The organism is Tistlia consotensis USBA 355 (genome assembly GCF_900177295.1).
GTDB classification, from domain to species: domain Bacteria; phylum Pseudomonadota; class Alphaproteobacteria; order Kiloniellales; family DSM-21159; genus Tistlia; species Tistlia consotensis.
This window is the reverse complement of the sequence record NZ_FWZX01000026.1, coordinates 1-99,572: the sequence shown is the minus strand read 5'-3', so window position 1 is coordinate 99,572 and position 99,572 is coordinate 1. Positions and strand designations below refer to the sequence as shown.

The following is a 99,572-nucleotide window of genomic DNA, read 5'->3' as shown; positions in this document are numbered from 1 at the left end:
CCTCGAACGTCTTGCGCCGGCCGGCGGCGGCGTCGCCCGCGGCCTGGAGCGCGCCCTTCGTCGGGTCCAGGCCGAGGTTGCGGAGATCGACGAAGGCGCTGGTCACCTCGCCGAGCTGGAACGGCGTCTTGGCGGCGAAGTCCGAGACCCAGTCCATGGCCACCTTGGCCTTCTCGGACGATCCCTCGATGGTCTCCAGGACCGCCCGGAAGCTCTCGAACTCGGTGGCCGTGTCGAGGAACTGGCTCTTGAAGAGGAACAGCCCGCCGAGGGCCGACCCGCCGCTCAAGAGCGCCAGGCGCCCGCCGACCTGGCCGAGCGCCCCGGCGAGGCCGCGCGCCCGTTCGGTAATGCCGCCGAGCGCCGCCGAGACACGGCCGAGGCCGGCGGCCTCGCCGAAGCGGCCGAGGGCGCCGTTCACCCGCCGCACCGGCTCGGTCAGGCGGTCGATCTGGCTCTGAATGCGCCGGACCGGGGCTGTGAAACGGTCGGCCAATTCGAAGATGACAGAGAGCTTCATCTGGCTCATGTCGCGTACCCCTCGCTTTCGGCCCGCTCGGCCCGCAGCCGAGCTACCAGGCCGTCGATTTCAGCCATTGCCTCTTCGGCCGTGAGCCTGCGCGCGGTCAGGGTCATGATCGCCTCCCTGATGGCCGCCATCTCGCCGTCCGTGAGCCCGGCCGGTATCCGCAGGCCGGCGGCCCACAGCATCTCCAAGGCACTCACCACAGCCCGGCCTCCCTGCCCAGCACATCCAGGATACCGGCGATCGTCTCCTCGGCCGCCGCCGCGTCCTGGCCGGTCAGCCGCGCCAGCGTCGCTCTCGACAGCCCGGTCATCATCGTGGAGACCGCCCACGCCCGGCTCTTCTTGGTCGGGCGGCGGCGGCCGGCCCGGCGCACCTCCGCGAGTGACGGATGCCGCACCCGCAGCTCGGTGACGAGCTGCCCCGCGTCGTCGCGGATCGGGTTCCGCAGGGGGATGACCGTTTCCGTCATGTGCCAGCTCCACTTGGGGGAGGGGCCGGAGCGGCAGCACCCGCTCCGGCCCCCGGTACCGGCCGGGGAACGCCGTCAGAAACCCCGGCCATCGATCACCGCGCCTCGGTGCAAGCAGGAAGGCGAAAACCGACTTGCCCGGCGCGGTGACGATCCGCCTGCGATCAGCCCGCCTGTGATCAGGCGAGCCAGGCCGACACGACCGGCTTGGCCGTGCCGTTCCACTCGTTCTGGATAGCGACCGACTGCGGCGCCGCCGGGTCGCCGACCATGACCGTCTCGACCCGCGTGCCGTTGTTGAGCAGCCGCAGGGCGGCGCCCTCCAGCGCGGGCGGCACGACCAGCGTGTTCGGCTTGATGCCGAGCGGCCGGCCCTCGTCGCCGGTCATCTCCATCATCGCCTGGCGCGCGGCCTCGTAGTTGTCCGCGGTGAGCGCGGCCTTGGAGGCGAAGGCGAGCTGCCACAGGCCGAAGCCGGCGTTCGCCCGCGCGGCCACGCCGTAGATGTACTCGTTGCGCATGAAGACGTTCTCGTCCTCCTCGCGGTCGAGCCGGGCCAGCTTGTAGTCGCGGCGCGGCTGGAACAGCAGGGGCTTGATCGCCCGGCTGCCGTCGAGCAGGAACCACGGCGTCTCGGCGCCGGCCTGGACGTTGCTGACGCTCTGCGCCTGGCCGTCCGGACCCTTGACCGGATGGTCGCTGTCGAAGAAGAACCGGCCGTCGTAGCCCTTGGTCTCGAAGCCCTTGGCGAGCAGCGCGAATACCAGCTCGTCCGGATGCTCCGCCGCCGAGCGGCCCATCTCCTGGAACAGCGGATCGAAGATCCCGTACTGGTCGTCTTCGATCTTGTTGCGGTGCACGGAGATCGTGCTCTCGAAGTCCTTGTTCTCGATCGCGTAGCTGTGCGCGGCCAGGTTCCGGATGACGCGGTCTCCGACCCACTCGCGCAGCTTCGGGAACTGGCCGAGCCAGCCGTAGGTGTTCCCGCTGGTGATGCTCGGAACGATCATCGCGACGTCGCGGTAGTGGCTCTCGGCGCCCTCGAAGCCCTTGTTGAACGAGACGTTGAAGCCCTCGAAGAGGGTGCGGATGTTGGCGGCGTTGATGAGCATGGACGGTCAGCCTTCCCGGTTCCTGGTGAACTCCTCGGGCGTGTGCCCGAGGGCGGCGCAGACGGCGCGCTCGGTGTCGTCGAGGGCACTGCCGCCGGGGCTCCAGCCCTTGGGCGGCAGGGCGGTGGCCGGCCCCGGCTCGAAGAGCTGGCGGATCGCGGGGCCGGTCTTCGCCATGAAGCCGTCGAAGGCCGGCTTGTTGACGCTGCACAGGTTGACGCCCCACTCCCGCAGGAAGGGCGCCAGGCGGCCGGCCGTGATCTCCCGGTCCACCGCGATCTCCGCGGCCTGGACCGAGACGCCCTGGTTGACGCGGTTCAGCTCGGCGGCCAGGCGCTCGAACTCGCCGATCGGCACGTAGTGGGCCGGGTCCGGCGCGGCCGACTGCGCGGCCGTCACGGCGTTCTTGAGTTCGGCGAGGATCGCCGAGGCGTCGGCATCGTCCGGCAGCCCCAGGGCCGCGCGGAGCTGCCGCATGAACTCTTCCATGTCCATGGTGGACGGGTCTCCGTTGCGTTGCTGTTGGGAGGCGAGGGCGGTCAGCTCCAGGTTCGGCACGTTGGTCAGGCCGGCGCGGAGCAGGTTGGTGATCGTGCCGTCCTTCCGGTGCCGGAAGACCGGCGACAGGTAGCGGTACTCGCGCGCCCAGATCGACGCGGCGGCACGCTCGGTCCAGGCGACCAGGCCCCAGATCCCGTCCGCGCGCGCCTGCAGGCCCTTGATCCAGCCTGCCGCCGGGGCCGGACGGCCTTCCGGTGCGGCCTTGTCCAGGGCGTGGTCGTAGTCGATCGGGATCTGCGCCGTCCCGGCGTAGCGGCGCGCGGCCTCGATCACGGCCGCCGCGTCGGTCAGGCGGTAGGGGCCGCGCCCGTCGCGGCCGGAGAAGGTGCCGGCCGGGATCAGGTGCACCCACTGCTCATAGGGTTTCGCGGTCGGCGTGGCATGGAGGGCGATGACGGAAGAGGCGGTGATCAGCACGTCGGCTTCCTCCCGCCGGTCCTGGCAAGGACGTAGCGCACGCCCCGCTCCGTCAAGCCGTAGCGGCGCGCCATCTCGCCAGTCGAGACACCGTCCTCCCTGAGTTCTGCAAACTTTTCCGGCCGGTATATCGATACAAGACTGCTATAGGAGGGAAGTTCGATGTAGTCGCGATGGTAGTGATCGTAGAGTGCTGCCGCCTTTTCCTCACCGACAAGCTCGATGAGCTTTCTGTACCCGTTAAATCTGGATACATATATCTTCGAACCGCCGAATGCATCGATCAGGGCGAACAGACCTTCGTATCCGACGATTGAAAAGATGTTGGAGGTTGTTTCTCCCATCGGCATCGGCAGCTTGTTCGGCTGCTGCAGGTAAAACGCCAGCAGCTCGCCTCGGGTAATTCCCGGCGCGACTAGAACATCCCGGTTCGCCTCGTCTTTCTCTTCCATGACCTGAAACAGTTCCGCCTGACACGCCGATAATGTTCGTGCCAACGACCCAAAGTCAGAGGAAGACATTCCGGTGTGTGGTGCGGGATCCATGCTGCTCGGCAGCGCGGCGCCGAAGGGTGTTGGAGGGCAGTGCGCGCGGAAGCGCCTGGAAGGCCCGTGAGCGCCGCGGAGGGGGTGAAGGCTACCCCGGCAGCCTCTTGGGGCCAGATCGCCGCGTAGCCCCGTTTAAGGACCGTTTAACGGCGATCCTGGAAGCCGCCGGTCCTTGCGACCGTCGCGGCGGGCTCTCTGGGGGCCTCGCCGATGTGGCCGGCGTGCCACCGGGCACCGGTTGGCGGGGCCACATCCCGACCGATGCCGTCGTCGACCGGATCATGGCGCCGTCCGGCCGGCCGGGCAAGGGCAGCCCCGACGAGAAAGGGCGGCCGGTCGCCGGCCGCCCTCTCCCCGCCCGCGACGCAGGCCGTCAGGCCGGCAGCCCGATCCCCAGCGCCGCCAGCGTCTCGCGCGCCTCCGCGTAGCTCGGGCAGCGCACGTCCGGCGGCAGGCGGTCCGCCAGCCGCTCGACCGCCGCTTCCAGGGTGCTCGCCTCGCGCCGCTTGAGCATGCGCATCAGCGGCAGCACCCACTGCGGCGCCGTCCGGCTCGGCGCCGGCGCGACCGCCGGGCCGGCCGGCAGGCTCGGCGCCGTGCCGGCGATCGGCGCGACCTGGCGCCGCTCGGTGACGATCCGCTTGACCAGGTCGTCGAACGCCGCCGCCGGCAGCGTCGTCACGTGGTACTCGCAGCGGAAGCCGCTCCGCGCCGGCACCTCCCGGAAGCGCCAGCCGCGCTGCCGGGCCGCCCGGTTGATGCCCTGGCGCGTCGCCGGCAGGCCGGGCAGGCCCAAGGCCGCCAGCTCGGCGGCGCTGAACCACTCCTTCAGGCCCGCCTTGTGGCGCAGCACCTGGATGACGACGGCCTCGAGGAAGTGCATGCGCCGGTTGACGTAGGCCCACTCGTCGGCGCCGACCGTCACGGTCAGGGGAAAGTCGTTGTCCCGCATCTCTTGCCCTCCAAAGGGAAAGGCGGGCCGCAGGGGCCCGCCTTCAGGTGGCTCGCTCGGCTGGCTTCAGCCGGCGGCGGCGCGGCGGCGGCGCGACGGCTTGCGCTGCGGCGCCGGCTCTTCCGCCGGGGCCGCCTCGGCGGCGTCGAGCTTCGGATAGGTCTCCGCCTCGGCCGCCTTCGCCGCTTCCAGCCGGTCGAGCGCCGCGCGGGCCGTCCTCCCCGCACGGCCACGCCGCCGGGCGCGCGCATGCTCCCCGGCGGCCTCGGCCGCCATCTCGGCCCGGGCGACCCGCTTGACCTCTTCGAAGAACTCCTCCGTGCTCATGCCGCGACCAGCCGGCTCCTCGGCCTCGCCGTCGAGCGCCTGCTCCAGCGCGCGGCGGGCCCCGAAGAAGTCCTCGCGCGCCTCGTCGGCCGCCTCCTGGACGGTCGCCGCGATCGACCGGGACAGCACGAACAGGCCGTGCCGTTCGTCGTCGTCGAGCATGCCGAGGTCGTTCGCGGTGGCCAGCAGCGTCCCCATCAGGCGGACGGAGCAGGCCGCGTCGTGCAGCTGGTCGAGGAAGTCGGTGAATTCGCGCAGCCCGAGGCTGCTGAGAGAGCTGGTCATGTCGGTCTCCTCTTTGCGTGCTTTCGAAGGCACCGGCCCGAATGGCTCGGGCAGCCGGGAGTTCGAAACCGCAAAGAGGCACGGCGCGACGGCTTTTAGGCTTTCGCCCTGGACATCTGCCGCCGCCTCCCGGCCTCGCCGTGGCAAGGGCCACGCTAAGCCGAACGACCAACAAAAAAGCACCGTTCGACGGCCTGTCGCCGTCCGGCGGTGCGTTCCGCCTCTTTGGTGGGTTTCGACGCCCACGAACAAGGTAGGCTACGCCTGCGACTCCGTCAACTCGGCGGGAACCGCTTCCGCTTGCCGGTAGCGTCTTGCCGGCGCCGCCGTGCAGCGCTCGCGTCAGAGTTCGAACGCGCTCGCATGGAATGACGAACATCCGCAATGTGTTGCGAACGTTGACCTTTTCGGAACTCTGACGGCCAGAGTTCGGGTATGCGCCTTCGGTCAGAGTTCGGCCGATGAACTCTGACCGAAGGCGTCAACCCACGGGTGAGGCGGCGCCAGTTTACCGGTCCGGTCAAGCCGGATTTTCGGTTCCCACTTAAACTGGGAACGGCGTTCCGGTCTTATCTTGTTTAGTGTCGTTTTATCAATGGCTTATGAGAAGTGGGAACGCACTGCGGCACGCGATGCAGCCGTTCCCGGTTTCCGATCCGAACCGGTAACCCGGCTCAGAGAGGTGTAGGCGTGTTTCAAAAACCGGTCTGAGGCTGCGAAGGCGGCTGGTGTCGCAAAGACCGCAGGCGTCAACCCACGGGTGAGCCGGCAGCCGCTGCGCGCGATCTTCGCCGTTCAGCGACCGTCGGAACGGTGAAGATCGCCCATCCCAGATCGCGCTGAAAATACAATGACTTCGCGCCGCTGAATCAGTTCAGCGGGCCTTGTGCATGCGGTTCAGCGGCCTTCCTTGCGGCTGAACCGGGCTCGGCGGCCTTCCCGGTCACACCTCGCCGCGGGCGATGACGCATTGTCGATTCTCTATCGCGTTGATATTGCGAGAGAATGTCGAGGTGTGACCGGGAACTCAGGTGTGACGTCTCCGGTCACACCTGGCGAACCGAGCTGTGACCGGAACGCCACCACCACCATGGAGAGAAGAATGGCGAGTTGAAGGGAGACTCCAGGCATTCAAGTTTTTCGGAGTTAGAGAGGGAACCCGTTGATTAGGTGTCCGAATTTATGATTCTGCATCAACGACTTAATGAACTCCGAAATAAGATGAATGGTCCGATGCTCGATTTCGGAGTTCCATTCATCTTCTCCGAACTTACATGAATGCCGGGAGCCGGTTTTCTGACCCGGTTTGGTTGCTCTCGGCGACCTGTTAAACGGTGTGTTTAATACCTCCAACCGAGGGCACCTTCATTTACGCTTCAATCGGGTCGGCATCGCGCCCCGCTATCGCCAACTACATGAAATCCTTGATGAAAGCGCCGTCTGTAAAGCGTTAGGCGCCAACCACGCCTCGTTTAACGGTCACCGATCGGGACCGTAAAATTTGCGTTGCGCGCTCACCGTTGCGCAGCCTTGCAGGCGAGTTGCTCAGGAAGTCGCCATGGAGTCTCAAATCTCGCGCCGAAAATGACCAGTTCTGCCGAAAACTGCGCATTTGGTGTCAAATCGACGATCGCGTAAGTCACTGTTTAGAATGCTGTTTCGCCAACGCCCAGGTCTCAAAGCGATCACCTCCCCACACTGACAAGATGGCCAGCGCACCGGTCGGGCTGTCTGACGGCTTGCCTCTCGCCGTTCAGATGGTCGGCCGAGCCTTCGACGAGGCGACCGTTCTGCGAACCGCCCAGGCCCTCGAGCAGCTGGCCGCCTGGGCCGAGATCACCCTCCCCCTGCTCTGAGCGCCTTGCTCCGACCGGCGGCACGTGACTCGTTTCTCGCTGGGCCATCGGCGCGCCGAGAGCGGAGCCGTCTTCTTCGAGGGCGTCGTCGAGCGCGGGAGGGTCGGCTGGCGGGCCGGCCGGTCCAGGCGCTGCGCCGGGAGAATCACATCCAGAGGCTCTTCATTCTTGCGCACGCGTTGAAGTGCCTCTACTTTTCTATGAGGGGTTGTGGTGGCGCGTCTGCCAGTCGTTCGGGGGCAACATGGCACGCGAAGAGGTGCACACCTCGCCGGGCGATCCGGTCGAGACCAGCGCCGCCGATGGCGCACAGACCGGGACGCCGGGGCGGGAGATCCTCGTCGAGGACCGGCGGCGGCCCTGGCTGGCTCCGGCGGTCGCCTGCGCTGTGGCGGCCGCGCTGCTGCTGCTCCTCCTCGTTCCCGGCGTCCTGCTCTATCCAGGAGAGACCGCCGGCCTGGCTGACAGGCAGCTCGCCGACATGCAGCGCGAGACCAACCGCAGCCTCGAGGAGCGCATCGGCCAGCTGCAGGGCCTGGCCGACGGGGCCGTGTGCCACGACGCGGGGACACTCTATGGTCGTGCCCCGGGCGGCTACGGCCTGACCCCGATGGCAGCGCCGCCGGGCGCCGCCGATCCCTCGCCGCGCACCCTGCCGCTGCCTGCGGAAGCGCGGGCGCGTGCCGGCGACGCGACCGAGACTCTGGTCGACCTGCTCGACGCCGCGACGGCCTTCGTGGTGTCGGGTGATCCGTCGGGCGAGGGCTATGCCACCGGCAGCGGCTTCTTCATCTCGCCGACGCTGGTGGTCACCAACCTCCATGTCGTCGGCGAGGCACCCGGAGCCCGGACCTTCGTGCTGGCGCGCGGGCTGGGCGGACCGACCGCGGCCAAGGTCGTGGCGCGCTCGCCGAACCACGAGATCGGCCGGCCCGACTTCGCGGTGCTCTCGATCGAGGCGCCGGGCGCGTCGGCGTCGCTTGCCCTCAACACCGACGTCCGGCGCCTCGAAGACGTCATCGCCGCGGGCTTCCCGGGCCTGGTCGTCGACACCGACGAACGCTTCGCCCGCCTGAAGGAGGGCGACATGTCGGCGATGCCGACGGTCTCGTTCACCGAGGGGGTCATCACTGCGCTCCAGCGGCCGGCCGGCGCCGCGCTGATCCTGCACAGCGCGGCCGTCTCGCCGGGCAACAGCGGCGGCCCCCTGGTCGACCGCTGCGGCCGCGTCGTCGGGGTCAACACCTTCGTGCGATCGGAAGAGACCTATCGGCGCATGAACTACGCCCTGGCGGCGGCAGAGCTCGAGACCTTCCTGAAGGACCACGCGATCGATGCGTCTGAGAGCCGCGGGCCCTGCGGGCCCGCCGGTCCGAGCGCGCCCCCGGCGGAGCCCACGCACCCGGCTGCGGCCCCGCCGGCCGGGACGGCGGAATGAGCCGCGACAGCATCGTCGAGACCAGTCTGGTCGGGCTGCGGCCGGTTGGCATCGACGGGCGCCGGACGCTCGATGCCTGGGATCAGATGGTCGCCTTCATCGAGGCCGATCCCGAACTCGGCCCGGAGCATGCCCGGCTCTTCGCCGAGCCGGTCGCCGAAGGCAGCGATGCCGTGGAGTGGTATCGCCCGGCGGGCCTCGAGGGCGAGGCCGTGCCGCTCGAGGACCTCGAGGAGGACCGACAGGACCAGACGCGGCTGCGGGCGCGCAGCCTGAGCGAGGCATTGCGCGCTCGCGCCGACGTCCTGCGGGCGAGCCCGAAGGAAGAGCTGCGCCGCATGGGCGAGACGCTGAACTCGGCGCTCCTGCTGCCCGCCGAGCGGCCGATCCTCTACGACGTCGGCGGCCAGCCCGTGCTGATCAACTGGGGCACGCTCAACGACCTGCCGGATCCGCCGCTGGCCGTGCTCCAGGACTATCTGCGCGCCAAGCCGCCGCCGGTGGAGCCGGCGCCGCTCAAGCCGCCGCCCTTGCCGCCGCCGGCCACTGCCGCCGAGCCGGCCGGCCAGCTGCTGGCCAGCACGCTGGTGATCACGGAGCGCTGGAGCTGGTGGAATCTGCTCTGGCTGCTGTTCGCGCTGCTGATCGCCCTGCTGTTGTTCCTGTTCTTCTTCGGCTGTGGCCTGGGCCTGCCGCTCGGGCGGGGCCTGATCGACTATTGCCCGCGAACCCTGCTTGCGACGCCCGCCCTCGCCGACGAGCGGGCCCGAGGCAACGCCCTGCAGGCCGAGATGGAGCGTCTGCAGGCCACGCTGCGGGACCTGCCGCCCTGCTCGGCGCGGGCGCACGCGGACGCGGCGGGCGACGCGCCGCCGCCACCGGGCGAGCCCGACAGCTTCGACCGGGCGCTGGAGGGCGTCCGCCCCCGCGACAGGGGCGAGATCCTGGTGACGCTGATCTGGGAGGCGGCCGGCTATCCGGATCTCGACCTGAAGGTGGTCTGCCCCGACGGCAGCGTCATCACCTACAACCACCGCTCGTCCTGCGGCGGCCTGCTCGACGTCGATGCCAACGGCGGCGACGACCGCCGCGACAGCCCGGTCGAGAACATCTACTGGGAGGCGGGCCGCGCGGGGCCGGGCAAATACCGCGTCTTCGTCGACAACTACAAGGGACGCGGCGCCGGCGTGTCGCCGGTGCCGTTCCGTCTGCGGGTCAAGATCGGCGACGAGGCCAAGGTCTACGAGGGCCGGGTCGCGCCGAGTGGCGCGGGCGACTACGTGGCGTCTTTCACGCTGGAATAGCGGAGCGTCGGGCAGTGTCGCGCATAGCAGGGGGGAGGGTCGGCCGGGCGAGATGTTGAAGCAGCTCATCGACTTCCAGGATGTCGTCACGCTGATGCCGAACAGCGGCATCCAGATGCTGGACTTCGGGCTCGACTTGGCCCGGCCCGCCGTCGCCCGGCTGTCTCGCTCGTTCTGGCCGGAGGTCCGCAGCGAGCTGGACAGCGACGGACGGCGCATCGTCCGGCTGCACCCCCTCGAGGAGCGCGAGGAGGGGCTGGTCTGGATCTCCGAGCAGGCTCCGGGCGGCCGGGTCGTGCCGGAGGACGAGGTCGCCGCCTACCGGGCCGCCAACGCCCTCTCGGTGTTCTCGGGCGAGTGGCTGCCGATGCCCTTCCTGCGGCGCCGGCTCAGCGAGGACGGCAGCGGCGAGGCCTACGACTACGGCCCGGCCGGCTGGTGCCGGGGCCGCGTCGCCACGCTCGCCGAGCCGGACGGGCAGGGCAACAGCCACCGGGTGACACTGGCCTTCGACACCACACTCGGCCCGGCCAAGCAGAAGGACGCGCCCTACCTGGCGCCCGAGCCACGGGATTCCTCCGACCCGGTCGAGTTCCAGCTGGCCTGCGACCCGCTCAAGATCGGCTTCTTCGTCGAGGCAGAGCCGGTGCGCCGCTGGCTACGCGATGCTTATCTGCGTTGCCTGTCGCGCCTGCGCGGGCGCGGCTACCGCGAGGACGACATCGAGCCCGGCGAGTTCTGGGGCCAGTATCTGGTCCTGCTCGAGGCGATCGCCGCCGGCTGCCGGCCGCCGCGCATCAAGCTGCTGGACACCGTCACCGATCCCGAGCACGCCGAGCCGATCGGCGTCGACCTGGTCATCGACGTCGGCAACAGCCGGACCTGCGGCATCCTGATCGAGCGCGGCCGTGGCCGCGACCAGATCGACCTCAGCCAGGTCGCACGCCTCGAGCTGCGCGATCTGACCCGGCCCGAGTTCGTCTACTCGGAGCCCTTCGAGACCTGGATCGAGTTCTCACCTGCCCAGTTCGGCAGTCCGGCCCACGCCCGTCGGGTCAGCCGAAAGAACGCCTTCTGGTGGCCAAGCCTGGTGCGAGTCGGGCCCGAGGCGACCTGGCTCGCGGCCCAGTCCGACGGCACCGAAGGCATCACCGGCCTGTCCAGCCCGAAGCGCTATCTCTGGGATGTCGCCGCGCGGCCGCAGCCCTGGTCGAACACGCGCGGCCTGACGCCGCGGGGCGAGGATCCGCCCGAGATCAAGGGCCCGATGGTCGCGCAACTCACCGAGCAGGGCGATTCGGTCGCCTCCGGCCTGGGGACGGTCGGCACCTCGCCGCGCTATTCGCGCAGCTCGCTGTACACGCTGATGCTGGTCGAGCTGCTGTCGCACGCCCTGGTGCAGATCAACTCACCGGCCCTGCGCAGCCAGCGAACCAATCGCAATGTCCCGCGGCGCCTCGACAACGTCATCATGACGCTGCCGTCGGCGACCTCCCTGGCCGAGCAGAAGCTGTTGAGAAGGCGGGCCGAGAGCGCCTGCCAGCTGATCTGGAAGATCATGGGCTGGGCCGCGGACGATCCGCTGCACAGGAAGCCGACGGTCAAGATGGACTGGGACGAGGCGACCTGCACCCATCTCGTCTATCTTCACAACGAGATCAACCACAAGTACCAGGGCGAGCCCGCCGAGCTGTTCGGGCTGATCGGCCAAGGGCGCCGGGGCGACTTCGGCGGGCCGGCCCTGCGCGTCGCCAGCATCGACATCGGCGGCGGCACCACCGACCTGATGGTCATCCAGCACGAGGTCGAGGGGCGGCGCATTGTCCATCCGCGGCAGATGTTCCGCGAGGGCTTCCGGCTGGCCGGAGACGATCTGGTCAAGGTCGTCATCGAGGACTGCGTGCTGCCGCGCTTCGCCGATGCGCTGCGCGCCTCGGGCCTGGCCAACCCGGCCGAACTGCTGACCGATCTGTTCGGCGGCGACCGGGACGTCATGTCCCAGCAGGACCGGACCCTGAGGGCGACCTTCGTGAACCAGGTGTTCACGCCGATCGCGGTCAGCTTGCTGAACCTCTACGAGAGCACCGACGACCGTCGCACGGCGGCGCCGGAGACGCGCAGGGTGTCGGAGCTGATCCGTGCCGAGCATTGGCCGCAGCCCCACGTGGTCGCCTACCTCGAGGGCGAGGCGCGCCGGCGGGGCGCCACGGACTTCTCGCTCTACGACCTGGCGATCGTCATGGATCCCGCGGAGATGGCCAATGTCACCCTGTCGGTGCTGGGAACCATGCTCGACGACCTCTGCGACGTCGTGCGCTTCTACGGCTGCGACCTGCTGCTGCTGAGCGGCCGTCCGTCGCGGCTGCCGGTGGTCCGCGAGCGCCTGCACTCGCAGCTGCCGCTGCCGCCGCACCACGTGATCGCGATGCATCGCTACCAGGTCGGCCCCTGGTACCCGTTCCGGGCGAGCAACTACCGGATCAGCGATCCCAAGACCACGGCGGCCGTCGGGGCCATGCTCTGCCTGGCCTGCGAGGGCCGGATGGAGGGCTTCTACATGAAGTCGAGCGAGCTCCGTATGCACTCGACCGCCCGCTACATCGGCATGATGAACCAGCGCGGCGAGATCACCGACGACAACGTCCTGCTCGAGAACATCGACCTGGAGACCGGCCGGGGCGTCGTCGGCTTTGACCTCACCATGGAGGGGCCGACCTTCATCGGCTTCCGTCAGCTGCCGATCGCGCGCTGGAGGACGACGCCGCTCTACTACGTCAGCTACCGCAATCCGGAGCGGGCGGCGCGCACGCTGCAGCCGCCGATCAAGGTGCGCTTCGAGCGGCAGACCGTCGACGACAACGAGGCCGTTCTGGAGGACTTCAAGCAGGTCGATGCGACCGACGCGCTCGGCACCGTCTGCACCAACCAGATCATCTTCCGCCTGCAGACGCTGAAGACCGAACAGGGGGCCGAGGCGGGCTACTGGCTCGACAGTGGGATCCTCAGAACGCCGCACCAGGGATGACGGCGGAGGCCGCGGCCGGTCGGAACGAAGGGGACGGAAACGACGATGCGTAGCAAGGACGAGGCCCTGGCGAAGGGCTGCCACGCGATGGCGGATGCGGCGACCGGCGCGCTTACCTGGTTCCAGGACAACCCGAAGACAGTCGGCGCCCGCCGCGCCGGGCTGGAGCGGCGCTTCAAGAAGGCGGCGGTCGAGGCCCGCAAGCTCGCGCAGGCGGCGGAACGGCCGATGTCGGTTGGCGTCTTCGGCGCCAGCCAGTCGGGCAAGTCCTTCATGATCGGCCGCTTCATCGACCCCTCGGAGAAGCCGACGCGGATCCTGTTCGGCAGCGGCGCCGACACGCAGCGGCTGAACTTCCTGGAGCACGTCAACCCGGTCGGCGGCGACGAGACCACCGGCCTGGTGACCCGCTTCTCGGCCGTCCCGGTGCCGCCGCCGGGCCCCGACTATCCGGTCGTCCTGCGCATGCTGCGCGAGGCGGACCTCGTCAAGATCCTGGCCAACACCTTCGTGCTCGACCTCAAGGGGCGGCCAGACGTGCCGGTCGAGGAGGAGGCGATCGCCGGCCTGTTCGACCGGCTCGCCGAGCGGACCGGCGAGCGCGTCCTGCCGGGCCTGGAGGTCGAGGTGGTCTTCGAGCTCGAGGACTACGTCCAGCAGGAGCTCGAGGACCATCCGCTCAACGCCGACCAGGGGGCCTCCGAGGCCTACTGGCAAAGGCTCGAGCGCACGGCTCCCGCGCTGGAGCCGGACGCCCGGGCCGAGGCCCTGGCGCCGCTGTGGGGCTCGATCCCCGAGTTCACCGAGCTGTACCGCAAGCTGAAGGACGCGCTGGACCTGCTCGGCCACCCGGAGATGGCCTTCGCGCCGCTCGAGGCGATCCGAGACCGTGCCAAGGGCATTCTGCACGTCGGCACGATCTCCGAGCTCGACAGCGACGGCGCGGCCGGGCAGGTCACGCTGATGACCGAGCGGCGCACCACCGCGGCGCTGCCCAAGCCGGTGGTCAGCGCCCTGACGGCCGAACTCAGGATCACGCTCGAGCACGAGCCCTGGCCCTTCTTCGAGCATACCGACCTGCTCGACTTCCCCGGCGCGCGCAGCCGCGAGCAGGGCAAGGTCGCGGCCGACTACCTGAGGGGCGAGAACGCCCGGCCGACCAACCGCTCCTACTGCTATCTGCGCGGCAAGGTCGCGGTGCTGTTCGACAAGTATTCGGCCGACCTCGACCTCAACAGCATGCTGCTCTGCTCCGACGAGCGGAACCAGGAGGTCAAGAAGCTGCCGGACCTGGTGCAGCGCTGGATCGCCCGGACCCACGGCGCCCGGCCGGCGGACCGCGAGGGCAAGCGCGTGGCGCTGTTCTACTGCCTGACCAAGGCCGACACGCTGTTCAACCTGAGCGAGGGCAGCAATGCAGACGACGTCGTCCGCAACCGCTTCAACAAGGACGTCAAGTTCTACCAGCCTTGGATCTCGGAGTGGCTGCCGGACAGGCCGTTCGACAACCTGTTCCTGGTGCGCAACCCGAAGTTCATGCGACGCGACCTCTTCACCTACGAGCCGGCGCCGCCCGGCTGCCCGGAAAGCTACGTGCCGGCCGAGACGGGCATCGTGGCCGATCAGGTCGAGCGCCTCGCGGCCTTCAAGCGGACCTTCGTCGGCATGGAGCTCGTGCGTCGGCACATGGCCGACCCGGAGGGCAAGTTCGACGCCGTGCTGATCTGCAACGACGGCGGCATCAGCTATCTGGTCGACCGCCTCACGCCGACCTGCGACCCCGATCTCAAGTACGACCAGATCCTGCCGCGCGCCCGTGCGCTCTCGCAGCGCATGTGCGAGGACCTCGCGGAGTTCCACGAGGCCGGAGACTTCGCCGAGCGGGTCAAGGAACGCCGGGACAGGGCCAGGCAGGTCGGTGCCGCCCTGTCGAGGCGCCCGCACCTGATCGGCCAGTTCATCGCCTTCCTCCAGGCCGATCAGGCGATGCTCGGCGAGACCTTCATGGAGACGGCGCGCGGCGAGCCCGGGCCCGGCCGCGGAACGGATGGCTTCGGTTCGGGGGCGAGCACGGGGGCGATCATCCTCGACGACGCCTTCCTGTCGGATGACGGGCCGGCCGGCTCGGAGCCGGCGGCCGGCGCCGACCCGACCGACGGCAGCCTGTCGACCCGCTACGGCATCGCCGCCGTGGAGCAGTGGCTGGAGCGCCTGGAGGACTACGTCGTCGGCCACGAGGAGCTCGTGCGCAGCTACGGCGTCGAGCCCGAGCACCTCTCGACCGTCGTGCACGAGCTGCGGGCCGCGGCGCGACGTCATGGCCTCGACCGGCGCATCGCCGATTCCGTGCAGCCGATCGTTCAGTTCCATCAGCGGCCGGACGAGCATCGCCCTCGGGTCGCGATGGTGACCGGAGAGATCATCAACGGGCTGGTGGTGCGCCTGGGGCGGGATCTGGGCGATGCCGGCGGCTCCGGCACGGACGCGCTGGTCGCCCGGCCGATGCCGGCGGTCGGCGACTTTCCGGATTTGCCCGCCGACGGTCAGCAGATGCTGCGCACCCGCGGCCAGGTGCCGGGAGCGTGGCTGAAGGCGCTGCTGCTGCTGGCCGCCGAGAACGCGGCCTCGGCCGGCGGCGGGCTGGTCGACGTCGAGCAGAACCGTCGGCTCGGCGAACTCATCGAGCGCGTGGTCATCGCGGTCGCCGGCCATTGAGGGGCAAGGCAATGGCGATCGAGATCCTGGACGACGAGACGAGGCCGAGCGGCGGCTATGCGCTGCTGCGCCTGCCCGGCCGGGCCGCGGCCGGGCAGCGGCCGCTGTCGGTCAGCATCCGGCGGTTCCGTCAGAGCGATGCCTGCCTGGGACCGCGCGGCTGGCAGTCGGGAGAGCATGCCTTCAGGCCGGTCGCCCAGCGGACCGAAGGACGCGACCTCGTGCTGGTCCTGGGGCCGCAGATCGTCAACGTCGTCGAGGAATACGATCCGGTCGCGCTGCGGATCCCCGAACTTGACGTCGAGGAAGCCCTGCGCTGGCCGCCGCTGACGCCGAGCCTGGAGATGCCGCCGGACCTCGGCCCGGCGCGGACCGAAGAGCCGCCGGATGACGGTTCCGCTGCTCCTGCGCCCGATGAGAGCGCCGACGAGAGTGCCGACGAGGCGCGACAGGACGCCGGGGCCGAGGGACGCGAGGCGGGGGGCAACGAGGAGACTGCCGACGGGCAGGTTGGTGACGAAGAGACCGTCCGTGTCGAGGACCCGGCGGTCGAACGGCTCCGGACGACGGCCGGGCCGGACGAGCCGCGTCCGGGCATGCCGGCCTGGCTCAAGGTCGGGGTGCTGCTGGTCTTCCTGCTGCTCGTTGCCGGCGCGGCCTTCGCGTTCCGGGAGAATTTCCACGGCATCCGGGACGACGTCCTCGCCTTGTTCGGCCCCGACGAGGGCGACGGGGAACCGGGCGCCCCGAGGGCGCCCTCTACGGCGCCCTCGGGGAGGGCAGCGACCGAACCGAGCCCGGCAGTGGCCGCGCCGCCGACCCCCTCGCCGGCCGAACGCCACGCCCAGGCGCTGCAGGCGCTCGAGACCGGCAACATCGATCGGGCCGTGCCGCTGCTCAGGCGGAACTCCAACGACGGCTACGGCCCGTCGACGCTTCGCCTCGCCGAGTACTTCCTCGAGCGAAACCCGGCCGAGGCCATGAGGCTGCTCGCCAAGGCCTGCGGCCAGGGAGTCGCTGACAGGGCAACGGCCTACGACACGATCATCGGCAAGCTCAGGGACCGCATTTCGGCGGGAGACTCCGTGGCGCAGGTCGCCGAGGCGGTCGAAGGCGAGAAGACGGCGGCGGCCTGCGGCCGCTGACAGGAACCGAGGGGCACGCCATGTCACCTGTCCGATCCCGACACGCAGTCTGCGGCAGCGCGGCGCGCTGCCTCGGTCGACTTTCGTCGCTGCTGCTCCTGCTGCTCGCGGTTCTCCTGGCCGATGCCGCCTCGGCCCTGGCCGACCCCCTGCTGGTCGACGAGACTCCCGGGCTGTACCAGCGCATCCTGACGCGCCCGCGCGCCCAGATCGTGGCGCACGTCGGCGAACCGGCGGGGACCACGCCCGATACCTTCTCGGCTTACTACGTGTTCGCTCGCAAGACCGTCGACGGTACGCAGTGGCTCCAGGTCGGCGCCAACCGGCTGGGCGCGCCCGGCGGCTGGATCCGCGCCGACCAGACGGTCGCCTGGAACCAGGCCATGGTGCTGGCGTTCGGCGAGCCGACCGGGCGGCTGCCGGTGCTGTTCTTCAAGGACCGCGATGCCCTGCTCCGCGTCGTCGAGGATGAGCGGCTGCCGGTCCTGGCGCCGCAACTGGTCAAGCAGGCGCGTTCCGGAACGCTGCCGCCGGACAGCGGCGTCATCTCGATCGAGCCGGAGGAGTGGGTCGACCTGCGCTCCCATTTCTACCTGCTGCCGATTCTCGGCGCGACCGACGAGTTCCTGCCTTCCGGCGCACGCGGCAAGATCGCCGAGATCGCCTCGATCCCGCTGTCGGAGGAGCCGGCGGCGCCAGCCGACGCGGCGGCAGCCTACCGGGTCGGCGTCATGTTCGTGGTCGACACGACGACCTCGATGAAGCGCTATATCGACCGCACGCGCCAGGCGATCGAACACATCTTTGAACGCCTGCGCGCCTCGCCGGTCGGCGAGCGGATCAGCTTCGGGATGGTCGCCTTCCGCGACGCGCTGATGCCTGCGCCCGGCCTGGAGTACCTCACCAAGGTCGTGGCGCCGCTCAAGGTCCCGCCGGACCATGACGCCTTCGAGGCCGCGCTCGGCAAGCTCAAGGTGTCGCATGTCCCGAGCGCCGGCTTCAACGAGGACGGCCTTGCCGGCATGGTCGAAGCCATCGGCCGGGACGAATGGAAGGACTTCGGAGGCCGCTTCATCATCTTCCTGTCGGACGCCGGCGTCCGCGAGGCGGACGACCCCTTCTCCTCGACCCGGCTGTCGCCGGCGCGGGTCAACGAACTGGCGCGCGACAAGACGATCGCGGTGATCTCCATGCTGCTGGCGACACCGATGGGCGAGGCCTATCACGCAGTCGCCGAGCGCCAGCTGAAGCAGATGTCGTTCTGGACAGGCATGAGCCGCCCGGCGTTCTACCGGGTGCCGGAGGGCGACATCTCTGCCTTCGGCCCGACGCTCGACCAAGTGGTCGACGCCATGGTCGGGCAGATCGAAAGCGGCGCCACTGCCGCCTCCGGCGGGACCGAGCGCGATCGTGCCGCCGAGGCGAGCGACTGTGCCGCGGCCGGCGAAGGAGCGGCGCATCTGGTCGCCGCCATCCGTTGCGCCGGCCATGCCATGCGGCTCGCGTGGCTGGGTCGCGAGCGCGGCGTCGAGGCTCCTTCCGTGTTCAACGGCTGGGCCCCGGATTTCGCCCTGAACGACCCGAGCCGGAAGGCCTTCGACGTGCGCGTCCTGCTGACCAAGGAGCAGTTGAGTAACCTCTCGACCGCGCTCCAGGCCGTTCTCGAGGCCGGGCGCGAGGCGCTCGACCACGATCCGGCGACCTTCTTCGCCCAGCTTCGCAGCGTCGTCGCGCGGGCTGCGACCGATCCAGGCAGCGTCGACCCGGCGCGCATCGACAGCCTCGGGGACCTGCTCGACGCCTATCTCGCCCACCTGCCCTACGAGAGCCAGCTGATGGAGTTGAACGAGACGACCTGGCTGGATTTCGGCCCGGCGCGCCAGGACGAGATCCTGGCGACGGTCAAGTCGAAGATCAGGGCCTACCAGTACTTCCACGACGACGCGAGCCGCTGGATCCGGCTCAACGCCGATGCTTCGGACGACGAGCTGGTCTATCCGATCCCCCTCGGCTTGCTGCCGTGACGACGGACCGGCCGATCATCGCCCTGCGGGAACTGGGCTTGGTGCGGCGGGACGGCAACTGGGCGTTCACGCTCTACGTCCGCGACCTGCAGGTCGCCCGCGGCCAGCGGATTGCCCTGACCGGGCCCAACGGCAGCGGCAAGAGCACTCTGATCGAGATCCTGGCGCTGTCCCTGGCGCCGATCGGCGACGGCCGGTTCCGGCTGAGCGCGCCGGACCTGGGCATCGACCTCGACGTCATGGAGCTGTGGCGCGACGGCGCCGAGGCGGCCCTGACGCGCCTGCGCCGGGATCTCTTCGGCTATGTCCAGCAGGTCGGCGGGCTGCTCGGCTTCCTGACCATCGGCCAGAACATCGCGCTGACCCAGCGGCTGAGCCGGCGTCGCGACGGCCGCTGGCTGGCCGAGCTTGTCCAGCGGCTCGGCATCGGCGACCTGCTCGACCGCTATCCGGACCAGGTTTCGGTCGGCCAGCGCCAGCGCGCCACTATCGTGCGCGCGCTCGCGCATCGCCCGCCGGTGCTGCTGGCCGACGAGCCGACCGCGTCGCTGGACGCGTCCAGCGCCCAGTGGGTGATGAGCCTCCTGGTCGAGGAGGCCGAGCGGTCGGGCACGGCCCTGGTGCTGGCGAGCCACGACCACGACCTGATCGGCCGGTTCGGCTTCCAGGAGGTCGGGCCGCTGCTCCAGGCAAACCGCTCCGGGCAGTTCAGCGTCTTCGACGGGTCGCGCCGATGATCCGCGATCTCCTGCTCGCGGCGGAGATGGGGCTGCGCGACCTGCTGCGGGAGCGCACCGGCCTGCTCTGCCAGATCCTGGCCTTCGCCGCCGTGCTGACCCCGCTGCTCGTGCTCTATGGCCTCAAGTCGGGCGTCATCGACGGCCTGACGCGCGAGCTGATGTCGGATCCCCGGACCCGGCAGATCAGCCTGATCGGCGACCGCCTCTACGAGGCGAGCTGGATCGACTCGCTGCGGGCGGATCCGAGGGTCGGCTTCGTCATGCCGCACACCCGTGCGCTCGCGGCCAACGTCGAATTCGCCCGCAGCGACGGCGGCGCGGGCCGGATCGAGCGGGGCAGCCTGCTGGCCTCGGCGGCGGGCGATCCTCTGCTGCCTCCCGGCGTCGCGCCGCCAGAGGGCGAGACGGCGGTGTTGACCGAGGCGCTGGCCCAGGCGCTGGGCATCGCTGTCGGCGACAAGGTCACCGCCATCGTCAGCCGGATCTCGGGCGGTGCGACGCAGCACGTCTTCCTCGACCTCGCCGTCGTCGGACTGGTCGACAACGCGCGCTGGCAGGCGCGCGGCGCCCTGGTCGAGCTGCCCCTGCTGATCGCCTTCGAGCGATGGCGGGACGGCTACGCGGTCTCCCGATTCGGCTGGGACGGCGTCGCCGGCGGAGAGCGGCCGGACCGCTTCGCCAACCTGCGTCTCTACGCGCGGCGGCTCGAGGACGTCCGCCCGCTGGTCGATCGCCTGCAGGACGAGGGCTACCTGGTCAGCTCGCACCTGGCCCAGGTCGAGGCGGTGCTGGGGTTGGATCGCAGCCTCAGCGGCATCTTCGCGATCATCGCCGGGGTCGCGCTCGGCGGCTACGTCCTGGCCTTCGGTGCCACGCTCTGGGCCAACGTCGTGCGCAAGGTGCCGGCGCTCTCGCTTCTGCGCCTCCAGGGGCTGGGCCGCCGGGCCGCGATCGCCTTCCCGGTCACCCAGGCCCTGACAGTGGCACTCGCCGGTGGCCTGACCGCGACGCTGCTTTCGCAGGCGACCTGTGCGGGCATCAGCCGGCTGTTCGGCGCGGGGCTGCCGGCCGGAGCGCGGGCCTGTGCCGTCGGCGGCGGCGACTACGCGATCGCGATCCTGGTCAGCCTGGCCGGAGCGGCGGTCGCTGCCGTCGTGGCGGCGATGCGGACGACGGAAGTGGATCCTGCCGGAGGACTGAATCGTGGATAGCCTGCCCGCCCTCCTGGCCGGCGGCGTCGCCGGCCTGCTTCTCTGGCTGGCCGCTGGCTCGCCCGCCCGGTCGGCGCCGCCGCCCGAATGGCGCGAGCAGCTCTGGAATCCGGTGCCGATGTCGGACGACGTCGTCCTGCCGCTGCCGTGCGGCGGTGCTCTGGCCCTGCGGCGCATCGATACGACGCTGCCCGGAAACTGGCTGACCGACTTCCGGGTGCAGCTCGGATCGGCGACTAGCTCCAATCCCTATTCCAGCTTCACCCGCTTCGCCTACGTCGCCGGTTCGCTCTCGGACGGCAACGACCCCGGGCGCCGCTACTACCTGCTCGGCAAGTACGAGGTCACCGAGGACCAGTACGCGGCGGTCATGGGCGCGACCTGCCCGAAGCCCAGCATGCGCGGCCGCTTGCCGAAAGCCGGGGTCTCCTGGTTCGAGGCCGTCGAGTTCACACGCCGCCTGACCGTCTGGCTCAACCGGACGGCGCCGGACACACTGCCTGAACAGGACGGGCAGCGTAGCTTCCTGCGTCTGCCGACCGAGACGGAATGGGAGTTCGCGGCGCGCGGCGGGCGCGCCGTCGGCGAAGCCGACTTCCGCCGTCCGCTCTTTCCCATGCCCGAGGGCGACCTCAGTCGCTACGCCTGGTTCCAGGGGCCGCGCTCCTGCAGCGGCGACCTGCAGCTGGTCGGCCGGCTGCGGCCCAATCCGCTCGGCCTCTTCGACATCCTCGGCAACGTCGAGGAGATCATGCTGGAGCCCTACCGCCTGAACCGCGGCGGGCGACTGCACGGCCAGAACGGCGGCTTCGTCGTCAAGGGGGGCTCCTGTTGGACCGACGAGAGCGCCATCTCGACTGCGCTGCGCACCGAGTTCAGCTACTACAACGACCGGACCGGACAGCCGCTCGCGCCTCCCTCTGCCGGAATCCGCGTCGAGGTCGCGGCGCCGGTGCTGGTCAGCCACCAGCGTATCGGTCAGCTCGATGAGGACTGGCGCGAGGCGGTGGAGGCGGGAACCTCGGCGTCGCTGCCCGCCGACGTCGATCCCGCCGAGACACTCCGCCAGCTCGCCGAGAAGACCAGCGACTTCGAGATCCGGGGCGAGCTCTCACAGCTCGCCGCCGTCGTGCGGAGCCGGGATTCGGCGAGAGCGGACATCGAGCGCCGGGCGATCCAGACGGCCATCGAATCCGGTGCCTTCATCATCCGTCAGTACATCGACGACGCACACGACCTGGCGGGCATACAGGGCGTCGTCAAGCTGCTCGGCGATCCGGGCAACGACCCGGAGGCCCAGGCCGAGCTGGCCAACTACAAGAAGCTGATCGAGGTCACGCAGCACAGGCTGAAGCTGACCCTCAATGTCTACACGGCCGTGCTGGCGCAGTCGGCTGCGGACTACGCTCCCGGCCTGGCCTCGGACCAGCTGAAGATCGTCACCGATCGCTTCGACCGCATCGAAGGCCCAGTGCTGTCGCGCTATGCCGACGTCTTTGCAGGTCATCTCCAGCGCTGGCAGGAGCGCGGCGGCCTGGAGATCGCCGTGATCAAGAAGGACCTGGATCAACTATAGATGGCGGAAGGCATGCTTTTTTCTTGGACCGATCTGCGGTTGAATTGCTATGGTTATCTGGAGCGCTTTTTGAGAAGGCCATAGTTTCAATCTGATCGCATTCCGGGAAGTGGGGGCAAGGGCATGGTGCACTATTGGGGAAAGCGGGCCGCCGCGGCCTGCGTCGTGGCCGCTGTCGTGTCGGCCTGCCAGCCGGCGCCGGGTGGCAGTTCCTCGGCAACCGAGGCGAACATCGATTCTGCCGACGCTCGGCAGGTCGCGACCTACTCCGGCAAGCAGTATGCGAAGGACTATGCTGTCCAGGGCGGCCTGGTCGGCGCGGCCGCCGGAGCCGGCATCGGCTGCCTGATGGGCAAGCTGCTGTTCAACAACTGTGCGGTCGGCGCGGCCATCGGCGGCCTTGGCGGAGCGGCGGCCGGCGGCGCCTACGGCTATTCGGTCGGCCGCGAGACGGAGAACATCGCCTCGCGCCAGGTCACCGAGCAGGCGGCGCTCGCGGCCGCCGATCGGGAACTCGCGGACGCCAAGGCGGTGGAGACCGCGGCGGCCCGGGTGGTGCGAGAGCAGACGGCGAAGCTGGACAGGCTACGCGCCCAGGCCAAGACCAACGTCGCCAAGCGCGGCGAGTACAAGCAGGCGATCGACGAGGCGAAGGGCTTCCAGGCCTACCTCGGCGGCTCGGTCAAGCGCGTCTCGGACTCGATCGAGGACATCGACAAGCGCATCGACCTGGCCCGGCAGACGGACCCGAACGAGGCGGCCAAGCTGAGCCAGAAGCGTGCGGCGCTGGAGCAGACGCGCGAGGGGCTGTCGCAGCGCCTCGACGTGCTGGTCGCGACGATCGGAGCCCACGAGCAGGGGCTCTCGTCTTGACGGCGGTCGCCTGTCGGCCGGGCGGCAGCCGAGCGGTCGCGAGGCCGGCATGACGAGGGTCGCCCTGCTGCTCTTCGGCGTCCTCGTGCTGACCGGCTGCGCGAACTCCTCGGCCACCGAATGCGACGCGACCAATGCGGGCAGCCTGTTCGCGGCGGACGCCTGCATCAGGGGGAAGGGGTTCGACGCCCGCATCGCGCAGATCCGGTCGCAGACCCGTCACGAGGTCGAGGAGGCCCAGCTCTCCCGGGAGCGGGCCGCCGCCCTGAAGGCCGAGGCCGAGGCGCTGGCGCGGGACCGCAAGGCGCTCCAGCGGCAGCTGGCCACCAACCAGAGCCAGCTCGACGAGCTCCGGCTGCAGCTCGGCAGCGCCAGGGCCAGCAATGCGGAACAGCAGGCGCGGCTCGATACGCTGCGGGAGCAGCTCGGCGAGATGGAGCGGCAGTTGGCGGCCGCCCGGGCCGAGCCGCCGCGCGAGGCGGCCGAGATCGCCAAGCTCGAGGAGGACATCGAGCGCAAGCGCGCTGCCATCGCCCTGATCGTCAAGCAGCTGCAGAGCAGCTAGCCCGACCGACGGCAGCCGGCGGATGGCAACGACAGGCAAACGCTATCTCCCGGGGCGCCGTCGGGGCGTGGCGATTGTCCTGCTGTGGCTGGCGTTCGTCGCCCTATTCCTGCTGCTCGCCTGGATACTCCTGCGGGGCTGCGGCCTCGCTTGGCCGGGCAGCGACCGCATCTTCCTGTCCTTCTGTTCGGCTGCGGCCGAGCCGAGCGAGCAGTTGGCGGATCTGCGGGCTGCCGGTCAGGGGCTCGAGCATCGGCTTCGCGATCTTCAGGACCAAGTCCGCACGGTGCCGAGCTGCAGCGCGGACTGCGCGCTGGTCGGCGACAGCGGCGCGATCGATCTCTACTTCCTCCAGGATCTCTCGGCCTCGTTCCGGGATGACCTGCCGAACGTCAAGAGCATGATCGACGACCTGATCTCGCGCCGGGAGGCGGGCGAACTGGGACGCAACGTCGCCATCGGCCTCGGGGCATTCATCGACAAGCCGCTTCCCGGCGACAGCGCGGCCCGCAACGACTACGTCTTCCGCTCCTTCGCGCGGCTGGGGGCCAGCGCGGACGAACTGCGCAAGGCCGCTGCCGGGCTGCAGGTCGGCTACGGCGGCACTACCGCCGGCGAGGCGCAGTACGAGGCGATCATCGAGATGCTCGGCGCCGGGGCGGCCGTCGGGTTCAGGCCCGCCGCCAAGAGGTACGTGGTGCTCGTCACCGATGCCGTGGCGCTCGTCGCGGGCGACTGGCCGGACGCGCCGGCCCCTGAGGACGGCATCGCCGACGGCGACCCCCTGAACGAGGACTACCCGAGCGAGGGCCAAGTCTCGGCGGCGCTGCGAGCCAACGACGTCACGCCGATCTTCATCGTCACCGGGCCGGTCGAGGGCTTCTACCGCGCTTTCGTCGAACGCCACGGCTCGGGCTACGTCGAGACGATCTCCTCGTCGAGCGAGAACTTGACCAAGTCGATCTTCTCGTCGCTCGTCGCCGCCTGCGGCCGACAGCCGGACGACGCGGCCGGTCGCTAACAGGCTGCTGAAAAAGTGTCTTCCGGCTCCGCCCGGGAGATGATGCGATTCCTTCGCTGTCTTGCCGCGCGAGACTTGGAATAAGCGGTGGCCTTCCGAGCGAGGCGACCCTGGCGGCGATCGCGGCGCTCGCCGAGGCTCAGCAGGCTGTTGAAAAACCCGATGACCGGCGCCGACAGGGCATGATTGACTCGACCGTGCCGATGGTCGGGAGACGGATCGATGCGGGGCGGGGATAGGCGGTCTGGCGAGTTATTTTCGTACGTCGACCTGGCGGCGCGGGTCCGGCGAGACCATCCACTGCGGGTCGTCCGCGAGATCGCCAATGCGGCTCTGGAGGCGCTGGGCGGCGATTTTGCGGCGCTCTACTCCGGGCTGGGCCGGCCGTCGATCGCGCCGGAGCGGCTGCTGCGGGCGATGCTGCTGCAGGCCTTCTACTCGATCCGCTCGGAGCGCCAGCTGATGGAGCGGCTGGAGCACGACCTGCTGTTCCGCTGGTTCGTCGGGCTCGGCGTGGACGAGGCGGTCTGGGGCCACTCGAGCTTCTCCAAGAACCGCGACCGGCTGCTGGAGGGCGACATCGCCGCGCGGTTCCTGGCGGCTGTGCTGGCACAGCCGCGGGTCAGGCGGCTGCTGTCGAGCGAGCACTTCTCGGTCGACGGCACGCTGATCGAGGCCTGGGCCTCGCTCAAGAGCTTCAAGCCGAAGGATCCCGGGGACAGCCCGCCGGATGGCGATGGCGGCACCGGCGGCCGCAACGCGACGGTCGACTTCAAGGGCCGGAAGCGCTCCAACGAAACGCACGCCAGCACCACCGACCCCGACGCCCTGCTGTACCGCAAGGGCCCCGGCATGGAGGCCAGGCTGTGCTTCATCGGCCACGGCCTGATGGAGAACCGCTCCGGGCTGATCGTCGACACCCGCCTGACCAAGGTCTCCGGCCACGCCGAGCGGCTGGCCGCGCTGGAGATGATCGAGGCCCATGGCGACCGGCCGCGGGCGATCACGCTGGGTGCCGACAAGGCGTACGACGCCCAGGACTTCGTGATGGAGCTGCGCGAGCTCAACGTGCGCCCGCACGTCGCGCAGAACACCAGCGGCCGGCGCTCGGCGATCGACGGCCGTACCACCCGCCATGCCGGCTACGCGACGAGCCAGCGCGTCCGCAAGCGGATCGAGGAGGCCTTCGGCTGGATCAAGACGGTCGCCTGCCTGCGCAAGGCCCGGTTCCGCGGCCGCGCGCGTGTCGACCCGGCCTTCACCTTCGCGGCCGCCGCCTACAACCTGGTGCGGCTGCCCAGGCTGCTGGCCGGGGTCTCGCCATGACCGCCCCGATGGGCTGCCGGCTCATCGGCCGGTGGCGAATCGTCGAGGCCGACCTCTGGGACGACGACTATCTCGACCTGGTCGGGCCGGCGACCCTCGTCATCGACGCCGACGGCCACGGCGAGATCGCCTTCGGGGCCATGCAGGCCGGCCTCGACCTCGAATACGCCCCGTCCATGGTGTTCTTCACCTGGGCCGGCTTCGACGAGATGGACGAGGTCACCGGCTCCGGATCGGCCGAGTTGCTCGACGACGGATCGCTCGAAATCGATTTCGCCTACCACCTCGGCGACGAAGCCGTTCTCAAGGCTGTTCGAGCAACTTCTTCAACAACCTGCTAGCGCAGCAGTCTGGGAAGGACAGGCCATGCTGCTTGAAATCGGCAGCGCCGCGGTCACCGGCCGGGGCCACGCCCAACTCTGCTCGTTGCGGGCCTGCGTCTCGAGCATCGGAGTCCGCGTCTTCGGAAGGCCCGGGAGGATAGTCATGCCTGGGCCGCCTCCAGGCTCTCGGCGGCCAGCTGCTCACGCAGCCTCCGCCGCAGGAGCTTGCCGACCTCGGAGCGCGGCAGCTCTCCGACGACGCGGATGCGATGGGGCTGCTTGGTTCGGCCGAGACGTTCCTTGCAGTGCGCGGCGACCTGCGCCGCGAGCTCCTCATCGCTCGTCCTCAGGCCGGGCACCGGGACGACGAAGGCCGCCGGCCGCTCCCCGAAATCTTCGTCTGGCATGGCCACGACAGCGCACTCGGCAACCTGCGCCATCTCCTCGATCGCCTGCTCCAGCTCCTGCGGATAGATGTTGACGCCGCCGGAGATGATCGTATCGTCCTGGCGGTCCGAGAGATAGAGCCAGCCGTCCTCGTCGACCCAGCCGATCTCGCCGAAGGTCTGCCAGCCCTGCGGGCTCAGCCGGGAGCGCGTCTTCTCCGGGTCGTTGAAGTACTCGAACTTCGAGCTGTCGCTGAAGTAGACCTTGCCCACCTGCCGCGGCGGCAGCTCGGACCAGTCCTCGCCGAGGATCCGGATCCGGCCCTTGACCGCGCGCCCCACGGAGCCGGGGTGCGCCAGCCACTCGGCCGAATCCAGCACCGTGAGACCGACGCTTTCGGAACCGGCGTAGTACTCGGTCAGGATCGGCCCCCACCAATCGATCATCCGCCGCTTCAAGTCGACGGGACAGGGCGCCGCCGCGTGGAGAGCGAGGTGGTGGCGCGGAGCGCGGAAGGCGGCACGCCGCTGCTCCGGCAGGGCAAGCATGCGCCGGAACATCGTCGGCACCCATTGCGACATGGTGATCTCGCGGCGCTGAAGATGGTCGAGCGCCCGCTCAGCGTCGAACTTGTCCATGATCAGTGCCATGCCGCCGCCGGCGATGACGGCGAGCGTCCAGCGCAGCGGTGCGGCATGATAGAGCGGGGCCGGGGAGAGATAGCGGGTCTCCGGATCGACGCCGAAGATCTCGATCAGGTCGCGGGCGAAAGCGGGCGGCCCTTCGCCGATCTGCTCGGCGCTGGGAAGCGGTCGCCAGATGCCCCTGGGCGCTCCGGTCGTGCCCGACGAGTACATCATCAGCATGCCGGGTGATTCGTCTTCTGGCGGTGCGTCCGGCATCGTCGCCAACGCGGCCTCGAGATCCTCCATCTCGTGCGGCGCGGTTCCGCGCGTCCGTGTCGTCAGCCAGTGCCTGGCGGCCTTGCAGCGCGCCGGAAGCTCGGCGAGCCTGTCGGCGAAGCGGCCGTCGGCGAGCACCAGCGCGGCGGTGCTGTCGTTCACGACATGCGCGATCTCCGGCAACGAGAAGGTGTGAGCGACCGGCGTGTAGTAGAGGCCGGTGCGGGCGGCCGCCCAGGCCGCGGCGATGACGTCCGGTCCGTTCGACAGGATTCCGGCGACGTGGTCGCCGCGCGCCAGGCCGCGGTTCCGAAACAGCTGCTCGAGTCGGTTTGCCCGCGCCTCCAGCTCCCCGAAGGTGACGCTCGTGCCGTCCTCGAACTCCAGCGCTCGCCGTTCCGGGTCGCGCTGCGCCCAATCCCTCAGCCCATAACGCATTCGGTCCACTCCTCCCTCGGCCGCGCCTTACGGGCTTGCCGCGGCGCTTGATAATCGTATAGAAGCTTACGATAATGAAGGCAACAAATATGCGGGATATGCCAGAGCCCGCAGTGACAGTGAGGTGGGGCGGTGACCGGGAAGCCAGCGGCAGAGATCGTGGTCGCGCAACCGTCGTCGGCGGGATCGGCCGATTCGACGCTGCCGAAAAGGCCACCAGAATCTTCGCGTTCCGCGCTTCGGACGCTGCCTCTCGCGTCTCGTCGATACCGGTCTGCGTAGGGAATTGTCTGAAGTGATGGGAGCGATGTGAGGAAATGGGGCTGCTCGAAGGCAAGGTCATCATCGTTACCGGGGCCGGTCGCGGTGTCGGGCGCTGCATCGCCCTGGAGGCCGCGCGCGAAGGCGCGATGGTGGTCGTGAACGACCTGGGCGGCGACGAGAGCGGCGCAGGCGGGGACGCCGGCCCGGCGCAGAGCGTCGCCGACGAGATCACCGCCGCCGGCGGGCAGGCGATCGCCGACGGTGGCTCCGTCGCGCAGTGGGACTCGGCTCGCGCGATCGTCGAGAGAACGGTCAGGCATTTCGGGCGACTGGACGGGCTGGTGAACAATGCCGGGATCCTGCGCGACCGCATCTTCCACAAGATGGACCCGGAGAGCTTCGAGGCCGTGGTCCAGGTGCATCTGCTGGGCTCCTTCTACATGTCGCGGGCGGCCGCCGACCTGTTCCGGGCGCAGAACTCCGGTGCCTTCGTCCATATGACCTCGACGTCGGGACTGATCGGCAACTTCGGCCAAGCCAACTACATGGCGGCCAAGCTCGGCATCGTCGGACTTTCCAAGGCTATCGCCATGGACATGGCGCGCTTCGGCGTACGCTCGAACTGCATCGCGCCCTTTGCCTGGACCCGCCTCGTCGGCACCATTCCGGATGCGACCGAGGAAGAGAAGGCTCGGGTCGAGGGCCTCAAGAAGCTTAGGCCGGAGCTGATCGCCCCCTTTCCGGTCGCGCTTCTGTCGGACGACGCGAAGGCCGTGACCGGCCAGGTCTTCGGCACGCGCGCGAACGAGATCTTCCTCTTCTCGCAGAGCCGTCCCGTCCGCAGCGTCCATGCCGACGGCGGATGGACACCGCAGACGGTGATCGAGCGGGCGGTTCCGGCGATGGCGCCGTCCTTCTACCCGCTGGAGAGGTCCGGAGACGTCTTCACCTGGGATCCGGTCTGAGGCGGTCGGAATCGAATAACAACGACAACAAAGGGAGGTTATCGTGCGCTATGGGCTGATGCTTGTGATGGTGGCAGGGCTGTCGGCTGCTGCCACCTCCGTCTCGGCGCAGACGCTTCTGCGGTTCGCCGACTACAGTGCCAATCGCGGCATCCGGGCCAAGTTCGTCCAGGAGTTCCTGTCTCGAATCGAAGAAGGAAGCGAGGGGCGCATCCAGATCGAGCAGCATTGGGGCGGCTCGCTCCTGCCGGCTACGGAGATCTTCGAGGGGGTGAAGAACGATGTCGCCTCTCTGGGGACGGTGACGGCCGGCTATTCACCGGAGAACCTGTTCGCCTACCGCGTCGGCGACCTGCCGGTCCGCAACCCGAAGGAAGTCCCCGGTGCCCTCGCCCTCTATGAGCTGGCCACGACCAATCCGATCATGAAGGAGGAGTTCGACAGCCAGGGCGTCGTCTATCTCCTGAACTACTCGGTCGGCCCGATCCAGATGATCTGCGCCGGCGAGCCCCTGCGGGGCGTCGACGATTTCAACGGCCGCAAGGTCAGGGCGACCAGCGACTACGGCAAGATCTACGCGACCTTCGGCGCGATCCCGACCAGCATTCCCCTCCCGGAAGCCTATCAGGCGCTCGATACGGGTGTGATCGACTGCTCGCAGGCCTACGGCTACGTCGTCGAGGCCTACAAGCTGGACGAGGTCGCGAAGTCGTTCACCGAGATCAACGGCGGAACGATCCAGTCGAACGGCATCTTCATGAACAAGGCCGAGTTCGATGCTCTCGAACCGAAGGACCGGCAACTGATCGTCAGCCTCGGCCGGGAGTACACCCAGAAGATCGCCCAGGCGATCCACGACCGCAACGCCGCGGTCACCAAGAAAATGGCCGACAAGGGCATCAAGGTCGTCCAATTCAGCGAGGAAGATCTCGCGCGGCTGGATGAGGCGAGCAAGCCCATCATCGACGAGTACGTCTCGGAAGGCACGGCGCGCGGCGTCGACGCCGCTTCGCTGGTGGCCGCGTTCCGCCGGGAAATCGCCACGCAGAACAAGGCCTACAAGCAGTGATGCCGACGGCTCGCCGGCGTCTTGCCAGAGGCGCCGGCGGGACCAGGGACAAGGGAAGGGGGGCGACGTGACGGCATGCCTCGCTCGGGCCGACCGAGGGCTGCGGATCTGGGAAGGCTTCCTGGTCGTGCTGGCGGCGGCGGCCCAAGGCGTGATCGCGCTTCTTGTGCTCGCCGGCATCCTGTCGCGCAGCTTTCCCGCCTTCATGGTTCCCGACAACGTGGTCCTCGTCCGCTCCCTGCTGCTCGTCTCGCTCGCCTTCGCTCTCGGCGAGGCGACGCGCACCGGTGCGAACATCACCGTCGACCTGCTCGCCGACCGGCTCGGCCCCCGGGCCAGGCGGATCCTCGAGCTTCTGGGCGCACTCGCCGGCCTTCTGCTTCTGGTGCCGCTGGCGGTCTGGCTGGCCACCTACTCCCTCGACCTCTTTCACTCCGGGCGGACGAACATGGGACTCCTCCGAGTGCCGCAATGGCCCACCTACGCGGCGCTTTGCCTCGGCTTCGCGACGATGTCGCTCCGCCTCTGCCTGATCGCCCTCGCGGCCATCGTCAGTGAGCGTGCCCTCGGCCGTGTCCGCGGAAACGCCGCCTGATGGATCCGCTCATACTCGGCGTCGCCGGCATGGCCGTGGTGCTGGTCCTCATTGCGCTCCGGACGCCGGTCGCCTTCGCCCTCGGTGCCACTGCGCTGCTCTGCATGTACCTCTACTTCGCGCTGCCGCGGACGGGCGGGGTGCGCCTGGAGATGGCCGTGCGGCCCGCGATGACGCTTGCCACGACGGCGGTCTACGAGCTCTTCTACAACTATAGCCTGACCGCTATCCCCATGTTCATCGCACTGGGGCACGTCTGCTACCGGGCCGGCATCACCTCCGAGATCTACTACGCGGCGCGCGCCTGGCTGACTCGGGTGCCGGGCGGACTCGCCATGGCGTCGGTGCTGGGCTGCGGAGGCTTTGCGGCAATCTCGGGATCGAGCCTCGCCTGCGCAGCGACGATGGGACGGGTCGCCGTGCCCGAGATGCTGCGCTACGGCTACTCCGACCGGCTGGCGACCGGCTCGGTCGCGGCAGGGGGAACGCTGGGCGCGCTGATCCCGCCGGGCATCGTCTTCATCATCTATGGCGTCTTCGCCGAGCAGTCGATCAGTGCGTTGTTCATCGCGGCGATCATCCCGGGGCTCCTGTCGATGCTGGGCTACTGGATCGTCATCGCGATCTGGACGACCTGGCGGCGCCAGGACGCGCCCCGCGGCGAGGAAGCCTACCCCCTGGCGCAGCGCCTGCGCGTGCTCGCCGGATCCTGGCCGGCGGCGGTGATCTTCGTCATCATCGTCGGCGGCATCTACGGCGGTGTCTTCACGGCCACGGAGGCTGCGGCGGTCAGTTTCGTGACCGCGACGGTCGTCGCGCTCGCGACGCGCCGTCTTCGCCTCCGGCATCTCGGCAGCGCTCTGTGGGAGACGACGGTGCAAAGCGCGGCGATCTTCCTGATCGCCGCCGCGGCCAAGCTCTTCGCGAGCTTCGTCTCGCTGACCGGCATGGCGAACGAGGTCGTGGCGCTCGTCCAGGCCGCGAACCCCGGGACCACCGCACTGCTCATCGGGATTGTGCTCGTCTATCTGGTGCTCGGCATGTTCCTCGATCCGCTCGGCATCATGCTTCTGACGCTGCCCTTCGTGCTGCCCCTGATCGAAGGCCGCGGCCTGGACCTGATCTGGTTCGGGGTCGTCGTCGTGAAGCTTCTCGAGATGGGCCTGATCACCCCGCCGGTCGGGCTCAACGTCTTCGTCATCAACGGCGTGACGCAGCCGCCGGTGCCGGTCATGCGGATCTTCGCCGGGGTGCTTCCCTTCTTCGCGATGGACGTCGCCGTGCTGAGCCTCCTTCTCGCCATTCCGGCCCTCACCCTCGCGCTGCCCGCTGCGCTCTGAGGCGGGCGGCGGAGGGTCAGGACCCGGAGGGAAATCGCGCCCTGCGCTTTTCCAGGAAGGCGGCCACGCCCTCGCGGAAGTCGTCGCTGCCGACGCTCTCCACGATGCCGTCGGTTTCCGCCGCGAGCTGATCCGCCAACTCCCTGTGCGAGGCCTGGGCGACGAGCCGCTTGGTGCGGAGAAGCGCACCCTGCGGGCCGGCCGCCAGTCGCCGGGCGGCCTCGTCGACCGCGTCGTCGAGCTGGTCCGGTGGGAGGATGCGGTCGACGAGACCGAGCGCCGCAGCCTCGTCGGCCCCGACGGCCGCGCCCGTCAGCAGCAGGCGCCTGGCCCGCCGCTCTCCCACGACGCGGGGCAGCAGCCACGAGACGCCGGCGTCGGGCGTCAGCCCCAGCCTGACATAGGCGAAGACGAACTGTGCCGTGTCGTCGGCCAGGACGAGGTCGGCCGAGAGCGGGAACATCACGGCGGCTCCGGCCACGGCGCCGCGTAGGCGCACGACCATCGGCTTGTCGAATGCCTGCAGGACCAGCGCCAGCTCCGCGGCCAGCCCGAGCCGGCCACGGAACTCCTCCCGGACCGCCGGCTGCTGCTGCTCGAGGCTCTTCCGGAACCCGGCCACGTCACCACCCGCCGAGAAGCTCTCGCCCTCGCCCCGGATCACCAGGCAGCGCACCGCCGGGTCGGCTCTCGCCCCGGCGAAGAGGTCGCGCAACCTCGTCGTCATGCTGCGCGTGATGGGATTGCGCACCTCCGGCCGATCGAAGGCCAGGGTGAGGATGCCGCCCTCCAGTCGGGTGACGTATCCGTCTCCGTCCCGGTCCCACGCCGCCACTACAAGAGCTCCGCGGAGCCGCGGTCGAGCACGACGATGTCGCGTTCCTTCGCCCGGCAGCGGAACCGCAGGCTCCCGCCGGTCCCGAAGATCTCGGTCAGGATCGTCTCGCCGGGGAAGACTGGCTTGGAGAAACGCAGCGACATCGACCGCAGGCGCTCCGGCGCTCCCGGGGCACGGGCCGCGATCACGGCACGCGTGGCGATCCCGAGCGTGCACAGTCCATGCAGGATCGGCGCCTCGAAACCCGCCCGGCGCGCCGCGGCGGGGTCGGCGTGGATCGGGTTGAGGTCGCCGGAGAGCCGGTAGATCAGGGCCTGGCGCGGCAGGGTCGGGGTCTCGACCACGGCGTCCGGCGCACGCTCGGGCAGCGGAGTGGGCGAGGCGGCAGGGGAGCCGAAGCCCCCTTGTCCGCCATCGCCGCGCATGAAGAGGACCGTGCGCACCGTGGCGAGGTGGGTTCCGTCGACGGCGTGCAACTCCTTGGACTGGTAGAGGCGTGCGCCACGGTCCGCCCCGAGGTCCTCGACGGCATCGATGCGATAGGTCCCCCGGACGCGGCCTTCCGGCGGGATCGGCGCATGGATCTCGAAGCTCTGCTCGCCGTGAAGGATCCTGATCCAGTCGATGCCGAACCGGGGGTCCTTCGCCCAGAAGCCCGGGTGTGCGAGGACGTTGACGAAGGAGGGGACGGTCTTGAGGCCTGCCTCGTAGACATAGCCCAGATCCGCCTCGTCGAGCGGGTCGGCGCCGCAGCCGACACCCAGGGCGTAGAGGATCGCATCCCTGGCGGTGTAGGCGTGATCCACCGGGGCGAAGCTGTGGCGCTCTATGCTGTCGAGATTCACGGACGGATCTTCCTGCTGCTGCTGTTCATCGCGGGATGCGCCGGCCCTCGGGCCAGTAGCGGCGCATGAGCTCGGCCTTGACGATCTTTCCGGCGTCGCTGCGCGGCAGGCTCTCGACGAAGTCGACGCTGCGCGGGCTCTTCACCGGGCCCAGGCGGTCGCGACAGTAGGCGACGAGCCGCTCGGCCATGTCCGCGCAGGGCCGCGCGCCCGGTCTCGGCACGATCAGGGCCTTCACCTCTTCGCCGAGGTCGGGATGCGGCACGCCGATCACGGCGGCGTCAGCCACGTCAGGATGCACGCTCAGCAGGTTCTCCGCCTCCTGGGGGTAGACGTTCACGCCGCCTGAGATGATGAGGCTGCTGGCCCGGTCCGTCAGATAGAGATAGCCCTCCGGGTCGAGATAGCCGATGTCGCCGAGCGTGGCCCATCCGCCGGGCCGCTGGCTTTCGGCGGTCTTGGCCGGGTCGCCGTGGTACTCGAAGGGCTTGCCGGTCCGCATCAGCACCAGGCCCTCGACGCCCGGCGGGCATTCTGAGCCGTCGGGCGCCTCGATGCGGATCTCGGTGCTGCCGCTGGGGCGGCCGACCGACCCCTTGTGGGCCAGCCAATCGGCCGAGGCGATCATGGTGGTGCCGATGGATTCGGTCCCGCCGTACATCTCCTCGATGACCGGCCCCCACCAGGCGATCATCCGTTCCTTGACCTCGATCGGCATGGGGGCCGCCCCGTGTACGGCGCAGCGCATCAGGCTCGTGTCGCAGGCCGCGCGCAGCGCCTCGGGCAGCGCGAGCATCCGCACGAAGTGGGTGGGAACGAAGAAGCCGTGGGTCGCGCGATGCCTGTCGATCGCCCGCAGCACCGTCTCGGCGTCGAAGCGGCGGAAGCCGATGGCGGTGCCGCCGCATCTCTGGACGTGCATCATGAAGCGCAGCGGCGCCGTGTGGTAGAAGGGGCCGGGATTGACGAAGACCGTGTCGGGGCCGAAGCCGTAGCCTTCGACCAGCATCCGGTGTCGGGGCGGCGCCTGATGCGGCGAATGGTCGGTCAGCGGGTGCCGGATGCCCTTGGGCCGGCCGGTCGTGCCCGACGAGTAGAGCATCGAGGCGCCGCGGCGCCGATCCGCAGGCGGCGGACCGCCTTCGCGGGCGACGGCGGCCTGGAAGTCTTCGAGCCCCGGCTCGGCGCCGTCCAGCGACAGGACGCGGACCGTCCCGGCCAGCCGCGCGCTCAGGCGACCGGCGACCGGTGCCGTGGCCGCCGAGGCGACGAGCAGCGCGGCCCCGCTGTTCTGAAGGATGTAGGCGGCATCGTCCTCGGACACCTGCCGCGGCATGCAGACATAGTAGAGGCCGGCCAGCTTCGCCGCCCAGCAGAGCTGCACGTAGGCGGCCCGGTTTTCCAACAGAAAGGCGACGACATCGCCCTCGCGCAGGCCCGCCGCGGCGAAGAAGCCGGCGATTCTGTCGGCGCCCCGCATCATGTCGCCGTAGGTGAGGGACTCGCCCGTGTCAGCGATCAGAAGCGCGCATCGCGACGGATCGGTCGCCGCGATGTCCCAGGGACTTGCCCGCATGCCGGTATCCGCGCGGGTTGCCATGTCGGTCTCGCTCATTCCGTCTCCGCCCTCGGGTCAGCCGGTCACGCGTCGGCATGCTTTCGTCGATGGTGCAGCCGAACAGTATGCTAGCGCAAGATATGCAAGCACATCATAATTCGCCTCCGCTCGAGGCGCGCGGCCCGAACGACGCGCTCGGCCGGGGAGAGGCACGACGGGACGTGTGGCGCTGCTCGCCGCAACGGTCCTGCTCGCGACGCCGGAGCCGCCCGAGAAGGGCCGGGACTCAGACGCTGCGGGTCGTCATGTCCTTCCAGATGATCTGCTTCATCACCTCGACCGCGCCGCCGGCGATCTTCGTGATGCGGGCGTCGATGTAGGCACGTGCGATCGGGTACTCCAGCATGTAGCCGTAGCCGCCGAAGAACTGCAGGCACTGGTCCACGGTCTTGCAATGCAGCTCGGACCCCAGAAGCTTGACCTTGGCCGATTCCGTCCCGCTGAGCTCTCCCTTGAGAAAGCGCTCGATGCACCAGTCGACGAAGATGCGCTGCGCGGTGATCTCGGCGTCGAGCTGGGCGAGCACGAACTGCGTGTTCTGGAAGTCGGCGATAGTGCCGTCGAAAGCCTCGCGGCCGCGCGTATAGTCGACTGTCTGGCGCAGCACCGACTCGGCGACCGCGATGCTGCGGATCGCCTGGGTCAGCCGCTCCTGCGCGAGCTTGGTCATCAGCATGGCGAAACCGCGGTTCGCTTCGCCCAGCAGGTTGCCGGCGGGCACGCGGACGTCGGTGTAGAACAGCTCCGCTGTGTCCTGGGCCTTCAAGCCGAGTTTTTCCAGGTTCCGCCCACGCTCGAATCCGGCGGTGGCGGTCGGCACGGCGATCAGGCTGACGCCCTTGGCGCCCTTCTCGGGTGCGGTCTTGCAGGCGGTCACCACCAGGTCGGCGTTGATACCGTTCGAGATGTAGACCTTCTGGCCGTTCAGGACGTAGTCGTCGCCGTCCCGCACAGCCCGCGTCTTGATGCGCTTCACGTCGCTGCCGGCCCCCGGCTCGGTCATGCCGATCGCCCCGATCGCCTCGCCCCGGACCATCCTCGGCAGCCATTCGCGCTTCAGCTCCTCGCTGCCCCAGGCGAGGAGATAGGGCGCGCACATCTCCGAGTGGACCATGAAGCCCGGTCCGGTCATGCCGGCCTTGGCGAGCTCCTCGATCACCACGACGTTGTAGAGCCAGTCGGCGCCGGGACCGCCGTAGGCCTCCGGCACGTTGCAGCAGAGGAGCCCCTTCTCGCCGGCCTTGCGCCAGACCTCGCGGGGCACGCGCTTCTGCCGCTCCCAGTCCGCGTGATGGGCCTCGAGCTCGACCTCGACGAAGCGCCGGACGGTCTCACGGAACTGGTCGTGCTCGGCCGAGAACAGCGTGCGGCTGACGGTCACGAGGGCTCCCTCCTTCAGTGTCGGCGCGCGGCGCGCCGTCAGCCGTGCAGGCCGAGGATCGAGATCGCGGCGATGCCCTGGAAGGGCACACCGCCGAGGTTGTGGCTGAGCCCGAGCGAGGCGCCCGCGATCTGGCGTTCGCCCGCGCGGCCGAGCAGCTGGCTGTAGTTTTCGTAGGCCATCCGCAGGCCCGAGGCGCCGATCGGGTGGCCGAAGCACTTGAGGCCGCCGTCGACCTGGCAGGGCACGCCGACGCCGTCGCGGTCGTAGAAGCCGTCCAGCACGTCGGCCACGGCCCGGCCCTCCTCCGAGACGAAGAGGTCTTCCATGGTCACCAGCTCGGTGATCGAGAAGCAGTCGTGCACCTCCATCAGGTCGAGCTGCCTGCGCGGATCGGTGATTCCAGCCTCTTCGTAGGCCTTCCTCGCGGCGTTGCGCGTGTTGCGCACGTGGCTGCCGTCCCACTGGTCGGTCGAGGATTCGATTCCCGAGCTGATCGAGAGCTGGATCGCCTTGATCGTGACCATGTCGACCTTGCCGAGCGTGCGCGCGATCTCCGGGGTCGTGACGATCGCCGCCGCCGCCCCGTCGCTGACGCCGCAACAGTCGTAGAGACCGAGCGGCTCGGCGATCATCGGCGCGTTCAGGATCGTGTCCATGTCCACCGGCTTGCGCAGATGCGCCTTGGGGCTCAGCGCGCCGTTCTGGTGGCTCTTCCAGGAGACGTGGGCGAGGGCGCGCTTCAGGTCCTGCTTCGAGATCTGGTACCTGGTGCGGTAGCCCGAAGCGAGTTGCGCAAAGCCCGCCGGGGCCGATCCGATCTGGAACCAGAGGTCGTTGAAGGTGCCCTTGAAGGGATTGGGCAAGCCGCCATAGCCGGTATCCTTCAGCTTCTCGGCGCCGATGGCGAGCGCGACGTCGACCGCGCCCGAGGCGACCGCGTACGCCGCACCGCGCAGCGCCTCGGTGCCGGTCGCGCACATGTTCTCGACCCGGGTGAAGGGGATCCCGTCCATGCGCAGCGCGAAGGAGGCGGGGATCGCCGAGTTGCCGATGTTCACCGCGTCCATGCAGGAGCCGAGCCAGGCCGCTTCGATCCGCGACTTCTCGATGCCGGCATCGGCCAGGGCCTCGTCGAAGGCCTCGGCCATCAGGTCGTCCTCGCCGACATCCCAACGCTCGCCGAACCGGCTGCACCCCATGCCGATGATCGCGACCTTGTCCTTGATTCCGGTAGCCATCGTCGCCTCCTCAGGGCTCTTGCGGCGTCGCCTTCCAGAAGTACCTCCGGAAGCCGCTGCGCGGGTCTATCCTCTTGATGCGGAACACCATCGCGACGGGCACGCCGACATCCATCTCCTCGGCCGCGGCGTCCGTGGTCTCCATGTAGAGCCGCGCGCCATTCTCGAACTGGACGAAGCCGACGTAGAGCGGGGGCGCGGGGTGGTAGGACAGCCAGTCGGCGGTGTAGGTCAGGACCTTCGCTGGCTCGTCGGCCAGCGAGGCTTGTGCGAACCTGTCGCGAGGTGTGCCGCAGCCGGGGCTGACGCAGCAGGGCAGCTGCGGGAACTGCACAGCCCCGCAGGCCGGGCATCGGCCCGCCTTGAAGGCCGCCAGCTGCCCTTCGGCTCGCCAGGCGTTGGTCAGCGCCGCCTTCTCCGGGCTCTCGGCCCGCATGCCCCAGTCCAGTTCGATCCGGTCGTAGTGCGACAGCAGGCGAAGGTAGTCCGTGGTCTCGACACGGCGGGCGAGGGCGCCGGAAACGCCCCGGCTGGACGGTCGGCGCCCCGTCGCCTCGAACACCAGGGCATCGGCGCCCTGGCCGAAGCCCACGAGCAGGATTCGCTCGCCCGGCCGGGCGGACTCCAGCACGCTCGCCAGCATCAGCAGCCCATGGGCCGCGCCGGCGTGGCCGCCGTCGGCTGCCAGGTCGTCCGCCATCTTGCCCGCGAAGCCGACGGCCCTGGCGGCCACGGCGGCACCCTGCCGCAGGAGCGAGGGCATGACGAAATGGTCGATGTCGTCGATGCCGATCCCGGCGTCCTCCAGGGCGGCCCGGATCACCCGGGGAGCGATCTTCGCGTAGCCCTCGTCCCGGACCCAGCGCTCCTCCCAGAAGTATCCCTCCTCGGCGTCGCTGGCGCGGACGTGGTCGGCCAAGGTCGCCGCCAGGCTGGCGCCCCCGAGGAACCGCGCGACGAGGTCGCCGCAGCCCAGCCGGAGCGCCGCGGCGCCGGCGCCGGACTGCATCTCCTGCACGCTCGCCGGGCGCGCCTGCGGCCGCTCGGACGCGACGAGCAAGGTGTCGCAGGCCGGGCCACGCAGAAGCTGGAGCAGCGTGGAGGTCGCAGCCCGCTGCGAGCCGCCGCTCTCGAGGGTCCGGATCGCCTTCGGCAGGTCGGCCGCGGCCGCGACGATCGCGGCGTTGGACAGGTCGGCATAGGGCAGCGTCGTGGAGGCCAGTGCCAACACCTCGATGCCTGCCCGTTCCGGGCCGTCGGCAAGGCAGTCGCGAACCGCCTCGACCGCCATCGTGACGGAATCCTCGTCGAAATTGCAGAAGGCGCGCGCACCTTTGGCCTGTGCCTTCAGAGCGGGCGCCATCCAGCTGTGGGCGGCGGCGATGGCGCTTCGAGCCAGCCGATGCTTCGGTATGTAAGCGCCGCTCGAGACGATGCCGAACTCCATCCTCCCCCTTCCGCCTGCCCTCGTCCGGCAGGTCTCGTCTGCTAAGAAATATGCAAGCGCACTATCAGCTAGCATTTATTTATCCTGGCTGCCACCATCATCTGACGATCGGGACCGGCGGTGGATGGTGGAGGCATGATGCAGGCAGCGCAGGGAGTGGGGATGGGACCGCTCTCCGGCATCAGGGTGCTGGAGCTGGCAGGCATCGGGCCCGGCCCCTTCGCGGCGATGCTGCTGGCCGACCTGGGGGCCGAGGTGCTGCGGATCCAGCGCCCGGGCAGCGAGGTGGACCCGCGCGACATGACCCACCGCGGCAAGAGCGTCCTGCACCTCGACCTGCGCGACGCCGCGGATCGGACGCATTTCGCGGAACTCGCCTCCCAGGCGGACATCCTGATCGAGGGTTTCCGCCCGGGGGTCATGGAGAGGCTGGGGTTCGGCCCCGAGGATCTGAGGCGTGGCAACCCTCGTCTTGTCTACGGCCGGATGACCGGCTGGGGACAGGATGGGCCGCTCGCCCGCTCGGCCGGCCACGACCTGACCTACATTGCGCTGTCAGGTCTTCTGTCGGCGCTCGGCGGACGCGGCGAGCCGCCTTCTCCGCCGCTCAACCTGGTCGGCGACTATGGCGGCGGGGCGCTGTTCCTGGCTTTCGGCCTGCTGGCCGCGCGGCTGCGGGCGGAGCGCACGGGGCGGGGCGATGTGGTCGACGCCGCGATCCTCGACAGTGCCAATCTCTTCGCCGGGATCTTCCATTCGCTCGCCGAGCGTGGCCGCTGGACGGGCGAGCCGGGAACGAACCTGATCGACGGCGGGGCGCCGTTCTACAACGTCTATCGCTGCAAGGACGGTCTCGACATCGCGGTTGCGCCGCTCGAGCCCCAGTTCCACGAGGTCTTCGCGGCCCGTCTGGGCGACGAGGCTCCGGAGGTGCCAGACCGCAGCGACCCGGCCGTGTGGCCCGAGCTGAAGGCGCGCTACGCGGCCTTGTTCGCGACCCGCGAGCGCGACGAGTGGTGTCGCCTGTTCGAGGGCAGTGACGCCTGTGTCGCGCCGGTGCTCACCTTCGCCGAAGCGCCGCACCATCCGCAGAACGTCGCGCGGAAGGCATACGATATCCGCGGCGCCGAGATCCGTCCGCGCCCGGCCCCGCGCTTCGCCGAGGCCGGCTCGCCTGTCCTGGAGCCGCCGGTCGTGCTCGCCCGTGATGCCGAGGCCGGCTGGCCGGCCGCCACGAGGAGGCGCGGGTGGTCGCGCTGACCGGCGGGCGGCGCCGCGCCAGGTCACGACTCGTCGTCGCCGCCTTCGGCCATGCTGTCCTTGTCCAGCTTCTCCCGGATGTTCTTCTTCATGCGGGCCAGCACGTTCTCGGCGATGCGCACCTCGTCTTTCGGGATGCCCTTGAGAATCGAGAGATTGAGCGTGCGCCCGACCGAGCTCATCTGCTCGAGCACCTCGTAGCCGCGCTCGGTGATGACGACACGCTTGGCGCGGCGGTCCGTGGGGCTGGGGCGCCGCTCCACGAAGCCGCCAGCTTCGAGCCGGTCGATGAGCCCGCCGACCGTGACCTTGCCGACCTCGAGCACCGCCGCGAGGTCGGTCTGCAGCATGCCGTCGGCGCCGTTGTGGGACAGCGAGCGGGAGAGCTGGGCGAGCACCCACCACTGCGATCGGGTTATCCCGAGCGGCTTCATGTAGCTGTCGAACAGCGTCCGCCGCAGACGCGAGACGTCGTGAACGTAGAACCCGATCCTGAAGTCCTTGGGTCCGATCGACTGTTTGGCCTCTTCGGCCTGCGGGTCGGTCTTCCTCTTTGCCATGGCGCGGCCTGCCGTTGAAGGTTGTGGCGTCAAGGATGCGTACAAGTTCGTACTATAAGCAAGCATATTTTATGCAAGTTTCATCGGGCTTTCCGCTCGACCCTTCGACAGGGATTGCCGGCCTGCGAGACGGCATGAAGGAGCAGCGACCGCGCGGCCGTCGCGACGGTCCGGCGGACGCGGATGTGCCGAAGTGCGGCGCGTCGCTGGACCGTTCGAAACCGAAAGTCCTGGTGGAAAGGTGATGCGCAATACAACTGTTCCGACTTCCGCAGGCGTCCCGTGGTCATGACGGCGTTCTATCCGGCGCAGCTTGCCGAGCTCCTCCCGGCGGGCGCGCGAATCTGGCTCCAGGAGTGCTCGGCGGCCGCGCCGGTGCTGCACGAGCTGCTTCGCGAGGTGGCGCTGCGCCGGGACGACATGCGGATCACAGGCATTTTCGTGCCCGGTCTCAATGACGTCTCCGACCTCGCCCGGGCCGGCGTGGCGGTGGAGACCTTTTTCGCGGCGCCGACTCTCGCCGGCCTCGCGAACGTCTCCTTCCTGCCCCTCAACTATGCCGCGATTCGGGCGCGCCTCCGCTCGATCCGCATCGACGCCGCCGTCTTCGCCGTCGCGCCTCCGGATGCGGCGGGCCGCTGCAGCTTCGGGCCGGTCTGCGACTTCCTGCCGGATCTCTGGCCGCATATCCCTGTCCGCATCGGCCTGATCAATCCGCTGCTGCCGCGCACCGAAGGCGCCTCGGCCATTCCCTTGCGCGAGATGACGGCCGTGCTGGAAGCGGCGTCGGCGCTGCCCGAAAGCCCGTCGCGCGACACGCCGCTCGGCGCCGCCGTCGGCCGTCACGTCGCAGCGCTGGTGCCGGATGGCGCCGTGGTGCAATGCGGGCTCGGCGGCCTGCCGGAAGCCGCGCTTCTGTCACTGCGCGGACATCGGGAGCTGGCGCTTTGGTCCGGTCTGATCGGCGACGCCTGCCTGAATCTCCTCGAGGCCGGCGCCCTGAGGTCTGCCTTGCCGATCACGGCTGGCGTCGCCATCGGTACGCGCAGGCTCTACGGGACCTTGTCCGACCCGGCCTTCCGCTTCGCCCCGGTCTCCCGCACTCACGACCTGACCATGCTCTCCGAGCTGCCAGGACTCGTCACTCTGAACTCGGCCAATCAGGTCGACCTCTTCGGCCAGGCCTACGCCGAATCCCGGGACGGCCGGCCGGCTTCCGGCCCGGGCGGCGCGACCGACTTCGCCGCCGGCGCCAGGCTGGCGAACGGGCTGCGTGTCGTCCTGCTCGCGGCGACGGGCAGCGGCGGGGCAGCCAGCCGGATCGTTCCCGCGGGCCAGGGGGAGGGGCCGGTGTCGCTGTCCCGTTTCGACGTCGACGTGGTGGTGACGGAGCACGGGGCCGCCGACCTGCGCGGAATCACGCTGGAGGAGCGTGCGGAGCGGCTGATCGCGATTGCCGCCCCCGCGCACCAGGCTGCTCTCGAGGCCAGTCGGAGCGATCGGCGAGGCGGTTGACCGGACGTGAATCGCAGGCATATGGTAATCATGCGTATCAATGTCATGCGTCGGCCGTTGCCGGGAGAAGACCGATGGCCTGCCCGGGCAGGTCGACCGCGGGGTGATCTGCGTGGTGGCAAGGAGGAGGCATGACGCTGGCCTGCGCCCGGCACCAGGTGCTCCGCTCGGCGCGGCGGGCAAGCCGGTGACCGTGCCACCGTCGGGCCTGCCGGAGCCGCCGCCGGCCGGCCGCTCGATGCTGCCGCCGGGGACCTTCGAGGGGCAGGTCGTGCTGATCACCGGCGGGGGCACTGGCCTCGGCCTCGGCATGGGGCTGGAGTTCGCGCGCCTGGGGGCCACGATCGCCGTCGCGAGCCGCAAGGCCGACCACCGGCTGCGCGGCGTCGCGGCAATCGAGGCAGCCGGCGGGGCCGCGATCGAGGTCGCGCTCGACGTGCGCGAGCCGGAGGCCGTCAGTGCCGCCTTCGCGCGCATCGAGGCGGAAGCCGGGCCGGTCTCGGTGCTGGTGAACAACGCTGCCGGCAACTTCCCGGTGCGTGCGGAGCGGCTGTCGCCGAACGGCTGGCGTGCGGTGGTGGACATCGTGCTGACGGGCACCTTCCTGTGCAGCCGGGAGTTCGCCCGTCGCCGTGTGGCCTGCGGAGCCGGGGGCCCGATTCTGAACGTGCTCGCCACCTACGTGGACGGCGGCGCGCCGGGCCACGCCCACAGTGCCGCTGCCAAGTCCGGCGTGCGCAGCCTGACCGAGACCCTGGCCGTCGAATGGGCGCCGGACGGCATTCGCGTCAACGCGATCGCCCCCGGCGTCTTTCCCCACGGCGACCACAGTCCCGACATGGCGCGGAACCGCCCCGAGGGCTACGAAGCGGAGCGCACGCGCATCCCGGCGCTGCGCACCGGCCGGCTGCACGAGCTCGGCTGGGCGGCGACGTGGCTCTGCTCGCCCCATGCCGCCTTCGTCACGGGCCACGTGCTCGTGATCGACGGCGGCGAACGGCTGAACTACGGCATTCGGCGTCCGGTCTTCGAGCCGATCCGGGAGCGGCTTCCCGACTGAGCGGCGGCTCCCGGCCCGGATCAGGCGGCCCGCCCGGGACGGGTCATGGATCGAGCTCTTCGCCCAGGTCGATCCCGGCGTTCTTGCGCGAGCGCCGATGGACATCGAGGATCCGCGCGCCGATCTCGGTCGGATCGAGCGAGGCTTCGGCCGTCGCGCCGTGCTGCCAGCTCTCGGCGACGGTGAAGCCGTAGCCCCAGGCCTCGAAGACGCGGCCGCTGACCTCCTTCGATTCTGGGCTCGCCAGCCAGGTCACGAGCGCGGCGACCCAATCCGGATCGCGCATCCGCAGCTGCTCCTCGTTCCACTCTCGCAGCCCCTGGGTCATCCGTGTGGTCGCGCGCGGCGCGATCGCGTTGACGGTCACGCCGTAGCGCTGGAGCTCGCGCGCGGCGACGATGGAGAAGCTGGCGATCCCGGCCTTCGCCGCGGCATAGTTCGCCTGACCGACGTTGCAGTACAGGCCGGAATGCGAGGTCGTGTTGATCACGCGCGCGTCCGGCACCTCGCCCCGCTTGGCCAGGCTCCGCCAGTGATCGGCGGCATGACGCGTGACCGCGAAGGTGGACTTCAGGTGCACCCGCGTCACCGAATCCCATTCCTCCTCGGTCATGTTGACGAGCATGCGGTCGCGCAGGATGCCGGCATTGTTGACCACGATGTCGAGCCGGCCGAGCTCCTCGACCGCCTTGCGGACCATCTCGGCAGCGCCCTCCCAGCTTGCCGCATCGGAGCCGTCGACCACGGCGCGCCCGCCCGCCGCCTCGATCTCGGCGACGACCGCGGCCGCCGGAGAGGGATCGCTGCCGACCCCGGAGGCCTCGGAGCCGAGGTCGTTGACGACCACGGCGGCGCCGTGGCTCGCGAGCTTCAGGGCATGCGCCCGGCCGAGGCCGCGGCCGGCCCCTGTCACGATGGCGACCCGCCCTTCGCAGAGTTTCATCCTGGATGCTCCTCCCGTTCTGTCGGAAATCAATACGTAAGCATATGGTTTGTCACAGCATGATTCCTGCGGGCGAAGATATGATGCCTGCAAACCATGTGCAAGCGTACTAAATCGCGGCGAAGGGAAACGAGGCTTTCCGGCCGGCGAGCTTCGCGCTGCGTCGAAGGGGAGGGCGGGTGGCTCATGTGGCCGGCGATGAGGCCGGTCAGGGATTCAGCAGTGACTGGTCCGTTCGGGCGGCGGCGAGAATGAACTCGGCGGCGGAGCGAATCCGGGCGAGATGCCGCTGATCGGCATGGACGACGAGCCAGAACGAGCGGGTCAGGACGACCTCCTCGGGCAGCACGGCGACCAGCCGCGGATCGCCGTCCACCATGAAGCAGGGCAGGACGCAAAGGCCGGCTCCGGCGATGGTGGCCTGCATCTGCGCGATGAGATTCGAGCTCTGCAGCCGTGCGCTCGCATCCCGCGAGATCTGCGGCATGTAGTCGAGTTCCGGGGAGAAGATCAGGTCGTCGATGTAGCTGACGAAGTGGTGGCCGGCGAGGTCGCTGCGGCAACGGATCGGCGGCGAGGCCTCGAGGTAGCGGCGAGCCGCATAGAGGCGCAGCGAGTAGTCGGTGAGCTTGCGGCTGACCAGGCGCCCCTCGGCCGGGCGGGTGAGGCCGATCGCGAGATCGGCCTCCCTCTTCGACAGGCTGAACACCCGGGGCATGGCGACGATCTGGACCTCGAGCTCGGGATGGCGGTCGCAGAACGTCATGATTCTCGGCGCCAGGAAGAAGCTGCCGAAGCCGTCTGGCGTGCCGATGCGCACGGTCCCAGACAGGGCGACGTCCGAGCCGGCGATTCGCTCCTGCGCGCGCGTCGCGACGCTCTCCAGCGCCTCGGCGTCGGCCAGGAAGCGCTCGCCCTGGGCGGTCGGCGTGCAACCGGTCGGTCCCCGGTCGATCAGCTTCGCTCCGAGGCTGGCCTCCAACGCGCTCAGGCGCCGCCCGACCGTCGTGTGGTCGCTTCCGAGGCGGCGGGCGGCGAGGGTCAGGGTGCCGGTGCGGACCACGGCGAGGAAGTAGCGGACATCGTTCCAGTCGAAATCCCGCATTGGACCCTCTCCCCTTTCGTGCCGGGGCATATTTGCACAACTGGCGGGCATTTTCAGCCGTAGCATGAAGAGTTTTGCAGTGACACCGTGGCCTCGGCCCAGCCCCGCGACGGCGCCGGCCGGGGGAGGAGACGACCGTGGATTTCCAGCTCAGCGAAGAGCAGCGCGCGTTCCGGGAGACGGCCCGTGCCTTCGCGACCGAGGTCATGGCGCCGCGCGCGGCGGCCTGGGACGAGGGGGCGGTCTTTCCCGAGGACGCGCTGCGCGAGGCGGCGGCGCTCGGCTTCGCGGCCATCTATGCCTCGGAAGAGGTTGGCGGCTCCGGCCTTGCGCGCCTCGATGCGGCGCTGATCTTCGAGGAGCTGGCGGCCGCCTGCCCCTCGACCGCTGCCTATCTCTCGATCCACAACATGGTCGCCTGGATGGTCGACCGCTTCGGCAGCGAGGCGCAGCGCCAGGCCTGGGTGCCCAGACTCGCCGCCATGGAGTGGTTCGGCAGCTACTGCCTGACCGAGCCCGGGGCCGGCTCCGACGCCGCCTCGCTGTCGACCCGCGCCGAGCGGGACGGCGAGCACTACCTCCTCAACGGCGCCAAGGCCTTCATCTCCGGCGGCGGGCGCAGCAACCTCTACCTGGTCATGGCGCGGACCGGCGGGCCGGGCCCCAGGGGCATCTCCTGCATCGCGGTCGAGAAGGACGCGCCGGGCCTGTCCTTCGGGGCCCAGGAGAGGAAGCTCGGCTGGAAGACCCAGCCGACCGCCGCGGTGCTGTTCGACAACTGCCGGGTGCCGGTCGCCAACCGGATCGGCGCGGAGGGCGACGGCTTCAGGATCGCCATGATGGGCCTCGACGGCGGCCGGCTGAACATCGGCGCCTGCTCCCTGGGCGGTGCCCGGGCCTGCCTGGAGCTGGCCCTGCAGTATGTCCGCGAGCGCCGGCAGTTCGGCCAGCCGCTGGCCGACTTCCAGTCGGTCCAGTTCAAGCTCGCCGACATGGCGACGGCGCTGGAGAGCGCCCGCCTGCTGCTGCACCGGGCCGCGGCGGCGCTCGACGCCGGCGCGCCCGAGGCGACGATGCTCTGCGCGATGGCCAAGCGCCTGGCGACCGACAACGGCTTCCGGATCGTCGACGAGGCGCTGCAGCTGCACGGCGGCTACGGCTACCTGCGGGACTTCCCGGTCGAGCGCTACCTGCGCGACCTCAGGGTCCACCAGATCCTCGAGGGCACCAACGAGATCATGAGGTTGGTCGTCTCGCGCGCATTGCTCCGGCCGTAGCGCGCGGCATGGACCCGGAGAAAGGGGAGGGAAGGACGTGGCGAAGATCGCTTTCATCGGCCTCGGCAACATGGGCGGGCCGATGGCCGCCAATCTGCTGAAGGCGGGGCACGAGGTCGTCGGCTTCGACCTGTCCGCGCCGGCGCTGGAGGTCCTCGCGGCGGCCGGCGGGAGGATCGCCGGCAGCGCCGCGGAGGCGGTGGCCGGGGCCGAGGTCGCGATCACGATGCTGCCCTCCGGCCGGCACGTCCGCGAAGTGCTCGGCGGCGAGGGCGGCGTGCTCCGGGCGGCGCCAGCCGGCACCCTGGTCATCGATTGCTCGACCATCGACGTCGAGACGGCGCGGGCGGTCGGCGCCGAGGCGGCCGGGGCGGGGCTGGAACTGCTCGACGCACCGGTCTCCGGCGGCGTCGGCGGCGCCGAGGCCGGCACGCTGACCTTCATGGTCGGCGGCTCTCCGGCCGCCTTCGCGCGGGCGGAGCCGGTGCTGCGCGCGATGGGCCGGACCGTGGTTCACACCGGTGCGGTCGGCGCCGGCCAGGCGGCGAAGATCTGCAACAACATGATCCTCGGCATCTCGATGATCGGCGTCTGCGAGGCCTTCGTCCTGGCCGAGAAGCTTGGCCTCGACGCCGGCAAGCTGTTCGAGGTCAGCTCGACCGCCTCCGGCCAGTGCTGGTCGCTGACCAGCTACTGCCCGGTGCCGGGGCCGGTGCCGGCCTCGCCGGCGAACCGGGACTACAGGCCGGGCTTCGCCGCGGCGCTGATGCTCAAGGACCTCAGGCTGGCGCAGCAGGCGGCCGCCGCAGCCGGCGCGACGACGCCGCTCGGCGCCGAGGCCGCCGCGCTCTATTCGCTGTTCGTCGGTGCCGGCCACGGCATGGTCGATTTCTCCGGCATCGTCCGGATGCTGCGGGGGACGGCATGACGGCAGCTGATCAGGAGACGACGCCGATGACGCAGGACCCCGTCACCGATCCCCGGGCGCTGGCCAGGGCGCTCTCGGGCCGCATGCTGATCGACGGCGCGCTGGTCGCGGCGCGCAGCGGTCGCACCTTCGAGGTCATCGATCCGGCGACCGGCGAGCCCGTCGCCGAGGCGCCGTTCGGCGAGGCCGCGGACGTCGAGGCGGCGGTTGCCGCCGCGGTCCGGGCACAGAAGGACTGGGCGGGCGTCGCCGCCCGCCAGCGCGGCAGGCTGGTCGCCGAGTGCGCGCGCCTGCTCGGCGAGCACGTCGAGGAGCTGGGGCGCCTGCTGGCGCTCGAGACCGGCAAGGCCCTGCGCACCGAGAGCCGGGTCGAGGCCTCGGTGCTGGCCGACGTCTTCACCTTCTTCGGCGGCCTCGGCTCGGAGCTCAAGGGCGAGACCGTGCCCTTCAGCCCGGACATGCTGACCCTGACCCTGCGCGAGCCGATCGGGGTGGTCGGCGCGATCATCCCCTGGAACGTGCCGCTGCTGCTGATGGCGCTGAAGATCGCGCCGGCCCTGGTCGCCGGCAACGCGGTCGTCGTCAAGGCCGCCGAGGAGGCGCCGCTCGCGGTGCTGCGCGTCGCCGAGATCATGAACCGGGTGCTGCCGGCCGGCCTGTTCAATCTCCTGACCGGCCTGGGGCCGGAGTGCGGCGCGCCGCTGGTCGGCCATCCGAAGGTCGGCAAGGTCACCTTCACGGGCTCGGTCGAGACCGGCCGGACGGTCTACCGGGCCGCTGCCGAGAAGCTGATTCCCGTGACCCTGGAGCTGGGCGGCAAGAGTCCGATGATCGTCATGGACGACGCCGACCTGGAGCGGGCCGTCGCCGGCGCCGTCGTCGGCATGCGCTTCACCCGCCAGGGCCAGAGCTGCACGGCCTCGAGCCGCATCTTCGTCCAGGACGGCCTGCACGACGCCTTCGTCGAGCGGCTCAAGGCCAAGGTCGACGCCCTGGTGATGGGCGATCCGCTGGACGAGCGGACCGACATCGGCGCGATCGTCTCGCCGCAGCAGTTCGAGCGGGTGCGCTCCTACATCGAGCTCGGCCGCGACCTGCCGGGAGCGACGGCCCACCTTTGCTCGGCGCTGCCGGACGACCCGGCGCTCGCGAAGGGCCTGTTCGTCCGGCCGGTGATCTTCACCGGGGTCAACAACGCCTGCCGCCTGGCGCGCGAGGAGATCTTCGGGCCGGTCTGCACGGTCATCCGCTTCAGCGACTACGAGGCGGCGATCGAAGCGGCCAACGACAGCGACTACGGCCTGGCCGCGACGATCTGGACGAAGGACCTCAGGACCGCGCTCGACGCGACCCGCCGGCTTGAGGCCGGCTTCGTCCAGGTCAACCAGAACCTGGTCGTGCAGCCGGCGCTGTCCTATGGTGGCATCAAGCAGTCGGGCCTCGGCAAGGAAGCGACGCTCGAGGCGATGCTCGAGCACTTCACCCACAAGAAGACCGTGATCGTGAACATGGCCTGACAGCGCCGGGCGCCCGGGAGGTGCTGGTTCAGCGGGGCCGAGACCATCGCCTCGAACATCGGCGTCTCGAAAAATGGCAGCCCCTGCCGGTCGCCCGCTGGCGGTGCAGGCCGGCGAGCAGGCTCCGGCCCAGCATCAGTGCCGTCAGCATGTCGGCGAGGGTCAGCGGCACGAGCGACGGCGCCCGGCATGGCGGCCGTTCAGCGCGGCCAGGCCCGACCAGGCCTGGATCACGTCGTCGACCGCCGGGCGGCCGCCATAGGGACCGTCCGAGCCGAAGCCGGTGGCGGCGCAGTAGACCAGGCGCGGGTTGATCGCGCTCAGAGTCGGATCGTCGAGACCGAGCCGGGCCAGCGCGTCTCGCGCATGTTGTGCAGGAAGGCGTCGGCGCCGTGCACGAGGCGGTTGCAGGCCATCCACTGGGCGCTCATGCCGCGGCTGCGGGCCAGGCCGACGCCGCGATAGACGTCGCCCTCGATGGGCTCGATCTCGACCACGTCGGCACCGAAGTCGCCGAGGAACTGGCCGGCGTAGGGGCCGAGCACGACGTGTCCGGCCTCGATCACGCGGACCCCGTCCAGCAGCCTCAGCATCCACCCTCTCCCCGCCTGGTCACATCGTGCCCGGAAGGTAAAGCACGATCTCCGGGACGGCGATCAGCAGCGCCAGAATGACCAGCTCGGTGACGATGAAGGGCAGCACGCCGGCAAAGCCGGCGCGCGCGTCGACCTCGGCGGCCGAGGCGGCAATGAAGACGTTGAGGCCCATCGGCGGCGAGACCAGGCCGATCTCGGCGGTCTTGACGATGATCACCCCGAACCAGACGCCGTCGAAGCCGAGTCCGGTGACCAGGGCGTAGGAGATCGGCGCGGTCAGGATGATGATCGCGAACTGGTCCATCACCATGCCGAGACCGAGGTAGACCAGCACGACGAGCAGCAGCACGCTGTAGCGCGACAGGCCGCTGGCGGCGATCCAGGTCAACATCTGGTCGGTGACGTGGGTGAAGGAGATGAAGTAGCCGAAGAGGTGCGCGCCGAAGATGATGGTGACGATCAGCGCCGTGGTGCGCAGGGTGTTGCCGACAGCTGTCGCGAAGCGGCGGCCGGTCATGCGACCGAGGCCGAGGCTGATCAGTCCGGCGGCCAGCGCGCCCAGCGCACCGACCTCGGTCGGCGTCGCGACGCCGCCGTAGAGACAGCCGAGCACGATCGCGACCAGCAGGACGATCGGCCAGACCTGGCCTCGACCCTCGAGGCCGGCGCTGTCTCCGCCGACGTCTCCACCGACGTTCGGGGAAGCCCCGGTTGGCGCCAGGCCCGGCCGGCGCCAGAGCAGCAGCGCGATGGTCGCGATGTAGCCGGCGGCGGTCAGCAGGCCGGGCAGGACGCCGGCGATGAACAGCTTGCCGATCGAGACGTCGGTCATCAGGCCGTAGACGACGAAGGCGATCGACGGCGGGATCATGATCGCCAGGGTGCCGGCGATCGAGATTGTGCCGACCGAGAAGCCGCAGTCGTAGCCGAGCCGCCGCATGGTCGGATAGGAGGCCCGGGTGATGCTGGCGACCGAGGCGGTGCTGCTGCCCGAGGCCGAGGCGAGCAGGGCGCCGGCGAAGACGCAGGCCATGGCCAGGCCGCCGCGCACCCGGCGCAGCATGCGGTTGCAGGCCAGCATCAGATCCTGGGCAACGCCGCCGGCGCTGAGAAATTCGGCCATCAGCACGAACATCGGGATGGTCAGCAGGACGTAGCTGGCCGCGGTCGCGTGGACCACCTGGGTCATCAGGCCGAGGATCACCGGAGCCGGCACGATCAGGGCGAGGCTGGCGACACCGGCGAGCCCGAGGGCGAAGCCGATCGGCACGCCGAGGATCATCAAGGCGAGCAGGACGATCAGGCCGAGGGCGAAGGTCATGATGCCGGTCGCTCAGTCGTGTGTGGTGCGGAAGAGGGGGGCGGTCGGCGCGCTCGCCGCCAGGGTCAGGCGCAGTGCCAGCAGGCCGCAGCCGAGCGGCACCCAGATCCAGGACCAGGCGATCGGCCAGTCGATCACGCCCATGTCGACCTCGTGGCCAGCCAGCGCCTCCTGGAACTTGCCGAGGCCGAGCCAGCCGAGATAGCCGATGTAGCCGGCGCCGGCGAGCAGCCCGGTACGCAGCAGCGGCCCGCGCAGCGAGAGCGGCACGGCCATCGCGAAGCCCTCGATGCGGATGAAGCCGCCGGTGCGGAAGCCCCAGGGCAGCGCCAGCAGCGCCATCGAGACCAGCAGGTAGTGCTCCGTGAAGTAGAGCTGGAAGGTCAGAGGCTGGGCGAAGAGGTGGCGGATCACCGCGTCGGCCGAGACCAGCAGCATCGCCGCCAGCGCGCCGCAGCCGGCCAGGACGGCGGCTGCGGCCTCGCCGCGGGCAAGGAGGGCGTCGAAGGCGCCGTGGATCCGGGCGTAGGTCACGACGCGTCCGGGTGGCGGCTCACTGGACGCCCATCAGCTTGCGGTACTCGTCCAGGGCCTGCTGGGCAGGCAGGCCGCGATCCTTCAACCGCGCCACCCAGTCGTCGCTGACCTGCCCAAGCTGCTTGTGCATCCAGGCCAGCTGCTCCGGCGTGAAGTCGTAGACCGTAACGCCGGCCTTGCTGAACTCGGCCTTTAGCTCATCGACCTCGCCGTCGAGGAACCTGGCGATCGAGCCCTCGACCTGGCTGCCGCAGTCGCTGGCCATCTGCTGCAGCTCCGGCGACAGCTTGGTCCAGCTGGAATCGGACATCGAGAAGGCGATCGAGAAGGAGCCGAACTCGCCGTTCGCGCTGACGGCGTTCATGACCTCGTTGATGTTGTAGGGCTTGATGCTGGCGTAGGCCGACAGCGTCGCGTCGACCGTGCCGCGCTCCATGGCGACGTACATGTCGCTGCTCGGGATCTCGGCCGGCGAGGCGCCGAGCGCGGAGAGCGTCAGGTTCATCGTGCCGCCCGCCGAGCGCACGACCTTGCCGGCGAAATCCTCCTTCGTGCGCAGCGGCCCGACCCGCGAGACGATCTGGTAGGCCGGCAGCACCATGACCCAGATCGGCCGGATGTGGTTCTGCTCGAACTCCTTGGCCAGCAGGCCCTGCCTGACCGCCTTGGAATAGACCGGGATGACCTGGCCGGCGCTGCTGCCGAGGCCGGGCAGCATCGAGACGCCGTTGAGCGGCATCTTGCTGCTGACGTAGCCGATCGGCACGGTCGTCAGGTCGGCGATGCCGGCGTTGAGCGCCGTCAGCATCTCCTTGGTCGAGGCTACCTGGCCCGAGGGGTAGTAGTTGAAGCCCAGCTGGTCGCCGGCCTTCGCCTTCATGCAGGCCATCCAGGGGTCGACCCCCTGCGCGGCGATCACGTGCGTCGGCGAGAAGCCGTGCGCGACCGTCAGGGTCGTCTCCGCCAGAGCCGGACCGGCACCTCCGGCCAGTACCGCCACCGCGAGCGCGGCGGCCAGTCTTGCCTGTCTCTTCATGGGTTCCCTCCCGATTTTTAATGGTTAGACCTTTTAATCGTTCGACAAAATCCCTCCCTGATGCAAGCGTCTCATCCGGTCGCTTGGGATTTTTCGCGGCGGACCGCCCGCCGGCCGTGCTCAGAAGCCGAGGCTGACGGGCCCTTTGGTGCGGAGCATCTGCCGCGCCTCCTCCGGCGTCGCCGCCTCGAGGGACAGCTCGCTGAGGATTCGCCTGATCTTGGCGACCTGCTCGGCATTGGAAGCGGCGAGGCGGCCACGCTCCAGGAACAGGCTGTCCTCCAGCCCGACCCGCACGTTGCCGCCCAGGATCGCGCCCATGGTGACCAGGGGCATCTGATGCCGACCGGCGGCCAGGACGGAGAGGTAGTAGTCGTCGCCGAACAGCCGGTCGGCCGTCGCCTTCATGTGCATGAGGTTCTCGGGGTCCGGGCCCAGGCCACCGAGGATGCCGAAGATGGCCTGCACGAAGAACGGCGGCTCGACGATGCCGCGGTCGGCGAAGTGGGCGAGGTTGTAGAGGTGGCCGACGTCGTAGCACTCGAACTCGAAGCGCGTGCCGAGCCCGCCGAGCTCGCGCATGCCCCGCTCGATCTGGGCGAAGGTGTTGGAGAGGATGAAGTCCGTCGTCATCTCCAGGTAGGGCTTCTCCCAGTCGAAGCGGAACTCCTTCACCCGCCCGGCCGCGCCGGAGATGTTGAAGTTGAAGGAGCCCATGTTCATCGAGGCGATCTCGGGCCTCGCCCATTTCGCCGCGGCGAGCCGCTCGTCGAGCGTCATGCCGAGGCCGCCGCCGGTCGTGATGTTGACGATGGCGTCGCAGCGCTGGCGGATCACCGGCAGGAAGCGTGCGAAGACCTCGGGCGAGGGCGTCGGCTTCCCGGTCTCGGGATCGCGCGCGTGGAGGTGCAGGATGGCGGCGCCGGCCTCGGCGGCCTCGATCGACTGCTCGGCGATCTCCGCCGGCGTGACCGGCAGGTGCGGCGACATGCTGGGCGTGTGGATCGAGCCGGTGACCGCGCAGCTGATGATGACCTTGTCGGCTTTCTTCACGTCACGTCTTCCCTTCCATGTCTCGGATGCGGCCGGTCACTGCCGGGCGAGCACTGCGTCGTGCCGGGCGAGGATGTTCCGCGCCTGCTTGAGATGCGGGATGTCGAGCATCCGGCCGTCGAGGCTGACCGCCCCGGCGCTCGGCGCCGCCTGGAAGGCGGCGACGACCCGGCGGGCCTGCTCGACCGCCTCGGGTGAGGGCGCGAAAGCGGCGTTGATGACCTCGACCTGGGCGGGATGGATGGCGATGCGTCCGTCGAAGCCCTCGGCAGCGGCCCGCTTGCTGTCGCGGCGCAAGCCCTCCGCGTCGCGGAAGTCTGCATAGAGCGTGTCGAGCGCCAGCGCGCCGGTCGCCTTGGCCGCGAGCAGCAGGGCCGAGCGCGCCCAGCGGTAGGTGAAGGCCCAGCCGCCCTCCGGGTCGCGGTTGGTCGCGGCTCCGATCGCGGTGCTGAGATCCTCGGCGCCCCAGGTCATGGCAGCCAGGCGCGGCAATCTGGCCTCGGCGAAGGCCGACAGCCTGAGCGTTCCGACCGGCGTCTCGGTCGCGACCGGCAGGATGCCGGTACTGCCGTCCGGCAGGCCGCCCGCCGCCTCGAAGGCCTCCAGGTGGTGGCTCAGCCGCAGCAGGTCGGCCGGGCCCTCGGTCTTCGGGATCATGATGCCGTTAGGCGCGCCGCCCATGATCGCCGCGAGGTCTGACAGGGCGGTGTCGCCGAGCGGATTGACGCGCACCCAGAGCTGGGTTCGTCGGCCGGCACGGGGGCGGGCGTCGAGGAAGCCCCGCACCGCCTCCCGGGCCGTCGCCTTGCGCTCCGGCGCCACGGCGTCTTCGAGGTCGAGGATCAGGGCGTCGGCGCCGGCGCTCTCGGCCTTCTCGAGCTTGCGCTCGCTGTCGCCGGGCACGAAGAGCCAGGAGCGCAGCGTCATGCCGAGCGCTCCTCCGTGTCCGCGGGGCGCTTGAGCTGGAGCCCGGAGCGCCGGCAGGAGGCGACCAGGTCACCGTGCTGATTGTAGGCGCGGTGGATGAAGGTGACGATGCCGGCGTTGGGTCGCGAGCGGCTCTCGCGCAGCTCGGCGACCTCGGTCTCGACGCGGATCGTGTCGCCGTGGAACAGCGGCTTGGGAAAGCGGACCTCGTCCCAGCCCAGGTTGGCGACGGCGGTGCCCAGCGTCGTGTCGCCGACCGAGATGCCGACCATGAGTCCGAGCGTGAAAGCCGAATTGACGAGGCGCTGGCCGAACTCCGTGTGCTCCCGGCAGTATTCCTCGTCGAGATGCAGGAGGGCGGGGTTGTGGGTCAGCGCGGTGAAAAAGACGTTGTCCGCCTCTGTGATCGTGCGGCGTAGGGTGTGTCGGAAGAGCTGCCCGACCTTGAGTTCGTCAAAATAGATACCAGCCAAAAGCACCTCCCTGTCCGCCCCGCTCTCGGCGGCGAACTCGTCCTGGCGCCGGCCGTTCCGGCGGCGCGATCACTGGCAAGCGGGCCTATCGACCGTCAGTCGGGCCCGGGCGGATCGAGCGACAGCTCGGAGCGACCGTCGTCGCGGCCCATCGCCCGTGTCGCGACGACGTGCCGCTCCATGCGCCGCTGCGCGGCGGCACCGTCGCGAGCGGCGATCGCCTCGACAACGCGGCCGTGCGCCCTGAACACCGCCGCACGGATCTCGGGATTGTCGTAGGCATCGTCGATGGTCTGCGCGAAGACGCCGTGCGACATCGCGTAGAGCAGGGCCGAGAGCAGGTCGTTCCGGCTCGCCACCGCGATGGTGCTGTGCCACTGCAGATTGAGCCGGGCGAAGGCTTCGCGGTCGAGGTTCGGGTCGCCGAGCGCGTCGTTCAGCGCGCGCAGCTGCGCCAGCTCCTCCTCGCTGCGGTTTTCCGCCGCCAGGCGCGCCAGCGCCGGCTCGATCGTCTCGCGCGCCTCCTGGATCATGCGCAGGGGCAGCCGCCGGCTCTGCACGAATTGGCCGACGAACCGGGCCATCGACTTCTTGTCAGGCTGGGTGACCACGATGCCGCCGTAGCGGCCCGGACGGGACTGGACCAGGCCCTCGACCTCGAGCATGCGCACGGCCTCGCGCACCGAGCCGCGAGACAGTCCGGACAGCTCCACCAGCTCGCGCTCGGAGGGCAGGCGGGTGCCGACCGCGATCTCGCCTGTCAGGATCCGGTCGCGCAACTGGCCGGCGAGCACATCGTAGGACTTCTGCACCGAGACGCGCTCGACGATCGGCTTCCTTCTCGCAGTCTGCTCCATCTGGGCCCTCCACCGTGGACCACCAGATTGCCGACTCCACGCCGAGAGAACAATGGTAGGAGCTTTGACACCATTGATAGCCCGACCGGAAGCGCTGTGCCACCGCCGTAGCGTCGCCCGCCTTGGGAAGGCGCCGAAGACGCCTGCTGTGCCGCAACGCTGCGGCCGTTCGGCGATTTCCGGTCGGTGGTGAGCCAAGGTCGGACGGGTCCCTCTCTCATCTGCAGTTCATTCTGGCGGGTGGGCTTTTAATTGTCAAACCATTGGATACCGCGACCGTTGATGATACGCTGGGCGCCATGGCTCCCATCGGGGAGCGACGGCATTCAGTCGAGCCAAGGGAGGCGACGTGAGCGGGGAGGAACGGGAAGAGGGGCTGCAGGCGATCCGTGACGGCGTTGCCGGGGTCTGCGAACGCTTCGACGACGCCTACTGGAACCGCTGCGAGAAGGCGGAGAGCTTCCCGCGGGAGTTCCATCGCGCGATGGCGGAAGGCGGCTGGCTCGGCGTGACCATGCCGGAGGAGTTCGGTGGCGCGGGCCTCGGGGTGCTGGAGGCAGCCGCCGTCATGCATCAGGTCGCCCGCAGCGGCGGCGGCATGGCGGCCGCCTCCTCGGTCCATATCAACATGTTCGGCCCTCACCCCCTCGTCGTGCACGGCTCGCCCGAGCAGAAGGCGGCCTGGATCCCGCGGCTCGTGACGGGCGCGGACCAGGTCTGCTTCGGCGTAACCGAGCCGAACGCGGGGCTCGACACCACGAACATCAAAACCTTTGCGGAGCGGGTCGAGGGCGGTTACCGCGTGTCGGGGCGGAAGATCTGGACCTCGACCGCCCAGGTCGCCAACAAGATCCTGCTGGTCACCCGCACCACGGCACGCGACGACTGCGCCAAGCCGACGCAGGGCATCACGCTCTTCTACACCGACCTCGATCGCGAGCGCCTCGACGTCAAGCGGATCGACAAGCACGGCCGGGCGGCGGTCGATTCGAACATGGTCTTCATCGACGACTACTTCGTCCCGGAGGAACATCGGATCGGCGATGAGGGTCGCGGCTTCACCTATCTGTTGGACAGCCTCAACCCCGAGCGCGTGCTGATCGCGGTCGAGGCGATCGGCATCGGCCAGGATGCGCTGGGCCGCGCCGCCCGCTACGCCCGCGAGCGCGAGGTCTTCGGCCGGCCGATCGGCCAGAACCAGGGCGTGCAGCATCCGCTGGCGGAGTGCTGGGTGCAGCTCGAGGCGGCCTGGCTGATGGCGATGAAGGCCGCCGAGCTTTACGACGCCGGCAAGCCCTGCGGCGCGGAAGCGAACGCGGCCAAGCTGCTCGGCGCGCGGGCCGGCTACCAGGCCTGCCTGCAGTCGGTGATGACCCACGGCGGCATGGGCTACGCCAAGGAGTACCAGGTCGAGCGGCTGCTGCGCGAGGTCCTCGTGACGCGGCTCGCGCCGATCAGCGAGCAGCTGATCCTCTGCTTCATCGCCGAGCGCGTGCTCGACCAGCCGAAGTCGTACTGATGTCTGCGGCCGGGACCGCCGCGGCGCCAAGCCACGACGCGAGGAACAAACAGGTGTCCGGACCGCTCGACGGCGTCAAGGTGCTCGACTTCTCCAAGGTTCTCGCCGGGCCCTTGTGCACCCAGTATCTCGCCGACATGGGCGCCGACGTCGTCAAGGTGGAGCCGGTCGACACGGGCGACGAGACGCGCGGCTGGCCGCCGTTCCGAGAGGGCTTCGGCGCGGTCTTCCTCAGCGCCAATCGCGGCAAGCGCAGCCTCGCGCTCGACCTCAAGACCGAGCCGGGGCGCGCGCTCGCGCAACGTCTGGCGGCGCTGGCCGACGTCGTCGTCGAGAGCTTCGGGACAGGTGTGGTCGAGCGCCTCGGGATCGACGAGGCGACGCTGCGCGCGGCCAATCCGGACCTCGTCTACTGCAGCATCTCCGGCTTCGGGCGGAGCGGGCCCATGAAGGAGGCACCCGGCTACGACGTCATCCTGCAGGCCTTCAGCGGCATCATGTCCCTGACCGGCGAGGAGGGCGGTCCCCCTGTGCGCAGCCCGATCTCGCCGATCGACCAGAGCACCGGCTTCCACGCGCTGTCCGGCATCCTCGCGGCGCTCTACGGCCGTGCTCACGGCGGCGGCGGCCGCAGAGTGGAGGTCTCGCTGTTCGAGACCGCCGTGGGTCTGCTCGGCTACAACCTGCAGAGCTTCTGGCAGCGCGGCTCGCAGCCGGAACGCTGCGGCTCCAGCCACGAATCGCTCTGTCCGTACCAGGCCTTCGAGGCCGCCGACGGGCCGGTGATGATCGGCGTCGCCAACGACGGCCTGTGGCGGCGGTTCTGCGCTGTCGCGGGGCTGGAGGACGTCGTCGAGGATCCGCGCTTCCGCACGAACGCGGCGCGGGTCGAGCATCGGGCCGAGACGATCGCCTGCGTGCAGGCCGCCGTGGCCCGGCAGCCGGTCGCCTTCTGGGATGCCGAGCTGGCGAAGGTGAAGGTGCCCTGCGCCCCCATCAACTCCCTCCGGCAGATGCTGGATCATCCCCACACGGCGGCGAGCGGCATCGTGCTGGACTACGACCATCCGATCGCCGGCCCGCTGAAATCGGTCGCCCAGCCGGTCCGCTTCTCCGGCGTCGAGCGCGGCGTGACGCGGCCGGCGCCGGCGCTCGGGCAGCACAGCGACGAGGTCTTGCGCGACCTCGGCCTGTCGACCGAAGAGATCGACGCGCTGTCCGCGCAGGGTGTCATCCGATGAGGCTCTGAGGCAGAGCGAGAGTCCCTGCCGGCAGCAGCGTCGGGCGGGCCGGCGCGGCCGCCGGGTGGCACCGATATCCGGCCGGTGGCTCTCTGTGCCGGCCGTGCCGGCATGGGAAGATCGAGCCTGAGGGCGTGGTGGATCAGCGTCGGGAGCCGCAGCCCTCCGGAGGTCCCTGCTACAACGAGCGACTTCCCTGTTCCGGGGGGCGAGATTCCCTGTTCCGCTGTCTGGGGAACTCGCCGAAAAATCCAATATTTCCGTAGTTTATCAATCGATCGGTTCCGGGGAATGCCCGCGAGCGGTCGATATTGCCTCCAAATTCCCTGTTCATCAGGGAACTTCCCCCGGAGACGAGTTCGCACCAGACTGCGCCCACCACCATCGTGGTTCCCCCTTCCAGTGACGATTGCCGGATGTGGCGACCCTAAGGCGCGACCTTGAACAGGACGTCGGAATCGCGGGCGAAGGTGGCGAGGAGGGGCAGGGCGGCGGCGCCGATCGAGCGGGCGTCGCGGCCGACCGAGCCCTCGACGATCGCGGCGTCGGTCAGGCCCTGGCGGTCGAGGGCGGCGAAGCGCCGGCGGGTGCGCTCGACCAGGCGGCCGCGGACCTCGGCCGGGAAGGCGCCGTCGACGACCACCGCCTCGAAGTCGATCACCGAGAGGATCGCGGCGACGGCCTGGGCGAGGCCGTCGGCCGCCTCGTCGATCCAGGCCTCGAGCGGGGCCGCGAAGTCCGACCAGTCGTCGGGCGAGGCCCAGATCGCCGTGCCGGCGCGGCCGGCCGCGATCAGCCGCCGCTCGAGCCGGTAGATCGAGGCCGAGCGGATCAGCTGCTGCAGGGCCGGGCCGGCTTCGCCGTCGCGCCGCAGCACCGGCATCGAGCCGAGCGCGCCGGCGTTGCCGCTGCGGCCCGGAAAGAGCGTGCCGTTGAGCACGATGCCGCCGCCGATGAAGGCGCCGACGTAGAGGTAGGCGAAGTCGCGATAGGCGCTGCCCTGGCCGAAGGTCAGCTCGGCGGCGCAGGCCGAGGTGGCGTCGTTGGCGAGGCGCACCGGCCAGGGCGCCACCAGCCGGGACAGCTCGGCGGCGATGTCGAAGCGGCGCCAGTCGCCGAGCGTCCCCGGGACCATGCCGAGCTCGGCCTCCCAGTTCCACAGCTCGAAGGGCATGGCGACGCCGAGCCCGGTGATCCGGTCCCGCTGCCGCGCGTCGAGCGTGCCGGCCAGCTCCGGCAGGTTGCCGGCGGCGAAGCCGAGCAGCGCGGCCGGCACGGGATAGGCGTAGGTGATGCGGCGCCGGGCCCGGATGCCGGCGACGAAGTCCATCAGCATCAGGTCGCAGCTGCGCCGGCCGATCATCATGCCGAGGCCGAAGGCGCCCTCGGGATTGAGCGAATAGGGCACGGCCGGCTGGCCGATGCGCCCGCGCTGCCGCTCGCCCGGAAGCAGCAGGCCATCGGCCTCGAGCCGGTTGATCACCACCGTCGTGGTCTGGGTCGAGAGGCCGGTCAGCCGCGCGATCTCGACCTTGGTCAGGCTGCGGTGCCGGCGGATCAGCGAGAGGATCAGGCGCTCGTTGTAGAGGCGGACGCCGCTCTGGCTGCTGCCGCGGCCATCCGGCGAGGGCGTCGCCGCGGTCTCGTCCGGCGCCCCGGAGGACGCGGTGTCTGCCATCGCCTCGCTCTCCCAGGCCGTCGCCCGAAGGCCGGCGCCGCCGCAACGCCCGGACCGGAGGCGAGCATGGGCGGAGCGGCAGGGGCTGTCAATTATTATATCCGCCTGATTTAATAATTGACAGCGACCAAGGGTTGCTGTCTCATTCTGGCTGGGCAACGGACGATGCAGGCGCGCAGCCGCACGATCCGGGCGCGGGAGACAAGAGGGGGACAACCCCTCACCCGCGGGACTGCCCGAGGGAGGAGAGCATGCGCCGGACGCTCCGGAATCCCGTGGAATCTGCCGTCGCCGCCATCGGCGGCTCTGCCCAATCCTGCGTGACCCGGTCCTGCTCGACCCGGTCCTGCCCGACCGCCGCCGGGCGCGCGCCGTCCGTCGCGGCCGGGAACCCGCAAGATCGCCCGAAGAAATCCTGGGAGGAACAGATGAGAAGGCTTGCCTGCGCCCTGATCGGCGCGACCGCGCTGCTCGCCGTCCAGCAGGCGGCGGCGGCGACGAAACTGACCATCGCCACGGTCAACAACGGCGACATGATCCGGATGCAGAAGCTGACGGACGACTTCACCGCCAGGAACCCCGGCATCGAGCTCGACTGGGTGACGATGGAGGAGAACGTCCTGCGCCAGAAGGTGACGACCGACATCGCGACCAAGGGCGGGCAGTACGACATCATGACCATCGGCACCTACGAGGTGCCGATCTGGGCCAAGCAGGGCTGGCTGGTGCCGCTCGACAACCTCGGCCCGAGCTACGACGTCGACGACCTGCTGCCCTCGATCCGCAACGGCCTGTCGCTCGGCGGCAAGCTCTACGCCGCGCCCTTCTACGGCGAGAGCTCGATGACGATGTACCGCGAGGACCTGTTCGAGAAGGCGGGCCTGACGATGCCCGAGGCGCCGAGCTGGGACTTCATCGCCGAGGCGGCGCGCAAGATCACCGACAAGGCCCACGAGGTCTACGGCATCTGCCTGCGCGGCAAGGCCGGCTGGGGCGAGAACATGGCCTTCCTGACGGCCATGTCCAACTCCTTCGGCGCGCGCTGGTTCGACATGAAGTGGCAGCCGCAGTTCGACGGCAAGGCCTGGAAGGACACGCTGAAGTTCTATGTCGACCTGATGCACGACGCCGGCCCTCCGGGCGCCTCGTCGAACGGCTTCAACGAGAACCTCGCGCTGTTCCAGTCGGGCAAGTGCGGCATGTGGATCGACGCCACCGTCGCCGCCTCCTTCGTGAGCGACCCCAAGGAATCCAAGGTCGCCGACAAGGTCGGCTTCGCCCTGGCGCCGGACCGCGGCCTCGGCAAGCGGGCCAACTGGCTGTGGGCCTGGTCGCTGGCGATCCCCAGCGGCTCCAACAAGAAGGCCGCGGCCGAGAAGTTCATCGCCTGGGCGACCTCGAAGGACTACCTGAAGCTGGTCGCCAGCAAGGACGGCTGGGCCAACGTGCCGCCGGGCACCCGCAAGTCGCTCTACGACAACCCGGCCTACCGGAAGGCGGCGGCCTTCGCCGACATGACCCTGAAGTCGATCCAGGCGGCCGACCCGACCCATCCGACGGTCGACCCGGTGCCCTATGTCGGCGTGCAGTTCGTGGCGATCCCGCAGTTCCAGGGCATCGGCACGGCGGTCGGGCAGCAGTTCTCGGCGGCGCTGGCCGGCACGACCTCGGTCGACCAGGCGCTGAAGAACGCCCAGGCCCTGACCGAGCGGGAGATGAAGCGGGGCGGCTACATCAAGTAGCGGAACCTCCCCCCTGGGGTCGCCCGGCGGCCGTCGTCGGCGCCGGGCGACCCCTCCTTTCCCGAAGTCGCCGCCCGCTACGTCCTGCCCGTCGCTTCCTGTCGGAAGGGGATCGCCGCCATGGCCACCCTGCACACCCGGACCACCGCGCGCTTCATGCTGTCGCCGGCCGTGCTGCTGCTGCTGGTCTGGATGATCGTGCCGCTGGGCATGACGCTCTACTTCTCGTTCCTGCGCTACAACCTGCTGATGCCGGGCATGGAAGCCTTCGCCGGCATCGAGAACTACCAGTTCTTCCTGACCGACCCGGCCTTCATGGACGCGCTGGTCAACACCCTGCTGCTGGTCGGCGGCGTGCTGCTGATCACGGTCGTCGGCGGCGTGTTCCTGGCCCTGCTGATCGACCAGCCCTTCTGGGGCCAGGGCATCGTGCGCCTGCTGGTGATCTCGCCGTTCTTCGTCATGCCGACGGTCTCGGCCCTGGTCTGGAAGAACATGTTCATGCACCCGGTCAACGGGCTGTTCGCCTGGGTCGCGCGCGGCTTCGGCCTGGCGCCGATCGACTGGCTGGCCAGCGTGCCGCTGCTCTCGATCGTCATCATCGTCGCCTGGGGCTGGCTGCCCTTCGCCACGCTGATCATCCTCACGGCCCTCCAGTCGCTCGACCAGGAGCAGAAGGAGGCCGCCGAGATGGACGGCGCCGGGGCGCTGTCGATCTTCGCCTACATCACCCTGCCGCACCTGGCGCGGGCGCTGACCGTGGTGGTGCTGATCGAGACGATCTTCCTGCTCTCGGTCTTTGCCGAGATCCTGGTCACGACCAACGGCGGCCCGGGCACCGCGAGCACCAACATCCCCTACCTGATCTATGCGCAGGCGCTGCTGCAGTACGACATCGGCGGCGCCTCGGCGGGCGGCGTCGTGGCGATCGTGCTGGCCAACATCGTCGCCGTCTTCCTGATCCGCATGATCGGCAAGAACCTGGAGGCCTGAGACCATGGCCCGTGCCGTCACCCGCAGGCGCAAGCTCGCCTTCACCCTCGTCGGCTGGACGATCGGCCTGACCCTGTTCTTCCCGATCCTCTGGGCCATCCTGACCAGCTTCAAGAGCGAGGGCGAGGCGATCGCCTCGCCGCCGTCCTTCCTGTTCTTCCACTGGACGCTGGAGAACTACGCCGAGGTGCAGGCCCGCTCGGACTACCTGCTGTACGCGCTGAACTCGGTGGTCATCTCGCTCGGCTCGACCGGCCTCGGCCTGCTGGTCGCGATCCCGGCGGCCTGGTCGATGGCCTTCGCGCCGAGCAAGCGCACCAAGGACATCCTGATGTGGATGCTCTCGACCAAGATGCTGCCGCCGGTCGGCGTGCTGGTGCCGATCTACCTGCTGTTCCGCGACTTCGGCCTGCTCGACACGCGCGGCGGCCTGGTCGCCGTGCTGATGCTGATGAACCTGCCGATCATCGTCTGGATGCTCTACACCTACTTCAAGGAGATCCCGGGCGAGATCCTGGAGGCGGCGCGCATGGACGGCGCCACCTTGGCCAAGGAGATCGTCCACGTGCTGGCGCCGATGGCGGTGCCGGGCATCGCCTCGACCGTGCTGCTCAACATCATCCTGGCCTGGAACGAGGCCTTCTGGACGCTGAACCTGACGGCCTCCGACGCCGCCCCGCTCAGCGCCTTCATCGCCTCCTACTCCAGCCCGGAAGGGCTGTTCTGGGCGAAGCTCTCGGCGGCTTCGACCCTGGCCATCGCACCGATCCTGGTGATGGGCTGGTTCAGCCAGAAGCAGCTGGTGCGCGGCCTCACCTTCGGCGCGGTCAAGTAGAGGGGGGACGGACGGATGGGTGCCATCACGCTCGACAAGGTGACCAAGGCCTTCGGGACCATGGCGGTGATCCCGGGTGTCGACCTGGAGATCGCCGACGGCGAGTTCGTCGTCTTCGTCGGCCCTTCGGGCTGCGGCAAGTCGACCCTGCTGCGCCTGATCGCCGGGCTGGAGGACGTGACCTCCGGCGCGATCCGCATCGACGGCAGCGACGCGACCCGCGTCGCGCCGGCCCGCCGGCGCCTCGCCATGGTCTTCCAGTCCTACGCGCTCTATCCGCACATGAGCGTCTACAACAACATCGCCTTCCCGCTGAAGATGGCCGGGCAGGACAAGGCGACGATCCGGCGGAAGGTCGAGGGCGCCGCCAGGATCCTCAACCTGACCGACTACCTGGAGCGCCGGCCCGGCCAGCTGTCCGGCGGCCAGCGCCAGCGCGTCGCGATCGGCCGCGCGATCGTCCGCGAGCCGGCGGCCTTCCTGTTCGACGAGCCGCTGTCCAACCTCGACGCGGCGCTCCGGGTCAACATGCGGCTCGAGATCAGCGAGCTGCACCAGTCGCTCAAGACGACGATGATCTACGTCACCCACGACCAGGTCGAGGCCATGACGATGGCCGACAAGATCGTCGTGCTCAACGCCGGCCGGATCGAGCAGGTCGGCTCGCCGCTCGAGCTCTACAACCGGCCGGCCAACGTCTTCGTCGCCGGCTTCATCGGCTCGCCGAAGATGAACCTGCTGGAGGGCGCGGCCGCCGAGCGCCACGGCGCCGCGACGATCGGCATCCGGCCGGAGCACCTCGAGGTCTCGACCGGCGCGGGCGGCGAGTGGTCCGGGGTGGTCGGCGTCGTCGAGCACCTCGGCTCCGACACCTTCCTGCACGTCCAGGTCGAGGGCCTCGGCCCGGTGACCGCGCGGGTCGGCGGCGAGCTTGACATCCGGCACGGCAGCCGCGTCTGGCTGACCCCGCCGCCGGAACGGCTCCACCGCTTCGGCGCGGACGGGCAGGCGATCCGGCAGGCGGCGTGACGGACGGGTTTCGGGAAGGACGGGCCGCGCGGCGGCCGCACGGGCAGTGGAGAAGGCCATGTATCTGGAGAAGTTCAGGGTTCCCGGCAGGGTCGCGCTGGTCACCGGCGGCGGGCGGGCGATCGGCCTCGGCTGCGTCGAGGCCCTGGCCGAGGCGGGCGCCAAGGTGGTGATCGCCGACGTCGACGCCGGCACCGCCGAGAGCGGCCGCGACGCCATGAAGGCCAGGGGCTACGAGGTCGAGATCGCGCTGCTGGACGTGACCAGGCCCGACCAGGTGACGGCCGTCGCCGACGAGCTGGTCGGCCGGCACGGCGGCATCGACATCCTGGTCAACAACGCCGGCATCGCGCGCTCCGAGACGCCGGCCGAGACGGTGACCGACGAGCACTGGCTGAACGTCATCGACGTCAACCTCAACGGCGTCTTCTGGTGCTGCCGCGCCTTCGGCCGGCACATGCTGGAGCGGCGCTCGGGCGCCATCGTCAACATCGGCTCGATGTCCGGCTTCATCGTCAACCGGCCCCAGGAGCAGAGCTACTACAACGCCTCCAAGGCCGCGGTGCACCAGTTGACGAAGTCGCTGGCCGCCGAGTGGGGCGGCCGCGGCGTGCGCGTCAACGCCGTCGCGCCGACCTACATCGCGACCCCGCTCAACGACTTCGTGAAGTCTCGCCCCGACATGCTGCAGGAGTGGCTGCACGGCACGCCGATGGGCCGGCTCGGCGAGATCGAGGAGGTCGCCTCGGTGGTGCTGTTCCTGGCCAGCGACGCCGCCAGCCTGATGACCGGCTCCGTCGTGCTGGTCGACGGCGGCTACACCTGCTGGTGAGGCGCAAGGGAGCCTCACCGACATGAAGCGTCTCGCCGGCAAGCGGGCCCTGGTCACCGGCGCCGCCCGCGGCATCGGGCTCGCGATCGCCGCCGCCTACCTCCGCGAGGGCGCCGGGGTCGCGCTCGCCGACATCGACATCGCGCGTGCTGGGCGGGCGGCGGAAGAGCTCGGCCCGGGCGCCCAGGCCCTGCATCTCGACGTCACCGACCAGGCGAGCATCGAGGCGGCGATGGCCGAGCTGGCGGCCGACGGCGGCCTCGACATCCTGGTCAACAACGCCGCCCTGTTCGACGCCGCGCCGGTCGTCGAGATCACGCGGTCGAGCTACGAGCGGCTCTTCGCGGTCAACGTCGCGGGCGCGCTCTTCACCCTGCAGGCCGCGGCGAAGCTGATGATCGCCCAGGGCCGCGGCGGCCGGATCATCAACATGGCGAGCCAGGCCGGGCGGCGCGGCGAGGCGCTGGTCGCGGTCTACTGCGCGACCAAGGCGGCGGTCATCAGCCTGACCCAGTCGGCCGGCCTCGACCTGATCAGGCACCGCATCAACGTCAACGCCATCGCCCCCGGCGTCGTCGAGGGCGAGCACTGGGACGGCGTCGACGCGCTCTTCGCCAAGTACGAGGGCCTGCCGCCCGGCGAGAAGAAGCGGCGGGTCGGCGCCGCGGTGCCCTACGGCCGCATGGGCCGGGCCGAGGACCTGACCGGCATGGCCGTGTTCCTGGCCAGCGCCGAGGCCGACTACATCGTCGCCCAGACCTACAACGTCGACGGCGGCAACTGGATGAGCTGAGCCGGCGGTTCGACAGCGTCGCCTCAGGCCGGCTACCATGCCGCGGAAGTCGAGGCCACGGAGACTCCCGATGCAGAGAACGAACCGGCTGTTCGCCGACGCCCTGCTGTCGGCGGTCTTCCTGATTGCCGGCATTCTGGCGGCCGAGGCGCTCGCCCCGGGGCGCGATGTTGCCGCTGCCTGGACCGTCCCCGCGATCCTCGTTGCGGCCCTGCAGCCGGCGCTCTGGAGCCGGGTGAGCTGCCCGCGGCCGGCGCGCGCCGCCGCCGTCGCGCTGGCCTCGCTGGTCGCCCTCATGATCTATGGCGCGCTGGTCTTCTTCGACCTGGCGACGCTGTTCGCGCCGGACCCGCGTGTGCCCTGGTACCTCGGCTGGGCCGGCAACCTGCTGGCGCCGCTCGCCGCCGCCGTCGAGAGCCTGCGGCTCCTGCACCGCTTCGCCCGTGCCGCCCTCGGCGTCGACCTGTCCGGCGAGGCCGTCTCGCCCCGGGCCATGCTGCAGAGCTGGAAAGGTCGGACGGCGCGGCGGACCTGGTTCGGCTAGGCGGTGGTGGCAAGGCATCCGGCAATGGACGGGCAGGAGCGAGGCATGAGCGACGGGGCCCTGGTGCTGTTCTCCGGCGGGCAGGATTCGACGACCTGCCTCGCCTGGGCGCTGGAGCGCTTCGAGCGGGTCGAGACGCTCGGCTTCGACTACGGCCAGCGCCATCGCGTCGAGCTCGACTGCCGCGCCGCGCTGCGCGCCGGCCTGGCCGCGCTCGATCCGCGCTGGGCCGGGCGCCTGGGCGAGGACCACACGGTCGATCTCGCGGCGCTCGGCGCGCTCTCGGAGACCGGCCTGACCCGCACGGTCGCGATCGAGATGGGCGAGGGCGGGCTGCCCAACACCTTTGTGCCGGGCCGCAACCTGATCTTCCTCTGCTTCGCCGCCGCGCTCGCCTACCGGCGCGGCCTGAAGCGGATCGTCGGCGGCATGTGCGAGACCGACTACTCTGGCTATCCCGACTGCCGCGACGACACGATCAAGGCCCTGCAGGTCGCGCTCAACCTCGGCATGGAGCGGCGCTTCGTGCTGGAGACGCCGCTGATGTGGCTCGACAAGGCGGCGACCTGGCGGCTCGCCGACAGCCTGGGCGGCGCGGCCCTGGTCGAGCTGATCGTGCGCAACAGCCACACCTGCTACCGCGGCGAGCGCGGCCAGCTCCACGACTGGGGCCACGGCTGCGGTAGCTGCCCGGCCTGCGAGCTGCGCGCCCGCGGCTTCGCGGCCTGGCGGGCGGGGTGAGGGCGCAGAGCGCTGAGGCATTCTCCGCCGACGCCCCCCGATTCGCTTCATCCTGAGCTTGTCGAAGGGTGGAGCGAATACGGCACGGGCAGAGCCGAATGGCTTCACCCTTCGACAAGCTCAGGATGAAGCCATTGGGGGAGGAGCATAAGCCCCTCCTACAGCCAGTCCTTGCGGCGGAACAGCAGGTAGAGGCCGACGCCGATCGCGATCAGCAGGGCGGTGACGATCCAGAAGGCGTCGCTGTCGCCGGTGCCCGGGATGCCGCCGACGTTGATGCCGAGCAGGCCGGTCAGCAGGCCGAGCGGCAGGAAGATTGCGGCGATTGCGGTCAGCACGAAGCTCTGGCGGTTCATCGTCTCGGCGCGGCGGTCGGCGAGCTGCTCGGCGACGATCCCGGCGCGGTCGCGGATCGCCTCCAGGTCCTCGACGTAGCGGCTGACCCGGTCGGTCGCCTCGCGCAGCTGGTTGCGCACCCGCTCCGGCACCCAGTCGAGCGGCTGGGCGACCAGGCGGGCCAGGGCGTCGCGCTGCGGCGTCACGTAGCGGCGCAGGGTGATCGCCTTGCGCCGGATCTCGGCGACCTTCCGCCGCTCGGGCAGGCTGTCGCCGGCGGCGGCGTCCTCCAGGTCGTCGACCGCCTCGCCGAGGTCGAGGATCGTCGGCTCCATGCGGTCGGTCAGGCGCAGCGCCAGGGTCGCGACCAGCCCGACCGGCGTCTTCGGGCCCCGGCCCGCCTCGAGCTCCGCGACCGTGTCCTCGACCGCCTTGAGGCTGCGCAGCCGCACGCTGACCACCAGCCGCTCCGAGATCCACAGGCGGATCGAGACCATGTCCTCGGCGTCCTGGCCGGGGTTGAGGTTGACGCCGCGCAGGTTGAGCAGGATGCCCTCGCCGAAGGGCTCACAGCGCGGCCGGGTCTCCCGTGCCGTCAGGGCCTCGACGACCAGCGGGTCGAGGCCGCTGGCGTCGGCCAGCCAGGGCTGCGGGCGGCCGGCGACCCGCTGCAGGTGGATCCAGCGGAAGCCCGCGGAGAAGGGTGCGTCGGCGCGGGTCGCCAGGACTGCGGCCCAGTCGAGGGCGGTGGCGTGGCCCTCGCCGTCGAAGGCGAAGGCCGCGGCGAGCGTGCTGGCGTCGTCGCTGCTGTCCGACATGCTTGGTTTCCCGCGATGGCTTCCCGGCGCCCCGCCATCCTGCAGCGCTTCGCGGGCCGCGTCGACGCCGGGCAGCGGGCCGGCGCGCCTACTTGTAGGCGACGGCGGCGCTCGACGGCCCGGCCAGCGGGATCACCTCGAAACGCCGGAAGCCGGCCTCCCGGCACCAGCCGGCGAAGTCGGCGCCGCTGTAGTCGAAGCCCTCGCCGGTCTCCATCAGCATGTTGAGCGACATCAGCAGGCCGAAGGCGTTCTCGCGCCGGGCGTCGTCGATCAGCGCCTCGATCACAACGAAGGCGCCGCCCTTGGGCAGGGCCTCGTAGGCCTTGCGGATCAGGAGCTTCTTCTTCTCCAGGTTCCAGTCGTGGAGGATCATGCCCATCGTGATGACGTCGGCCTTGGGCAGCGGCCCGGCAAAGAAGTCGCCGCTGGCCACGGCGACCCGATCGGCGAGGCCGGCCTTGTCGATGCGCTTTTGCGCGATCGGCGCGACCGGCGGCAGGTCGAAGCTGCTGCAGGCGAGGTGCGGGTGCGCGGCGGCGACCGTGCAGGCCAGCAGGGCGGTGGCGCCGCCGACGTCGCACAGCGTCTTGTAGCGCGAGAAGTCGAACTTCGCGGCGAGCGCCCTGACGTTGCCGAAGGAGGCGCCGGCCATGGCGTTGAGGAACTGCTCGAGCAGCTCGGGAGAGGCATAGAGCGTCTCGAAGATCGACGTGCCGGTGTGCTTGACCTCGTTCTGCGCCAGGCCGGTCTTGAGACCCTCGGTGAGGTCGGCCCAGTGCCGGAACAGCCGCGCGTTGGCCATCTCCAGCAGGCCGCCGACGTAGGCCGGGCCGTTGCGGTCGAGGAAGAGCGCGCCCTCGGCCGTGTTCGAGTAGCGGGCCTCCGGCCCGTCGCCCCTGCGCTCCAGCACCTTGAGCGCGACCAGCGCGTCGGGGAAGTCGGGGACCGCCCGCGGGCTCAGGCCCAGGGCCTGCCCGATCTCCGGGGCGGTCATCGGCCGCCTGGCGAGCTCCGTGAAGAGCCCCAGCTCGACGGCCGAGAGCAGGGTCTTCGAAGCCAGGAACCCCATGCCCAGCTGCATGATCTGCGACGGGTCGGGTTCGGTCATCAGGGACTCCAGTTCTGTTTGCCGCCGCTCAGAAGGGGCGGTCGGGGAAGGTCACGGTCTCGCCCGGCAGGCGCGGGCCCAGCAGGACGTTCTCGTGGTAGGTCGAGAGGATCCTGCGCCGGCCGAGCACGTTGGCCTCGGTCAGGCCCGGCTCGGGCAGCGGCTCGGGCGCGAAGTGGCCCCAGCGGTCCCGCCCGCGGACCAGCTGGCCGGAGCCCCGGCCGACGTCCTGGCGGGCCGCCGCCGGCGTGAAGTCGTAGAGCAGGGCCATGCGGCGCGTCGTGCCGCGGTTCGGCGCCGAGCCGTGCACCAGGTTGCAGTGGAAGATCACGGCCTCGCCCGGCCCCAGCTGGAAGTCGACGGCCTGGCTCTCGTCGACCTCGAGCACGCGCGCGACCAGGCGCCTGCGCTGGCCGGGGCCCTCGGTCAGCGAGAAGGGGCGGATCCGGTCGTGGCTGCCGGGCAGGCCCCTCAGGCCGCCGTTCCCGGGCGTCGCCGGCGACAGCGCGACGTAGGCGATGACGAAGGCCGGCTCGACCCTGATGCGCGCGCCGTCCTGGTGCCAGCCGTAGTCGACCGGCGAGCCGGGGCTCTTGTTCCGGTAGACCGCGTTGGTCATCAGGATGTCCGGGCCGATCAGGTCCTCGACGGCGTCGAGCAGGCGCGCGTGGCAGCCCAGGCGGTAGACCCAGTCGAGCAGCAGGTTCGCCTTGATGTCGAAGGCCCAGGCGACGTCCTGCGGCCGCTCGGCCTCGAAGGCCTCGGTCCGGGCCACCAGCTCGGCGACCTCGGCCGGCGCCAGCACGGGGATGCCGGTGACGTAGCCGTCCCGGCGGAAGCCCGCGATCTGGTCCTCGCTCAAACGGATACCCATGGCGCCTCCCGAAGCGTCGCCCCCGAGGCGGCAGGCCCGCCGGCGCCGACATGCTGCCAAAGGCCGGCCCCGCGGGCGAGCGGATTTGCGTCGCGCGGCGGGACATTGTGCGACGCACCATCCCGGCGATTGCACCGGCCGCCGTCTTGCGCGTCAATAGGGGCCGGGCAGCAGAAGGGCAGGGCGATGGAGCGACTTCCGGGTTACCGCCACCTCGATCTCCGGCCGGTCGCCGAGGGCTTCGGCGCCGAGGTCGTGGACCTCGACTTCGGCCGGCCGCTCGGCGAGCCGGTCTGGCAGGAGATCGTCCGGGCCTTCCACGAGCAGCGCCTGCTGCTGTTCCGCGGCCAGGAGCTGGCGCCTGAGCAGATCGTCGCCGCCAGCCGGCGCTTCGGCCGGCCCGAGGCGCACATCGATTCGAGCAACCTGCTGGAGGGCCACCCCGAGATCATCAAGATCGGCAACCTCAAGGTCGACGGCGTGATGCGCTCGCTCTTCGTCAACGCGCGCGAGGAGTGGCACTTCGACTATTCCTACGTCCCGACGCCCTCGATCGGCGCGCTCTTCTATGCCGTCGCGATCCCGCCCGAAGGCGGCGACACCCTCTTCGCCGACTCGACGGCGGCCTTCGAGGCCCTGGACGAGGCCGAGAAGCGGCGGCTGCGCGGCCTGACGACGGTGCATTCCTGGGCGCACTTCCACCTGCAGCTCGAGGCCATGGACCCGACCCGCAAGCCGCTGTCGGAAGACGCGCTGGCCAAGTACCCGCCGGTGCGCCAGCCGCTGGTCCACCGCCACCCGGTGACCGGCCGCGAGTCGCTCTGGCTCTGTCCGCAGGTCATCGTCGAGATCGAGGGCCTGGCGCCGGACGAGAGCCGCGCGCTGCTGGAGCGGCTGCAGGCCCATGCGATCCAGCCGCGCTTCTTCCACCGCCACCGCTGGCGCGAGAAGGACCTGGCGATCTGGGACAACCGCGCCCTGCTGCACAGCGCGACGGTCTTCGACCACGAGCGCCACCTGCGCCTGCTCTGGCGCACGACCATCCTGGCCGAGGCCCCGGCGGCGGCCTGAGCACCACGAACGAGAAGGACTGCGACCTTGGAGATTCCCGCAGCCTGGCGGGCGACGCCCGCCGGCAAGACCCGCCTGCGCGGCCTGGGCATCGCGCCCGAGGGCCGGCCCGGCCCCTGCAACGCGATCACCGACGTCGCCGGCGTCGAGCTCGGCTACACGACGCTGATCGAGGGCGAGGGGCCGCTGGAGATCGGCAAGGGGCCGGTGCGCACCGGCGTCACCGCGATCCTGCCGCGCGGCCGCGAGGGCGCCTGGGAGCCGGTGCTGGCCGGCCTCTCCTCCTTCAACGGCAACGGCGAGCTGACCGGCTCGCACTGGATCGAGGAGAGCGGCCAGCTCGACGGTGCCGTCACGATCACCAACACCCACTCGGTCGGCGTCGCCCGCGACGCCGCGACCCGCTGGCTGCGCCGCACCTGGGGCCACAAGGTCAACCTCTGGGCCCTGCCGGTCGCCGCCGAGACCTTCGACGGCGAGCTCAACGACATCGACGGCCACCACGTCACCGAGGCCCACGTCCTCGCGGCGATCGAGGGCGCGCGGGGCGGCCCCATCGAGCTTGGCTCGGTCGGCGGCGGCACCGGCATGATCACCTACGAGTTCAAGGCCGGCTGCGGCTCGGCCTCGCGCGAGGTCGAGCTGGCCGGCCGGACCTGGACCGTCGGGGTCTTCGTGCAGTCGAACTTCGGCCTGCGCCGCGAGTTCCGGCCCTTCGGCGTGCCGCTCGGCCGCTCGATCCGCGGCGACGAGATCCGCTCCGGCCGCTCGATGGGTTCGATCATCGGCGTGATTGCGACCGACCTGCCGCTGCTGCCGCTGCAGCTCAAGCGCCTGGCCCGGCGCATGCCGATGGGCGTGGCGCGCACCGGCGGCTTCGGCCACAACGGCTCGGGCGACATCTTCCTCGCCTTCTCGACCGGCAACCGTCTGCCGACCGCGCCGGAGGGCGGGCTGCACAGCGCGGCCTGGCTGCCCCAGGACGCCATCGACCCGGTCTTCGAGGCCGTCGTCCAGGCGACCGAGGAGGCGATCCTCGATTCGATGGTCGCCAACGAGACCCTGGTCGGCCGCGACGGCAACCGCGCCATCGCGCTGCCGCACGAGGCGCTGGCGGGGCTGCGCGACGCCGTGTGAGGGCCGCTCAGGCCGCCGACTCCCGCTCCAGCAGCCTGCGCTTGCGCTCGACGCCCCAGCGGTAGCCGGAGAGCGCGCCGTCGGTCCGCACCACCCGGTGGCAGGGGATCGCGACGGCCAGGCTGTTGGCGGCGCAGGCGCCGGCGACGGCGCGCACGGCCTTCGGGTCGCCGATGCGCTCGGCGATCTCGGCGTAGCTCGCGGTGCTGCCGGCCGGGATCTCGCGCAGGGCCTGCCAGACGCGGCGCTGGAAGGCCGTGCCGCGAACGTCGAGCGGCAGGTCGAGGCCGAGCCCCGGCGCCTCGACGAAGCCGATGACCCGGGCGACCAGCGCCTCGAAATCCGGGTCGCCGCCGATCAGCTCGGCCTTGGGGAAGCGGTCCTGCAGCTCGCGGGCCAGGGCGTCGGGGTCGTCGCCCAACAGGATCGCGCAGACGCCCTTGGCGCTGCAGGCGACCAGGATCGAGCCGAGCGAGCACTCGCCGACCGCGAAGCGGATCTCGGCCGCGGTGCCGCCGGCGCGGAAGGCGCTCGGCGTCATGCCGAGCACGGCGTTCGAGTTCTCGTAGAAGCGGCTGTTGGAGTTGAAGCCGGCGTCGTAGATCGCCTCGGTGACGCTGCCCTTGCCGGCCGTCAGGTTCGCGCGCACGCGCCGGCTGCGCTCGGCGGCGGCGTAGGCCTTGGGCGTGACGCCGGTCACCGACCTGAACAGGCGGTGGAAGTGGAAGGGGCTGAGGCCGGCGGCCTCCGCCAGGGCCTCCAGGCTCGGCGGCTCCTCGGCCGCCTCGATGCGCCGGCAGGCCTCGGCGACCAGTGCGGCGCGCTGCTCGGCGAGCGGGGCCTCGTTCGGCCTGCAGCGCTTGCAGGCCCGGAAGCCGGCGCGCTCGGCGGCCTCGGGGCTGTCGTGGAAGGCGACGTTCTGCGGCTTCGCGCGGCGCGAGGGGCAGCTCGGCCGGCAGTAGACGCCGGTCGTCCGGACCGAGAAGACGAAGCGGCCGTCGAAGGCGCTGTCGCGGGCCACCATCGCGGCCCAGCGCGGGTCCTGCTCGGTCGGGATCGGGGCGGCCTTCCGGCTGGCGGGGGTCATGGCTCGGTTCTCCGTTGTATCCTGTCCCCTCAAGATGGGGCAGCGGCGGTGCGCCTGCACTCCGCCGCTTGCTGCCGAATCCTCCGCCGTACCCCCTTCATCGTCATCCCCGCGAAGGCGGGGATCCAGAGCGGCCTGCTCCGAGTCTGGGGCCCTGGATTCCCGCCTTCGCGGGAATGACGGGAGACGGGAGCATCACAGCTCAGAGCGCCCGGCGCAGGGTCAGGTTGATGCGCTGCCGCCCCAGCCTGGGGTGCGCGCCCTCCTTCAGCGCCAGGATGCCGTGGTGGTTGAGGCGCGAGGCGCCGCCCCAGACGACGACGTCGCCGTGGCCGAGCGCGATCTTGCGTACCGGGTCGCTGCGCTTCGGGCCGCCGAACTGGAAGGTCGCCGGCAGGCCGAGCGAGACCGAGACGATCGGGTAACTGGTGTCGCGCTCGTCGCGGTCCTGGTGCAGGGAGAGGCGGGCGCCCGGCTCGTAGCGGTTGACCAGGCAGGCGTCGGGCGCGAAGCCGGGATAGCCGGCCTCGGCCGCGGCGGCCTCGGCCAGCTCCCGGAAGGCCTCGGGCAGGTCCGGCCAGGGCCGGCCGCTCTCCGGATCCTCGGCCTGGTAGCGGTAGCCGCGCCGGTCGGTGACCCAGCCGGCCGTCCCGCAGTTGGTCATGGCGGCCGACATGGTGAAGCCCCCGGGGGTGACCATGCGACGGAAGGGGGCGATCTCGGCGACCGCCTCGACGGCGGCGAGCAGCGCCTCGGCGCGGGGCAGGGCGAAGCCGCGCAGCAGCAGGGCGCCCGGCGCGAAGGCCTCCCGCGCCGGCGCGCGCTGCCCGAAGAGATCCGCCATCGGCAGGGTCGCGCCGGCGGCCATCGCTCAGCCCAGGCGCTCGATCAGCGCCATGGCCCCTGCCGGATTGCGGACCTTGCAGCCGCCGATCAGGTAGAGGAAGACCTCGCGCGGTTCCGCCTGCTTGGCCGGGCCGGCAACGGCCTGCAGGTCGTCCGGCACGCCGCCGGCCGCGTAGGTCCTGGCGCGCTCGGCCCAGCGGTCGAGGGCCGCCTCGGAATAGCCCTTCGGCTCCGCCTCGCTGGTGCCCATGATCCGGAGATAGACGAAGGGCGCGGTCACGTCGGCGATCGTCGGATGGGGCGAGTCGGCGGCGGTGATGATCGCGACGCCGTACTTGCGGGCCAGGGCGACGAAGGCCGGGACGGCGAAGGAGTCGTGGCGCACCTCGACGGCGTGGCGGAGGACCCGGCCCTCGACCTCCTTCGGCAGCAGCGCCAGGAAGGCCTCGAAGTCCTCGGCATCGAACTTCTTGGTCGCCATGAACTGCCAGTTGATCGGGCCGAGCTTGTCCTTCAGCTCCAGCAGGCCGCTGGTCAGGAAGCGCTCGACCGACTCGCCGGCCTCGGCCAGCACCCGCCGGTTGGTCGCGAAGCGCGGGCCCTTGAGCGCGAAGACGAAGCCGTCCGGCGTCTCGTCGCGCCACTTGGCGAAGCTCGCCGGCTTCTGCGAGCCGTAGTAGGTGCCGTTGACCTCGATCGAGGTCAGCCTGGACGCCGCGTACTCCAGCTCGCGCTTCTGCGGCAGGCCCTCGGGGTAGAAGGGGCCGCGCCAGGGCTCGAAGGTCCAGCCGCCGATGCCGACCCTGACCTTCCGCTGCGATGTCTCCGCCATGGACGCCTGCTCCTTCCTGCCCGCTGCTCGGGCTAGAGATAGCGATTCCGGCGGCGCGCTTCACCCCGCCTCTTGCGGTTGATGGGAAGCGTCGCTTGAGAGCGTTGCTGCCGAGCCCGCACGCCCCTCGACAGGCTCGGGACGAAGCAACCATCGGAGTTCCCTCGGATTCCGCTTCATCCCGAGCCTGTCGAGGGATGTGGAAGCACCGGCTCTGCCGGCGGCGGCGGGAAGCGGTCGAGGAAGGTGCGGGCGCGCGGCAGGGCGTCGTGCAGGAACTGCCCGGGCTCGCGCAGCCAGAGACCCTTCCAGGTCCGCGACTTCGCCTCCGAGACCAGCACCTCGGCCGGCAGCTCGACGAGGCTCGCGTCCCAGCCGGGCCACCAGCGCCGGGCCTTGCGGAAGCTGTGGGCGAGATAGCGCTCGCGCCCGCTGTAGCCGTGGTAGTCGAAGACCCAGCGCTCGGTCGCGACGACGATGTGGTTGCCCGTGAAGCCAGGTGCGGGCCTGAACCAGAGGGGCCGCATCGCCGGGGTGCCGTAGCGCTCCAGGAAGGCCCAGGCCAGCACGTGGCAGGCGCCGCAGGCGAAGAACACCCGGTCCGGCAGGCTCCAGCGCTTGACCGGATCCTTCTTCGAGTAGCCGGGTGTCCTGGGCTGGTACATCGCGCTTCGCCCCTCGCCTCCGTCTTCTGCCTCCGTCTCTGCGGCCATCCTCGGACGGCGGTCGCGAGTCGGGAAGCCCTCGACGCCTAGCGCGCCGTCCGGCGGCGGCCGAGGCCGGTGGCGATCGCGATGCCGGCCAGCACGGCGGCGAGGCCGAGCAGCAGGTCGGCGCCGATCGGCTCGCCGAGCAGCAGCAGGCCGACCAGCGAGGCGGTGACCGGATTGACCGTCACCGAGATGGCGACGAGGGTCGGCGTGGTCCGGCGCAGGGCGAAGGCCCAGAGGAAGAAGATCGCGGCGCCGCAGACCGCGGCGAGGTAGCCGCAGGCGATCCACTGACCGGTCCCGAGCCCGGCGAGGCGGTGCAGCCCGCCCTCGGCCGCGGAGAGCAGGAGCAGGCAGAGCGCGCCGGCCGCCATGGCGGCGGCGGTGAAGGGGACCGGCCCCGAGCGCGCAATCACCGGGCGCGACCAGACGCTGTAGAGCGCCATGCAGAAGGCGGCCGCGACCATCAGCAGGTCGCCGCGCCAGGCGCTGGCCGGCGCCGTCTTCAGCCCGGCGGCGAGCGCCACGGCGACGCCGGCCATGGCGACCAGCACGCCGGCCAGCTTGCGGGCGCTGAGCGGCTCGACCCCCAGCAGGGCGGCGACCGCCAGGGTCAGCAGCGGCAGGGTCGAGAGCGCCAGCGCGCCGCGCGCCGCCGTGGTCTCGGCGAGGGCGGCGTTGAACAGCACCGGGAAGAGGCCGAAGAACAGCAGCCCCAGGCCGAGCGCGGCCGGCAGGTCGCGCCGGGCCGGCCAGGGATCGCGGCGCAGCAGCGCGAGCGGCAGCAGCAGCAGGAAGCCGCCGCCGAAGCGCAGCGCCCCGATGGTCACGGGGTCGAGCGCCCCGGCGAGATAGCGCGTCGCGCCGACCGCCGTGCCGCCGAGCGCGCTCGACAGCATCGCCGCGGCCACCCCCAGAGCTTCCATCCTCGCCGTCGCCCTCCTGCTGCGACCGGCAGTCCTAGCGCCGGACGGTCACGCAGAGAATCGAATAAGGTCAATGGGGCTGATAGGCTTCTGCAATGACCGTACGGACCCTCGATCCCGAACTGCTGCGCGCCTTCGTCGCCGTCGCCGAGCGCCTCTCCTTCACGCGGGCGGCGGAAGGGCTGCACCGCAGCCAGGCGACGGTCAGCCTGCAGGTCAAGCGGCTCGAGGCCCGGCTCGGCGTCGCGCTGTTCCGGCGCTCGACGACGCGGGTCGAGCTGACCGCGGCCGGCATCGGCTTCCTGGCCGACGCCCGGCGCATCCTGGCGATGAACGAGGCGGCGCTGGCCCGGCTCGACGGCCAGCGGCTGGCCGGGCAGGTGCGCATCGGCGTCATGGAGGACTACGGCACGCGCCTGCTGCCGCCGCTGCTCGCCAAGGCCGCCGAGCGCTTCCCGCTGGTCCGGGTCGAGGTCGAGATCGGCCTGACCGCGCGCATGGTCGGGCGCCTGGGCCGCGACTTCGACCTGGTGATCGCGATGCACCCCGAGGGCGAGGCGGAGGGCGAGCTGCTGGCCCGCGAGACGCCGCTCTGGGTCGCGGCCGAGGGCCACGCCGCGGAGGCGATCGAGCCGCTGCCGGTCGCGCTCTCCAATCCCGACTGCCTGTTCCGCGCCTGGGCGCTGGCGGCGCTGGAGCGGGGCGGCCGGCCCTGGCGCCTCGCCTACGTCAGCGCCAGCCTGGCGGCGATCGAGGCGCTGGTCCGCCAGGGCCTGGCGGTCACGGTGGTCAAGGGCAGCCTGCCGGCGCCGGGCCTGCGGGCCCTGCCGGCCGGCGGGCGCCTGCCGGCGCTGCCCGGTGCCGAGATCCGCCTGCACCGCGCGCCCGGCCTCGATGCGCCGGGCGCCTCGATCGCCGACCACCTGGCCGAGGGGCTGCGACGGCGCGCGGCCGGCTGATCAGGGCTCGCGGACCGGCGGCAGGACGACCCCGGCGAAGGGCGTCGGGCCGAGCGGCCCCCTGTGCAGCTCGACGACGTTCGGGTCGCCGGGGCGGGTCGGGAAGAGCTCGAGCACCCGCTCGTCGTGGCCCGGCACCACCAGGTTCGGGTCGTCGGTCAGCTCGAACAGGCGGTCCAGGCCGTTCAGGTACTCGGGCAGCGAGCAGTGGTCCGGGAAGGGGTTCTTCTCGGCCGCCGACTCGTAGAAGTGCGTGGCGTCGGAGGCGATCACCAGCCGGCCGGCCGCGGTCTCGACGCGCACGACCTGCAGGCCGTTGGTATGGCCGCCGATCAGGTGCAGCGAGACGCCGGGCGCCAGCAGCCGGTCGCCCTCGACCGGATAGAGGCGCCCGGCGTAGAGCGTGCGCACGACCTCGGTCACGTCCTCGACGTCGAAGGCCTTGCGGCAGACCTGGTGGCGCATCGCCGGGCCGGCGGCGTAGGTCAGCTCGCGCGCCTGCACCACGAAGGTCGCGTTCGGGAAGCAGGCGAGCGTGCCGGCGTGGTCGTAGTGCAGGTGGGTCAGCACCACCGTGCCGATCTCCTCGGGCGCGACGCCGACGGCCTTCAGGGCCTCGACCGGGTGGCGCAGCAGCGTGCGGCGGCGCCTGGCTGCCGCCGCCTCGCCGAAGCCGGTGTCGACCAGGATCAGCCCCTGCGGATGGCGGATCAGCCAGAGGAAGTAGGAGATCGGGTGCGGCCCCTCGTGCGGGTCGGCGTTGGGGGCGGCGTGCGGATTGCCGCCCGAGCCGAGCGGCAGCATGAAGTGCTCGCGTGCCGCGACCGCCGTCTCGGCGTACTTGATGGCCAGCACCTCGGTTGCGGTCTCGGCACTCATGAGCGTTCCTCCGCGGCCTCCAGGGCCTTGGCGAGCCAGGGCGCGAAGGCGCCCGGGTTCTCGATCATGGGGAAATGCCCGAGCTCGGGCATCACCTCGAAGTCGGCGGCCGGCACCGCCTCGGCGATCCGCCCGCTGTCCTCGGGCGAGGCGGAGTAGTCGTAGGCGCCGGTGCGCAGCACGACCGGCCGGCCGTTGCGGTTGAGGGCCTCGACCAGCTCGGCCGCGTCGAACTCCTCGGAATAGTACCTGAGGTCCTCGGCGTAGGTCCCGGGCCGCGCCTGCTGGTAGATGCCGCAGGCCTCGTCGCGGTGCGGCTTCGGGCTGCCGGGGGCGAGCAGGGCGCGCACCCAGGCGGGGTTGTGCCGGCCGGCGTGGACCCGGGCGTGGTCGAGGAAGGGCGTCAGGCGGCCCCGGGCCTTGAAGGGTGCCTCCAGGGCGATGGCGGCGGCGACCAGGTCCGGCGCCTTCGCCGCCAGGGTCAGGGCCATGGCCGCGCCCGCCGAGCAGCCGACGACGATCGGCGGCGCCTCGCAGAAGGCCTCGATCGCCGCCTTGCACCAGGCGAGGTAGCGCCCGCCGGTCGCCTGCCAGGCGCTGGCCCGGCCGCCGAACTCGCCTTCCAGGCCGGAGCCGCCGTGGCCCGGCAGGTCGAAGGCGACCATCCGATAGCGCGCGGCCAGCGCCGGGTCGCCGAGCTGGTAGAGCCACTGCCGGGAGTCGGCGCCGGCGGTGTGCAGGAACAGCACCGGCCGGCCGCTGCCCGCCGTCGTGACGCGGATCTGCGCCGGCCCCCGCGCGTCGACGCCGACCGCCTTCAGGCCGCTCTCCAGGCCGGAGAGGTCGAAGCCGGCCGGCAGGTTCGGCTCGGCCGGCGGCGCGACCGCGATCTCGACCAGCCGCTCCAGCGGCGCCAGCAGCTGGGCCTCGGTCAGCGGGCTCTCGACCGTGATCTCGAAGGCCGGGTTGAAGCGCCGGATCGCCCCGAAGGACTGCCAGCCGCGCGGATACGGGCCGGACAGCAGCTGCTGCCAGGCGGCGGCCTCGGCGCGGATCAGCAGGACCGGCGTGCCGCCGCCGAGGCGCGGCGCTTCGCCGAGCGTCAGGCGGCGCTCGACGGCGCCGGCCTGGAAGGCGAGCGTCGCCTCCAGGCCTTGCGACAGCGTCGCCAGCTCGGGGTCGGCCGCGCAGCGCTCCAGCCAGCCGTCGAGCCGGCTATCGAGGGACCGGACGGGCACTCAATGCCGCTCCAGCCACTCGAAGACCCGGGTGTGGTCGGCGCCGGGCGGCAGGCTCGCGCCGGCCTGGTCGAGCAGGGCGATGACGTCCTTCAGCAGCGGCTCGTCGAGCCCCAGCTCCTTGCTGAGATCGGCGGCGGCGCGCACGTCCTTCTGCATCAGCGCGAAGGCGAAGCCGGCGTCGAAGCGGCGGTTCAGGACGAACTGCTTCAGCTTGTTCTCGGTCGAGTTGTTGCGGCCGGTCGAGACGTTGAGCACCTCGACGATGGTCTCCGGCGCCAGGCCGAACGTCTCGCCGACGATCAGCGCCTCGCAGGCCGCGACCAGGCCGGCCGCCGAGACGTAGTTGTTGAGCGCCTTCATGGCGTGGCCGTTGCCGAGCGCCCCGACCCTGAGCACCTTGCCCATGTGGCCGAGCAGCGGCTCGGCGCGCGCAACCTCGGCTTCGGGCCCGCCGGCCATGATCGCCAGCGAGCCGGTCCTGGCGCGCGGCACGCCGCCGGAGATCGGGGCGTCGACCAGCCCCAGGCCGCGCTCCGCCAGCTCCTCGCCGAGCCGGCGCGTCGCCAGCGGGTAGGAGGAGCTCATGTCGACGACCAGGTCGCCCTTCGACAGCGCCTGCGCGAAGCCGCCCGCGCCGAGCGCCGCCTCGCGGACGATCTCGGCGGTCGGCAGCATGGTGACGACCAGGCCGCAGTCGCGGCCGACCTGCTCCAGGCTGTCGGCGAGCGGCACGCCGGCCTCGGCGGCGCGCTCGCGCGCCGTCTCCGAGACGTCGTAGCCGAGCAGCGCCTGGCCGCCCTTCAGCAGGCAGCCGGCCATCGGCACCCCCATGGCGCCGAGGCCGACGAAACCGACGGTGCTGTCCCGCGGCATCAGGCCTTGGCCTCGGCGTCGTCGATCTCCTTGAAGACCTCGCGGGCGACGCGGAAGGCGTCGATGGCGGCCGGCACGCCGCAGTAGATCGCGACCTGCAGGAAGACCTCGCGGATGTCGGCGCGGTCGAGCCCGTTGTTGAGCGCGCCGCGGACATGCAGCTTCAGCTCGTGCGGGCGGTTGAGCGCGGAGATCATCGAGAGGTTGATGATCGAGCGGGTCTTGCGGTCCAGCGTGTCGCGGCCCCAGACCTCGCCCCAGCAGTACTGGGTGACCAGCTCCTGCAGCGGCTTGTTGAAGTCGTCGGCCATCGCGATCGACTTGTCGACGTACTCGCTGCCCAGGACCTCGCGCCTGATCTTCAGGCCCTTCTCGAACATCTCCTTGTCAGGCATCCGTTTCGCTCCTGTCTGTGGGGTCGTTGGCGTTGGGGTGGTTGGCGCCGGGTTGATTGGCGCGGGGAAGGTTGGGAACCTGCGCAAGAGCCGCCTCTGCGGCGCGGGCGACGTGGTCCTCGCAGGCCCGGCGCGCGCGCGCCGCGTCGCGGGCCAGGCAGGCCTCGACGACCTCGCGCATCTCGGCCTTGGTCTCGGCGAGCCGGCCCGGCCGCGACAGCGAGAGCCGCCGGTACTGCGAGATGCGGTTGTTCAGCCGGGTCAGGGAGTCGCTGATCACCGGGCTGTGGGAGCCCTCCAGCAGGGCCGCATAGAAGGCGTTCTTGACGGCGATCAGCCGCTCGATCGGATCGCCCTCCTCCAGCGAGAAGACCGGCGCGGCGGCGCCGCGCAGCTGCTCCAGCTCCTCGTCGCTGGCGCGCAGCGCGAAGGTCTCGCCGGCCAGCCCCTCCAGGCAGCCGCGCACCCGGTAGAGGTCGCGGACGTCCTGCTCGGTGACCCGCTCGACCGTCGGGCCGCGGTGCGCCTCGTGGCGCACCAGGCCCTCGGCCGAGAGCTGGCGCAGCGCCTCGCGCACCGGGCCGCGGCTGACCGCGAAGCGCTCGCAGAGGTCGCGCTCGACCAGCCGCGTCCCCGGCTCCAGCTCGCCGGCGATGATGACCCGCCGCAGGATCTCCACGATCTGGCCGCTGATGGAGGCCTGCTCGCGCCTGATGCGGATGTCCGTCGTCATGGGAGGAGTATTCTGATTGTAGGACAATCGGTCAATCCTATTGACAGCTTGTCGGCTCGCTTCCACCCTAGTCGTGCAGAACGCGGAAGAAAACGAACGCCGCCACGGGAGGAGCTACTATGGCCCAGAACACACGCTTTCCGGTAACCCGACGCAGCCTGCTCGCAGGCGGTGCGGCGGCCCTCGCGGCCCCTCTGGCCGCCCCCTTCGTCAGCCGCCTGGCGCGCGCCCAGGACCCGGTCAACGTCGGCGTCGTCGTGCCGCTGTCGGGCGCCAACGCGCAGTTCGGCATCAACTCGCGCAACGGCATCCAGCTGGTCGCCGACGAGATCAACAAGGCCGGCGGCATCAAGTCGCTGGGCGGCGCGCCGATCAACCTGGTGGTCGCCGACTCGACCTCGACCCCGGCGACCGCGGCCAGCGTCGCGCAGCGCATGATCTCGCAGAACCAGGTGGTCTCGGTGCTCGGCGCCTTCGCCTCCTCGCTGACCATCGCGATCTCCGAGGTCACCGAGCGCCGCCAGCTGCCGCTGCTGACCATGTCCTTCTCGGACATCATCACCGGCCGCGGCTTCAAGAACGTCTTCCAGGTCGTCAACAAGGCCTCGACGATCGGCGCCGCGCAGTTCGACTACACCATGGCGATCGCCAAGCGGCTCGGCGTCGACGCCAGCAAGGTCGCGATCCTCTACGAGGACACGGCCTACGGCACCAGCCAGTCCGAGGGCCTGCGCAAGGCCGCCAAGGACGCCGGCCTCGACATCGTCATGGACGAGGCCTACCCCCACGGCATCACCGACGTGACGCCGCTGATCAACAAGCTGCGCGGCTCCGGCGCGCAGATGGTCTTCCCGGTCTCCTACCTGAACGACAGCCTGCTGATCATCCGCACGATGCGCCAGCAGGGCCTGACCATCCCGGCGATCGGCGGCGCCGCCGGCTACGTCATCCCGGACTTCCACAAGGGCCTGGGCGAGCTCGCCGAGGGCGTGCTCTCGATCGCGCCGGCGAACTGGGACCTGGCGCCGGACTACACCGACCGTTTCAGGGAGCGCTTCGGCTACTTCATGGTCCACGAGGCCCTGGAGCATGCGGTCTGCATGGGCGTGCTGCGCGAGGCCCTGGAGAAGAGCGCCAGCCGCGACCCGCAGGCGGTGCGCGAGGCGCTCGCCACCGGCACCCACAACGAGGGCTGGTCCTCGGTGATGACCGGCGACGGCGTGCGCTTCGACGAGACCGGCCTCAACGCCAACGCCTTCCCGGTGATGGTGCAGTGGCGCGACGGCGAGCTGCGCACCGTGCATCCGGCGAAGGTCGCCAAGATCGAGCCGATCTGGTCGGTCAAGGCCGGTTGAGCCCCTCCGGCGGGAACGCGCCATGCAGCTTCTGCAGGCCCTGGTCGACGGGCTGCTGATCGGCGGCGTCTACGGCGTCGTCTCGATCGGCCTCAGCCTGGTCTTCGGGGTGATGAACATCGTCAACTTCGCCCACGCGGCCTTCCTGATGCTCGGGATGTTCGTGGCCTGGTTCGCCTGGGCCTTCCTGGGCCTCGATCCGCTGCTCGGCGCGTTCCTGTCCTTCGTCCTGGTCTTCGCCTTCGGCTGCGCGGTCCAGCAGGTCCTGGTCAGGCCGATCCTGGCGGCCCCGCAGGTCGCCCAGATCTTCCTGACCGTCGGCCTGCTGATCGTGCTGGAGAACGCCGCCCTGATGGCCTTCGGCGCCGACTTCCGCTCGGTGCAGACGCCCTACCAGACCTCGGCCTTCCGCCTCGGCGGGATCATCGTCAGCAAGCCCTACCTCTACGCCTTCGCCATGGCGCTGCTCTCGGGCGCCGCCGTCTGGGCCTTCCTGGAGCGCACGGCGGTCGGCCGGGCGATGCGGGCGACCGCCCAGGACCCGATGGCGGCGACCCTGATGGGCATCGATACCCAGCGCATGCACCGCCTGGCCTTCGGCGTCGGCGTCGGCCTGACCGCCTTCGGCGGCGCCGTCATCCTGCCCTACCTGACGGTCAGCCCGACGGTCGGCAGCCACTACGTCGTGCTGATGTTCACCGCGGTCGTGCTGGGCGGCCTGGGCAGCGTCGCCGGCGCCGTGGTCGGCGGCATCGCCGTCGGCGTCATCCAGTCGGTCTCGGCCCTGGTCTTCCCGATCCAGCTGCAGAACCTCGTGCTCTTCGTCGTCTTCATCCTGGTGCTCGCGCTCAGGCCCGACGGCATCGTGCGGCGGCGCGGCGCATGAGCGCGCTGTCCCTGCCGAAGCGGTGCTCCGCCCTGGCCAGGCCGCGCGCGCTGCTGCTGGCCGCCCTCGCCGCCGCCGCGGCGATCGTGCCGCTGTTCCTCGATCCCCAGGGCTACTGGGTGCGGGTGCTGACGCTCACCCTCATCTTCGCGGCGCTCGGACAGGCCTGGAACATCGTCGGCGGCCTGGCCAACCAGATCTCGCTGGGCCATGCCGCCTACTTCGGGGTCGGCGCCTACGCCTCGACGATCCTGCTGATCAACTTCGGCCTCTCGCCCTGGATCGGCCTCTTCGTCGGCATGGCCCTGGCCGTGGTCGTCGCCCTGGTGCTCAGCGTCCCGACCTTCCGTCTCAAGGGCCACTACTTCGCGCTGGCGACCCTGGCCGCCGGCGAGGCGCTGCGGGTCATCGCCAACAGCTGGCAGGGCGTCACCGGCGGCCCGGTCGGCCTGTCGGTGCCCTTCATGCCGGACAGCTTCTGGATGATGTCCTACGGCGCGCCGCGGCCCTTCTACTGGATCGCCCTGGCCGCGCTGGTGCTGGTCACCCTGGTCTTCTGGTGGATCAAGTCGAGCGCGCTCGGCTACCGCCTGCGCGCGGTCAAGGAGAACGAGCAGGCCGCCGAGGTGGTCGGCGTCAACACCTTCCGCGCCAAGCTCTGGGCCAGCCTGGTCTCGGCCGCCGCGACGGCGGCGATCGGCGTGGTCTACGTGCAGTTCACCTACTTCTTCGATCCCGACGCGGTCTTCGGCGTCGCCACCGTCTCGGTGCGCCTGGCCCTGGTCGCGATCGTCGGCGGCATCGGCACCGTCATCGGCCCGGTGGTCGGCGCCCTGGTCGTCGTGCCGCTGGAGGAGCTGGTCAACGCCGCGCTGCAGGGCCAGGTCGCCGGCCTCTCGGCCTTCGTCTACGGCGCCATCCTGATCGCCGTCATCCTGGTCGAGCCGCGCGGCCTTGTAGCGCTCTTCGGCCGGCTGCGCAGGGGCCTGGGCCGGCGCCCGGGCGGCGCCGGGGAGGCCGGGCGATGAGCCTGCTGGAGGTGACGGACGCCAGCGTGCGCTTCGGCGGCCTGACCGCCGTCGACGGCCTCGGCTTCTCGGTCGAGGCCGGCGAGATCGTCGGCCTGATCGGCCCGAACGGCGCCGGCAAGACCACGACCTTCAACATGCTGGTCGGCCTGGCCCGCGCCGCCGAGGGCACGATCCGCCTCGACGGCCGCCCGCTCGCCGGCCTGCGGCCGCACAGCATCGCCGCGCTCGGCATGACCAAGACCTTCCAGAACGTCTCGCTGTTCATGGAGAGCTCGGTGCTCGACAACGTCGTCACCGGCGCCCTGCTGCGCGAGCCCCTGGCCGAGGCGAAGGCCTCGGCGCGCCGCGTGCTGGAGCGGGTCGGTCTCGCCGGGGTCGCCGAGCGGCCGGCCGCGGATCTCTCCTTTCCCGAGCGCGCCCGTGTCGAGATCGCCCGCGGCCTCGCGACCCGGCCGAAGATCCTGCTGCTCGACGAGGTCATGGCGGCCCTGACCCCGGCCGAGATGGAGGGCATCGTCGCCCTGGTCCGCCAGCTGCGCGACGAGGGCATCACCTTCGTCCTGATCGAGCATCACATGAGGGCCGTGATGACCCTGTCGGACCGCATCCTGGTGCTGAGCTTCGGCCGCAAGATCGCCGAGGGCCGGCCGGAGGAGGTCGCGCGCGACCCCAAGGTGATCGAGGCCTACCTGGGCCGCGAGTGGGCGGCGGAAGGGGCGGGGCCCGGGCAGGCCAGGCCGTGACCGCCCTGCTGGAGGTCGCCCGCCTCTCGGCCCGCTACGGCCGCGGCGCGCCGGTGCTGCACGAGGTCGCGCTCGAGCTGGGCCAGGGCGAGTTCGTCACCGTGATCGGCGCCAACACCGCCGGCAAGAGCACCCTGCTGCGCGCCATCTCCGGAGTCGGGCCCGCGGTCGAGGGCAGCATCCGCTTCGACGGCCGCGAGCTGACCGCGGTGGCGCCGCACGCCCGCCCGAAGCTCGGCATCGCCCACGTGCCGGAAGGCCGTCACGTCTTTCCGGAGATGTCGGTCGAGGAGAACCTGGCGATCGGCGCCCATGCCCGCGGCGGCGCCCCCGGAGGCGGGGCGGCGGCGCGGCTGGAGGCGATCTTCGAGCTCTTCCCGCGGCTCAGGGAGCGGCGCCGCCAGTTCGGCGGCACCCTGTCCGGCGGCGAGCAGCAGATGCTGGCGATCGGCCGCGGCCTGATGCTGGAGCCGCGCCTGCTGATCCTCGACGAGCCCTCGCTCGGCCTCGCGCCGATGATCGTCGAGGAGCTGCACGACCGCCTGGTCGAGATCCACCGCCGGGGCGTCGCGATCCTGCTGGTCGAGCAGAACGTCTCGCTGGCCCTCTCGGTCGCCAGCCGCGGCTACGTCCTGCAGTCCGGCTCGATCGTGCTCGAGGGGCCGGCCGGCGAGCTGCTGCGCGACGACCGGGTGCGCGAGGCCTACCTCGGCATCTGAGCCGCCGCCCCGGCGTCCCGTGCGCGGCGCTTGAGCAGCAGCGAGCAGAGCGAGGTCAGGGCGATCGAGGCGAGGAAGAAGTAGATGCCGGGCTCGAAGTGCGCGTCGGTCAGGGCGCCGCTCTTCAGCGTGAAGACGATCAGCGCCGCGGCCAGGACGTCGAGCATCGACCAGCGTGCCACCGTCTCCAGGACGTCGAGCAGTCGCGCCGGCACGCCGCGGCCGAGCCGGAGCCGCGCCCAGAGCCCGAGCATCAGCAGCAGCTTGGCGGTCGGCAGGACCAGCGAGAAGGCGCCGACGATGCTCGCGATCGGCCACTCGCCGGCCTCGAACAGCCTGAGCGTCACGTCGAGGATCGAGTAGGGCCGGCTGAGCAGCAGCAGCGTGTCGACCGTGACGATCGGCTCGGTGACGCCGGCCGCCAGCAGGCCGAGCGCCGCCAGCAGGAGCAGGGGCAGGACCATGCCCCGCGTCCTACGCCCGCCGCGCCCGGCGGGCAAGCGGCCAGGCCGCGGCGGGTCAGCCGTTCCGGTAGGCCTCGGCGACCGTGCCGCCGCGCTCCAGCGGCTCGTAGTTGTCGGCCTCGACCGCCGGCAGGCTCTTCAGCTTCTTCCCGGTCAGGCGGTCGAGCACCAGGCGGTCGCCGTCGAGGTGGAAGCGGACCAGCGGCACCGCGACCTGGTGCGAGCCGATGCCGAAGAGGCCGCCGCCGACCCGGACCAGCACCACCAGGTTGTCGCCGACCCGCGCGACCTCCGCGGCCTCGCCGACCTGGGCGCCTTCGGCATCGTAGACCGCGCTGCCGACGATCGAACCGACCGGCCGGTCGAACAGCGGGCTGGCGCGCAGCGACGCCTCCAGGCGGCTGGTGATGCGGCTGACGAGCGTCGCCGGCGCGGCCGCCTGCTGCGGCGCGCTCGCGCCGTCGCCGGTCTCGGCATGGGCACTGCCGAGGGCCAGGGGAATGGCCAGCGCGACGGCCGACAGGCAGGCAACGACTCTTCCGGGGTGGGGCATGTGTCTTCCGCTGGTCCGCAGGCAGTTTCGAAGGCTTATAGCAGGGAGAACTGGGCAGCAGTGAGGCGGTTCCCACGACCGCGCGCCGCCGCCCTGTAAGACGCCTGCCATGAAGACGCGCTAAGAGAGAGGCCATGGACCTGCCCGCCCATCCCGACGACCGGCCCGCGACCGACAGGGCCTTTGCCCCCCCCTGACCGTGACCGGTGCCCGGCTGCTGCTCGGCGGCCGGCTCGAGGAGGCGGTGCTGCGGATCGAGGACGGCCGCATCGCCGCCATCGAGGGCTCCGAGGGGGCCGCCTCGGGGGCGCGGCTCGACGGCCGCGGCTGCCTGCTGCTGCCGGGCATCGTCGACCTGCACGGCGACGCCTTCGAGCGCTCGCTGATGCCGCGGCCCGGCGTGCACTTCCCGCCGGAGATCGCCTTCGACGAGGCCGACCGGATCATGGCCGGCTTCGGCATCACCACGGCGCTGCACGGCGTCACCTATTCCTGGGAGCCGGGGCTGCGCGGCCGCGAGACCTTCCTGGCTCTGGCGCCGGCCTTCCGCCGGCTGCGCGGCTCCCTGCGCTGCGACACCCACCTGCACCTGCGCTTCGAGGTGCAGAACCACGAGGGCCTGGCCGACGTCGCGCCGCTGATCGCCGACGGCACGGTCGGCGTCGTCGCCTTCAACGACCACCTGGAGGACATCGAGGGCGACCTCGCCGTGCCCGAGAAGGCCGCGCGCTACCCGGCGCGCACCGGCCTGCCGCTCGAGGACTTCCGAGCCCTGATGCGCCGGGTCGGCGCGCGCGGCGACGAGATCGCGGCGACGGTGACCGCGCTGGCCGGGATGGCGGCGGCGGCCGGCGTGCCGCTGCTCAGCCACGACGACGCCGACCTCGCGACGCGCGCCCGCTACCGCGCCCTCGGCGCCCGCCTCGCCGAGTTCCCGCTCGCCGAGGCGGTCGCCGCCGACGCGCGGGCCGAGGGCGAGCACGTCGTCATGGGCGGGCCCAACGTGCTGCGCGGCGGCAGCCACAAGGCCGGCAATCCCTCGGCCGCCGAGCTGGCGGCCAGCGGCCTCTGCAGCGTGCTGACCTCGGACTACTACTATCCGGCGCCGCTGCACGCCGCCTTCAAGCTGGCGCAGGAGGGCGTGCTGCCCTTCGGCCAGTCCTGGGACCTGGTCTCGGCCAATCCGGCCGAGGCCCTCGGCCTCGCCGACCGCGGCCGCATCGAGCCCGGCCGCCGCGCCGACCTGCTGCTGGTCCGTCCGGAGCCGCGGCCCGACGTCGTCGCGACGCTGGTCGAGGGCCGCCGGGCCTTCGTCTCGACCGGGGGCTGAGCGACGCAGGCCGCGAGACGTTACGCGGCGCTGTCGAGCGTCGGGATCTGCTCGAGCTCGCTGGCCAGGATGCGGGCCTGGCGCTCCAGGTCGTAGGCCGTCTGCAGATTGATCCAGAGCCTCGGGCCGTTGCCGCAGAGCTTGCCGAGCTTGAGCGCCATGGCCGGCGTCACCGGCGCCTCCTCGCGCAGGATCGCATGCAGCGTCTGCCGGCTGATCCGCAGCAGCCGCGCGATTTCCGAAACGCTCCTGCCGAGCGCCGGCAGGACGTCCTCGCGCAGCAGCTCGCCCGGATGCATGGCCGGGAGCCCCCGGGAGGGAGGGGGGGAGGGAGGGGCAGCGGCGGAGACGGTGGGCATCAGTGATAGTCCTCCAGGTCGACCTCGACGGCCTTCTGGCCGGACCACGCGAAGGTGATCCTCCAGTTCCCCGACACCGAGACGGCGTAGCGGCCGGACAGCTCGCCCTTGAGCGCGTGGAACCGGAAGCCCGGCAGGTCGAGATCGGCCGGGCTCTCCGCCGCGTCCAGGGCGCGCAGGATGCGCGATACCCGGCCGACGTTCTGGACCGAGAGCCTGCCGGCCTTGCCGGTGGCGAAGAAGGCGCCGAGGCCCTTGTGCCGGAAGCTCCCGATCATGCCTGTAAGCTGATGCTTTACAGTGCGTCCGGCAAGAAGAATCTGTAAAGCATTGCCTTACAGATTCTTCTTGCCCCTCCTGCGCCTCCCTTGGCCCCCTGCTAGTAGGCCAGCTGGCCGCGCAGCTCTCCGAAGGGCAGCATCACGTGCTCTCGGTAGGCCGGTCGCTCCTGCAGGCGCCGGTACCAGGCCTCGACGTTCGGCAGGCTCGGCCGCTCGATCTCCAGCTCGAAGTAGCGGTAGAGGTGGGTGCCGGCCGTGACGTCTGCGAGCGACAGGGCACCGCCGAGCAGGAAAGGGCGGCCGGCGAGCTGCCGGTCGAGCCGGTCGAACAGCTCGGCGCAGCGCGCCAGGCTGCGGGAGACCGCCGCCCTGTCGCGCTGGGGCTCGGGCGTGCGGTACCAGCCCCAGAAGACGCCGGTCAGGAAGGCCGGCTGCAGGGCGGTCTGCGACCAGTCCATCCAGCCGTCGACCGGCGCCCGCTCGGCGGGATCGTCGGACCAGAAGCGGCCGCGGCCGTAGCGCGCCGCGAGGTAGCGCAGGATCGCGTGGGACTCCCAGACCGCGAGGCCGCCGTCGTCGATCACCGGCACGCGGCCGTGCGGGTTGAGGGCGCGGAAGTCCGGCTCGTCGAGCCGCCCGAAGCTGCCACCCGCCGGGATGTGCTCGTGCGCCAGTTCCAGCTCGCCGACCAGCCAGAGCACCTTCTGCAGGTTGAAGGAGCTGCGGCGGCCCCAGACCTTGAGCACCGGTTCCTCCCCTCCTCAGGCCCGCCCTTCCAGTCCGGCCAGCGCCTCGCCGCCGGCCCCGGGGATGCGCATCTCGAAGGTCTCTCGCACCACCGCGTAGTCGTAGTAGCCCATCCGGGCGATCGGCTGGATCCGCGCGATGTCCAGCTTGCCGTCGGGCCGGATCACCGCGTCCTTGACGTGGATGCGCACGACCTCGCCGTAGACCACGTCGACCGAGCCGACCGGCGAGCTGCCCTTGAGGCGGTGGGTCGAGAGATAGCGGCACTCGAAGTGGCAGGGGCTCTCGGCGACCCTCGGGCCCGGCGCGTCGACGCAGGCCGCCTTGGTGACGCCGGCGCGCTCGAACTCGTCGACCTCCGGCGGCAGGGCCATGGCCGTGACGTTGACCGCCTCGCGCAGGTCCCAGGTCGCCATGTTCCAGACGAACCAGCCGGTCTCCTCGGCATTGACCACCGTGTCCTTGCGCCGTCCGTCCGGATACTGGTTGGCCGCGAACAGGACCATCGGCGGGTCGAAGGTCAGGTTCTGCCACTGGCTGTAGGGGGCGAGGTTCGCGACCCCGGCCGCCGAGACCGTCGACAGCCAGCCGATCGGCCGCGGCACGGTGCAGGACTTGAAGGGGGAGAAGGGCAGGGGGCAGGCGTCGGTCTGCGGACTGAAGTGCAAGGCGGGTGACTCCGTCGCTTGGGATGGCCTGGCAGTCTTCCCGCTCCGCGGCGCCTTGTCACGCCGGGCGCCGCGAGCAGGGTGCGCCCGGGGCTCTTTCCTGCCCCGCTTCCTGCCCCGTCATCCTCGCGAAAGCGAGGATCCAGAGAACAATGCTGCCAGCGCTTTCCCTTCGGGGGTCTGTGCCGACGGCTACTTCCTCTGGATCCTCGCTTTCGCGAGGATGACGGCGAAGGGGGCGAAGCGGGGCGGGCGCCGGCCCATCGTGTATAGTTCGCGGCCAAACGACGGGAAGGTCGGCTTGGTGACGGAACGACAGGACGGCGCGGAGGAACGGGCCCTGGCCCGGGCCGTGCTGGCGATCGGCAGCAGCGAGTTCGTCACGGCGGCGCTCGACTACCTGCGCAGCGTGGCGCCCTTCTTCGGCGCCTTCCTGGTGATCGTCGACGGCCGGCGCCCGCCGCTGCACGTCTACGACAACGTGCGCGCCGAGAAGCGTGCCGAGGTCGTCGACCGCTACCTCGACGGCGCCTACCTGCTCGATCCCTTCTACGCGCTCTGCCTGGAGCGGCCGGGCAACGCGCTGATGCGCCTGCGCGACGTCATGCCCGACCGCTTCCCGCACTCGGAATACTTCCGGCGCTACTACAGCCTGACCAACCTGGTCGACGAGGTGGCGCTCCTCGTCGAGCTGACGCCGAGCCGCTACCTCTTCTACTCGGTCGGCCGGCGCTTCGGCGAGCGGCGCTTCGGGAGCCGCGAGCTCGACGCGCTGCGCCGTGTCCTGCCGGTCTTCGCGGCGCTCAACCAGCGGCACTTTGGCCTCGCCCATCTGCGCGGCCAGGGCGTGCCGCAGACCCAGGGGCCGCGCGAGGCCGCCCCGATCGGCGAATCCACCCCGGGCGAGCGCTCGCGTCTGCTCCGCGAGGACCGATCGGTCAGCGCGGCGCTGGCCGCCTTCGGCACGGAGGCCCTGAGCAACCGGGAGCAGGAGGTCGCCGGCCTGATCCTCAAGGGCCACTCCAGCGATTCGATCGCCCGCCTGATCGGCATCAGCCGCGGCACGGTCAAGATCCACCGCAAGAACCTCTACCGGAAGCTCCGCATCTCCTCCCAGAGCGAGCTCTTCGCGCGCTTCCTGCAGGGGCTCGAGTGAGTCGGTGACGCGGCGGAAATCGCCGGGCCTATCCCCCGGGAGGTATGTACAGCCGCGTCGCGGCCTCTCTAGACTTTCCTCCCGAGGCTGAACGAGCCCTGACAACAAGGGGGCAGCGACTCGGAATGACGGGGGACGGCGCCGCGGCCGACAGGACCGCGGGACGCAGCGACAGGGCGGGGGCGGCGGCGATCGAGATCCGCCGCGTGCGCAAGGTCTTCGGCAGCGGCCAGGAGCGCGCGGTGGTCGCGCTCGACGACGTCTCGCTGACCATTCGCGACAACGAGTTCTTCACGCTGCTCGGGCCCTCGGGCTGCGGCAAGACCACCCTGCTGCGCCTGATCGCCGGCTTCGAGCAGCCGACGGCCGGCGAGATCCTGCTGTTCGGCAGCCACCTCGAGCATCTGCCGCCGCACCGCCGGCCGGTCAACACGGTGTTTCAGCAGTACGCCCTGTTCCCGCACATGACGGTCGCCGAGAACATCGGCTTCGGCCTCATGATGCAGGGCCGGCCGAAGCGCGAGATCGACGAGACGGTCAGGCGCATGCTGGCGCTGGTGCGCATGGACGACTTGGCCGGCCGGCGCACCGACCAGCTGTCGGGCGGCCAGCAGCAGCGTGTCGCCCTGGCCCGGGCGCTGGCGCCGCATCCCAAGGTGCTGCTGCTCGACGAGCCGCTCTCGGCGCTCGACCTGAAGCTGCGCAAGGAGATGCAGATCGAGCTGAAGCGCCTGCAGCACGAGACCGGCATCACCTTCATCTTCGTGACCCACGACCAGGAGGAGGCGCTGACCATGTCGGACCGCATCGCCGTGATGAGCGACGGCGCGATCCTGCAGGTCGGCACGCCGCGCGAGATCTACGACCATCCGGCGCGCCGCTTCGTCGCCGACTTCATCGGCGAGATCAACATCCTGCCGGCCGAGCTGCTGGAGACCCGGGAGGCGAGCGGGGGAGCGTCCGCGCGCGTGCGCCTGTCGTCGGGTCAGGTCCGCCTCGCCCGCCTGCCCGACGGGCCGGTCGCGGCCGGCCGGGTCAACGTGGCGGTGCGGCCGGAGCATGCCGGCCTGCAGCCGGCCGGCGAGGGCGCCGCCCTGACCGGCACGCTCAGCAACGTCGTCTACTTCGGTACCGGGACGCACTACCACCTGGAGCTCGACGGCCCGGGGGGGGAGGGCGGCCGCTTCGTCGTCGAGCTGCAGAACCGGCTCGGCGCCGGCGCCGACCATGCCATCGGAGCCCGGCTCGGCATCCTGCTGACCGACGGCTCCCTCCAGGTGCTCTGCGACTGATGGCGGCGGAAACCGCCAGCGTCCCCGCGACGTCGGCGCCAGCCGAGACCGAGCGGCTGCGCCTGGCCAAGGCGGCGATCCGGCGCGGCAAGCTGCGCACGCGCTGGCTGCTGCTGTCGCCGGCGCTGCTGACCATCGTGCTGGTCGGCCTGCTGCCGCTCTCGATCATCCTGGTCTACTCCTTCCTGGAGCCCGGCACCTACGGCGGCGTGCGCTGGGTCTTCTCGACCGACGCCTACGTCCAGTTCCTCTTCGAGCGCGACCTCTTCGAGGACACGCTGACCTTCAACCCGGCCTACCTGGAGATCTTCTGGCGCTCGGTCGAGCTGGCCCTGCTCTCGACCGTCGGCTCGCTGCTGATCGGCTTCCCGACCGCCTACTTCATCGCGACGCGGCCGCCGAGCCGGCGCAATCTCTGGCTGTTCCTGATCACCCTGCCGTTCTGGACCAACCTGCTGATCCGCACCTTCGCGATGATGCTGATCCTGCGCGACGAGGGCGTGATCAACATCATCCTGATGAAGCTCGGCCTGATCGACCAGCCGCTGGTGCTGATCTACACCGACGGCGCGGTCTTCCTGGGCCTGGTCTACAGCTACCTGCCCTTCATGGTGCTGCCGATCTACGCGGCGCTGGAGAAGCTGGACTTCCGCCTCGTCGAGGCCGCCTACGACCTCTACGCGACGCGCGGCAAGGTGCTGCGCCACGTCATCCTGCCGGTCGCCAAGCCCGGCCTCGTCGCCGGCTGCATCCTGGTCTTCGTTCCCGGCCTCGGCGCCTACATCACGCCGGAGCTGCTGGGCGGCGGCAAGTCGCTGATGATCGGCAACATGATCGCCATCCAGTTCGGCAACTCGCGCAACTGGCCCTTCGGCTCGGCGGCCTCGCTGATCCTGATGGCGATCGTGCTGGTCGCCCTGCTGGTCTACGTGCGCTACGCCGGCAGGAGGCGCGGCCATGGCTGACCGGACGCTCCAGACCACCGCGCCGGGCGGCAAGCCGGCGGGGCGCCGGCCCTTCGACCTGAAGCGCCAGACCGGCTTCAGCGAGATCGCCTGGTTCTGCCTCTTCGTGCTCTACGCGCCGATCGCCGTGCTGATCGTCTTCTCGTTCAACGACAACCGCTCGGTCACGCTCTGGACCGAGTTTTCCTTGCGCTGGTACCGCAGCGCCCTGAACAACCAGGGCATCCAGAACGCCGCGATGATCTCGCTGCAGGTCGGCGCCGTCGCGACCCTGGTCTCGACCTTCTTCGCGACCCTGGCGGCCCTGGCGACGACGCGCAACGAGCGCTTCCGCGGCGAGGGCCTGGTCTACGCGGTCATCAACCAGCCGCTGATGATCCCGGAGATCGTCACGGCGGTCGCGACCCTGGCGCTCTTTGCCCTGATCAAGCAGCTGACCGGGGTCGGCGGCATCGGCTACCTGATGCTGGCCCACACGGTCTTCTGCATCCCCTTCGCCTACATGCCGATCCGCGCGCGGCTGGAGGACATGAACCTGACCCTGGAGCAGGCGGCGGCCGACCTCTATGCCACGCCCCTCCAGGTGTTCCGGCGGATCACCCTGCCGCTGATGATGCCCGGCATCGTCGCCGGCGCGATGCTCGCCTTCGTCGTCTCCTTCGACGACGTGATCATCACCCTGATGGTCGCCGGCCCCGGCGAGACGACGCTGCCGATCTACATCTTCGGCCAGATGCGGCGCGGCATCACGCCGGAGACGAACGCGGTCTCCACGCTGATCGTGCTGCTCTCGGTCGTGCTGGTGGCGCTGCTGTTCTTCTTCGGGAAGCGGCGGCGCTGAGGAAGTCGGACGCCCCGGCCCGGGGCGCCGGAAGGGGCGGCGGTGCCCGGGGGACGGGAGCCGCCGCCGAAAAAGGTCGACGCGATGCCGTCGACGACAGAGGAGGTCGAACGATGAGGAAGCACCTGCTGACCGCAGCGGCGGTCCTGGCCCTCGGGGCCGGCACCCTGGGGCTCGGCGCCGTGCAGGCCCGAGCCGCGGGCGAGCTGCACATCTACAACTGGGGCAACTACACCAACCCCGAGCTGATCAAGAGCTTCGAGAAGAAGTACGACGTCAAGGTCACGCTCGACGACTACGACTCGAACGAGATGATGCTCGCCAAGATCAAGGGCGGCGCCGCCGGCTACGACATCGTCGTGCCCAGCGACTACATGGTCTCGGTCATGGCCGGCGAGGGCCTGCTCGAGAAGACCGAGCCGAACCAGATGGCGAACTTCAAGAACATCAATCCGAAGTGGATCGAGGTCTACTGGGACAAGGGCCGCCACTACACCGTGCCCTGGCAGTGGGGCACGACCGCCTTCACGGTCGACACCGCGGTCTACAAGGGCGACGTCAACACCCTCAAGCTGGAGCTGGACCCGCCGCCCGAGCTCAAGGGCCGGATCAACATGCTCAACGACATGAACGAGGTGATCAACGCCGGCCTGCGCTACCTCGGCTACCCGCGCTGCAACTCGAACAAGGAGCAGCTCAAGGAGCTCAGCGACCTCCTGATCAAGGCCAAGGCCAGCTGGCGGACGATGGACTACGCGACCATCGAGAAGCTGACCTCGGGCGACGTCGACCTGTCGCAGAACTGGAACGGCGCCGCGATGCGTGCCCGCGCCCAGCGGCCGACGCTGAAGTACGCCTATCCCAAGGAGGGCTTCACCGGCTGGATGGACAACGTCGCCGTCCTGAAGGGCGCGCCGAACCTGGAGAACGCCAAGCTCTTCCAGAACTTCGTGATGGACCCGGAGAACGCCGCCCTGATCTCGAACTTCGCCCGCTACGCCAACGGCATCAAGGGCAGCGAGAAGTTCATGGACAAGGACATGGTCGCGGCGCCGGAGATCATCCCGCCGGCCGGCACGCAGGATCCCGAGTTCGTGCCGCCCTGCGACCAGAAGGTGGTCGACCTCTACAACCGGATCTGGACCAACCTGAAGAAGTAGCCGCGCGGCTGCGGCGGGCGGACAGGCCGTCCGCCCGCCGCGGTGCCGGCGCTCCCGACATGACCAATCCGACCATCGAGCCGCCGTCGGTCAGGCCCCGCACGGCCCGCGAGCTGGGCATCATGCAGGGCTTCCCGCCGCCGCCGGAGAAGCGGCCGACGCTCGCCGACTGGGACCTCGCGCCGATGAATCGCTGGGCCTTCCAGCACGTGCGCGGGCTGATCCCGACGGTCGAGGTGCCGGCCGCGGCGGCGCCCTGGGAGCTGCCGGCGGCGCACCAGGACCTCTCGGCGATTCGCTTCCGGGACGATCAGGGCCGGGAGCGGACGATCGGCCGCTGGCTCGCCGACAGCTACACCGACGGCTTCCTGGCCTGGCACCGCGGCCGGGTCGTCGCCGAGCTCTACCTCAACGACATGACGCCGGCGACGCTGCATCTGGCGCAGTCGGTCTCCAAGTCGGTGGTCGGCACGACCGCCGGCATCCTGGTCGGCCAGGGGCTGCTCGATCCCGACGCCCCCTTCGTCGACTACGTGCCGGAGATGGCGGCCTCGGGCTACGGCGACGCGCGCCTGACCCACGCCTTCGACATGACCAGCGGCGTGCGCTTCACCGAGGACTACAACGCACCCGATTCCGACATGACCCGGATCGACGTCGCCTCGGGCTGGCGGCCGGCGCCGGACGGCGCGCCGCGCCCGACGATCCGCGACGTGCTGCTCGGCCTGCCCAAGCAGCGCGAGCATGGCCTGGTCTTCGACTACCGCTCGATCGAGACCGACGCCCTGGCCTGGGCCATGGAGCGCGCCACGGGCAAGCCGCTGGCGGCCCTGGTCTCCGAGCTGCTGTGGCAGCCCATGGGCGCCGAGCGCGAGGCCTGCTTCACGGTCGACGGCGCCGGCACGGCGCTCGCCGACGGCGGCTTCAACGCCGGCCTGCGCGACTTCGCCCGGCTCGGCCGGCTGCTGCTCGAGGGCGGCCGGCGCGACGGCCGCCAGCTCGTGCCGGCGGACTGGATCGGGCAGATCCGGCGCGGCGGCGATCCGGCGAAGTTCGGCGCGCCCTACACGGAGGTCTGCCCGCGGGGCGCCTACAGCCGGCAATGGTGGACCAACGACCGGTCGCGCGGCGACGTCATGGCCCGGGGGGTGTTCGGCCAGCTGATCTACGTCGACCCCGAGGGCGACTTCCTGGCGGTCAAGCTGTCGAGCTGGCCGGACTACCTGATCCCGGCCTTCTCGCGCGACAGCCTGGCCGCCCTGGCCGCGATCCGCCAGGCGCTCGGCTAGGAGCCTGTCCGGCTAAAGGCGCGGCGGTTTGGGCGGCTGGGTGGCTGGGGGTGGTGGCTTGTCGAGCGGTGCATGTCTGGTGGTCAGGCGGTGCGTGCGATGAGGAGCTTTGCGAGGTTGTGGACGGTGCAGACGAGGGCCCACTCGTGACGGACCTTGGCGTATCCGCGCAACAGGAACTGGCGGAAGCCCCTGGCCGCCTTGATCTGCCCGAACACCGGCTCGACGACCTGCTTCCTGAGGCGGTAGCGGCTGCGCGGGCCGGCGCGTCTGAGCTTGGCGTCCATGGCGGCCATGCGGCTGCCCGGGGCGATGCGTCTG

The 99,572-nt window shown here is 70.5% G+C and carries 98 protein-coding genes; 50 read left to right on the top strand and 48 right to left on the bottom strand.

Annotated features, from left to right (window positions below):
* The 8 genes from B9O00_RS24390 to B9O00_RS24360 all read right to left on the bottom strand — a co-directional run.
* The coding region (locus tag B9O00_RS24390) for a tape measure protein (protein WP_200808549.1) at positions 1–529 on the bottom strand (529 nt) is incomplete at its 3' end.
* The gene (locus tag B9O00_RS24385) at positions 526–726 is read right to left on the bottom strand and encodes a hypothetical protein (protein ID WP_143598799.1); all 201 of its coding nucleotides are present in this window, start codon (positions 724–726) and stop codon (positions 526–528) included. The genes B9O00_RS24390 and B9O00_RS24385, both read right to left, overlap by 4 nt.
* Entirely contained in the window at positions 723–998 is a 276-nt protein-coding gene (locus B9O00_RS24380) for a phage tail assembly protein (protein ID WP_085123962.1), read from the bottom strand. Before B9O00_RS24380 ends, B9O00_RS24385 begins: the two co-directional genes overlap by 4 nt.
* 179 nt (positions 999–1,177) lie before the next feature.
* On the bottom strand, positions 1,178–2,110 hold the full coding sequence (locus B9O00_RS24375; protein ID WP_085123961.1) for a Mu-like prophage major head subunit gpT family protein: 933 nt from the start codon (positions 2,108–2,110) through the stop codon (positions 1,178–1,180).
* Between the two features lie 6 nt (positions 2,111–2,116).
* Complete coding sequence (locus B9O00_RS24370; RefSeq protein ID WP_159460244.1) at positions 2,117–3,088, bottom strand: phage protease; 972 nt, start codon at positions 3,086–3,088, stop codon at positions 2,117–2,119.
* Positions 3,082–3,540, bottom strand: a complete 459-nt coding sequence (locus tag B9O00_RS33175) for a hypothetical protein (protein WP_159460243.1) — start codon at positions 3,538–3,540, stop codon at positions 3,082–3,084. Before B9O00_RS33175 ends, B9O00_RS24370 begins: the two co-directional genes overlap by 7 nt.
* A gap of 469 nt (positions 3,541–4,009) precedes the next feature.
* A complete protein-coding gene (locus B9O00_RS32700; RefSeq protein WP_179243957.1) occupies positions 4,010–4,588 on the bottom strand; it encodes a DNA-binding protein in 579 nt (192 codons plus the stop codon).
* Between the two features lie 66 nt (positions 4,589–4,654).
* Positions 4,655–5,200: a hypothetical protein gene (locus B9O00_RS24360; RefSeq protein WP_085123959.1), complete on the bottom strand. Its 546-nt coding sequence runs from the start codon at positions 5,198–5,200 to the stop codon at positions 4,655–4,657.
* A gap of 1,706 nt (positions 5,201–6,906) precedes the next feature.
* Between B9O00_RS24360 and B9O00_RS33170 the strand changes: the two genes are divergently transcribed.
* The 15 genes from B9O00_RS33170 to B9O00_RS24300 all read left to right on the top strand — a co-directional run bounded on the left by B9O00_RS33170 (position 6,907) and on the right by B9O00_RS24300 (position 26,360).
* Positions 6,907–7,056: a hypothetical protein gene (locus B9O00_RS33170; RefSeq protein WP_159460317.1), complete on the top strand. Its 150-nt coding sequence runs from the start codon at positions 6,907–6,909 to the stop codon at positions 7,054–7,056.
* A 244-nt stretch (positions 7,057–7,300) separates the two neighbouring features.
* Complete coding sequence (locus B9O00_RS24355) at positions 7,301–8,494, top strand: S1 family peptidase (protein ID WP_085125346.1); 1,194 nt, start codon at positions 7,301–7,303, stop codon at positions 8,492–8,494.
* Positions 8,491–9,798, top strand: coding sequence for a DUF2135 domain-containing protein (locus tag B9O00_RS33165; RefSeq protein ID WP_159460316.1), 1,308 nt, complete (start codon positions 8,491–8,493; stop codon positions 9,796–9,798). Before B9O00_RS24355 ends, B9O00_RS33165 begins: the two co-directional genes overlap by 4 nt.
* 52 nt (positions 9,799–9,850) lie before the next feature.
* Positions 9,851–12,823 (top strand): virulence factor SrfB, encoded by a 2,973-nt coding sequence (locus tag B9O00_RS24350; protein ID WP_159460315.1) that lies wholly within the window; start codon positions 9,851–9,853, stop codon positions 12,821–12,823.
* 45 nt (positions 12,824–12,868) lie between these two features.
* Entirely contained in the window at positions 12,869–15,538 is a 2,670-nt protein-coding gene (locus B9O00_RS24345; RefSeq protein WP_085125344.1) for a virulence factor SrfC family protein, read from the top strand.
* Between the two features lie 11 nt (positions 15,539–15,549).
* The gene (locus tag B9O00_RS24340) at positions 15,550–16,683 is read left to right on the top strand and encodes a hypothetical protein (RefSeq protein WP_085125343.1); all 1,134 of its coding nucleotides are present in this window, start codon (positions 15,550–15,552) and stop codon (positions 16,681–16,683) included.
* 20 nt (positions 16,684–16,703) lie between these two features.
* Positions 16,704–18,707, top strand: a complete 2,004-nt coding sequence (locus B9O00_RS32695; RefSeq protein ID WP_143596337.1) for a vWA domain-containing protein — start codon at positions 16,704–16,706, stop codon at positions 18,705–18,707.
* Positions 18,704–19,444, top strand: coding sequence for an ABC transporter ATP-binding protein (locus B9O00_RS24335; RefSeq protein WP_143596336.1), 741 nt, complete (start codon positions 18,704–18,706; stop codon positions 19,442–19,444). The genes B9O00_RS32695 and B9O00_RS24335 overlap by 4 nt, the downstream gene beginning before the upstream one ends.
* A complete protein-coding gene (locus tag B9O00_RS24330; protein ID WP_085125341.1) occupies positions 19,441–20,658 on the top strand; it encodes an ABC transporter permease family protein in 1,218 nt (405 codons plus the stop codon). Before B9O00_RS24335 ends, B9O00_RS24330 begins: the two co-directional genes overlap by 4 nt.
* Complete coding sequence (locus B9O00_RS24325; RefSeq protein ID WP_085125340.1) at positions 20,651–22,234, top strand: formylglycine-generating enzyme family protein; 1,584 nt, start codon at positions 20,651–20,653, stop codon at positions 22,232–22,234. Before B9O00_RS24330 ends, B9O00_RS24325 begins: the two co-directional genes overlap by 8 nt.
* A gap of 123 nt (positions 22,235–22,357) precedes the next feature.
* Entirely contained in the window at positions 22,358–23,107 is a 750-nt protein-coding gene (locus B9O00_RS24320; protein WP_085125339.1) for a hypothetical protein, read from the top strand.
* A gap of 49 nt (positions 23,108–23,156) precedes the next feature.
* A complete protein-coding gene (locus B9O00_RS24315; protein WP_085125338.1) occupies positions 23,157–23,672 on the top strand; it encodes a coiled-coil domain-containing protein in 516 nt (171 codons plus the stop codon).
* 67 nt (positions 23,673–23,739) lie between these two features.
* Positions 23,740–24,693, top strand: coding sequence for a VWA domain-containing protein (locus B9O00_RS24310; RefSeq protein ID WP_159460314.1), 954 nt, complete (start codon positions 23,740–23,742; stop codon positions 24,691–24,693).
* A gap of 222 nt (positions 24,694–24,915) precedes the next feature.
* Complete coding sequence (locus B9O00_RS24305; RefSeq protein ID WP_085125336.1) at positions 24,916–26,019, top strand: IS5 family transposase; 1,104 nt, start codon at positions 24,916–24,918, stop codon at positions 26,017–26,019.
* Entirely contained in the window at positions 26,016–26,360 is a 345-nt protein-coding gene (locus B9O00_RS24300) for a hypothetical protein (protein WP_085125335.1), read from the top strand. The genes B9O00_RS24305 and B9O00_RS24300 overlap by 4 nt, the downstream gene beginning before the upstream one ends.
* A 143-nt stretch (positions 26,361–26,503) precedes the next feature.
* Here B9O00_RS24300 and B9O00_RS24295 read toward each other — a convergent pair whose 3' ends face one another.
* A complete protein-coding gene (locus tag B9O00_RS24295) occupies positions 26,504–28,069 on the bottom strand; it encodes an AMP-binding protein (protein WP_085125334.1) in 1,566 nt (521 codons plus the stop codon).
* Positions 28,070–28,386: 317 nt separating this feature from the next.
* On the opposite strand from B9O00_RS24295, the gene B9O00_RS24290 reads away from it, so the two are divergent.
* From B9O00_RS24290 to B9O00_RS24275, 4 genes are all read left to right on the top strand, one after another.
* Positions 28,387–29,298, top strand: a complete 912-nt coding sequence (locus B9O00_RS24290; RefSeq protein ID WP_085125333.1) for an SDR family NAD(P)-dependent oxidoreductase — start codon at positions 28,387–28,389, stop codon at positions 29,296–29,298.
* 43 nt (positions 29,299–29,341) lie between these two features.
* Complete coding sequence (locus B9O00_RS24285; RefSeq protein ID WP_218822941.1) at positions 29,342–30,367, top strand: C4-dicarboxylate TRAP transporter substrate-binding protein; 1,026 nt, start codon at positions 29,342–29,344, stop codon at positions 30,365–30,367.
* A gap of 67 nt (positions 30,368–30,434) precedes the next feature.
* Complete coding sequence (locus B9O00_RS24280) at positions 30,435–30,962, top strand: TRAP transporter small permease (RefSeq protein WP_085125332.1); 528 nt, start codon at positions 30,435–30,437, stop codon at positions 30,960–30,962.
* A gap of 29 nt (positions 30,963–30,991) precedes the next feature.
* Positions 30,992–32,302 carry a TRAP transporter large permease gene (locus B9O00_RS24275; RefSeq protein ID WP_235017190.1) on the top strand — a complete coding sequence of 437 codons (1,311 nt, stop codon included), beginning with the start codon at positions 30,992–30,994 and terminating at the stop codon, positions 32,300–32,302.
* 16 nt (positions 32,303–32,318) lie between these two features.
* Here the strand turns inward: B9O00_RS24275 and B9O00_RS24270 are convergent, their stop codons facing one another.
* From B9O00_RS24270 to B9O00_RS24245, 6 genes are all read right to left on the bottom strand, one after another.
* The gene (locus B9O00_RS24270; protein ID WP_085125330.1) at positions 32,319–33,137 is read right to left on the bottom strand and encodes an enoyl-CoA hydratase-related protein; all 819 of its coding nucleotides are present in this window, start codon (positions 33,135–33,137) and stop codon (positions 32,319–32,321) included.
* Positions 33,137–33,985: a MaoC/PaaZ C-terminal domain-containing protein gene (locus B9O00_RS24265; RefSeq protein ID WP_085125329.1), complete on the bottom strand. Its 849-nt coding sequence runs from the start codon at positions 33,983–33,985 to the stop codon at positions 33,137–33,139. Before B9O00_RS24265 ends, B9O00_RS24270 begins: the two co-directional genes overlap by 1 nt.
* Positions 33,986–34,010: 25 nt before the next feature.
* Positions 34,011–35,600 carry an AMP-binding protein gene (locus B9O00_RS24260; RefSeq protein WP_200808650.1) on the bottom strand — a complete coding sequence of 530 codons (1,590 nt, stop codon included), beginning with the start codon at positions 35,598–35,600 and terminating at the stop codon, positions 34,011–34,013.
* Positions 35,601–35,829: 229 nt separating this feature from the next.
* Entirely contained in the window at positions 35,830–36,984 is a 1,155-nt protein-coding gene (locus B9O00_RS24255) for an acyl-CoA dehydrogenase family protein (protein WP_085125328.1), read from the bottom strand.
* 38 nt (positions 36,985–37,022) lie between these two features.
* On the bottom strand, positions 37,023–38,225 hold the full coding sequence (locus B9O00_RS24250) for an acetyl-CoA acetyltransferase (RefSeq protein WP_085125327.1): 1,203 nt from the start codon (positions 38,223–38,225) through the stop codon (positions 37,023–37,025).
* Between the two features lie 10 nt (positions 38,226–38,235).
* Entirely contained in the window at positions 38,236–39,747 is a 1,512-nt protein-coding gene (locus B9O00_RS24245; RefSeq protein ID WP_218822942.1) for a 3-hydroxy-3-methylglutaryl CoA synthase, read from the bottom strand.
* A 60-nt stretch (positions 39,748–39,807) separates the two neighbouring features.
* Here B9O00_RS24245 and B9O00_RS24240 point away from each other — a divergent pair, with 60 nt between their 5' ends.
* Positions 39,808–40,932 carry a CaiB/BaiF CoA transferase family protein gene (locus tag B9O00_RS24240; protein ID WP_218822943.1) on the top strand — a complete coding sequence of 375 codons (1,125 nt, stop codon included), beginning with the start codon at positions 39,808–39,810 and terminating at the stop codon, positions 40,930–40,932.
* 23 nt (positions 40,933–40,955) lie between these two features.
* Here the strand turns inward: B9O00_RS24240 and B9O00_RS24235 are convergent, their stop codons facing one another.
* Entirely contained in the window at positions 40,956–41,492 is a 537-nt protein-coding gene (locus B9O00_RS24235) for a MarR family winged helix-turn-helix transcriptional regulator (protein WP_085125324.1), read from the bottom strand.
* Between the two features lie 288 nt (positions 41,493–41,780).
* On the opposite strand from B9O00_RS24235, the gene B9O00_RS24230 reads away from it, so the two are divergent.
* Both B9O00_RS24230 and B9O00_RS24225 read left to right on the top strand, forming a co-directional pair.
* Complete coding sequence (locus B9O00_RS24230) at positions 41,781–43,007, top strand: acetyl-CoA hydrolase/transferase C-terminal domain-containing protein (RefSeq protein ID WP_159460313.1); 1,227 nt, start codon at positions 41,781–41,783, stop codon at positions 43,005–43,007.
* Positions 43,008–43,194: 187 nt separating this feature from the next.
* Positions 43,195–44,067 (top strand): SDR family oxidoreductase, encoded by an 873-nt coding sequence (locus B9O00_RS24225; RefSeq protein WP_218822944.1) that lies wholly within the window; start codon positions 43,195–43,197, stop codon positions 44,065–44,067.
* Positions 44,068–44,110: 43 nt separating this feature from the next.
* On the opposite strand, the gene B9O00_RS24220 is transcribed toward B9O00_RS24225, so the two are convergent.
* Together B9O00_RS24220 and B9O00_RS24215 are read right to left on the bottom strand one after the other, a co-directional pair.
* The gene (locus B9O00_RS24220; RefSeq protein ID WP_085125322.1) at positions 44,111–45,010 is read right to left on the bottom strand and encodes an SDR family NAD(P)-dependent oxidoreductase; all 900 of its coding nucleotides are present in this window, start codon (positions 45,008–45,010) and stop codon (positions 44,111–44,113) included.
* 208 nt (positions 45,011–45,218) lie between these two features.
* On the bottom strand, positions 45,219–46,181 hold the full coding sequence (locus B9O00_RS24215) for a LysR family transcriptional regulator (RefSeq protein ID WP_322111219.1): 963 nt from the start codon (positions 46,179–46,181) through the stop codon (positions 45,219–45,221).
* 71 nt (positions 46,182–46,252) lie between these two features.
* Between B9O00_RS24215 and B9O00_RS24210 the strand changes: the two genes are divergently transcribed.
* The 3 genes from B9O00_RS24210 to B9O00_RS24200 are packed head-to-tail and all read left to right on the top strand — an operon-like array spanning position 46,253 to position 49,837.
* Positions 46,253–47,392 (top strand): acyl-CoA dehydrogenase family protein, encoded by a 1,140-nt coding sequence (locus B9O00_RS24210; RefSeq protein WP_085125320.1) that lies wholly within the window; start codon positions 46,253–46,255, stop codon positions 47,390–47,392.
* A gap of 37 nt (positions 47,393–47,429) precedes the next feature.
* Positions 47,430–48,320: a 3-hydroxyisobutyrate dehydrogenase gene (gene mmsB / locus B9O00_RS24205; RefSeq protein WP_085125319.1), complete on the top strand. Its 891-nt coding sequence runs from the start codon at positions 47,430–47,432 to the stop codon at positions 48,318–48,320.
* Between the two features lie 26 nt (positions 48,321–48,346).
* Complete coding sequence (locus B9O00_RS24200) at positions 48,347–49,837, top strand: aldehyde dehydrogenase family protein (protein ID WP_085125318.1); 1,491 nt, start codon at positions 48,347–48,349, stop codon at positions 49,835–49,837.
* Positions 49,838–49,999: 162 nt separating this feature from the next.
* On the opposite strand, the gene B9O00_RS34275 is transcribed toward B9O00_RS24200, so the two are convergent.
* The 9 genes from B9O00_RS34275 to B9O00_RS24155 all read right to left on the bottom strand — a co-directional run bounded on the left by B9O00_RS34275 (position 50,000) and on the right by B9O00_RS24155 (position 56,637).
* Positions 50,000–50,257 (bottom strand): CoA transferase, encoded by a 258-nt coding sequence (locus B9O00_RS34275; RefSeq protein WP_085125317.1) that lies wholly within the window; start codon positions 50,255–50,257, stop codon positions 50,000–50,002.
* The gene (locus tag B9O00_RS24190) at positions 50,158–50,430 is read right to left on the bottom strand and encodes a CoA transferase (protein ID WP_085125316.1); all 273 of its coding nucleotides are present in this window, start codon (positions 50,428–50,430) and stop codon (positions 50,158–50,160) included. Before B9O00_RS24190 ends, B9O00_RS34275 begins: the two co-directional genes overlap by 100 nt.
* Positions 50,431–50,449: 19 nt before the next feature.
* Entirely contained in the window at positions 50,450–51,754 is a 1,305-nt protein-coding gene (locus B9O00_RS24185; protein ID WP_085125315.1) for a TRAP transporter large permease, read from the bottom strand.
* Between the two features lie 12 nt (positions 51,755–51,766).
* Positions 51,767–52,288: a TRAP transporter small permease gene (locus tag B9O00_RS24180; protein ID WP_085125314.1), complete on the bottom strand. Its 522-nt coding sequence runs from the start codon at positions 52,286–52,288 to the stop codon at positions 51,767–51,769.
* A gap of 19 nt (positions 52,289–52,307) precedes the next feature.
* Positions 52,308–53,327, bottom strand: coding sequence for a TRAP transporter substrate-binding protein (locus B9O00_RS24175; protein ID WP_085125313.1), 1,020 nt, complete (start codon positions 53,325–53,327; stop codon positions 52,308–52,310).
* Between the two features lie 120 nt (positions 53,328–53,447).
* Entirely contained in the window at positions 53,448–54,380 is a 933-nt protein-coding gene (gene kce, locus B9O00_RS24170) for a 3,5-dioxohexanoate:acetyl-CoA acetone transferase (RefSeq protein WP_085125312.1), read from the bottom strand.
* A gap of 36 nt (positions 54,381–54,416) precedes the next feature.
* Positions 54,417–55,307, bottom strand: coding sequence for an HpcH/HpaI aldolase/citrate lyase family protein (locus B9O00_RS24165; RefSeq protein ID WP_085125311.1), 891 nt, complete (start codon positions 55,305–55,307; stop codon positions 54,417–54,419).
* Entirely contained in the window at positions 55,304–55,780 is a 477-nt protein-coding gene (locus B9O00_RS24160; protein WP_085125310.1) for a MaoC family dehydratase, read from the bottom strand. Before B9O00_RS24160 ends, B9O00_RS24165 begins: the two co-directional genes overlap by 4 nt.
* Before the next feature lie 95 nt (positions 55,781–55,875).
* On the bottom strand, positions 55,876–56,637 hold the full coding sequence (locus B9O00_RS24155) for a FadR/GntR family transcriptional regulator (RefSeq protein WP_085125309.1): 762 nt from the start codon (positions 56,635–56,637) through the stop codon (positions 55,876–55,878).
* Positions 56,638–56,986: 349 nt separating this feature from the next.
* Here B9O00_RS24155 and B9O00_RS24150 point away from each other — a divergent pair, with 349 nt between their 5' ends.
* Both B9O00_RS24150 and B9O00_RS24145 read left to right on the top strand, forming a co-directional pair.
* A complete protein-coding gene (locus tag B9O00_RS24150) occupies positions 56,987–58,156 on the top strand; it encodes an acyl-CoA dehydrogenase family protein (RefSeq protein WP_085125308.1) in 1,170 nt (389 codons plus the stop codon).
* A gap of 53 nt (positions 58,157–58,209) precedes the next feature.
* A complete protein-coding gene (locus B9O00_RS24145; RefSeq protein WP_200808649.1) occupies positions 58,210–59,397 on the top strand; it encodes a CaiB/BaiF CoA transferase family protein in 1,188 nt (395 codons plus the stop codon).
* A gap of 427 nt (positions 59,398–59,824) precedes the next feature.
* Here the strand turns inward: B9O00_RS24145 and B9O00_RS24140 are convergent, their stop codons facing one another.
* Complete coding sequence (locus B9O00_RS24140; RefSeq protein ID WP_085125306.1) at positions 59,825–61,075, bottom strand: ROK family transcriptional regulator; 1,251 nt, start codon at positions 61,073–61,075, stop codon at positions 59,825–59,827.
* Positions 61,076–61,503: 428 nt separating this feature from the next.
* Between B9O00_RS24140 and B9O00_RS24130 the strand changes: the two genes are divergently transcribed.
* The 8 genes from B9O00_RS24130 (at position 61,504) to queC (ending at position 68,584) form a co-directional block, all read left to right on the top strand.
* Positions 61,504–62,817 carry an ABC transporter substrate-binding protein gene (locus tag B9O00_RS24130; protein WP_085125304.1) on the top strand — a complete coding sequence of 438 codons (1,314 nt, stop codon included), beginning with the start codon at positions 61,504–61,506 and terminating at the stop codon, positions 62,815–62,817.
* A gap of 120 nt (positions 62,818–62,937) precedes the next feature.
* On the top strand, positions 62,938–63,810 hold the full coding sequence (locus B9O00_RS24125) for a carbohydrate ABC transporter permease (RefSeq protein WP_085125303.1): 873 nt from the start codon (positions 62,938–62,940) through the stop codon (positions 63,808–63,810).
* A 4-nt stretch (positions 63,811–63,814) separates the two neighbouring features.
* Positions 63,815–64,645, top strand: coding sequence for a carbohydrate ABC transporter permease (locus tag B9O00_RS24120; protein WP_085125302.1), 831 nt, complete (start codon positions 63,815–63,817; stop codon positions 64,643–64,645).
* Between the two features lie 15 nt (positions 64,646–64,660).
* Positions 64,661–65,674 (top strand): ABC transporter ATP-binding protein, encoded by a 1,014-nt coding sequence (locus B9O00_RS24115; protein WP_085125301.1) that lies wholly within the window; start codon positions 64,661–64,663, stop codon positions 65,672–65,674.
* Between the two features lie 58 nt (positions 65,675–65,732).
* The gene (locus B9O00_RS24110; RefSeq protein ID WP_085125300.1) at positions 65,733–66,506 is read left to right on the top strand and encodes an SDR family NAD(P)-dependent oxidoreductase; all 774 of its coding nucleotides are present in this window, start codon (positions 65,733–65,735) and stop codon (positions 66,504–66,506) included.
* 22 nt (positions 66,507–66,528) lie between these two features.
* A complete protein-coding gene (locus B9O00_RS24105) occupies positions 66,529–67,299 on the top strand; it encodes an L-iditol 2-dehydrogenase (RefSeq protein WP_085125299.1) in 771 nt (256 codons plus the stop codon).
* Positions 67,300–67,369: 70 nt separating this feature from the next.
* Positions 67,370–67,843, top strand: coding sequence for a hypothetical protein (locus tag B9O00_RS24100; RefSeq protein WP_085125298.1), 474 nt, complete (start codon positions 67,370–67,372; stop codon positions 67,841–67,843).
* 45 nt (positions 67,844–67,888) lie between these two features.
* The gene (gene queC, locus B9O00_RS24095; protein WP_089229796.1) at positions 67,889–68,584 is read left to right on the top strand and encodes a 7-cyano-7-deazaguanine synthase QueC; all 696 of its coding nucleotides are present in this window, start codon (positions 67,889–67,891) and stop codon (positions 68,582–68,584) included.
* Between the two features lie 158 nt (positions 68,585–68,742).
* On the opposite strand, the gene B9O00_RS24090 is transcribed toward queC, so the two are convergent.
* The 3 genes from B9O00_RS24090 to B9O00_RS24080 form a co-directional block, all read right to left on the bottom strand.
* The gene (locus B9O00_RS24090) at positions 68,743–69,738 is read right to left on the bottom strand and encodes a zinc transporter ZntB (protein WP_085125296.1); all 996 of its coding nucleotides are present in this window, start codon (positions 69,736–69,738) and stop codon (positions 68,743–68,745) included.
* A gap of 88 nt (positions 69,739–69,826) precedes the next feature.
* Positions 69,827–70,849, bottom strand: a complete 1,023-nt coding sequence (locus tag B9O00_RS24085; protein WP_085125295.1) for a methyltransferase — start codon at positions 70,847–70,849, stop codon at positions 69,827–69,829.
* Positions 70,850–70,877: 28 nt separating this feature from the next.
* The gene (locus B9O00_RS24080) at positions 70,878–71,723 is read right to left on the bottom strand and encodes a phytanoyl-CoA dioxygenase family protein (RefSeq protein ID WP_085125294.1); all 846 of its coding nucleotides are present in this window, start codon (positions 71,721–71,723) and stop codon (positions 70,878–70,880) included.
* 186 nt (positions 71,724–71,909) lie between these two features.
* Between B9O00_RS24080 and B9O00_RS24075 the strand changes: the two genes are divergently transcribed.
* Positions 71,910–72,794 carry a TauD/TfdA dioxygenase family protein gene (locus tag B9O00_RS24075; RefSeq protein WP_085125293.1) on the top strand — a complete coding sequence of 295 codons (885 nt, stop codon included), beginning with the start codon at positions 71,910–71,912 and terminating at the stop codon, positions 72,792–72,794.
* Between the two features lie 27 nt (positions 72,795–72,821).
* On the top strand, positions 72,822–73,931 hold the full coding sequence (locus B9O00_RS24070) for a DmpA family aminopeptidase (RefSeq protein ID WP_089229797.1): 1,110 nt from the start codon (positions 72,822–72,824) through the stop codon (positions 73,929–73,931).
* Positions 73,932–73,938: 7 nt separating this feature from the next.
* Here B9O00_RS24070 and ada read toward each other — a convergent pair whose 3' ends face one another.
* The 5 genes from ada to B9O00_RS24045 all read right to left on the bottom strand — a co-directional run bounded on the left by ada (position 73,939) and on the right by B9O00_RS24045 (position 78,332).
* The gene (gene ada / locus B9O00_RS24065) at positions 73,939–75,018 is read right to left on the bottom strand and encodes a bifunctional DNA-binding transcriptional regulator/O6-methylguanine-DNA methyltransferase Ada (protein WP_085125292.1); all 1,080 of its coding nucleotides are present in this window, start codon (positions 75,016–75,018) and stop codon (positions 73,939–73,941) included.
* A gap of 202 nt (positions 75,019–75,220) precedes the next feature.
* Complete coding sequence (gene alkB / locus B9O00_RS24060) at positions 75,221–75,886, bottom strand: DNA oxidative demethylase AlkB (RefSeq protein ID WP_437123433.1); 666 nt, start codon at positions 75,884–75,886, stop codon at positions 75,221–75,223.
* Between the two features lie 3 nt (positions 75,887–75,889).
* Positions 75,890–76,696, bottom strand: a complete 807-nt coding sequence (locus tag B9O00_RS24055; protein WP_085125291.1) for a DUF72 domain-containing protein — start codon at positions 76,694–76,696, stop codon at positions 75,890–75,892.
* A gap of 176 nt (positions 76,697–76,872) precedes the next feature.
* Positions 76,873–77,361, bottom strand: coding sequence for a hypothetical protein (locus B9O00_RS24050; protein WP_085125290.1), 489 nt, complete (start codon positions 77,359–77,361; stop codon positions 76,873–76,875).
* 86 nt (positions 77,362–77,447) lie between these two features.
* Positions 77,448–78,332, bottom strand: coding sequence for a DMT family transporter (locus B9O00_RS24045; RefSeq protein WP_085125289.1), 885 nt, complete (start codon positions 78,330–78,332; stop codon positions 77,448–77,450).
* A gap of 95 nt (positions 78,333–78,427) precedes the next feature.
* Here B9O00_RS24045 and B9O00_RS24040 point away from each other — a divergent pair, with 95 nt between their 5' ends.
* Positions 78,428–79,291: a LysR substrate-binding domain-containing protein gene (locus tag B9O00_RS24040; RefSeq protein ID WP_085125288.1), complete on the top strand. Its 864-nt coding sequence runs from the start codon at positions 78,428–78,430 to the stop codon at positions 79,289–79,291.
* Here B9O00_RS24040 and B9O00_RS24035 read toward each other — a convergent pair whose 3' ends face one another.
* Genes B9O00_RS24035 through B9O00_RS24015 form a run of 5 tightly spaced genes read right to left on the bottom strand, consistent with a single transcriptional unit; the run spans position 79,292 to position 83,412 of the window.
* Positions 79,292–80,170, bottom strand: coding sequence for an N-acyl homoserine lactonase family protein (locus B9O00_RS24035; protein WP_085125287.1), 879 nt, complete (start codon positions 80,168–80,170; stop codon positions 79,292–79,294). It abuts the gene before it with no gap.
* Entirely contained in the window at positions 80,167–81,408 is a 1,242-nt protein-coding gene (locus tag B9O00_RS24030; protein WP_085125286.1) for an alpha/beta fold hydrolase, read from the bottom strand. The genes B9O00_RS24035 and B9O00_RS24030 overlap by 4 nt, the downstream gene beginning before the upstream one ends.
* Positions 81,409–82,284: an NAD(P)-dependent oxidoreductase gene (locus B9O00_RS24025; protein ID WP_085125285.1), complete on the bottom strand. Its 876-nt coding sequence runs from the start codon at positions 82,282–82,284 to the stop codon at positions 81,409–81,411. It abuts the gene before it with no gap.
* Positions 82,284–82,679 (bottom strand): 4-carboxymuconolactone decarboxylase, encoded by a 396-nt coding sequence (gene pcaC / locus B9O00_RS24020; RefSeq protein ID WP_085125284.1) that lies wholly within the window; start codon positions 82,677–82,679, stop codon positions 82,284–82,286. Before pcaC ends, B9O00_RS24025 begins: the two co-directional genes overlap by 1 nt.
* Positions 82,672–83,412 (bottom strand): GntR family transcriptional regulator, encoded by a 741-nt coding sequence (locus tag B9O00_RS24015; protein WP_085125283.1) that lies wholly within the window; start codon positions 83,410–83,412, stop codon positions 82,672–82,674. The genes pcaC and B9O00_RS24015 overlap by 8 nt, the downstream gene beginning before the upstream one ends.
* 119 nt (positions 83,413–83,531) lie before the next feature.
* On the opposite strand from B9O00_RS24015, the gene B9O00_RS24010 reads away from it, so the two are divergent.
* From B9O00_RS24010 to B9O00_RS23990, 5 genes are read left to right on the top strand one after another with little or no spacing between them, the layout of a single operon-like run.
* Positions 83,532–84,767, top strand: coding sequence for an ABC transporter substrate-binding protein (locus tag B9O00_RS24010; RefSeq protein WP_085125282.1), 1,236 nt, complete (start codon positions 83,532–83,534; stop codon positions 84,765–84,767).
* A gap of 22 nt (positions 84,768–84,789) precedes the next feature.
* The gene (locus B9O00_RS24005; RefSeq protein WP_085125281.1) at positions 84,790–85,653 is read left to right on the top strand and encodes a branched-chain amino acid ABC transporter permease; all 864 of its coding nucleotides are present in this window, start codon (positions 84,790–84,792) and stop codon (positions 85,651–85,653) included.
* Positions 85,650–86,681, top strand: a complete 1,032-nt coding sequence (locus B9O00_RS24000; RefSeq protein WP_085125280.1) for a branched-chain amino acid ABC transporter permease — start codon at positions 85,650–85,652, stop codon at positions 86,679–86,681. The genes B9O00_RS24005 and B9O00_RS24000 overlap by 4 nt, the downstream gene beginning before the upstream one ends.
* Complete coding sequence (locus tag B9O00_RS23995; protein ID WP_085125279.1) at positions 86,678–87,427, top strand: ABC transporter ATP-binding protein; 750 nt, start codon at positions 86,678–86,680, stop codon at positions 87,425–87,427. The genes B9O00_RS24000 and B9O00_RS23995 overlap by 4 nt, the downstream gene beginning before the upstream one ends.
* Positions 87,424–88,146, top strand: coding sequence for an ABC transporter ATP-binding protein (locus tag B9O00_RS23990; RefSeq protein WP_322111220.1), 723 nt, complete (start codon positions 87,424–87,426; stop codon positions 88,144–88,146). The genes B9O00_RS23995 and B9O00_RS23990 overlap by 4 nt, the downstream gene beginning before the upstream one ends.
* Here the strand turns inward: B9O00_RS23990 and B9O00_RS23985 are convergent.
* A complete protein-coding gene (locus B9O00_RS23985; protein ID WP_085125278.1) occupies positions 88,131–88,610 on the bottom strand; it encodes a paraquat-inducible protein A in 480 nt (159 codons plus the stop codon). The two genes, B9O00_RS23990 and B9O00_RS23985, sit on opposite strands and share 16 nt — an antisense overlap.
* Positions 88,611–88,665: 55 nt before the next feature.
* Positions 88,666–89,163 carry a PRC-barrel domain-containing protein gene (locus B9O00_RS23980; RefSeq protein WP_159460312.1) on the bottom strand — a complete coding sequence of 166 codons (498 nt, stop codon included), beginning with the start codon at positions 89,161–89,163 and terminating at the stop codon, positions 88,666–88,668.
* A gap of 199 nt (positions 89,164–89,362) precedes the next feature.
* On the opposite strand from B9O00_RS23980, the gene B9O00_RS23975 reads away from it, so the two are divergent.
* Positions 89,363–90,493 carry an alpha-D-ribose 1-methylphosphonate 5-triphosphate diphosphatase gene (locus tag B9O00_RS23975; protein WP_159460311.1) on the top strand — a complete coding sequence of 377 codons (1,131 nt, stop codon included), beginning with the start codon at positions 89,363–89,365 and terminating at the stop codon, positions 90,491–90,493.
* Positions 90,494–90,513: 20 nt separating this feature from the next.
* Here B9O00_RS23975 and B9O00_RS23970 read toward each other — a convergent pair whose 3' ends face one another.
* The 4 genes from B9O00_RS23970 to B9O00_RS23955 form a co-directional block, all read right to left on the bottom strand.
* A complete protein-coding gene (locus B9O00_RS23970) occupies positions 90,514–90,792 on the bottom strand; it encodes a HigA family addiction module antitoxin (protein WP_200808648.1) in 279 nt (92 codons plus the stop codon).
* Between the two features lie 59 nt (positions 90,793–90,851).
* On the bottom strand, positions 90,852–91,130 hold the full coding sequence (locus B9O00_RS23965; protein WP_085125274.1) for a type II toxin-antitoxin system RelE/ParE family toxin: 279 nt from the start codon (positions 91,128–91,130) through the stop codon (positions 90,852–90,854).
* A 101-nt stretch (positions 91,131–91,231) separates the two neighbouring features.
* Positions 91,232–91,879, bottom strand: a complete 648-nt coding sequence (locus B9O00_RS23960) for a glutathione S-transferase family protein (RefSeq protein ID WP_085125273.1) — start codon at positions 91,877–91,879, stop codon at positions 91,232–91,234.
* 15 nt (positions 91,880–91,894) lie between these two features.
* Positions 91,895–92,548: a flavin reductase family protein gene (locus B9O00_RS23955; RefSeq protein ID WP_085125272.1), complete on the bottom strand. Its 654-nt coding sequence runs from the start codon at positions 92,546–92,548 to the stop codon at positions 91,895–91,897.
* Positions 92,549–92,852: 304 nt separating this feature from the next.
* Here B9O00_RS23955 and B9O00_RS23950 point away from each other — a divergent pair, with 304 nt between their 5' ends.
* The 6 genes from B9O00_RS23950 (at position 92,853) to B9O00_RS23925 (ending at position 99,251) form a co-directional block, all read left to right on the top strand.
* On the top strand, positions 92,853–93,704 hold the full coding sequence (locus tag B9O00_RS23950) for a helix-turn-helix transcriptional regulator (protein ID WP_143596335.1): 852 nt from the start codon (positions 92,853–92,855) through the stop codon (positions 93,702–93,704).
* Between the two features lie 125 nt (positions 93,705–93,829).
* The gene (locus B9O00_RS23945; RefSeq protein ID WP_085125270.1) at positions 93,830–94,996 is read left to right on the top strand and encodes an ABC transporter ATP-binding protein; all 1,167 of its coding nucleotides are present in this window, start codon (positions 93,830–93,832) and stop codon (positions 94,994–94,996) included.
* On the top strand, positions 94,996–95,961 hold the full coding sequence (locus tag B9O00_RS23940) for an ABC transporter permease (protein WP_085125269.1): 966 nt from the start codon (positions 94,996–94,998) through the stop codon (positions 95,959–95,961). The genes B9O00_RS23945 and B9O00_RS23940 overlap by 1 nt, the downstream gene beginning before the upstream one ends.
* A complete protein-coding gene (locus tag B9O00_RS23935; RefSeq protein WP_085125268.1) occupies positions 95,954–96,802 on the top strand; it encodes an ABC transporter permease in 849 nt (282 codons plus the stop codon). Before B9O00_RS23940 ends, B9O00_RS23935 begins: the two co-directional genes overlap by 8 nt.
* A 113-nt stretch (positions 96,803–96,915) precedes the next feature.
* Positions 96,916–97,962, top strand: a complete 1,047-nt coding sequence (locus B9O00_RS23930; RefSeq protein WP_085125267.1) for an ABC transporter substrate-binding protein — start codon at positions 96,916–96,918, stop codon at positions 97,960–97,962.
* 59 nt (positions 97,963–98,021) lie between these two features.
* A complete protein-coding gene (locus B9O00_RS23925) occupies positions 98,022–99,251 on the top strand; it encodes a serine hydrolase domain-containing protein (RefSeq protein WP_200808647.1) in 1,230 nt (409 codons plus the stop codon).
* Positions 99,252–99,334: 83 nt separating this feature from the next.
* Here the strand turns inward: B9O00_RS23925 and B9O00_RS23920 are convergent.
* Positions 99,335–99,572: transposase (locus tag B9O00_RS23920; protein ID WP_200808646.1), on the bottom strand; the 238-nt coding region annotated here is incomplete at its 5' end.

Excerpts from the sequence above, each read along its gene's own strand:
- B9O00_RS24380 (WP_085123962.1), bottom strand. The coding sequence starts at position 998 with ATGACGGAAACGGTCATCCCCCTGCGGAACCCGATCCGCGACGACGCG.
- B9O00_RS24375 (WP_085123961.1), bottom strand. The coding sequence starts at position 2,110 with ATGCTCATCAACGCCGCCAACATCCGCACCCTCTTCGAGGGCTTCAAC.
- B9O00_RS33175 (WP_159460243.1), bottom strand. The coding sequence starts at position 3,540 with ATGGAAGAGAAAGACGAGGCGAACCGGGATGTTCTAGTCGCGCCGGGA.
- B9O00_RS32700 (WP_179243957.1), bottom strand. The coding sequence starts at position 4,588 with ATGCGGGACAACGACTTTCCCCTGACCGTGACGGTCGGCGCCGACGAG.
- B9O00_RS24360 (WP_085123959.1), bottom strand. The coding sequence starts at position 5,200 with ATGACCAGCTCTCTCAGCAGCCTCGGGCTGCGCGAATTCACCGACTTC.
- B9O00_RS33170 (WP_159460317.1), top strand. The coding sequence starts at position 6,907 with ATGGCCAGCGCACCGGTCGGGCTGTCTGACGGCTTGCCTCTCGCCGTT.
- B9O00_RS24355 (WP_085125346.1), top strand. The coding sequence starts at position 7,301 with ATGGCACGCGAAGAGGTGCACACCTCGCCGGGCGATCCGGTCGAGACC.
- B9O00_RS33165 (WP_159460316.1), top strand. The coding sequence starts at position 8,491 with ATGAGCCGCGACAGCATCGTCGAGACCAGTCTGGTCGGGCTGCGGCCG.
- B9O00_RS24350 (WP_159460315.1), top strand. The coding sequence starts at position 9,851 with ATGTTGAAGCAGCTCATCGACTTCCAGGATGTCGTCACGCTGATGCCG.
- B9O00_RS24345 (WP_085125344.1), top strand. The coding sequence starts at position 12,869 with ATGCGTAGCAAGGACGAGGCCCTGGCGAAGGGCTGCCACGCGATGGCG.
- B9O00_RS24340 (WP_085125343.1), top strand. The coding sequence starts at position 15,550 with ATGGCGATCGAGATCCTGGACGACGAGACGAGGCCGAGCGGCGGCTAT.
- B9O00_RS32695 (WP_143596337.1), top strand. The coding sequence starts at position 16,704 with ATGTCACCTGTCCGATCCCGACACGCAGTCTGCGGCAGCGCGGCGCGC.
- B9O00_RS24330 (WP_085125341.1), top strand. The coding sequence starts at position 19,441 with ATGATCCGCGATCTCCTGCTCGCGGCGGAGATGGGGCTGCGCGACCTG.
- B9O00_RS24320 (WP_085125339.1), top strand. The coding sequence starts at position 22,358 with ATGGTGCACTATTGGGGAAAGCGGGCCGCCGCGGCCTGCGTCGTGGCC.
- B9O00_RS24315 (WP_085125338.1), top strand. The coding sequence starts at position 23,157 with ATGACGAGGGTCGCCCTGCTGCTCTTCGGCGTCCTCGTGCTGACCGGC.
- B9O00_RS24305 (WP_085125336.1), top strand. The coding sequence starts at position 24,916 with ATGCGGGGCGGGGATAGGCGGTCTGGCGAGTTATTTTCGTACGTCGAC.
- B9O00_RS24300 (WP_085125335.1), top strand. The coding sequence starts at position 26,016 with ATGACCGCCCCGATGGGCTGCCGGCTCATCGGCCGGTGGCGAATCGTC.
- B9O00_RS24295 (WP_085125334.1), bottom strand. The coding sequence starts at position 28,069 with ATGCGTTATGGGCTGAGGGATTGGGCGCAGCGCGACCCGGAACGGCGA.
- B9O00_RS24290 (WP_085125333.1), top strand. The coding sequence starts at position 28,387 with ATGGGGCTGCTCGAAGGCAAGGTCATCATCGTTACCGGGGCCGGTCGC.
- B9O00_RS24275 (WP_235017190.1), top strand. The coding sequence starts at position 30,992 with ATGGCCGTGGTGCTGGTCCTCATTGCGCTCCGGACGCCGGTCGCCTTC.
- B9O00_RS24260 (WP_200808650.1), bottom strand. The coding sequence starts at position 35,600 with ATGAGCGAGACCGACATGGCAACCCGCGCGGATACCGGCATGCGGGCA.
- B9O00_RS24250 (WP_085125327.1), bottom strand. The coding sequence starts at position 38,225 with ATGGCTACCGGAATCAAGGACAAGGTCGCGATCATCGGCATGGGGTGC.
- B9O00_RS24245 (WP_218822942.1), bottom strand. The coding sequence starts at position 39,747 with ATGCTAGCTGATAGTGCGCTTGCATATTTCTTAGCAGACGAGACCTGC.
- B9O00_RS24240 (WP_218822943.1), top strand. The coding sequence starts at position 39,808 with ATGATGCAGGCAGCGCAGGGAGTGGGGATGGGACCGCTCTCCGGCATC.
- B9O00_RS24235 (WP_085125324.1), bottom strand. The coding sequence starts at position 41,492 with ATGGCAAAGAGGAAGACCGACCCGCAGGCCGAAGAGGCCAAACAGTCG.
- B9O00_RS24230 (WP_159460313.1), top strand. The coding sequence starts at position 41,781 with ATGACGGCGTTCTATCCGGCGCAGCTTGCCGAGCTCCTCCCGGCGGGC.
- B9O00_RS24220 (WP_085125322.1), bottom strand. The coding sequence starts at position 45,010 with ATGAAACTCTGCGAAGGGCGGGTCGCCATCGTGACAGGGGCCGGCCGC.
- B9O00_RS24215 (WP_322111219.1), bottom strand. The coding sequence starts at position 46,181 with ATGCTACGGCTGAAAATGCCCGCCAGTTGTGCAAATATGCCCCGGCAC.
- B9O00_RS24200 (WP_085125318.1), top strand. The coding sequence starts at position 48,347 with ATGACGCAGGACCCCGTCACCGATCCCCGGGCGCTGGCCAGGGCGCTC.
- B9O00_RS24190 (WP_085125316.1), bottom strand. The coding sequence starts at position 50,430 with ATGCTGAGGCTGCTGGACGGGGTCCGCGTGATCGAGGCCGGACACGTC.
- B9O00_RS24185 (WP_085125315.1), bottom strand. The coding sequence starts at position 51,754 with ATGACCTTCGCCCTCGGCCTGATCGTCCTGCTCGCCTTGATGATCCTC.
- B9O00_RS24175 (WP_085125313.1), bottom strand. The coding sequence starts at position 53,327 with ATGAAGAGACAGGCAAGACTGGCCGCCGCGCTCGCGGTGGCGGTACTG.
- B9O00_RS24165 (WP_085125311.1), bottom strand. The coding sequence starts at position 55,307 with ATGACGCTGCGCTCCTGGCTCTTCGTGCCCGGCGACAGCGAGCGCAAG.
- B9O00_RS24155 (WP_085125309.1), bottom strand. The coding sequence starts at position 56,637 with ATGGAGCAGACTGCGAGAAGGAAGCCGATCGTCGAGCGCGTCTCGGTG.
- B9O00_RS24140 (WP_085125306.1), bottom strand. The coding sequence starts at position 61,075 with ATGGCAGACACCGCGTCCTCCGGGGCGCCGGACGAGACCGCGGCGACG.
- B9O00_RS24130 (WP_085125304.1), top strand. The coding sequence starts at position 61,504 with ATGAGAAGGCTTGCCTGCGCCCTGATCGGCGCGACCGCGCTGCTCGCC.
- B9O00_RS24125 (WP_085125303.1), top strand. The coding sequence starts at position 62,938 with ATGGCCACCCTGCACACCCGGACCACCGCGCGCTTCATGCTGTCGCCG.
- B9O00_RS24120 (WP_085125302.1), top strand. The coding sequence starts at position 63,815 with ATGGCCCGTGCCGTCACCCGCAGGCGCAAGCTCGCCTTCACCCTCGTC.
- B9O00_RS24115 (WP_085125301.1), top strand. The coding sequence starts at position 64,661 with ATGGGTGCCATCACGCTCGACAAGGTGACCAAGGCCTTCGGGACCATG.
- B9O00_RS24110 (WP_085125300.1), top strand. The coding sequence starts at position 65,733 with ATGTATCTGGAGAAGTTCAGGGTTCCCGGCAGGGTCGCGCTGGTCACC.
- B9O00_RS24105 (WP_085125299.1), top strand. The coding sequence starts at position 66,529 with ATGAAGCGTCTCGCCGGCAAGCGGGCCCTGGTCACCGGCGCCGCCCGC.
- B9O00_RS24100 (WP_085125298.1), top strand. The coding sequence starts at position 67,370 with ATGCAGAGAACGAACCGGCTGTTCGCCGACGCCCTGCTGTCGGCGGTC.
- queC (WP_089229796.1), top strand. The coding sequence starts at position 67,889 with ATGAGCGACGGGGCCCTGGTGCTGTTCTCCGGCGGGCAGGATTCGACG.
- B9O00_RS24090 (WP_085125296.1), bottom strand. The coding sequence starts at position 69,738 with ATGTCGGACAGCAGCGACGACGCCAGCACGCTCGCCGCGGCCTTCGCC.
- B9O00_RS24085 (WP_085125295.1), bottom strand. The coding sequence starts at position 70,849 with ATGACCGAACCCGACCCGTCGCAGATCATGCAGCTGGGCATGGGGTTC.
- B9O00_RS24080 (WP_085125294.1), bottom strand. The coding sequence starts at position 71,723 with ATGGGTATCCGTTTGAGCGAGGACCAGATCGCGGGCTTCCGCCGGGAC.
- B9O00_RS24075 (WP_085125293.1), top strand. The coding sequence starts at position 71,910 with ATGGAGCGACTTCCGGGTTACCGCCACCTCGATCTCCGGCCGGTCGCC.
- ada (WP_085125292.1), bottom strand. The coding sequence starts at position 75,018 with ATGACCCCCGCCAGCCGGAAGGCCGCCCCGATCCCGACCGAGCAGGAC.
- alkB (WP_437123433.1), bottom strand. The coding sequence starts at position 75,886 with ATGGCCGCCGGCGCGACCCTGCCGATGGCGGATCTCTTCGGGCAGCGC.
- B9O00_RS24055 (WP_085125291.1), bottom strand. The coding sequence starts at position 76,696 with ATGGCGGAGACATCGCAGCGGAAGGTCAGGGTCGGCATCGGCGGCTGG.
- B9O00_RS24050 (WP_085125290.1), bottom strand. The coding sequence starts at position 77,361 with ATGTACCAGCCCAGGACACCCGGCTACTCGAAGAAGGATCCGGTCAAG.
- B9O00_RS24045 (WP_085125289.1), bottom strand. The coding sequence starts at position 78,332 with ATGGAAGCTCTGGGGGTGGCCGCGGCGATGCTGTCGAGCGCGCTCGGC.
- B9O00_RS24040 (WP_085125288.1), top strand. The coding sequence starts at position 78,428 with ATGACCGTACGGACCCTCGATCCCGAACTGCTGCGCGCCTTCGTCGCC.
- B9O00_RS24035 (WP_085125287.1), bottom strand. The coding sequence starts at position 80,170 with ATGAGTGCCGAGACCGCAACCGAGGTGCTGGCCATCAAGTACGCCGAG.
- B9O00_RS24025 (WP_085125285.1), bottom strand. The coding sequence starts at position 82,284 with ATGCCGCGGGACAGCACCGTCGGTTTCGTCGGCCTCGGCGCCATGGGG.
- pcaC (WP_085125284.1), bottom strand. The coding sequence starts at position 82,679 with ATGCCTGACAAGGAGATGTTCGAGAAGGGCCTGAAGATCAGGCGCGAG.
- B9O00_RS24015 (WP_085125283.1), bottom strand. The coding sequence starts at position 83,412 with ATGACGACGGACATCCGCATCAGGCGCGAGCAGGCCTCCATCAGCGGC.
- B9O00_RS24010 (WP_085125282.1), top strand. The coding sequence starts at position 83,532 with ATGGCCCAGAACACACGCTTTCCGGTAACCCGACGCAGCCTGCTCGCA.
- B9O00_RS24005 (WP_085125281.1), top strand. The coding sequence starts at position 84,790 with ATGCAGCTTCTGCAGGCCCTGGTCGACGGGCTGCTGATCGGCGGCGTC.
- B9O00_RS24000 (WP_085125280.1), top strand. The coding sequence starts at position 85,650 with ATGAGCGCGCTGTCCCTGCCGAAGCGGTGCTCCGCCCTGGCCAGGCCG.
- B9O00_RS23995 (WP_085125279.1), top strand. The coding sequence starts at position 86,678 with ATGAGCCTGCTGGAGGTGACGGACGCCAGCGTGCGCTTCGGCGGCCTG.
- B9O00_RS23985 (WP_085125278.1), bottom strand. The coding sequence starts at position 88,610 with ATGGTCCTGCCCCTGCTCCTGCTGGCGGCGCTCGGCCTGCTGGCGGCC.
- B9O00_RS23980 (WP_159460312.1), bottom strand. The coding sequence starts at position 89,163 with ATGCCCCACCCCGGAAGAGTCGTTGCCTGCCTGTCGGCCGTCGCGCTG.
- B9O00_RS23970 (WP_200808648.1), bottom strand. The coding sequence starts at position 90,792 with ATGCATCCGGGCGAGCTGCTGCGCGAGGACGTCCTGCCGGCGCTCGGC.
- B9O00_RS23965 (WP_085125274.1), bottom strand. The coding sequence starts at position 91,130 with ATGATCGGGAGCTTCCGGCACAAGGGCCTCGGCGCCTTCTTCGCCACC.
- B9O00_RS23945 (WP_085125270.1), top strand. The coding sequence starts at position 93,830 with ATGACGGGGGACGGCGCCGCGGCCGACAGGACCGCGGGACGCAGCGAC.
- B9O00_RS23940 (WP_085125269.1), top strand. The coding sequence starts at position 94,996 with ATGGCGGCGGAAACCGCCAGCGTCCCCGCGACGTCGGCGCCAGCCGAG.
- B9O00_RS23935 (WP_085125268.1), top strand. The coding sequence starts at position 95,954 with ATGGCTGACCGGACGCTCCAGACCACCGCGCCGGGCGGCAAGCCGGCG.
- B9O00_RS23930 (WP_085125267.1), top strand. The coding sequence starts at position 96,916 with ATGAGGAAGCACCTGCTGACCGCAGCGGCGGTCCTGGCCCTCGGGGCC.
- B9O00_RS23925 (WP_200808647.1), top strand. The coding sequence starts at position 98,022 with ATGACCAATCCGACCATCGAGCCGCCGTCGGTCAGGCCCCGCACGGCC.